A 98,542-nucleotide genomic window follows, 5' to 3' on the forward strand; every position below is an offset into this window, starting at 1 on the left:
AGCGTCTAGTAGAGAAGGATTTAAAACAGTTGCGGCTACAGCCAAGAAAAGTAATTGTCAAGATACTTGTTTCATGTTGCTGTAAACCGAGGAGAGCTATGAGTTATGACGATCGCCGTATTGAAGTTGCTAAAGCGGCATGGCGGGTGATTGTCCGTGAAGGATTGGATCGTGCCAGTATGCGGGCGATCGCGCAAGAACTTGGCTCTTCAACCGGGGTTGTTACCCATTACTTTCGAGATAAAGAAGAACTCACCCTATTTGCTCTGGAACAGGTGTTTGAAAACGTCCTAGAGGAAATGAAAACCTGTGCCGAGGGACGACAAGGAATTGACAGACTAGCACAGATGATTTTTGTGGCTCTACCTCTGGAGGACATTGACAAAGCTGATTGGAAGGTTTGGGTGGCATTTTTGGGCTATTCTATCGGGCGCGATCGCCTTGTTCAGGAACACCGAAAACGCTATGACTTTTTACGGCAGATTATTTGTCAAGAATTAGCTGACTTACAAAAAGCCTTGCTAATTCGAGCCGATCTTGATTTAACCCTCGAAGCCAATGCACTCATCGCCCTAGTGGATGGCATTGGCACTGGTGTTGTGATTCGTCCTGAGCAATTCTCCGCAGATCAACAAAAATATCTCGTGCGGCGACATATCAATGCTTTACTGACATCATCTTGAACACCAACGAACAGATAATATCGAAACGATCATTGATTTTGATAATAAAAATTAATATTAATTTTTACTGAGTTTATCCTAGATTTTTATTTATCAATTCACCTAGCAAATTTTAATCAAAATATCAGCCCCATCTTTAATAAAAAGGTGATACTTCATATAGCAAATTAACTAAACTAAAGTGCAGATATGCACAGAGTGAGATTATAAGCAGAAAAATACTTCTGCCCAAAGTTTTTATCGCCGGATTGGGTTTGAAGATTTCTATCTAATAACAAAATAGCTGAATAAACTCGGTTCTTCGTCTATTAAATAAAGGAGTTCACAACCTCATGTCAATTCATAACTTTACTCTCTCCCGTCAGTTATTACGCAACTTGTCCATCATTTCGCTGACTTTTTTACTCCTATACGGTGCGTCTCGTGTGATGCTTTCTGCTCCCGCCACTGATATCTCGAATGCTGCACCGCAGGGAAAGCAAGTAGCGGTTTTCGCTGGTGGGTGCTACTGGGGAATGGAAGCAGTTTTTGAGCATCTATTAGGTGTTTCTGATGTCGTTTCTGGCTTTTCTGGAGGCGATGCAAGAACCGCAGACTACACACTTGTCAGTGCTGGATTAACTAATCATGCTGAATCCGTAAAAATCATTTACGATCCATCAAAAATATCATATAACCAACTTCTGAAGGTCTACTTTTTGGTAGCGCATAACCCAACTGAGTTAAATCGACAAGGGCCAGACTCAGGTAAGCAATATCGTTCGGCGATCTTTTTTGCTAACGATGAGCAGAAACAGGCTGCACAAGAATATATCGCTCAACTCAACAAATCGCAAATCTTCGACAAGCCGATTGTGACGGAATTAGATCCTTTGAAAGGTTTTTATCAGGCTGCGGCATACCATCAGAATTATATAGTGCATCATCCGAGCGATCGCTATGTTGTAATGAATGACTTGCCGAAGCTGGCTAAACTTCAAGCAAAGTTCCCTGATATGTATAGCAAGTAAGGGGATTTGCAGCATTCGACTTTTAATATCCCCTCAATCCGGTGAAAGATTAGCCTATCCTGTAAGATGCTCGTCCATGCTTCTCCAGATATTGCTGATGATACTCTTCTGCTCTATAGAATTGTGATGCAGGTACAATCTCCGTCACAATTGGATTTTTGTGATAGCGAGAACTATTTTCAAGCTGCTCCTTGGAGGCTCTTGCTAATAATTCCTGTTCTGGAGTGTGGAAAAATATCACTGACCGATATTGATAACCAACATCTGGTTCCTCGTGGTTTGATGCTGTGGGATTGTGCTTATTCCAAAACACATTTAGCAGTTCATTATAAGATACTATTGCTGGATTGTATTCCACTTCCACTACCTCAGCGTGTCCAGTTTTTCCTCTACAGACATCTTCGTAAGTTGGATTATCAAAGTGTCCGCCACTGTAACCAACTGCTGTAGAAATTACTCCTTTTACTTGACGAAATGCTGCTTCAACTCCCCAGAAACAGCCTGCTCCAAATGTCGCTTTTTGTAGATTAGCGTTTTGCATATCTTTGATAACTATTTTGTGATAATTTTAAATGAAACTCATCAAATCAGACAGATACTTTAGAAGGAAATATTTTCTAAATCCTGCCTGATTTATTTTAATTATTAGAATTACAGATTATCCTGATACGAGTATGATATAAAGCTGAATATTATCTAAGAATTGGAAAAAATAGTTAAATCTAAAATTAATATACTACTACAGTACGGCGTAAATAAAACACCCATTCCAAATCAATGAAAGGCTTGCAGTATCAGAATTACGAACTTGTACTGAGCGTAGCCGAACCACTTCGTGGAAGCAAGTACACGTAGCGTATCGTAGAGAAGTATTACGAATTACGAATTACGCGAAGCGGTACTAGCTTTTGCTAACTATAGGAATATTTCTTAGAATACTCACTATTTCAATTGGGTCTAACCGTTTAGTATAATCTGCATCAACAAAAGCATAAACGATTTTTCCGTCTCGATCAACTACAAATGTAGCTGGAATAGGTAGTTCAAAAGACTCATCTCCATTGTATCTAGGTAACACATGACCCTTTTCCTCTAATATATGTCTTAAATACTCTGGGATTTGAAACACAATTCCAAATTGACGAGCAATCATATTGCTGCGATCGCTCAATACTTCATAGGTTAGTTCATGTTTTTCTACAGTTGATATGGTATGACGAGTAGTTTGAGGTGAAATAGCAATTAGTGATGCTCCTAATGTTTTAATTGCAGGTAATGCTTGCTGGAGTCCTGCTAGTTCTAAGTTACAAAAAGGACACCAAGAACCTCGAAAAAAGGAAATAACTACAGGCCCACTAACTAGTAGTTTTTGTAATTCTACTGCTTGACCGAAAGCATTAAGTAGAATGAAATTAGGAATAATATCTCCTACCTTTAAAGCTTGGTCAATTATACCTGAAGAAATTAGCTTATTTTTGATAGACTCTGTAAAATCCATCGTAATTTTCCTGAAAGTTAACTTATACTTTTATGTACCTTTATAGATAAATACTGTTGCAGTGAATTTACTGAAATACTAAAAGTAGACCCTTGGATTTGCATTACTGGGATAATTGCTTTAGGTTCCAACTGGAGTTTAGACTAAAAGCGATATGACAGAACGCAAATCAAATGGAATTAGAGATTAAAAATATTATCTTGTCAGCCTCAAAGTATCCGCGACCTTTAACACTTGTGTACCATACTTGTCATAGTGGAACCTTACTTTTTACAAGCACAGCAAGAGGCGATCGCTCAATACAGGGAACTATTGGGAACTGGAAAAGCCTCCAGCCAAATTACCGAAACTATTCCAGCGGCTTCTCAGGGGCGCGTTGACAAGTTAATTGTCGCTCTCAATCAACAGCAGTGGGGTACTTTTGACCCAAACACCCAAACGGTTCAGGTGCATCCCAATGCAGAACCTAACGATGAAGAATTATTAGATTTCGCAGCAACTCAGACTATCTTGAATGGTGGTATTGTCTATGCGGATGAGTCGGCAGATATGCCAGATAATACACCATTAGCTGCGGTATTTCGCTATTGATGGTTAAATTATCAATCTTTAACCTCTTACAAATGTGCTTTGCACTCTTGTGGGAAAAGGGTAAAGGTCAAATGGGAAGGGTTAAACCCGGATTCCGCTGGTGCGATCGCAAAAATTCAACGGACATCATATTTGTCGCGAGTCAGGTAAGCGGAGCCTCTTAATAGGCATTCCCAGCCGGAGACTGGGAACGAGGTAATGCTTCTACTTTATTGAGTGTTCTCTGTATTAACCACCTGCAACAGCTGGGACAATACTTACTTCATCGCCATCTTTAAGAGTTGTGTTAATACCATCTAAATGACGGATATCTTCGCTATCGACGTAAAAATTTACAAACCGACGTAGTTTACCTTGTTCATCGCATAAGCGCGATTTAATCCCAGGAAAGCTTTTTTCTAATGATTCCAACAATTCCGCAATGGTGCTACCACTGGATTCTAGAGTAGCTTGATTATTGGTAAAACTTTGAAGAGTCGTAGGAACTAAAACTTTTACAGCCATAGAAGTAAAAAGTGAAGAATCAAGAATGAGGAGTCAGGAGCTAGGAATAAGTTAAGAGTAAAGAGTTATGAATAAAAAACTCATAACTCATAACTCCTAACTAAACGAGGACTTGTTGCCATTCCAAGCGATCGAGAGTACGCGATCGCTCTAGCGCACGTTCAAAACTATCGAGTTTGGCGTCAATAGTCAAGGGTTCACCAACGTAGCCTTGGATTGCTTCTTGGGTTTTCAGACCATTGCCAGTGATGTAAATCACGGTAGTTTCATCTGGATCAATCTTGCCAGCTTCTACCAGTTTTTTCAGCACGGCTACAGTTGTACCACCAGCCGTTTCTGTGAAGATGCCTTCGGTTTCTGCCAGTAGCTTGATGCCATCAATAATTTCTGCATCATTAACTGATTCAATATTACCACCAGTCTTCTGAGCTAACTCCACAGCATAAATGCCATCTGCTGGGTTGCCGATCGCCAGCGATTTAGCAATTGTATTCGGTTTAACTGGCTTAATAAAGTCGCGTCCTTCTTTGAAGGCTTGGGCGATAGGTGAACAACCTTCAGCTTGAGCACCGCTGAAACGAACACTTTTGTTTTCTACCAAACCAACTTCTATAAATTCTTGGAAACCCTTATAAATTTTGGTAAATAATGAACCAGATGCCAAAGGAGCAACAACATGATCCGGTAGTTCCCAGCCTAGTTGTTCCGCAACTTCAAAACCTAACGTCTTAGACCCTTCAGAGTAGTAAGGACGCAGATTGATATTGACAAAACCCCAGCCATGTGTATTAGCAACTTCTGAACAGAGGCGATTTACTTGATCGTAGTTGCCCTTGACAGCCATGAGGGTGGGACTGTAGATTAGGCTACCTAGAATTTTACCGGCTTCCAAATCTGCGGGGATGAACACACAGCAGTCTAAACCGGCGTGAGCTGCGATCGCAGCTGTAGAATTTGCCAAGTTCCCAGTGCTAGCGCAAGAAACAGTAGTGAAACCCAATTCTCGCGCTCTCGATAGAGCAACTGATACCACCCGATCCTTAAAGCTCAGGGTGGGCATATTCACGGCATCATTTTTTATATAAAGCTTATTTAGACCCAGGCGACGGGCAAGACGATGGGAACGAACCAAGGGAGTCATACCCGTTCCCACATCTATAACATTGTCAGTTGCGACAGGCAAAAAGGGACGATAGCGCCAAATGGAGTTGGGCCCAGCTTGAATTGTTTCACGAGTGACAGTCAGACGTAGGGCGTTGTAGTCGTACTTGACTTCTAACGGGCCAAAACATAACTCACAAACATTACTGGCTTTGAGTTCGTATTCCGCACCACATTCCTTACACTTTAAGGCTTGAAAGTAGGCAGTGCTGCTTTGGGTTTGGGTTTGGGTTTTGATTGCCTGAGTCATAAACTAGCTTTCCCTGTTTGTCTGTCGACTGTCGCCTGATAGTAACACGAGTAAAAATACCAGTCAAACATACCCGACAAAAATTGTCGGGTATGTTTAGTATTGAAAGGAATGATTATTGTAAAACTTTAACATCAGTAATCCCTACATTTAGTATTTACACTTATGCATCTAATGTTATAAAAAAAGAAAACAGCTTCAATTACTCAGCATTAACACGGCTAAGTAATATGATTAAATTGCATTCTAATTATGCTTAATTTGCATTTATTTAAATTACTATCTCATTTAAGTAATCTAGATCACCTAGTTAACTTTCAATTTTTTTATCTAAACGACTCTATTGAGCAGTATGTCTTGCTGATGGAAAAGACGCAAAAGTATTTTCATACATAAGTTTTAGTGTTTTTAGCGCCTGAGTTAAACCACTAAAATTTTTATGTGTGTTGCCAAAATAAAGTTACTTTTTCAATTTTGATGCACTCATTCATAGCTAGATAAGTTACTTATTTATACGGAAGATTTTTTTTGCTGTAAAAGCTACATTGCTATTTACATCAACAACTTAGCAAAATACAGTAATAAATTACACATATTTGCGATTGCCAGCCTTGAGTCTCAAGGGTAAGCGTAAAACAAGTAGACAAGTTATTTCTGATTATTGCCTCAATATAATTTTCAAGGAGTGTCAATCATTTCACTCCTTAAATATGCATTCCCGAAACATTGAAGTTTTGGGCAGCTATAGTCGGTAATTCTTTAAGGAATTGCCGAACTTTATCCTGTCTCAAAATCCAAGATACAAGTTCAGCAAACAAACAAACTACTTTTATGGTAAACCGAAATAAATCTGTCAACAAGCAGCGTAGACTTTACCAATCTCTAGTAGCAACAGCATTATTAACTGGTAGCTTTTTCCAATTTCTCGCACCTGTATTAGCTGACGGAACTACTGCGGGTACATCTATCAGTAACACCGCAACAGCAACTTACGAAGATCCCAACAGTCCAGGGACAACAATTAATTCCACTTCTAACACTGTCATTGTCACCGTAGCAGAGGTTGCTGGTATTACCGTCACTGCGTCTGGTGTCACAGATGCCACTTCTAGTCCTACCAATACAACAGTTCAGGTTGGTGACTTACTTATCTATACCTACACCTTAACCAACGTAGGTAATGACCCAACCCAATTCCACATTCCTAACCAAGCTACAACAACTGGACCGGGTACAGTTTCTGGCACATTACCAGATGGTGGTACAGTTAATAGCCTGCAATATAGTACCGACGGGGGTCAAACTTGGATAAATATTCCCCAAGGCGGTGTAGACACACCTTCGGTTCCAGTTGGTGGTACCGTGTTGGTACGAGTGCCAGTTACCGTCCAGAATGGCGCTCAAACCAACGACGTAATTACTGTTACCCTTGGTAATACTCCTGGTGATGCCCAAAACCAACTGCGGAGTCCTGATGGTGGTGACGTGTTTACCGTAGATAACGCCGATGGTGGTGCTGTTGGTGAGGTAAATGGTCTACCAGTTAATGGTACGCGGGAAGCCAGCGCCACCGAGCAAATTCAGGTTGGTTTAACGGTGAAGACCTACACCTTAGCCACCATTCTCAAGATTCGTAGTGGCTATAACAATGCTGGCACCACTGCAATTACAGATGACAAGCTGACTTACGATTTGAGTTTGCGAGTTGAGTCCAACGATCCCACAGGGCAGGGAATTATACCAGCAGCTTTGACGGGCACAAGCATCAATGTTAATGGTGCTGCTAGCACCCATATCTTGGTTTCTGATGCGATTCCTGCGGGTACAGATTTGGCAATAGCACCAACTGCGCCTCCTGGTTGGCAAACTGTCTATACCACTGACGCAGTTACAATTAATGCGAATACAGCGAGTTGGACTACGACAGCACCACCCTTGGCCTCAGTCACTCGCGTTGGTTTTATCAATAATCCAGCAATCATTACTTCCATCGCTCCTGGTACAACGGTGAATGGCTTCTCGATTCAGCTAGCCGTTGAATCAACTGCAACTTCACCCTTAACCGTCGCTAACATTGCCCAATTATTTGGTCAAACACCCAGTAGCAATCTCCCAGTCTACGATGATTCTGGCGACCAAAATCCCAGCAACTACAATGGTCCACCAGGGAATATGACACCTCATGGCGTTACAGATACCAATGGTGATGGTGTTCCCGATACTCTATTGGCTGGCGACGTTGATGATGGCTATATTGGTACTCCAACAGCTCCAGAAACTGGAACTGACACAGGTAACAACAACACTGGTGATGGTACACCAGGAGGTGAGGCCAACGTCTTCACACTACAAGCACCTGTTGCTTCAGCAATATTCAACGGCCCGCAGAATGCGCCGGATGCCACTGGGCCATCGGGTGGAACTAACGATGACTTCACCAACAAATCTTCTCTGGTTCCTGCTGGTACCGCACCTGGTAGTTTACTCGATCCTCAATCAGTTGGCTTCACCAACACAGTTAAAAACAGTGGTACTGATCCAGGCGTTTTGAAGCTAGAGCCAACACCACCAATAGTTCCAGGAGATTTACCAAATGGTACGAAGGTGACTATTACCTATAATAGTCAGTCTGCTGTTTATACTTACAATAATGGAGTGTTTACAGGACCTATTACACCAATAACCATTCCCAACTTTGCTCCTAATGCAACTCTCAATTATGGTGTAGAAGTTGATTTACCTCCAGATACGCAGTTATCGACTGATATTAATAGAGGCTTCCCAGTACCCATAATTGCTTCTATTGACAACTACACGACGGATAGTAACGCTGATGGAATTAAGGATACTGGCAACGATACTATCTTTGATTCATCCAACATCACCATCGATCGCGTGTACACTGGCTTTTTGAAACTGCTGAAAGTGTCACGAGTCTTACAAGGAACAGGGCCTGTAGTTCAAGGTAATGATGGCACATTCAGTACCGATGCGAAGAAGCCTGCACCAGGAAACATTATTGAGTACCAAATTCAGTACAGCAATATTTCCGAATCTCAATCTGGAACTGGGAATGTGATTTTGAATGCTGACAAAGTTGTGATTATTGAAGATGGTACCCTCAGTACAGCCCTGAATGATGGTAAGAACAACTGGGCGCTGGACAATGATAATAACACTCAAATTGATACCAGCAATATTGTTGGTTCAGCTAAGGATTCTGGGGCTGCAACCATCCAATTCTTCAGTGGTAATCCAGCTAATAGCTCTGGCATCGACCAAACTGGAACTACGGTAAACACTGATGTGACTAAGTATGTCAATACTGTAACTGGCGTGATCGCACCGGGTATTCAAAGAACATTTACCTTCCAACGCAAGGTGAACTAATTCGTTTGACCTCATTCCTACCCTCTCTTTGCTTGCAAAGAGGGGAGTGACTATTTTTGAGTACAAGCAGGGAAAGATAAGTCAATAATCAACATTCTGGAAGTTTTTTGAGGTTATTTATATGAGGCGTGTTTCTCTTGCAGGTTTAGGAGCGATCGCACTGATTGCTACAGTTCCATTTATCAGCCAAATTCCGGGGTGGCATTCAGAAAGTGCCATTGCTCAGAATATCAAAACTCAAGGGCAAATTCAATTGCGCTTAGAAGCAGAAAAGCAAGTGGTGGCGCAAGATCAGCAGGGTAAACAAAGCCAAAAATGGGAACCTTTAAAAGGTCAAGCTGTGGTACGACCGGGAGATGTGTTGCGATATACCTTGAGTAGCGAAAATAAGAGCGATCGCGTAGTGAAGAATTTGACTCTGAATCAACCTATTCCGAAGGGAATGCTATACGTACTGAAATCTGCAAATGTGGCTAATAATGGAAAAATTACTTACAGCATTGATGGTGGGCGCAGCTTTGGAGAAAATCCCACTGTTAAAGTTATTCTTCCTGACGGCAAAGTGGAAACTAAACCAGCACCGGCCATTGCTTACACCCACATCCGTTTACAGGTTCCGTCAGTTCCAGCAAAAACGACAGTCAAGGCGACTTATCAAACCCAAGTGCGTTGATTGAAATTGGGATCTTCCTTGGTTTTTTCTACTAAGGACAACCCTGACGCGACATTTAACAAATCAAATCGGATTAATGTAGCGGTGGACTTTTAATAATTTTGGATTTCTATAAATAAGTGTTTTTCTTAACAAGAAACTTGGTATCCCAGAGGAGAGATGTTCAGTGAGCCGTCCTCAAAACCAAAAGCAAATTACTTCTAGCAGTAGCTGGTGGCGACGGTTAACAGCTACTCTTCTTCTGGGAAGTTTTTTGCATACTACTATACCTATACCAGCGATCGCGCAACAGACTAACAATCTGGTTGCGTCTTTGCCATTAATAAATCAAGCTACTTATACTTATACAGATTCTGGCAGTAATTATCAATATCAAGGCAGTTCTAGTCAGATCAATGTTAGTCCTAGCCCATTAGTTGACCCATTAGGGCGGATTTTAGGTTGTGCTGGCACAATTTTACCTGACTATACAGGTTTTTCAGTTGGGGTATACGAACCTAACTCTAGTGATCCAACGGGGACAGAATTGGGCAATTTGGTTTCTTTGACTCGAACAGAGTTACCAGATATTCCTAATAACAATGTACCTGGTGGTAAATCGCCAAATACCGAGAATAGTAACCCTTACTTCGTTACGAATAACCCTGCGGGTGTCTACAATTTTTTACTCGATCCGAATAAGGGTCAAACTGATCCAGGTAGAACCTACATTTTTGTAGTTAATCCACCACCAAATTCTATCTATAAACAGCGGCGGGTCAAGATTGAAATCCTTGGTAGTAGTGGTACACAAGGTAATGGTGTCGTCCGATATGTCGCTACTTCTCTAGATGGTCAACCAATTAGTCTCACAGGCGAAACCAGGGTAGAGCAAACAGTTGTTCTAGTTCCCAATGCAGAAACAGTGGGACTGGATTTATTAGCCTTTGAATTCACCACAAATTTGTGTCAAGCCAATCAGTTACAGATTATCAAAACAGGCGATCGCGCTGCTGCTGAACCTGGAGATACGGTAATCTACCGCGTGTCGGTGAAAAATCTCGCTGATGCTGGTTTGAATAATATATTTGTCACCGACAACCTACCTTTAGGATTCAATTTCTTGCCGAAATCTGTGCGGGGAGAATTGGACGGTCAACCAGTCACTATCACCTCAGAACGCAATGGAAACACAGTGACATTCCGCACAGATGTAACGATTCCCACAGAGAAAGTTCTGAATATTGCCTACGCTGCTCAACTCACAGCTGATTCACTGCGTGGGAATGGTCGTAATAGTGCGATCGTTAATGGCCAACGAGCTGATAACAGTTTTAGCACCAAGGATGGCCCAGCAACCCACCAGTTGAAAATTCGTCCAGGAATCGTTTCTGATTGTGGCACGATTATCGGTCGGGTGTTTGTTGATAAAAACTTTGATGGTGAACAACAGCGTGGTGAGCCAGGAATACCAAATGCGGTGATTTTTCTGGAGGACGGGAACCGCATCACTACAGATCCGAATGGTTTGTTCTCCTTAGCTAATGCTTTACCTGGATACCACACAGGTGTATTAGACCTCAGCAGTGTACCCGGTTACGCCCTAGCTCGTAACGAAAAATTCCGCGAACGCAATAGCCAATCTCGCTTGGTGCATTTAGAACCTGGTGGCTTGGTACGTATGAACTTCGCTGTCACCCCCACATTTCAGGAGTCAGTGAAGAAATGAAACTCAGACTGCACTGTACAACTACATTTAACCTGAGATTGATCGGGGCGATGCCAGTAATGGCTCTCAGCCTTGTTTTATATCCTGCGATCGCCAAAGCTGAAATCACTAGTGAAAATCTACTGTTCCCCGATTCTCCTTCGCAAGCAAATAAGGGTGTAGAAGATCCTGACTTTTCAAGTTCTAAAAGGGGAGAGGCTTTGAATTCTCCCCATCTTTTGGGAAGTTCTGACAAGCAACTTTCACCCCTGGAACTTCCCTCAACTTCTTCAGCACCAGTTACTGATACTTCAATTCCAGATATCCAGCCAAGTGAAACGGAAATACAACCATTTCAACCAGCAACTTCTGTTGATTTGCTCAGACGCTTACGTAAAATAGCAGCACGCAAAGACACTGAGACACAGCTTGAAACTTCTCCAACAGAAATACAACCATTTCAACCAGCAACTTCTGTTGATTTGCCTAGAGGCTTACGCAAAATAGCAGGAGTAGAGGACACGGAGACAACGGAAGGGGTGAATGAAAATCTTCCCGTGTCCCCCACTATCCCTATCTCTACAGCAATCAAAATTTTGACTCCAACAGCTGAAAGTGTTGTAGATGTCCAAGCTAGCACGGTAATTGTACAGTTCCCCGCTGGTAGTCAAGTAGAATTGCGGGTAAATGGGGCGTTGGTAGACCCTTCTTTAGTGGGACGGACGGAAACTGATGCCACTACTAACTTGGTAACGCAGACATGGTATGGTGTCTCGTTAAAAGAAGGTGCAAACACCATCTCTGCACAAGTTGTCGGCGGAACAGAACCCCCTGTAACAGTGCAAGTCGCAGTCCGGGGAGCGCCACAAAAACTAACTGTAGAAACAGTTGAGTCCCGTATCCCAGCAGATGGACGTTCTACGGCGACAATTCGGGGTCAACTCATCGATGCAAGTGGTAATCGCTCTAACCGTGATGCCGTTGTCACTTTGATCCCTACTGCTGGGGAGTTGGTTGGGAAAGACTTCAAACCCGATGAACCGGGATTTCAAGTGGAGGCGAAAGCTGGGCAATTTACAGCGATGTTGCGATCGCAGCTAAAAGCGCAAACTGTGACAATTCGCGCGATCGCTAATGATTTAGAAGCCTTTACTCAACTGCAATTTGAAACGTCACTACGTCCGAGTTTGGTGACAGGGGTCATAGATTTACGTTTAGGCGCTAGAGGTACAAATTATTACGGTAGTTTCCGTGATTTCCTCCCTCCAGATAAAGACAACAGAACGCAATTAGATTTCAATTCCGCGATATTTGCCACTGGTGCGATCGGGGAATGGTTATTTACAGGTGCATACAACAGTTCTCGTAGCCTGAATGAAGATTGTAACTGCGATAATCGCCTGTTTAGAACTTACCAATTTAGTGAGCAAAATTATCCTGTTTACGGCGATAGCTCGAAAGTTGATGTAGTTGCGCCTTCTATTGACAGTGTATTTCTGCGTTTCGAGCGTTCAGCTCGTATCCCCGGCTCTGATCCAGATTATGGCATGTGGGGTGACTACAACACAGAAGAATTTGCGCGGCGATCGCAGCAATTTACTTCTATCACTCGTCAACTCCACGGTTTTAAAGCTAACTACAACTTAGGAAACCTACAAATTACAGGTTTCTATGGCAACAACTTAGAAGGGTTTCAAAGAGATACCATTGCTCCCGATGGTACTAGTGGTTATTACTTCCTCTCTCGCAGACTACTACAACCAGGTAGCGAAAATGTCTTTATCGAGTTAGAAGAACTCAATCGTCCTGGGACTGTATTAGAACGGAAACAGCTTAACCGAGGCCCAGACTATGAAATCGACTACGATCGCGGTACATTAATATTCCGCGAACCGATTCTTCGCACCGATATTGATCAAACTGGACAAGTGTTGGTACGTCGGATTATTGTTAGCTATCAATATGACGACCAAAACTCTGACGGCAATATCTATGCTGGTCGTTTGCAATATAATCTTTCCCGCAAACTTAACCAGGAAAGTTGGATAGGAGCAACTTATGTTCAAGAAAATCATGGAGTGCGTGATTTTCAACTCTACGGTGCAGATGCGCTGATTGCTTTGGGTGACAAAGGCAAGTTAATCGCAGAATATGCCCATTCCACTAATGATTCTGATGTTGTGGGAAAAGTTAGTGGTGATGCCTACCGCTTGGAAGCTGAGGGAGAAATTGCCAATGGGATTCAAGGTCGTGCCTATTATCGCTTTGCTGATACGGGTTTTGCCAATAATGCCACTATCAGCTTTGTACCGGGACAAACCCGTTATGGGGCGCAGGTTACAGCTAAACTAACTTCAAGTACTAACGTCAGGGTGCAATACGACCACGAAGACAATTTTGGGATTGCTCCCCAACCCCTAGACACCTTTGAAGAACTGTTTGCACCCCGTTATGAGTCCATACCTGGGAGCAAAGTTGATAATTCACTGACGACGATTTCCGCTGGGATTCAACAACGCTTAGGTAAAGCTATTCTGGATCTGGATTGGATTCATCGTAATCGGGAAGACCGTATCCCCGACAGCGCTCTGAATAGTAATTCTAATCAATTGCGATCGCGTTTTACAGTTCCCATTGCGAAAAACCTGACTTTCCAAGCCCAAAATGAACTCAGCTTATCTTCTCAAAAAGATACTGTTTACCCAGACCGTACTATTTTAGGGTTGAATTGGGCAGCACTTCCTGGTGTCAGTGTCAGTTTGGCTCAACAGTTTTACACTGGCGGTCAATTTTCGGGTAATTCTATCACCAGCTTAAGTGTCAATGGTGAACACAAACTCGGTACTGATACCACCTTGACTGGTCGTTACTCAATTTTGGGTGGTGCAAATGAACTGACTACCCAAGGTGCAATTGGTCTAAATAACCGTTGGACTATTGCTTCGGGATTGCGGCTGAATTTAGCTTACGAACACGTATTTGGCAACTTCTTCGGACGAACTGCGGCGGGTCAACAATATGCCCAACCCTACGCCTTTGGTCAAGCAGCATCTGCGATCGGATTTGAGGGTGGCGATAGTTACAGCGTTGGGTTGGAGTACAGTGATAATCCCCAGTTTCAAGCCAGCGCTCGTTACGAGCATCGTTCCTCTTCTGGTGGTAGTAATACAGTAATTACCGCAGGTGCCACAGGTAAAATTTCTCCGGCTCTGACGGCTCTGGTACGTTATCAACAAGCAAACTCTTCCAATCAGAAGCTTTCAGGATTGGGAGATACCGCTAATTTGAAGCTGGGTTTAGCCTACCGCGACCCCAATAGCGATAAATTTAATGCCTTGTTGCGTTATGAATATCGCCAAAATCCGACAATTATTCCTGAAACTATTTTGTTAGGTAGTGGTACGGGTTCCCAAGACCATACCTTTGCTTTAGAAGCTATTTATGCCCCTAACTGGCAATGGGAATTCTACGGTAAATATGCTTTGCGTAACAGTACTTCTTATTTAGCCAACGATTTAGTTGGTACAAGTATGGTGAATCTGGGACAATTGCGAGCTACTTATCGTTTGGGATATAGCTGGGATTTAGTTGGTGAGGCTCGCTGGATTGGTCAATCTAACTACAGCGAAACAGGCTTTGTGGTAGAAACAGGCTACTACCTTACTCCTAATCTACGCCTTTCTGCTGGATATGTTTTTGGTAAAGTCGATGACCGAGATTTTTCTGGGACACGTTCCGCAGGTGGGGCGTATTTGGGCTTCACGGTCAAGCTTGACGAATTGTTTGATGGTTTCGGACAGCAAAAACCTGTAGCACGTCAGCAACCAGAATCTACGGTGCAAACTCTGGTAGAGAAATTAAAAAATAGAATTCAGGAGTCAGGAGCCAGAATTCAGAATTGAATTCTGTGTGACTGGCGGATAGCGCAGCAGTAAGAAGAGTAGTTTGTGTTTGACTGTTTGGGCGCGGTCAAATTACTTTGACGATATTACCGCGCTCAAAACTGTAAAAATTAAGCTGCAATCCGGGGTCGGTTATTGGGTGTAGTTGGAGCCAGCAAACGACTGTATAGCTGAGTCAGTCGGAATGCCACACTATACCAACTAAAAGCAATTTCTGTCCGTTGCCTTGCTGCTTCACCTAACTGGTCTCGCCAAGCTGGGTTGATCAGAATGCGGTCTATGGCAGCAGCAAAAGCCACTTCATCTTTGGCGGGCGCTAGTAAACCTGTGACCTCTGGTACAACAGTAAACTGCAACCCACCGACATTACTAGCTACGACTGGAGTTTTACTCGCCATCGCCTCAATGGCAACTAAACCAAAAGGTTCGTAGTGACTGGGCACTACGCAGACATCAGCAGCAGCGTAGTAGAAGGGAAGGACAGTTTCATCTAGGCGACCGGTAAAGGTTGTACAATCTTCTAATCCGAGTTCAGTGACAATGCTGGCGATGCGATCGCGTTCAATTCCATCACTCTGACCTGGACGACTACCACCCCCAATCACTAGTTGGAGGTTAGCCTCACCCCTTAAACTCGACTTGCCAATAGCTCGTACTAAAGTTTCAATACCTTTGCGTCGGTCAAACCGACCAACATAGAGAACCATTTTGGCATCTGGTGCAATTCCCAACTTTTCCCGTGCAGCAGACCGCGGAATTTCCCCAAATTTATCAGTATCGGTACCACAGGGAATCATTTCAATGTTCCCTTTGCTGGAAACGAGTATCCGCATGTGTTTCTGTTCTTGTGGACTGGTCGCAACCACGCAGTCTACAGTTTCTAGACAGGCTTTTTCTATAGCTAGTCGCTGGGCTGCAATTACGGGAACATCACCAATACTTCTGTATTTAACCGCTCCTAAAGAGTGGTAAGTATGCACCTGAATCAGCGGTTGTTGCTTTTTCAATTCCATGCCAACCCAAGAAGACAACCAGTAATTGGTATGAATTAGGGAGTAATGGAACCCTTGGCGTTGCTGAAATCGCTGGAATTCTTCGATAAATTCAGGTAAATGGTTAAACAAGTTATCTCGCCCAATAAACTCAGCTGGGCCAGCGTTTAACCGAATAGTACGACAATTCAGGCTATGTTGAGCGATCGCAGCTTGGTCAGGACTACTACGACGAGTGAACATATCCACTTGCCAACCTTGCTGGGCTAGGGCATAACCTACTTGACGCACATAGACATTTTGACCCCCAGCTTCTTCTTGACCGATTTCAACAGCCGGGTCGCCATCGACAGAAATTAGAGCAATGCGATGTTTCTTATTCTGGAACATAGCTGATTTTCACCTCAAGGCAAATAATCCTACCTCAGACGCCAGAAATCAAGATATTGTTATCCTCTCTCAAGGCCGAGGGCAGGCACAACGAACCACAAAGTTACCAGCCAAAGGACACTGACGAGAACAAGGCATTACTTGTAAGAATGCTTCTCGTTCAGTCTCTTCTCAATGCCGACGAAGTTAGCTGACGGGCTAGGACTGAGAGATGTCCTTCTTGAAAAAGTTATAAGTTGTGAGTTATGAATTATGAGTCATCTATTTAGTAACTTTTAACTCCTCACTCTTAACTCTAACTTTCTTCAAAATACGCCCCAAACTTGGTTCCTCCGCTCCGGTTTAACCTTACTCACAAAATTTTTCAGGGAATATAGTGGATTAGGCAGACTGATTTATTTTTCTTCACAGTTTATAACGTGTCATCATCAACTATGTCAACAGTGTGAACAAAAAAAGAGTGCTGGGAATCACTTCAAAGCGCGTTGTGCCTAGCGTTGGAGAATCAAGGCATAGGGGAAAATTTGAGTTTTTAAGATGCTCTCAACAATAAACTTACTGATATTCACTGCTACATTTTCTTTAATTTTTGGGAATGAAATAGTCTTGAGAGTTTTAGTGCAAAAAAATCTGGTTAGAGATATTTGGAAAGTCAACAAATATACTCGAAACCTCTTTCTTTGCAGGATAGAGGCTTGAAAACCCCAATTTCCCCATAGGGAAGGAGTTAGGGAATTAGGTTTCGAGGCATTTGAGTTAATAACGATACTTTTCAAACATCCTCTTAAAGTATCCGAAAAGCAGCAACTTCAGTTTGGAGATTAAGTATACACCTACCAAAATGAGATGTACTCATTGCTAAGTTATGGTAAATACAAATTTGAAACTGAGATTTAAACCTGTTTCTCACAGTTGGGTTGCTCTACATCCACAGCCTAAAGGAGTAATTCAATTTATTGCTGGGGCTTTCTTTGGTACTTTTGGCCCCATGCTTTTCTATCGCTATTTGCTTCAATGTTTATTCGAGCAGGGATATACAATTATCCTTCTGCCTTTTAATTTTACTTTTAATCATTATGTAGAAGCTGGTTTTCTCATGAGAGAGCAGTATGAAATTCTGCCAGAGCTTGTAAAAATGGCAAGTGTTGCAGGATATGATTATGAAGCCTATCTAGATGATAAGAACTTTTCTTGGATTGGACATAGCCTTGGTTGTAAATATATCTCTTTGTTAGAAGGATTTACTGCTCTACCTCCAAATCCTCAACATAGAGAACAGTTTATTCGTAATCTGCTGTCTCATACTTCCGATGAGTCACAGATAAAAAGTGTCGTTGCAGACATTAACATTCTCTTTGAGGAACTAACGCGAAAAACTGCTGAAGTTAAAAACTTAATTTATACTTATGTGCATAAGGATATCAAATTTAATAGTGTCTTTATTAAAGGGCAGGTTTCTATCCTATTAGCACCTGCTATTGCTGACACAGGGAGTGCAATTCGTCCTCAATTTTTAGCGGATATCATCGATAATTTGGGTTGGGGTGTGAAACCAACTGTTGAAGAAACCCAGAATTTAATCAAGGATAGTGGGCTATTTAATATCATGGGTTTAGTCTGTTTCAAGTCAGACAATATTGCTAAATCAACCTGTGAATGGTTTACTAATATTCTGCAAAAGCCACCTCAAGATTTTCGGAAAAGTTTTGCAGGTGGACATTTAAGACCTCTAGGTATTCAATTAGGTAACTATGTCATTAATCTTTTTAATAAACCGTTGATTGAATCAGTTCAAGAGCGAAATAGAGGATTTGAGCATAGTGTTATTCAGTTGCTTGAGAAACTGCAAGAAAAATCAACATAATGGGCATGGGGCATGGGGCATGGGGCATGGGGCATGGGGCATGGGGCATTGGGCATTGGGCATTGGGCATTGGGCATTGGGCATTGGGCATTGGGAAAACAGTTTCGTTAGTGGGGCGTTGAGCCAGTTCCGAGTTCTGAGTAAAAAAGTGAGATTTCCCACTCAGCACTCATGACTCAGCATTCAGCACTCATTACTCCCCACTCCCTATGCCTTTTTCATAATCCCAACTCTTCTGGAAAACCGAGCATGATGTTTAGGTTTTGGACGGCGGCTCCTGATGCGCCCTTACCCAGGTTGTCAAGACGAGCAACTAGCAACACTTCTTTGGTAGTGTCATTGGCGAATACAAAAACCTGAACAATATTGGTGTTTTTGATTGCGTAGGCGTAGCCCGTCGTAGACATCGCATCCAAAAATATTCCGTCTCGCAGCAGAGTAGAATCTTGGTATGGAGCAACCTGCACAAATTTTTCACTTTGGTAGTAGTTAGCGATCGCTTGATGAATAACTTCACCTGATGGTGGATTATCCAAAGTTCCCAGCGGCAAAGGCACTTGTACCAGCATCCCCTGCTCAAAATCCCCTACTGCCGGTACGAACAGCGGCGGTGATGCTAACCCTGAGTAATAATGCATTTCTTTGACGTGCTTATGCCCAAACCGCAACCCATAGATCCCATAGGGATAGAGTGACTCTGCTCCGGCTTGTTGCTCGTGGAAGGTATGGTACTGTTTGATGAGATTCTTCCCACCGCCAGAGTAACCTGACACTGCATTAACGGTGATGGGAAAATTGCTGTTCAGGAGTCCCTTGGCAATCAACGGACGGATACAAGCCAAGAATCCTGTAGGATAACAGCCAGGATTGCTCACAAACTGGGCGCTGGCGATTTTCTCTCGCTGTCCTGGATTTAGTTCAGGGAAACCATATACCCAGTTCTTAGCTGTGCGATGGGCAGTACTAGCATCAAGGATCTTAACCGTAGTACTAGTTACCAAGCTAACAGCTTCAAGGGCTGCATCATCAGGTAGGCAGAGAATAACAACATCGACGGCATTGATTAGTTTAGCTCGCTCAGATGCATCTTTACGTTTAGATTCCTCAATGCTAACTAACTCGATATCATCCCGTTGGTTGAGACGTGAGTAAATTTGTAAGCCTGTGGTTCCTGATTCGCCATCAATGAAAATCTTGGGTTTAGTAATCATGCCTTCAGCACCCTTAGATGTAAATAGTATTTTAAAACAGCTATAGCAATCCGATTATATTTTTGAAAAAATCAACGAGAAGAAGGCAGGAAAAGAACCTCTCCCATGTTCGCTTAGTAGCTACTCTTACGAGAATGCTTTCAGCGAACTCGCAGGGTATTGCCTCTACCTCATGTAGTTTTGCGTAAATCCTACAGAGTGATGAAAAAGCACTAATGTAAAGAATAGTTACTAGATAACCTTACTATGTACTCGATAGTGATACCTTCTCGATGCTTGATATATAAATCAGATTTGATTTTTGAAAAAACGACCTATTCTTAAAGCTTATGTATGAAAAAATTGCTATTCCTATTTTAAGTCTCATATTTGCGACGCTCATACCTAATATGGTAGCTGCTGAGACTGTGATGGAAAAAGTAGCTAGAACAGGGGTATTAACAGCTGGTACTAGTAGAGATGCGCTACCTTTTGCCTATGTGGATAGTCAAGGAAAGTTAAATGGCTATTCTGTAGATATGCTGACTCTGATTAAAGAGAAATTAGAAAAAGACTTAGATAAAAAAATTAAACTGCAACTAGTTGGTCTTAGCCCTTCTGAGCGGATTACTAAAATAGTTAATCAACAAGTTGATATTGTGTGTGATGCTAGTAGTTTTACCTGGAAGCGAGATAAAAAAGTAGACTTTTCTGTTAGCTACGGTGTGACTGGAACCCAATTATTAGTTAAGAAAGGAAGTAATCTAGGTTCCTCTGAATCCCTTATTGGTAAGCGAATTGGTGTGCTGGCAGGAACCACAAATGAGCAGGCGATCGCTCGTGTGCAACCCCAAGCTAAATTGGTGTATTTTAAAACTAGGGCAGAGGGATACACAGCTTTGCAAGAAGGTACTATTGATGGTTTCTCGTCCGATAGCATTCTTTTAGAGGGATGGCTGCAACAGCAAAAAAATCCAGATGCTTTTGCGATCGTACCCCCTCGCCCCTATTCACAAGAAGGTATCGCTTGCATGGTGCCAGAAAATAACTCGAAATTCTTGGATACAGTCAACTATTCTCTGGTCAAGTTCATGCAAGGATTTGTCAATGGTAATCAGAAATATGTCACTATTTTTGACCGTTGGTTTGGGTCTCAAGGCGCTGTAGCGCTCAATCGGGATTTACGTGATTTGGTAGTGGAAACTATGCAATTGGTTATAGAATTTCGTGAGGAAATTCCTAAAAGCGATCTGTGAAATAATGGTTTTCCCACAAAATCATCTAGCTAACTATTTGTACCAGATTCTGGTATAATCCCCCATTCCCCATTTTCAAACTTCTTCCGCACTCAATCCTGATCCGACAATTGCCCGATAGCACAATTGCAGTGATGGATCTCCAGCAATTACTCGTCGCTGTAAATTATGAGCGATCGCGATCATATCTTCTTGAGGCAGCCAGGGAAATACTACTAAGTCTCCTGGCTGCGAAAACATGGTAACTAACTGCTCAAGGGTGTTTGCTTGCAAGCCAGAAGGTTGCAGAATGATCAATGTTGCCGCTTCTTCAATCAGCCAATCATGATCCCAATCATCTGAAGTCACAGCAACAGCTAAAGTGACTGGAGGGATTTTAGCAAAAAACTCTGGTGAAGCTGTATCACCATGAAATAATCGGTGCTGCTGTCCTAAACGCCACCAACGAAATTGGCTCTTAACAGTAGCTTCAGGTGATGTCTCTACATAAGTGACAGGAACCTCAATAATTGGGGATGGATAATTCTCTTTTTGGATGGATTTTGGTAAGATGACAATATTTTCTGGCTTGACTCCCTCTTCTAATGTAGTTGTCGAATCAGTTTTTTCTTGTTGCTGATGTTTAATAGTTTGGACTAAATCTTTGTGAGTGATGCGCCTACCAGTTTTCGCTTCTTCTAGATACTGCTCCCGCAGTTTTTGAGGTGTGGAGGGTGCAGCAAGTAGATACAAAGCGGAGGTAGCAATGTCAATTTGTGAAAGATTTGCACGGTTGCCAAAGGTTTCATACACATTAATAAAGTTGTATGCTGTTCGACGGCTCCAACCAAATTCTGCTTTCAACCAAGTATCAAACTGCCCATGCTTCAGTTTAGAACGCACTTCTGCCAATCGTTGCCCAATCTCCCAAATGTCTTGGGCAGTCCGCCGTAGCTGCTCTCGGATTTCTGTTGTCCGCTGTTCAACTAATGTCCGCTGCTCTGGAGTGAGAAGTTCGTAATCAAAACGAGTAATAATTGTATCTTTTGTATCCTTGTGATTTGATTTTACCATTGTGAATTTCCACATCCATTGGCGAAGAACTCAGCTATTTTGGATTACAGATAGAACATACACAAAATTGTGAGCATAATCTCACTCAGTTGTAGCTAGACTTCCTGCACTAAGTACACTATCTTATTCATTTTATTTTAAAAGCAGGAAAATCTGGAAATTAGACTTATATTGTGTCCGGCTAAAGACTTTTCATTTAGAACGCAGTTCTTGCTGGGGGCTGGGAGCAGGGGGAAAGAGGCTTTTCCGATTTTTGCACAAATGCGGTAATCATAAGTGATTAACCGGACTTGATATCACACAAAAGCTGAGTGTCTGGTAGCTGGTAAGATTTAACCTGCAAAAGGAAGGGAACCGGAGCAAGATACCCATGCTGACAACTAACAACTAAAGACTTGACAAAAAATCCCATTTACTTGTTAACTGAGAATAATTACTAATTATTTCAATATTTAGTAAAAATGCTGGCATAGTTTTTGCATTATCAGGAGGCTTGCCTGAATCAATAAAAATTACCATTCTTATTGATTCAGACACAAATTTAAGTTGGCACATTGTACTGTTTTCTGGTAGCAAAGATTACTAAAGTCATCTGCCGCTTATCCAGTTCAACAGCAAATTCAGATTTAGGTGTATCAGAAAAATCATCACAATACCTTGTGTAGACAGAGTTTGAACTGAATTATTGAATTTGTGTGTTTTTATATCAAGGGTGCGAATTTTTACATGAAGACTCAGTTACTAATTTCGACAAATAATTCCTTGCTAGAAGTTGACCACATTTTTATTTGTGTTGAGGATGCACCTAAAGTTGAGTTCTTTGAGCAAGCAGGGTTGATGTTTGCCAGTCCTGCTGTACAGCAGATGGAACGAGGTACAGCCTCACAGATTCTCTTTTTTGAGAACTTTTATCTAGAGTTCATTTGGGTTGAGGATGAAGTCGCCGCTGAAATCTATGCTGTCCGCACAGGTCTAGACCTTTTAGGGCGATCGCATTGGCAACAAACACAAATCTCTCCATTTGGGATTGCTCTGCACCAGCAGTCTCGCGCCACATCCTCGTTTGAGGAGGAATTTCGGCGATTGCAACCCCAAAAGACAGAACTATTATTAAGTTTTTCCAGTGATAATTTAGTCACCCAAACTGAACCTTTATGCTTTGTCATTCCTGATGCGATCGCCTTACCAACTTTATTAAAAAACTTTCCTAACTTCCAAAAACAGTTTGTGTCTCATCCACTAGGACTGAGAAAAATGACAGGAATAGAGGTAACTGTTACTCATACTTACCCTCTAACTCAACCTCTGGCACTCCTAGTAGAGAATGGAGTAGTGCAAGTTGAGCAGGGAACTTCCCCATGTCTACAGTTGAACTTTGATAATTATATGCAGAGGAATATATTAGATGCGCGAGCGATCGGCATTCCTCTAGTTTTAAAATTTTAGCATCGCTGCTTTTTCAGTCAAGAAAGGTGTATTTGTTGAATTTTGAATTGTTTACTAGGAGAAAATCATGAGTCAGAATGAAGAAGATACCACAATTTATCAAGTTGTAATCAACGAAGAAGAACAATATTCTATTTGGCCCGAATACCGAGAAATTCCCTATGGTTGGCGAGGAGTTGGCAAAAGTGGTTTAAAACAGGAATGCTTAGAATACATCAAACAAGTGTGGACTGATATGCGTCCTCTTAGCCTTCGCAAAAGTATGGAAAAAGCCATACAACAAACATAATTCATTGAAAGTCGGCAGGAAACTCTATCTCCTTGTGGGTGGCTACGGTGTATACACAGCTTGTGGGTGGAGAGGAATTGCCGCCTTTGGGCATTGGGCGTGGAGTTTTTCATGAAACATTGGCTGAACATGCAAATTTTGCATGATATAGATATTGCGACGTCTGCGCTCTACCCTTTGACAGCACCATCAACTCCATAAAGCGTCCGCGAGGAATTTCTACAACGTGCTCATAAAGGCGAAACCATAACTCATAAGGGTATTCGTCAAGTAATTTAAGGAGGAGAAAAGAAAAAAACGGAAGAAGTCGAGGAAATAATTGATCATTAATTCCACAGCAGGAGCATGGGGTAATTTCCCCTGCTTCCCTGCCTCCTGCCTCTTCGTTGAAAGCCGCAGGCTGTTTCCAGGTGTTGACATCTATCAAAAGTCATAGAATATTTTGACAATAGTCTAAAATGACACATCTTTCAAATATTGATAATTATTCGCTATTAATTACAGGATTGCCAAATGCCACAATTCCTAGTAATGTAAGAAAGTCTAAATGAAAATAAATGGCAATATCAAAGCTTGCATGGCTGACTTACTGATTTCGCCCTGTCTTACCTAGAGCAGCATTCAGGTCTGTTCAAGATTTTTCCCAATAGAATTAGATAATTCTGTAAAAACACCACCGTGAGCAAGAAAGAGGTATGTTTGTTTAAGGTTTGGTAAGTGGGTTTTTAAACTAAGATACCTACAACAACTGACTCAAACCCTTGTTCAGCCAAGAGTGAGTGTGATATTAATTTTGCCACTATTGTTTGCCTGCATCTGATCAACCAAGGCGTAATAATGACCCAAATTCTCAATAACTTTCAACAAATTCCCTCTCAGTGTGCGACTATCGTTGATATTCTGCGCGATCGCAGCTGCAACATGCCGCACACACAAGCCTTTACTTTCCTTGAAGATGGAGAGACTCAGGAATTAACACTGACTTACCATGAATTGGATCGCCGCAGTCGGGCTGTAGCAGCTCAACTCCAAGCTCTTGGTTTGAGTGGAGAACGTGCCATATTACTGTATCCTCCTGGACTGGATTACCTAATAGCATTTTTTGGTTGTCTATATGCTGGGGTAGTGGCAGTTCCAGCTTATCCGCCTCGCAATCAACGTAAAACGCCCAGAATACAAGCTATTAGCATAGATGCACAGGCCAGTGTTGCTCTCACCACAACAGCAATGCTCCCCACATTACAATCAATACTCACACCACAAACAAAACAGGGAAATTTTCACTGGCTGACAACTGACAACATCGCCCAGGGTATAGAAGATTCTTGGCAACAACCAGCAATTAATGGGGATACCTTAGCCTTTCTGCAATACACATCGGGTTCTACAGGCACACCAAAGGGAGTCATGCTCAGTCATGGCAACCTGCTGCACAATGCCGCTGTAACCTACCAAATGATGGAACATTCACCCAGCAGCAAGTTTGTATCCTGGCTACCTGCTTACCATGATATGGGGTTGATTGGTGGGATTTTGCAACCTTTATATGGTGCTTTTCCTTGCATCTTAATGTCGCCAGCATCTTTTCTGCAAAGACCTTACCGCTGGTTGCAAGCAATTTCTCGCTACAAAGGTACAACGAGTGGTGGCCCCAACTTTGCCTATGAACTATGTGTTCAAAGGATTACTCAAGAACAAAAAGAAACTCTTGACTTGAGTAGTTGGAGTGTTGCGTTTAACGGTGCTGAACCAGTCCGGCGAGATACTCTTGAGCTATTTGCAACCACTTTTGCAGAGTGTGGCTTTCGTCCGGAAGCATTCTACCCCTGTTACGGTATGGCGGAAGCAACTTTAATAGTTTCTGGTGGGATCAAAACAGCCTTAGCCCAAGTAAAAACTGTAGAGAAATCTGCACTTTCAGAGAACCAAATAGTTGAAGCAACCGCCCAGAGTCAAGATATTCAAAGCTTTGTCAGTTGTGGTGAAACTATTCCTCAACAGCAGATTGTCATTGTTAATCCTGAAATATTAACTCGCTGTTCATCAGATGAAGTTGGCGAAATCTGGGTATCTGGACTGAGTGTTGGTAAGGGTTACTGGAATCGGGAAGAAGAAACAGAGCAAACATTCCATGCCTATCTGAAAGACACAAAAGAGGGGCCGTTTTTACGGACTGGTGACTTAGGCTTTTTGGACAATGGTGAGCTTTTCATTACAGGTAGAGCAAAAGATTTAATTATTATTCGCGGTCGCAATCTTTACCCGCAAGATATCGAATTAACCGTAGAACGCAGTCATTCATCCTTACGTTCCGGTGCTAATGCAGCATTTACAGTAGAGGTTAACAACGAAGAAAGGCTTGTAGTTGTACAAGAATTAGAGTTTCGCGCCAAGCCAAATTTTGCAGAAGTGGTTAATGCAATTCGGCAAGCAATTACCGAGGAACATGAAGTACAAGTTTATGGCGTAGTTTTAATTAAACCGGGTAGTATTTCTAAAACTTCTAGCGGTAAGATTCAACGTCGTGCAACTCGCATTCAGTTTGAAAATGGTGAACTGAATGTAGTTGAAAGTGACATTCTCAAGATTAGTGATATTGCCAGAAAGGAAACTCAATTACAGCGTTCTGAACTTTTGGCGCTTTCCCCAAGGGAGTGTCAACCGATTCTAGAATCTTATTTAATTGAACTTTTGGCGGGAGTACTTTCAATTGCAATAGATGATATTAATACTGAAGAACCATTAAACACACTGGGACTTGATTCTTTAAAAGTATTTGAGTTGAAAAATAGGATTGAGGTTGATTTAGAGGTAGAAGTATCCGTAGCAGACTTTTTTGAAGGGATGAGTACGCGATCGCTCATCACCAAAATATTGGCTCAAATGACAGCAGCAGCTTTCATCCCCTCAAAGTCTCTTAGCCAAGTTCAGCCAGCTGATGTATATCCTCTATCTTTTGCCCAGCAGCGACTATGGTTCCTCGACCGATTAGAACCAGGCAACCCAGCTTACAATATTTCCTTAGCTGTTAATCTCAAAGGTCAGCTTGACATTGTTTTACTAGAACAAAGTCTGAATGAGATTATCCGGCGACATGAGACTTTAAGAACCACATTTACAACAGTCAACGGACAGCCAGTACAAATTATTGCTTCTTCCCTAAAATTATCTTTATCAGTAATAAATATAGAATTACAGAGCAATGTTGCAGTTCAAAAATTATTGACTCAAGAAAGTCAACGACCTTTTGACCTAACGCACGGGCCATTATTACGTGCTAAACTTTTGCGCCTAGCAGAGCAAGAGAATATTCTTTTGCTGGAGATGCACCACATCATCTCTGATGGCTGGTCTACTGAAGTCTTTTTACAAGAGATTGCATTACTTTACCAAGCATTCTTAACCAGAAGTGCTTCACCTTTAGCGGAAATTTCTATTCAATACAAAGACTTTGCACACTGGCAGCGACAATGGTTAGAAGGGGAAGTTCTGCAAACCCAACTCTCTTATTGGAAGCAACAACTTGAGGGTATACCAGCAGCATTAAAACTACCTACTGACCGACCAAGACCGGCGGTGCAAACCTCACATGGCGCTCAACAATCTATTGAGTTGCCCAAAACTCTGCTAGACCAACTCAAAGCGATCGCTCGTCAAGAAGGTGTAACTGTATTCATGTTGCTACTGGCAACATTTCAGACTTTCCTCTATCGTTATACCGGACAAGATGATATTGCTGTCGGAACACCCGTCGCCAACCGTAATCGTGATGAAATTAAACGGTTAATTGGCTTTTTTGTCAATACCTTAGTACTACGTACAGATATGAGCGGCAACCCGACTTTTGATGAGTTGCTGACGCGGGTAAAAAACGTAGCTTTAGGGGCTTACACACACCAAGATTTGCCCTTTGATCAACTGGTAGAAGCAGTGCAACCAGAGCGAGATACAAGTCGGACACCGCTGTTTCAAGTCATGTTCAATGTCCAAGATTACTCGCAGTTACCAGAAATACCTGGTTTGGCATTGAGCTTGTTAAAAATAGAAACAGAAACAGCGCAGTTTGATTTGAGCCTGTCTATTGAAATTACAGAGCAAGAAGTGGCGGCATCCTTCTATTACAATACTGACCTATTTGATACTGCAACCATCAGCCGAATGCTGAGGCATTTTCAGAATTTGCTCTCAGGCATTGCTGCTCATCCTCAAGCGCGGCTATCTAACTTACCACTATTGAGTGCGGCAGATTGTCAGGAGTTACTACAACTTGGTAGGAATCAATCTCCAATTCCAAATTCCTCCGAACAATGCATTCATCAACTGTTTGAAGCACAAGTAGAGCGAACACCAAATGCGATCGCAGTGGTATTTCAAAACCAGCATTTAACTTACAGAGAATTGAACCAGCGTGCGAATCAGCTAGCACATTATCTAAAAGCCCTTGGAGTTGGGCCAGAAGTGCGAGTTGGTATTTGTATACAACGCTCTTTAGAAATGGCGATCGGACTGTTGGCAATCCTCAAAGCCGGAGGTGCGTATGTGCCTCTAGATCCGGCCTATCCAAAAGAACGCCTCGCTTTGATGTTAAAGGATGCCCAAGTGTCAGTTTTACTAACTACATCAGTACAATTGGACATACTCCCCGAACATGAATCTCAAACCATTTGCTTAGATACAGACTGGCAAACCATTGCTGATAATAGCCAAGAGAACCCGATTAATCAGACACAACCTGAAAACCTTGCCTATTTAATTTATACATCTGGTTCAACGGGAACACCCAAAGGGGTAATGATTCAGCATCGCTCCTTGAGTACTTATATTAATACTGCATGTATAGACTTTGCATTGAAGTCGAGCGATCGCATTCTACAATTTACTTCAATCAGTTTTGATGTAGCTGCCGAAGAAATCTTTTCGTGTTTGGTGCAAGGCGCTACCCTAATACTACGAACTGATCAAATGTTGAGTTCCATATCGGAGTTCCTGTATCAATGTAATAACTTGGGACTGACAGTACTCGACTTGCCCACTAGCTTTTGGCATCAGCTAACAGATGAACTGTCTATAGGAAATTTAGTACTACCCGCAGCAGTGCGATTAGTTCTCATTGGTGGCGAAAAAGCTGAACCCTCTCGGTTGAAAATATGGCAGCAACAGGTAGGGGAACAAGTGCGACTCGTTAATTGCTACGGCCCTACAGAAACGACAATTTCTGCGACAGTGTGCGATTTATCGGCAGTAACAGATATTAAAACTGTAGGATGTGAGTTGCCGATTGGAAAACCAATTAATAACATTCAGACCTATATACTAGATTCATCTCTGGAATTGGTTCCGATAGGTGTTCCAGGAGAACTTTATATTGGAGGTGTGGGTGTAGCAAGAGGCTACCGCAACCGACCGGAATTAACAGCAGAAAAGTTTATACCAAATCCCTATAGTACAGAACCAGGAGCGCGTCTTTATCAGACAGGCGACTTAGTTCGCTCCCGATTAGATGGAAACATTGAGTTTTTAGGGCGTATTGACTATCAAGTAAAAATTCGTGGCTTCCGCATCGAACTAGGCGAAATTGAGGCATTGTTGAATCAACACTCAGAAGTGCAAGAGAGTGTGGTTATGGACAGTGAAAATATGTCTGGAAATAAGCGCTTGGTAGCTTATATTGTTCCTGAAAAAAGACAGAGCAACCTATTAAGTCAACAGGACAACCAACAGAAAGACCAAATAGAACTATGGCCATCTGTAGGAGAATACCCAGTCTACGACGAGTTGTTGTACTACGCTATGACCAATGATCATCTGAGGAATCATAGTTATAAAGTCGCTATAAATCAGTTAGTAAAAGATAAAGTAGTTGTTGAAATTGGTACGGGAAAAGATGCGATATTGTCGAGATTCTGTGTAGAAGCAGGTGCTAAGAAAGTCTATGCAATTGAGATGGGTGAGGAAGCATATCGTCAAGCAGAAGCTAATATCAATAACTTAGGCTTGTCAGACAAAATAACTTTACTTTATGGAGATGCAACCCAAGTTAATTTACCAGAGTTGGCTGATGTATGTGTCTCAGAAATCATGGGGACAATAGCTGGTTCTGAAGGTGTGGCAGTAATTCTTAATGATGCTAGAAGATTTTTAAAACAAGATGGTGTCATGATACCCTTTAAAGGTAACACTCAAATTGCTGCTGCTTGTCTTCCTGATGAATTATTAGATAATCCAAGATTTACTGAGCTAACAGCATACTATACTGAGCAAGTTTTTAAAGAAGTTGGGTATCCATTTGATTTGAGATTATGTATTAAGAAATTTCCTCAATCAAATATCATATCCAATGTAGAGAATTTTGAAAATTTAGATTTTACAAAGTTTGTTACACCAGCATACTGTCATAAAATAAGTTTTACTATTAATAAAGATTCCAGATTAGATGGCTTTTTACTATGGTTAAGCTTGGAGACTATTCAAGGAGAAATAATAGATATTCTCGAACATGAATGTAATTGGTTACCAGTTTACTTTCCGATGTTTTATCCTGGCATTCAAGTATCCGCAGGAGATACAATTCAAGCTTTTTGTAAAGGAACACTGTCTGATAACAATCTAAACCCAGATTACGAGATTAAAGGACGATTAATTAAGAGGAATGGAGAAATAACTGAATTTGAACACAAATCCTATCACCATCAAAGAGTATTCAAGCAAACACCTTTTTATGAGAGACTTTTTTCTGAGTTTGGGAGCAATCAACGTATTCACCCAAGAAACTTAGCCCAAAGCCTAAGAGACTATTTAAAGGAACACTTACCCGAATATATGGTTCCTTCTAGCTTTATAGCGCTTAACGCTTTACCGTCAAGTCCAAATGGTAAATTAGATCGTCGGTCTTTGCCAATACCAAAGGATTTAAGTTCAGATTTAGCCTTTGCTTATGTTGCACCTCGCAACGAGGTTGAGAAAACAATTGCAAGTATTTGGCAGGAAGTTCTTCACCTAGAAACAGTAGGAATGAATGACAATTTCTTTGATTTAGGTGGTCATTCATTACTTACCCTCCAAGTTCAAAGTAAACTGCAACAACTTTTTCCTAAAAATGTCTTAATTACTGATTTGTTCAAATACCCAAATATCAGTTCTTTAGCTAACTATTTAATTCAGGATCAAAGCCAAAAAGATTCTTTTAAAGAAATTCGTGGTAGAGCAGAAAAACAAAAAGCATCTGTTAACCGAAAAAAGCAAATTCGCCAGTAATAATTAACTGGAAATTCGTGAAAAACAGAGTTAAGGATAATTCTTAACTTTGCAGAAAACCAAAATACAGCTATCACGTCGAAAAAAGCAACTTTGCAATAGAGGTAAATAAAAATGACGATACTAGAAGATTCAATTTTGCCAGAATATAAGCAATCTCTGCCACGTCAGCAGATTTTGTCTGAGTCTGATAATAGAAGACTCAAAATACTTTTTTCACTATTGGCAATGTTAAATTTCTTATTTCCTAAAAGTAATATTTCTAGATTTGAAAAATCAATAAAATTTTATTTTGGACTAATAGATATAAATAATGAAGATTGTAACCCGCATCAAAAACCAAACGAGCTTTTATATCTTGGCATCACTTCTAAACCTTGGTATGAATGTTGTGATTACCACGTTTTAAAATTTGTATCCGACAGGCTCGAAAAAGGTGCGAAAGATATAGAACATGAGTGGTCAAGTAATCGTTTGAATAAACATAGTTTAGTTTCAAGATGCGAGTTCAGTGACGTACATCCGGATCTTAAGGAAGATGACTGGGGAGAATTTGTGTTATGGAAAGAAGGTAAATTTACTAAAGCAGCCCGTTCTATATTTCCGAGAACAGTAAAAATTGTGTCTAATTTGGAATCTTTTGTGATTCCTTTTGGGCAGGTTGTATTTCTAGTTTTAAAACCAGGAGTTTCTTTACCCCCACATCACGATGCTTCAAATATTGATCTTACCTGTCAATTGGGATTAATAATTCCAGAAAATTGTGGCATTAGGGTCGGAAGTGAAACGCGGAGTTGGACTGAAGGGCAAACTTTATTTTTCGATCATAGTTTTGAACATGAAGCATGGAATAAAAGTGATAAAGAAAGAGTGGTTTTGTTATTGGATTTATACCACCCAGAATTGACAAGATTTGAAAAATTTTTATTGTGGTTTTTGGGTAAAGTCTTTCTTGGCTATTAAATAATATTAGGTGTAAGTAAGTTGGCGTTAAAAACTCAATCTATATAACGAAATGTAAAGCTAGCAAATGATTTATAAATAGCTCATTTTACAGTTTTCTACAAAAATAAACTAAGAGAATGTTAATCAATAGTACAGAAGCATACGATTCAATACAAGCGATCGCAATTATTGGGATGTCGGGAAGTTTCCCCGGTGCTAATAATATTGAAGAATTTTGGGAGAATTTACGCTCTGGAGTAGAATCAATATCTACTTTTACAGATGCAGAATTAATCGCCTCTGGAACTGATCCAGAATTACTAAGTAATTCTCAATATGTGAAACGTCTTGCTATATTAGAAAATATAGATTTATTTGATAGTTCATTCTTCGGATTTAACCATAAAGAAGCAGAAATTACAGACCCACAGCATCGTTTATTTTTGGAAAATGCATGGGAAGCATTAGAAAATGCTGGCCATGACTCCCAACGTTGTGAAAATCGGGTTGGAGTTTATGCTGGTTCTAGTTCAAATAATTATTTATCACTTAACTTAAATAGCGATTGCGCTGGTTCGGCTAGTAGCTTCCAAAAGGGAATCGGCAACGATAAAGATTTCCTCGCTACCCGTGTTTCTTATAAATTAAATCTCACAGGCCCAAGTCTAACAGTACAAACTGCTTGTTCTACTTCCTTAGTAGCTATTTCTCTAGCTTGCCAAAGTCTATTAAATTACCAATGCGATATGGCTTTAGCGGGGGGAGTATCGATTAATATTCTCCAAAAAACAGGCTATTTGTATGAAGAAGGGGGGATTTTATCACCTGACGGTCACTGTCGCGCCTTTGATGCTAAAGCACAGGGAACTGCGATCGGCAATGGTGTGGGTATTGTGGTTTTGAAGCGATTAGAAGATGCCTTGGCTGATGGTGACTGTATTCATGCTGTTATTAAAGGTTCAGCAGTCAATAACGATGGTTCGCTGAAAATTGGTTATACAGCGCCTAGTGTGGATGGTCAAGCAGAAGTTATTGCTGAAGCGATGATGCTGGCGGGTGTTGAGCCTGAGACAATCAGCTATATTGAAGCGCATGGTACTGGCACACCTTTAGGCGATCCCATTGAAATTGCCGCACTCTCCCAGGTTTTTCGTAACAGCACTGAGAAGAAAGGCTTCTGTGCTATTGGTTCAGTTAAAACAAATATCGGCCATCTAGATACAGCTGCCGGCGTAACAGGGCTGATTAAGACTGTTTTGGCTCTCAAACATCAGTTAATTCCACCAAGTTTGAATTTTGAGCAGCCCAATCCCCAGATTGATTTTGCAAATAGTCCCTTTTACGTCAATACAAAATTGACAGAGTGGAAAACGAATGGTGTTCCTCGTCGTGCTGGTGTGAGTTCCTTGGGTATTGGTGGGACTAATGCTCATGTCATTCTAGAAGAAGCACCAGTGCTGGAACCGTCTAGCCTTTCTCGTCCCTGGCAGTTGTTAGTACTTTCTGCCAAAACTGACTCAGCTTTAGAAACTGCAACAGAAAATCTGGCTAATTACCTCCAGCTACATCCTGATGTGAACTTAGCGGATGTTGCCTATACCCTGCAAGTGGGGCGTGGTGAATTTAATCATCGTCGCGTGTTGGTGTGCCAAGATATCGAGGATGCAACCAAAGCCTTAAGAAATCCGCAAAGAGTTTTGACTCGCTTAGTTGAAAATGGCGTTCACGTTGGCGCAGCCTCTCGTAGAGAAGTGACTCCGCAGGAGTATCGCTCCATTGCTTTCATGTTCCCCGGACAGGGCGCTCAGTATGTGGATATGGGTAAAGAACTTTACCAGACTGAGCCGATTTTTAGAGAGCAGATCGATTTGTGTTGTCAATTGCTGCAACCTCATCTAGGGGTGGATCTGCGTTCAGTTATTTATCCCACCGAATCTGAGTCAAAAGCCGCAGCCGAAAAACTACAACAAACTGCCATCACCCAGTCTGCATTATTTGTGGTTGAATATGCTTTAGCTAAGTTGTGGATGTCTTGGGGAATTTCTCCCAGCGCAATGATTGGTCATAGCATTGGCGAATATGTTGCAGCAAGTCTAGCTGGTGTATTTTCCCTGGAAGATGCTTTAGCTTTAGTGGCTACCCGTGGGCAACTGATGCAACAACTTACATCTGGTGCTATGCTTTCGGTTTCGCAATCAGCAGCAGAGATTAAAAATTTACTAAATGAAAATTTATCTTTAGCCGCCAGCAATGCTCCTTCTTTGTGCGTCGTTTCCGGAACCCATGAAGCTGTAGACGTAATTCATGAAAAACTCACAGCATTAGGTATAGAGTGTCGCCATCTGCATACTTCCCACGCCTTTCATTCTGTGATGATGGAACCCATTATTGAGCCATTCATCAAGGAAGTTAAAAAAGTCCAACTAAATCCTCCTCAAATCCCTTTTATCTCTAACGTCACAGGGACTTGGATTACAGCAGAGCAAGCTACAGATCCCAATTACTGGGCAAGCCATTTACGCCATACGGTGCAGTTTGCAAGAGGCATTTCTGCGTTACAGCAAGAGCCAAATCGTATTCTCCTAGAAGTGGGGCCGGGACGCACTTTATATACTTTTGCTCAAAAGCATTCAGATATTGTAGGACTGTGTTCATTACGGCATCCAAAAGAAAAACAGTCGGATGTCACATTTTTACTGAATACACTAGGCAAACTCTGGTTATACGGAGTACAGATAGATTGGTCGGGATTTTATACCAATGAACGCCGTTATCGTCTTCCTTTACCCACTTATCCCTTCGAGCGACAGCGTTATTGGATAGAAGATTATAAACAAAAACAGGATAAGAGTTCTAAACCTGCATCATTTGGCAAAAAGCCAGACATTACAGACTGGTTTTATTTACCTTTATGGAAACAGTCTCTACCTCTTATAGAACAGTCAGAATTGACAGTAAAAAAATATAGTACTTTAGTTTTCATTAACGAGTTGAGCTTAAGTTCTCAATTGGTGAAACAACTGGAAATACACAATCAAGATGTAATTCTTGTGAAAGTAGGTGCAAAGTTCGCCAAGTTGAGTGATCACCAATACAGCCTCAATCCTCGTCAAAGCAGTGACTACGATATTTTGTTTCGCGAACTGTACGCACAAAAAAATCTACCAACAAAAATTGTTCATCTCTGGAGCGTTGCGTCAAATAATTATGCAGGTTCAGAATTAGAATGGCGGGAAGAAATTCAATTACAAGGGTTTTATAGTTTACTATTTATAGTTCAAGCTATAAGTAAAATAGATACCACAAATAACTTGCAAATTACAGTTATTTCTAATAATTTACAAGCAGTTACCGGAGAAGAAAATCTGTGTCCTGAAAAGGCAACTTTGCTCGGAGCTATCAAGGTAATTCCACAAGAGTATTCAAATATTCGATGTCGAAATATTGATATTGCTATTCCCTTAGAAGAAAGTTCACAAGCAGGAAAACTAACAAATTTACTTCTGAAAGAAATTATCATTCCTACTTCTGATTCAGTTATTGCTTACCGTGGTAATCATCGATGGGTGCAAACTTTTGAACCTATACAATTAAATAAATCTAAAAAAGAAACACCACAATTAAGAGATAAAGGAGTTTATCTCATCACAGGTGGTCTTGGAGAAATTGGATTTATCTTAGCAGAACATCTAGCAAAAACCGTCAAAGCTAAATTAGTCTTGACAGGACGTTCAATAATTCCTCCCAAAGACGATTGGTCAGAATGGTTAAAGAGTCATGATGAACATAATCCAATTAGCTGCAAGATTAAGAAATTGCAGGAATTAGAAATATTAGGATCTGAGGTTTTGGCAATCAGTTCTGACGTGGCTAACTTTGAACAAATGCAAGAAGTCTTTGTGCAAACAGAGTTACGATTTGGTCAAATAAATGGTGTCATTCATGCTGCTGGCATAACTGAAGGAAAATCATTTTCATTTATTGAACAGACTAGTAAAATTGACTGTGAGCAGCAATTTCAACCAAAAGTATACGGTTTGTTAGTATTAGAAAAAGTTTTAAGAAATAAAAAAATTGATTTTTGTTTATTAATGTCTTCTTTATCCTCAGTTCTAGGAGGATTAGGATTTATTGCCTACTCTGCGGTTAATAATTTTATGGATGCCTTTGTGCATCAATATAACCAAAGCAGTTCTATTGCATGGACAAGTATTAATTGGGATGGTTGGTACACCATAAAAGAAAGTCAGCAAAATCAATCACATTTTGCTACTGGATTGGCAGATTTAGCAATTAAGCCAAATGAAGGTATGGAAGCTTTTCAAATAATTTTGAATTGTAGTTACATCAATCAAATGGTTGTATCCACCGGAGAACTACAAACGAGAATTAATCAATGGGTTGATTTAGCCTCTTTTGAGGAAAAAACAGTTAGCCAAAAAGCTAATTTATTACTTCATCCCAGACCTAACTTACAAAATCCTTATGTTGCTCCCCAAAATGAAATTGATCAAAAGATTGCTGTTATTTGGCAAGAACTCATTGGGACAGAACAAGTAGGAGTTTACGACAACTTTTTCGAGTTGGGCGGTGATTCACTCCTCATGGTGCAAGTGCGGAGTCGGCTACAAGCAGCTTTCAATTGTAATATTTCAACAGCTGAATTATTTGAATATCCCACCATTAGTACCTTATCAAAATATTTCAGCAGACAAAAGAATGAGCAACCAGCTTTTGAGCTAGCCCAGGAACGTGCCAAGAAGCAAGATATGGCAATTGCCGAAGAAATTCAGTTGATGAAGCAAAGAAGGAGAGTATATGAGTAATCGGTTAAAAGGCATAGCAATAATTGGCATGGCAGGTCGGTTTCCTGGAGCCAAAAACGTAGCTCAGTTTTGGCAAAACTTGTGTGATGGTGTTGAGTCGATTTCATACTTCAGTGATGAAGAGTTATTAGCTTCAGGCGTAGAACCTGATTATTTGCGCGATCGCAATTATGTGAAAGCTGGGTTTGTGCTAGAAGATATCGAGATGTTTGACGCTGCATTTTTTGGCTTTTCTCCTAGAGAAGCAGAACTTCTCGATCCTCAGCAGCGAGTTTTTTTGGAATGTGCTTGGGAAGCATTGGAAAATGCTGGTTATAACCCAAAAGCAGACAATAACTTAACAGGTTTATATGCTGGGGGAAACTTAAGTACTTACTTGTTCAACAACCTTGCTTCACACCCTGACCTGCTGCAATCGCTAAATCTGCAAATTACACTTGGCAATGATAAAGACTTTATACCGACACGAGTGTCCTACAAATTGAATTTGAAAGGCCCAAGTGTAAATGTTGGTACTGCTTGTTCTACTTCTTTAGTAGCTGTTCATTTTGCGTGTCGAGGATTATTGAGTTACCAATGTGATATGGCACTGGCTGGAGGTGTTGCCATCCAAACTCCCCAAATAGAAGGTTATTTCTATCAAGCTGGCGGGATGGCTTCTGCTGATGCTCACACTCGTGCCTTTGATGCTAAAGCTACTGGTGGCCCTTTTGGTAGAGGGGCAGGTATTGTTGTTCTGAAGAGATTAGAAGATGCCGTAGCGGATGGCGACTATATTTATGGGGTAATTAAAGGTTCAGCTATTAATAACGATGGTGCAGTGAAAGTCAGCTACACAGCACCGAGTGTTGCAGGTCAAGCAGAAGTGATTGCCGAAGCTCAAGCGATCGCCTCTTTTGATCCTGATACCATTACTTATATTGAAACTCATGGCACTGGTACAGCCTTGGGCGACCCAATTGAAATTCGAGCGCTAGATAAAGTGTTTCGTGCCGGAACCAGTAAGAAAGGTTTTTGTGCGATCGGTTCCGTCAAACCTAATGTTAGCCATTTGAATACTGCTGCTGGGGTGACGAGCTTAATTAAAACAGCTTTGGCTCTAAAGCATCAACTAATACCACCCAGCTTGTACTTTGAAGAACCCAATCCTGAGATAGACTTTGCCAACAGCCCTTTTTACGTTAATACCCAACTATCTGCATGGCAAACAAACGGAACACCACGCCGCGCTGGGGTTAGTTCTTTTGGTCTTGGGGGGACTAATGCTCATGTTGTTTTAGAAGAAGCCCCTGGAGGGGAGCAGGGGAGCAGAGGGGCAGGGGAGCAGGGGAGAAAGTATCAATTGCTGGTAGTTTCTGCTAAAACTGACTCTGCTTTGGAGACGGCGACTACAAATTTGGTTAATCACCTGCAACAGCACCCAGAACTTAACCTTGCAGATGTCGCTTATACATTGCAAGTCGGGCGACATGGTTTGAGCCATCGGCGGACAGTTGTTTGTCAAAATACTCAAGATGCGATCGCAGCCCTCCAAAATCCCAAACGAGTCCTCACTAGCACTCAGGACATGAATGAGCGCCCAGTAGCCTTTATGTTTACTGGCTTGGGAACTCATTATGTAAATATGGGTTCTGAATTATACCAATTTGAACCAACTTTCCGCGAACACCTGGATCGCTGTTGCTCTTTATTTGAACCTCTGTTAGGTCTTAATCTCAAAGAAGTTATTTATCCTACTTCCTGTGCCAAGCAAGAAGCAACCCAAGAGAAATCAGGTATCGATTTACGCCAAATGCTTGGTCGTGGTACTCAATCACCAGATCCCACTGCCCAAAAATTAAATCAGACCTATCTTACTCAGCCAGCACTGTTTGCCATTGAGTATGCTTTAGCTCAATTATGGATATCCTGGGGCATTCGTCCAGTAGCAATGATTGGTTACAGCATCGGTGAATATACGGCTGCAACTCTAGCCGGAGTATTGTCTCTAGAAGATGCGATTACTCTTGTTGCCAAAAGAGCGCAAATGATTCAAGAGTTGCCAGGGGGAGCAATGCTAGCAGTTCCCTTAACAGAAGAAGAAGTGCAACCTTTCTTGAATGAAAACCTTTCCTTATCAGCAGTCAATGGTTCATTACAATGTGTGCTTGCTGGAACTACACAGGCTGTAGAGGAATTGGCACGTAAGTTGAGTGGTAAAGGGTTAGCCTGTCGGCAATTGCAGACTTCCCACGCTTTTCATTCTTACATGATGGAGGCGATCGCCGACTCTTTCACCGAACTGGTGCAAACTATCAGTCTCAAACCACCACAAATCCCTTATCTGTCAAATGTAACCGGAAATTGGATCACAGCAGAGCAAGCCACAAATCCAAGTTACTGGACGCAGCACCTATGCCAACCCGTGCGCTTTGCCGATGGAGTAAATAACTTGTGGGCAGAACGTAATCCCATTTTCTTAGAGGTAGGGCCAGGACAAGCATTAAGCAGCTTGGCGATGCAATGTTTAGATAATGTTTCTGATGAAAATAAAACAATATTATCCTCACTGCGCTATGCTTATGAGCGACAGTCAGACGTTGCTTTTATCCTCAACACATTAGGACAACTATGGCTTGAGGGAATCAAGATAGATTGGTCAGGATTTTATGCCCATGAGCGCCGATATCGCCTTCCCTTGCCAACATATCCCTTTGAGCGACAAAGATATTGGATTGAACCACAAAAATTATTACCTGCACAAACAATTTTCCAGCCCAAGTTAACACCATCAGAGCTTTGGAAATCTTTGGTAGAAGCGGGTCAACTCCAAGCTAGTGCAGGAGCTTTAGAATTTGACGAGCAAATTTCTCAAGAAAAAAGGAAGTATTTTGATAGTTTATGTATTGCTTATATTAATCTTACAACAACACACTTAGAAGCTTTTAGCAATCCCACTAAAAAGTATTCTTTAGACGAGTTACTTGACCAATGTCAGATTATTCCTTCCTATAAAGAATTGTTCAGTCAATGGCTGGAAATATTGGTAGAGCAAGGTCAGTTACATGAAGAACAAGGGCTATTTACTAACTTCTTACCAATATCAGCAGACTTTGTGAATGAGCTTTTGATAGAAGTCAGAGCTAAATGGGCAAACACACTGCAACAAATAGATTTGCTGCAACTGTATGGCGAAAATATGGTATCTCTGCTGACTGGTAAAAAAGAACCATTGGAGTTCCATGTTTCTACCTTATTAAAGTCAGGAGAATTTTCAGTCCAACAATTGCCTGAAAATAAGTACTACAACTCAATCATGCGGGTATGCTTAGAACAGGTGTTAAAAGCACTACCACCTAAAGTTAACCTCAGAATTTTGGAACTTGGCGGTGGAACTGGTACAGGCACAGCAGAGTTATTACCTATATTGCCATCAGAGAAAACTAATTATACTTTCACTGATATAGGAGGTTTTTTCCTAAATGCAGCTAAGAAGAAATTTAGCGATTATCCATTTATTGAATACCAATTGCTAGACCTTGAGCGATCGCCACAAGAACAAGGATACTCAAGCCACAGCTTTGATGTAATTGTAGCTTTCCAAGTGCTGCATGTCGCTCGAAATATTGGAGAAACTCTCGATCGCATTCGCTCTTTACTCGCTCCTGGAGGTTTACTTCTATTTTGGGAAACAACTCAACCCCGCTTGGAATTTGAGTTCATTGACGCACTGCTGATGAATCCGATAGAAGATTCAGAAAGCAAGCGTAACATGTGCAATCCCTTTTTATCCAAAGAGCAGTGGCAACAAGAACTCAAATCTCATGATTTTGTGCAGGTGACAGCTTTCTCAGAATTCGCACCTTTTACAGACCACATAATTGCCGCTCAGGCATCTTCGTCAGCAACGCGCGAAGTACCAGCAGCATTTACAGCATTACTTCATGAACAAGAAGCAGACAAGACGCATGAAGTTCCATTTGGCAAAAAGTCCAACGTTGCTGACTGGTTCTATATCCCTTCATGGAAACGTTCGCTACCACCACAGTCAAATGGTCAGGTCAAAGGAGCAGAATGCTGGCTGGTATTTGTCGATGAGTATGGGTTAGGCGCTCAAATTGTGAAGCGACTCGAACTTGAAGGTCATGATGTAATTACCGTCAGGGTTGGAGAGCAATTTGGCACTACGAATGAATCTTCAAGAGAGCATCTGGGCAAGCGTGCATATACAATAGCACCCCAACAACAGGATGATTACAACACCCTACTCAAAGAACTCCGCACCCAAGACTTAATACCACAAAGAATAATTCATCTGTGGAGTGTAACCCAGTCAGAATTTGCAGACTCTAACACAACACAAGGATTCCAAAGTTTATTATTGTTGACACAAGCGCTAGGAAAACAGAATTTCACTGATGAGTTAGAGCTTGCAGTTATCTCCAACAATATGCAAGCTCTAACTGGAGTTGAAAATCTCTGCCCAGAAAAAGCAACACTCCTTGCACTTGTTAAGGTCATCCCACAGGAATATTCAAATATTAAATGTCGTAGCATTGATGTTACTATTCCCTCACCAGGAAGTTGGCAAGAAGAAAAATTTGTAGAACAACTGCTGACGGAACTCAAAGTCAATTCCTCTGATTCAGTTATTGCTTACCGTGGTTTGGAACGTTGGGTGCAAACCTTTGAGTCTGTCCAATTAGATGCAAACGTCCCCGTAACACCCAAATTAAAGGAAAAAGGAGTCTACTTAATTACTGGTGGACTGGAAGACATCGGACTTGTAGTAGCCGAACATCTAGCAAAGACAGTACAGGCAAAACTGCTGATTCTAGAAGCTGAAGATTTTCCCAACCGACCGGATTGGTTAGAGTGGCTGACAACTCACGATGAGCAAGATAACATCAGCCGCAAGATACGAAAAGTGCAAGAACTGGAGAATTTGGGTGCAAAAGTCTTAATCAAGAGTGCTGATGTAGTTAATGTAGCACAAATGCAAAGTGCGATCGCTCAAGCCCAAGAACAGTTTGGCCAACTCAACGGGGTATTCCACACAGCTAAGATACCTGTAGAGAATTTATTCACTTATATTGCAGAGATAAACCCAACGGAGTGCAAACAGCAACTTCAACAAAAGAGACAAGGACTCTTAATATTAGAAGAAGTTTTGCAGCCTCAAAAACTTGACTTTTGTCTAATGATGTCTTCATTAACCTCTATTTTAGGGGGATTAGGCTCTATTAGCTACTCAGCAACAAGTCTTTTAATAGACACTTTTGCTTACCAACATAATCAGAAAAATCCTGTTCCTTGGATGAGCATTAACTGGGATACATGGCAATTTGAAGCAGGAAATTCACCAATCTCGGCTAATACAAGTTTGCTTGAATTCGCCATCAAACCTTTAGAAGGTATTAATGCCCTCGAAAGGATTCTTTTGTGGAGTCAATATCATCAAATAGTTGTCTCAACTGGTAATTTACAATCGAGAATTGACCAATGGATTAGATTAAAGCCTTTACAAGATAAAACTCCTTCCCAAAAAGTTACTTTATCTTCTCGTCACTCTAGACCGAACTTAAAAAATGCATACATTGCTCCTAGTAATGATGTCGAGCAGAAACTAGTTGAAGTTTTTCAAGAGTTACTGGGTATAGAACCAGTAGGTATTCATGACAGCTTTTTTGCTTTAGGGGGAGATTCTCTAACGGGAACTGTACTCATTTCTCAGCTTCGCAACAATTTTCAAATAGAACTACCTGTTCGTTCTCTTTTTGAAGCCCCTACTATCGATGAATTAGCTTTGGTGATTGAAGAAATTCTCATAGAAGAATTAGAACAATTATCTGGGAATGAAATAAGTGTAACTAGGGAGATTAACAAAACTCTTGATGTCCAATTTTCAAACTAGATTACAAAAGTTAATCATTGCAGGATAAAATTATGAAAATTCAAACTGTCGGTGTTGTCGGAGCAGGGGTGATGGGAATTGGATTAGCCCAAAACCTCGCTCAAAGTGGTCATCACGTAATTTTAGTAGATATTTCCGAAGAAATTCTGGAATCTGCTAACAAGCAAATCAGAAATAATATCCGTTTTCAAAGCTTTTTCAATAAAACTGAAAAAGTAGATAATCCCGATCACATTCTGCATCGAATTAAATTTTCCACAAATTATAAATTTCTTGAAGATACAGAATTTGTGATTGAAAATGTCACCGAAAAGTGGGATATTAAAAAGGGAGTATATGCACAGCTTGATGCGATTTGTCCAGAAACAACTATATTTGCGGCTAATACATCTGCAATTCCTATTACTCGCATTGCTTCATTAACTAAGCGTGCTGATAAAGTGATTGGTATGCATTTCATGAACCCGGTTCCAATGAAGCCAATGGTTGAAATGATTCGCGGGTATCACACATCCGATGAAACAATCTCAACAGCTAAAGAATTACTGGCTCAGATGGGTAAAGAAAGTATCCTCGTCAATGATTCGCCAGGTTTTGTTTCTAACCGAGTTCTGATGTTGACAATTAATGAAGCAATTTTCTTGCTACAAGACCAAGTTGCTTCAGTGGAAGAAGTGGATAGAATTTTTAAAACCTGTTTCGGTCATAAAATGGGCCCCCTAGAAACTGCTGATTTAATTGGATTGGATACGATTCTTTTTTCCATTGAAGTTTTGTATGAAAGTTTCAACGACAGCAAATATAGACCCTGCCAATTACTAAAAAAGATGGTAGATGCTGGTTTATTTGGTCGCAAGAGTGGGCAAGGTTTTTATACTTACAATGGAGCAATTTAAAATTAGATAAAACAAACTCCTTAGCCATTCTGAAAATCAAGGTTAATTGAAAATATGTCAGAAATACAAGCAAAAATTAGAGAGTTTTTATCCCGCTTTTTCCGTAATCATGATTTGCAGTTAGATGAAGATATTTTTGCACTTGGTTTTGTAAATTCCATGTTTGCTATGCAACTTGTCTTATTTATCGAACAAGCATTTCAAATTACTATTGACAATGAAGACCTGGAGCTTGATAACTTCAGAACTATAAATTCTATGACTCGTTTAGTTGAGCGGAAAACAACTTTAGTCGCACAAAAATGAATCAATATAAAAATTACAATCCTTTTCACCAAACAAGTAATCATCATGAAAATTGAGTTGACATCTCAACAAAAAGATGATAAATCTAAATTCAAAAGCTTTGTCAACAAAGAAATTGTCCCTCACGCAAATTCCTCCGACCAAGAAGAGTGTACTTCCCCAAAACTTATAGAAAAGTTTGCTCATCAAGGATATTTGGGTGCCATATTACCCGAAGAATTTGGTGGACAAAGTATGGATATCATCACCTACGGTCTTCTTAATGAAGAAATTGGACGAGGATGTTCTTCTTTGCGGAGTTTACTCACAGTTCACAGCATGGTTGCTTCTGCTCTTTACCGATGGGGTAATAAGTCTCAAAAAGAGTATTGGCTGCCAAAATTATCATCTGGTGAAGTTATAGCTGCTTTTGCCTTAAGTGAACCTAACGTAGGTAGCGATGCCAAAAGTATAGAAACCACGGCAATACTTTCTGGTGACTCTTATATTTTAAATGGAGAGAAGAAATGGATTACCTACGGACAAATTGCAGATGTCTTTTTGGTATTTGGCCAATGTTCGGGGAAACCTTCTGCTTTTTTAGTTGAAAAAAATAGTCCAGGACTTTCAATACAACCTATTTCTGGGATATTGGGTGTTCGGGCTTCAATGCTTGCTCAATTAAACTTTCGAGATTGTCGAATTCCTCAAGAGAATCTGGTAGGCAGATTGGGTTTTGGTTTATCTTATATAGCTTCTTCTGCATTAGATTATGGAAGATATAGTGTGGCATGGGGTTCTGTAGGTATTGCTCAAGCTTGTCTAGAAGCCTGCATTCAGTACACAAGCGAACGAAAGCAGTTCGGTGTTTATTTGAAAGAACACCAATTAATTCGGCAAATGATTACCGAGATGATAGTCAATGTTAAAGCAGCAAGATTACTGTGCTATCAAGCTGGCTATCTCAAAGAAATTGGCGATCCAAATTCGATAACAGAGACTTCAATCGCTAAATATTTTGCATCTACAACAGCAACTAAAGTCGCAAATGATGCCGTACAAATTCACGGGGCGAATGGTTGTACTAATGAATATTCGGTTGCTAGATATTTGCGAGATGCCAAAATTATGGAAATCATTGAAGGAAGTACACAAATACAACAGATTACCATCGCTGATTATGGTTATCAGGAGTATATCTCAAAACCTGCTTCTATGGTCAATTCTCAAAACTTATTGGCAATGATGTGAGAATATGATTAGCACAAACATTGAAATTTCAAAGGATCAGCAAGTCGATAAAAAAGCTATCAAATGTGTAGTTTGGGATTTAGATAATACGCTTTGGGATGGTGTTTTGTTAGAGGATGACTGTATTTCCCTGCGAAACGAGGTAGTCGACATTATCAAAACATTAGATGGTCGGGGTATTTTGCAGTCTATTGCCAGTAAAAATGACTATGCCAGAGCAATGGAGAAAATCCAGGAGTTTGGGCTACACGAATATTTTCTCTATCCCCAAATCAATTGGAACTCCAAATCAAGTTCTATTCAAGAAATTGCTAAGTCACTTAATCTTAGTATAGATACATTTGCCTTTATCGATGACCAGTTATTTGAACTTGAAGAAGTCAATTTCTCACTTCCTGAAGTACTTTGTATTAATGTAACTGATTTAACGGATCTCTTAGATAAACCAGAAATGAATCCTCGTTTTATTACAGAGGATTCAAAACTGAGAAGAATAATGTATATTAGTGATATTGAGCGAAATAATTCCGAGAAAGAATTTATTGGTACTCAAGACGAGTTTTTAGCTACACTTAATATGACTTTTACTATCTCTAATGCTCAAGAGGATGATTTACAAAGAGCCGAAGAGTTAACAGTCAGAACCAATCAATTAAATACAACTGGATATACATACTCCTATGACGAACTGAATCATTTCCGAAAATCTGAGCAGCATAAAATACTAATTGCTAGTTTAGAAGATAAATATGGCAGTTATGGAAAAATTGGACTAGCTCTTGTGGAATGTGGAGAGCTTGTGTGGACTCTAAAACTTTTGCTGATGTCTTGTCGGGTTATGTCCAGAGGTGTCGGCACAATTATGCTAAATCATATTATGACATTGGCTAAGAACAATAATGTTCGTTTGCGGGCTGAATTTGTTTCAAATAATCGGAATCGAATGATGTATATATCTTATAAGTTTGCAGGTTTTCAAGAAATTGAAAAAAATAGAGATTTGCAGATTTTAGAAAATGATTTAACCCAAATACAGTCTATCCCTGAGTATGTCAAGGTCAAAGTTATAGATTAAAAAGCATTGCTAGTTATCGTAGTTTGACAGGGGAGATTATGGATATTAAAAAAGATGAAATTTTAAAACGACGGTCAAAGCTTTCACTCGCTCAACAGGAGCTTCTCAAAAAGCGATTGCGAGGTGAAGTTGACTCTCACTCTCAATTAGAGGTTATTTCAAAACGTCTCCAAATCAGTCCTGCTCCCCTATCCTTTGCTCAACAACGGCTGTGGTTTCTCCAACAGTTAGATCCCGATAATCCTTACTACTGTGAACTAGCATGTGTACAGCTTGTAGGCGCGCTGAATGTAGATGCGTTAGAGCGAAGTCTGAACGAGATTGTGCGACGCCATGAAGCGTTACGTACTACTTTTGAAATACTCGAAGAACAAGCAATTCAGGTTATTCATCCTACTGTAACTGTGACACTGCAACTGGTGAACTTGCTCTCGATGCCAGAAGCTGAACGACATGCACAAGTTGAGCGGTTAACAACAGAAATATCTGAAAAACCTTTTGATTTAGTGACTGGCCCGTTGCTGCGAGTCATGCTGCTACAAACAGGTGTCGAAGAATACTTGCTGCTGTTCACGATTCACCACATTGCCGTTGATGGTTGGTCTATAGGAGTGTTAATCCGTGAATTAGCAGTACTCTATGAAGCCTTTTCCACCAGTAAAACATCTCCTCTCCCTGATATCTCTATTCAATACGCAGACTTTGCTATTTGGCAGCGTCAGTGGCTACAAGGCGAATTACAAAAGACGCAACTTAGTTATTGGAAGCAACAATTGGCTGATGCTTCTACTTTGGCTTTGCCCACAGATCGCCCACGGCCGGCAGTCCAAAGTTTTCGAGGCGCAATTGCTTCTTTTGAGTTATCAGCAAGCCTAACTGATATGCTCAGATCCCTGAGCAATCGGGAGGGAGTAACTTTGTTTATGACGCTACTGGGAGCATTTCAAGCTTTACTGTGCCGTTATACAGGGCAAGAAGATATTTGCGTTGGCTCCCCAATTGCTAACCGCAACCAAGGTCAGATTCAAGGGCTGATTGGTTTTTTTGTCAATACCCTTGTGCTGCGGACTCATCTTTCTGGTAATCCAAGTTTTTTAGAATTGTTGAATAGAGTACGCGAGGTATGCGTGGGTGCTTATGCTCATGCAGATATACCTTTTGAGCAATTAGTTGAAGAACTTCAGCCAGATAGAAAACTCAGTCAGATGCCCTTGTTTCAGGTAATGTTTGCTTGGCAAGAAGACACTCAAAAGGAACTGACACTACCTGGTTTGACTTTGAATTGGCTCCCGACGCACGGTCAGACTGCTAAATTTGATTTAAGCCTGTACTTAGTGGACGCACAGCCAAAGTTGCAGGGATTCTTAGAATACAACACCGACTTGTTTGATGCTGAAACTGTTACTCGGATAGTAGAGCATTTTTGTAATTTGCTAGAAGGGATTGTTGCAAATCCACAAGCAAGATTATCTGACTTACCACTATTGACGGCTGAAGAGTTACATCAGCAGCTAGTGGAGTGGAATAACACTCAGGTTGAGTATCCCCAACAGCAATGTATTCATCAGTTGTTTGAAGCGCAAGTAGAACGCACACCTGATGCTGTTGCAGTAATATTTGAAGATCAACAGCTAACCTACCGCGAACTGAATGCTAGAGCAAATCAACTAGCGCACTACCTCCAACAACTGGAAGTAAAACCAGAAGTATTGGTGGGAATTTGTGTAGAGCGCTCTTTGGATATGGTCATCGGTCTATTAGCCATCCTGAAAGCTGGTGGTGCTTATGTACCCCTAGACCCTAATTATCCCCAAGAACGCTTGGCTTATATGTTGTTTGATACTCAACTACCAATTCTGCTAACTCAGCAGTCCTTAGTTGAACAATTACCAACACATAAAGCACATATAGTTTGCTTAGATACACATTGGGATCAGATTGCTCAAGAAAGCCAAACTAACCCGATAAATACGAATACAGTTAATAATTTAGCTTATGTAATTTACACCTCTGGCTCCACAGGCAAACCCAAGGGAGTGCTTGGTCTTCATCAAGGTGCAGTCAATCGGTTTCATTGGATGTGGAAATTTCATCCCTTCACTGAAGAAGAGGTTTGTTGTCAAAAGACATCCTTAAACTTTGTAGATTCAGTTTGGGAAATCTTTGGCCCTTTACTTCAGGGAATAACCACAGTAATTTTGCCAGAGCAAGTTGTCAAAGACCCACAACAGTTTGTAACTAGTCTTGCAAACAAGAATGTAACACGATTAGTACTTGTGCCTTCCTTATTACGTATATTATTAAATACATATAATCTTTTACAGTTGCAGCTACCCAAGTTAAAGTTATGGATTAGCAGTGGTGAAGCACTATCTACCGATCTCGTAGTACAATTTCGGCAGAGTTTACCGGATAGTACCTTGTTAAACCTTTACGGTTCATCGGAGGTATCTGCGGATGTTACTTGTGCCAAGATTACCCCACAAACACCCCAAACGGCATCTGTTTTAATGGGTCGCCCAATTGCTAATACCCAGATACATATACTAGATGCCAATAAGCAACCTGTTCCTTTAGGTGTAATCGGTGAAATATATGTAGGTGGTGTCCAACTGGCACGAGGTTACTTAAACCGTCCCGATTTGACAGCAGAAAAATTTATCCCTCACCCTTTTAGTATTCAACAGTCTGCACGTCTCTACAAAACTGGGGATTTAGCCCGTTATCTAGCAACTGGAGAAATAGAATACATTGGTCGCATTGACCACCAAGTAAAAGTCCGTGGTTTCCGCATTGAGTTGGGAGAAATTGAGTTTGTCATTAACCAATATCCGCCAGTCCGAGAAAGCATAGTTGTAGTAGAGAAAAATTCTGTAGATTCTCAACGTTTAGTTGCTTATATAGTTCCACAAAAAGAAGAGACGCTGACAATTCCCGAACTACGCATCTTTTTGGAGTCAGAGTTACCAAGCTACATGGTACCAGCAGTTTTTGTCATCCTTGAAGCACTACCACTAACACCCAATGGCAAAGTTGACCGGAAAGCACTACCAGCACCAGAATTAACACAGCTATCAACATCCAATCATGTTCCGCCTAGCACGCCAATAGAGAATTTATTAGCAGGAATTTGGGCAGAAATACTGGGACTTAACAAAGTCAGTATTCATGAGAATTTCTTTACTCTGGGAGGACATTCATTAATTGCCACTCGCGTAATATCCCAAATTCGGCAAGTATTTCATATAGAACTGCCTTTACGTTGTTTATTTGAAAAACCGACGATCGCAGGGTTAGCCAAAGAAATTGAAATAGCCAACCAAGCAGACTTAGGAATTGTAACAACAAAGATTGAGCCGATAGTGCGATCGCCACAATTACCGCTATCTTATGCTCAACAGAGGTTATGGTTCCTAGCTCAATTAGAACCAGACAGTCCCTTCTACAACATCCCTGCTAATGTTCGCCTACAAGGAAAATTAAATTTCGAGGCACTACAACAAAGTTTCGATGAAATTCTGCGCCGTCATGAAGCATTGAGAACCAATTTCCAGACAGCCCAAGGGCAAGCAATAGCTGTTATCAAGGAAACGAAATCGCTTGTATTGCCTTTACTCGACCTGAGTGAATTAACTTCAGCTCAGCAGGAATTTGCAGTCAAACAACAGGCTGTACAAGAAGCACAAACACCTTTTGATCTAACCAGTGACCTCTTATTGCGGGTAAAACTATTACGTCTGGATGCACAAGAACACATTGTACTAGTAACAATGCACCACATCGTCTCTGACGCTTGGTCAATTGGTGTACTAGTGCAAGAGTTGGCAAAACTTTATCCAGCCTTCTGTAATCAGCAACCTACACCGTTAACTGAACTGCCAATACAATATGTAGACTTCGCCGCTTGGCAACGACAATGGCTGCAAGCAGAAGTATTACAATCGCAGATATCTTATTGGCGAAAGCAATTACAGGGGACACCCAAAGTATTAGAGTTACCCACAGACCGCCCCAGACCAGCAATTCAGACATTCCGAGGTGCAACTTACTCATTTAACTTATCTGAGGAACTCTCTGTAGCTCTGAACAAATTCAGCCAGCAGCAGGGGAATACCTTATTCATGACGCTGTTAGCAGCTTTCCAAACACTGCTATGGCGTTACACAGGGCAAGAAAATATCGTAGTTGGTTCACCCATTGCCAATCGTAACCGGGCAGAGATAGAAGGGTTAATTGGATTTTTTGTCAATACTTTGGTACTGAGAACCAACTTGGTAGGAAATCCCAGCTTTGAGGAGCTACTCAAACGGGTGCGGGAAGTAGCATTAGGAGCATACACTCATCAAGATTTGCCGTTTGAATTGTTAGTTGAGCAACTGCAACCACAAAGAGATTTAAGCCATACACCACTATTTCAAGTGATGTTTGTCCTTCAGAATGCACCAATTTCCACCCTAGAGTTGCCTGATCTGACCTTAACTTATTTACAAAGCAATAGTGATAGTGCCAAGTTTGATTTAACCCTAAACATGATTGAAACAGAGTCGGGGTTAGTTGGTAGTTTAGAATACAATACTGATTTATTTGAGCAAAGCACAATTTGGCGGATGGTGGGCCATTTGCAAACGTTGCTTGCAGGAATTGTTGCTAATCCACAGCAGCAGTTGTCAGAGTTGCCACTGTTGAGTGAATCTGAGCAGCATCAATTACTACTGCAATGGAATGATACGGAAGTTGAGTATCCCCAACAGCAATGTATTCATCAGTTGTTTGAAGCGCAAGTAGAACGCACACCTGATGCTGTTGCAGTAGTATTTGAAGATCAACAGCTAACCTACCGCGAACTCAACACCAAAGCAAATCAATTAGGGCATTATTTGCGATCGCTAGGAGTAAAACCAGAAGTATTGGTGGGGATTTGTGTAGAGCGATCGCTCGATATGGTCATCGGACTATTGGCAATCCTGAAAGCTGGTGGTGGATACATCCCATTAGACCCTAGTTATCCCCAAGAGCGATTGGCATTTATACTCAAAGACGCCCAAGTGCCAGTACTCCTAACTCAAGCCTCCCTTGTGGAAGCAATGCCACAACACAAAGCTAAAGTTGTTTGTTTAGATACAAATTGGCAGGCGAATACTTACCAGAGGCGATGCCAACAAAACGAAGATGCTGCGCGAACGCCGAACGTACAACAGAGCCAGGAAAATTTATGCCCAGAGTTAACTCCTGACAACGTAGTTTATGTCATCTATACTTCTGGTTCAACAGGTAAACCAAAAGGCGTACAAATTCCCCACAGCGCTTTGAGCAACTTTTTGTACTCCATGAGGCAAAGACCAGGGTTAAGCCAAGAAGATACCTTACTAGCAGTCACAACATATTCCTTTGATATTGCGGCGTTAGAAATGTTTCTGCCAATCATAGTTGGTGGTCGTTTGGTAATCGCCAGTCGGGAAGTATCCTTAGACGGAACACAGTTGTCAGCAAAACTGCAAGACTCAAAAGCTACAGTCATGCAAGCCACACCTGCTACTTGGCAAATGCTTCTAACAGAAGGCTGGAGTGGCAATGAGCAATTAAAAATTCTTTGTGGTGGAGAAGCTTTACCTGAATACCTAGCCAATCAATTATTGCATCGGTGTGCCTCTTTGTGGAATATGTACGGCCCCACAGAAACCACCATTTGGTCGGCAGCATCTCAGGTAGAAAGAGACAGTAAGGTTGTAGCAATTAGCCACCCGATTACGAATACGCAATTTTACATCCTCGACCAATACAGTCAGTTAGTTCCTGTAGGTGTAGCAGGCGAATTGCATATCGGTGGAGATGGACTTGCACGAGGCTATTTCAACCGTCCCAACCTCACAGCAGAAAAATTTATCCCCAATCCCTTTAGCAAAAAAGCTGCGCGTCTTTATAAAACTGGGGATTTAGCCCGCTATTTACCCAATGGAGAAATAGAGTACATTGGTCGCATTGACCACCAAGTAAAAGTCCGTGGTTTCCGCATTGAACTCTTAGAAATTGAAGCAGTAATTAACCAATACCCAGAGGTGCGAGAAAGTGTGGTTATAGCTCGAGAAGACTCCTCTGAAGGGAAGTCTTTGGTAGCTTATTTAGTCCAGAACCCAGAACATCAGGGAGCGGGTGAGGAGACGACGAAATTGCAAACTGAGCAAATTTCACAGCGGCAAATATTACCGGGGCTACGCAACTTTTTAGAGTCGAAGTTGCCAAGCTACATGGTGCCAAGTGCTTTTGTGATGCTAGAAACGCTACCACTCACACCCAATGGCAAAGTTGATCGGAAAGCGCTACCAGCACCTGATATGAGTAGATCCCACCTAGAAAAAGTTTTTGTTGCACCTCAGAATCCATTTGAAGAAGTGGTAGCTGGCATTTGGGTTCAAGTTCTGAATCGGGAACAAATAGGTATCTATGACAATTTCTTTGAGTTAGGCGGGCATTCATTGTTGGCGACACAAGTAATTTCTCGCATAAATAAAGCTTTCGAGATAAATCTATCGCTACATCGCTTATTTGAGTCCCCAACAGTGGCTGAATTAGCCAAAAATATCGAGGAGACGATCAAAGCAGAATTGGGGCAACAGTCTCCCACTATTGGGCGCGTCTCTAGAGTCAAAAATCTACCTCTTTCCTTCGCTCAAGCTAGACTATGGTTGCTGGAGCAATTACAACCAGGCAGCGCTATTTACAACATACCAATTGCCGTGCGCTTCGTTGGTTTCTTGAATGTGGCTGCGCTGGAGCAAGCTTTTGCAGAAATCGTATATCGCCACGAAGCCTTACGTACTACCTTCCATCTGATAAATGGACAACCCTTTCAGGCGATCGCTTCCAGCCTAAGAGTTACACTACCAGTAGTGGATTTGCGGGAATTGCCAGAAGCACAGAGAGAAGCTCTTGTTCAAAAGCTAATCATAGAAGAATCGCAACGCTGCTTTGACTTAGTTCAGGGACCATTACTAAGATGCACTCTCCTGCATATTCACGAGCAAGAGTATATAGTATTGTTCACCATCCACCATATTGTTTCAGATGGCTGGTCAATGGGCGTGTTTGTTCAGGAGTTAGTAGCACTGTATGAAGCCTTCTCTGCTGGAAAACCCTCTCCACTCCCAGAACTGGCTATTCAGTATGCAGACTTTGCAGCGTGGCAACGACAGTGGTTACAGGGTGATGTTTTGGAAACCCAACTCGCCTACTGGAAGAAGCAATTAGGCAATCTCCCTGTGATGAAATTGCCTACAACTCGTCCCCGTGCGGAAGTGAAAACTAATCTAGGTGACACTTCATCTTTTTTAATTCCCGCCAAAGAGTTCAAAGCACTTCAAGCGCTCTCGCGTCAAGAGGGTGTCACTTTGTTCATGACTCTGCTGGCAGGTTTTCAAGTGTTGCTACAACGCTATACAAATCAGGATGACATCGTTGTAGGTACTGATGTCGCTAACCGTAACCAACCTGAGACTGAATTATTAATTGGTTTTTTTGTCAACTTACTTGTTTTACGCACTGATCTTGCTGGTAACCCCAGTTTCCGAGAGTTACTTAAACGAGTGCGCCAGGTAGCATTAGGAGCATACACTCATCAAGATTTGCCCTTCGATCAATTAGTGAAGGCATTGCAACCAGAGCGGAATTTGAGCAACACACCCTCACTATTTCAGGTGTTATTTGTCCTTCAGAATGCCCCGATGCCACCATTAGAATTGCCAGGACTGACATTAAGTTTATTGGAGATTAAAAACGAAATAGCAAAGTTTGATTTAGCACTATTTCTGACAGAAACAGATCAAGGTATCGTCGGAAACTGGCAATACAATGCTGACCTTTTTGAAACCAGCATCATCACTCGCATGACAGATCACTTCAAGACATTACTCAATAGCATTATCTCCGAACCTGATGCCCGAATCAACAGTCTAGAAATGCTGACCGAAGCTGAAAACAAGCAACAAACTATGCAAAAAGAAGAGCGGAAAGCTTTCAATCGAGAAAAATTTATTAGTATTGCTCCCAAGGCTGTCACCCTATCACCAGAAAAATTAATTAAGACATCCTATCTGCAAACTGGGCAAACATTTCCTCTAGTAATTCAGCCTGATACTGACGAGATTGATTTGGGAGATTGGGCTAAAACTAACCGGAAATTTATAGAGACGGAATTGTTAAAACACGGAGCTATTCTATTTAGAAATTTCCATGTAAATTCCGTTTCGGTATTTGAAAGCGTTGCTCAAGGGATTTGTCCAGAATTATTTAGTGAATATGGCGATTTACCGCGTGCTGTAGAAGGGAGTAAAGTTTATGGTTCTACTCCTTATCCAGCCGATAAAGCTATCCTCTTTCATAATGAAAGTTCTCACTTACATTGCTGGCCTTTAAAAATTTGGTTTTTCTGTGTACAACCAGCACAACAAGGTGGAGAAACGCCGATTATCGACTGTCGCAAAGCTTACAAAATACTCAATCCCCAGTTGCGAGAACGATTAGCTAAAAAACAATTAATGTACGTCCGCAACTACACCGATGATTTAGATGTAAGCTGGCAAGACTTTTTTCATACTAATGATAAATCTGTAGTAGAAAATTACTGTCGGCAGGCTAGAGTTGATTGTGAATGGTATGATAATAATAGTTTAATAACTCGCCAAATTCGTCCGGCGATCGCAGTACATCCAAAGACAAGTGACAGAGTATTTTTCAATCAAATCCAGTTACATCACATCGCCTATTTGGATGTAGGAGTTCGAGAATCTTTGTTGTCTTTATTTGGAGAACAAAGGCTACCACGTAATGTTTATTATGGTGATGGAACTTCTATAGAAGACTCAGTTATTGCAGAAATTAATGAAGTTTATCATCAGGCAGAAACTAGCTTTCCTTGGCAGCAAGGAGATATTTTGATGCTAGATAATATGCTCGCTGCACACGGACGCTATCCTTATGTAGGGCAACGCAAGATTGTAGTGGCGATGGGGGAAATGATTTGTAGTTGAAGATAGTAAAGAAACTATACTAGCGAAGTAAAATATTATCTCTTCAACCACAAATTCTAAAATCACCAATTAATGGTATTTGATTATGACTATACAATCATCTTTTTTCTTCCCCAATATTATGGAACTTATTTTTGCCCTAATTACGTTGACTGTTGTCATAAGTTTAGTCATGTACCTCACGTTGCACAAGAAAAGAAGTAAGTTAATATGGACGCCTATTTCTTCTATTGATCGTCGCAGCAACCTCTCTTATGATGAGTTCGTTCGAGAATATGCATCTGTTGGAAAGCCTGTGATTATAACTGACGCGATGAAAGACTGGAAAGCTTCAACCAAGTGGACTATGGATTTCTTCAGGACAGAGTACGGATCATCTGTGGGTCAAGTGATGGATTGCGCGACTCTAACTAAATCTCCCATGACTATTGCTGATTACCTAGATTACATGACTCTTAAGGAACGTGATAAATTGCTATGCTTGGAACGCCTAGTAATTGAGAATCGTCTTGATCTTCGACAAGACTACAAAGCTCCAATATACTTTCTGGACATTCTTGAGAAGATACCACAAGAGGTTCGCAATAAATACAAGTATTATCCAGGTCATATCCTTATAGGTCATAAAGATACATCCATAGGTCTTCACTATGATTCCCATCATTTAAATGCTTGGATAGCAGTAATTTCTGGGAAAAAGCGAGTTGTCTTGCTCTCACCAGACCAAGGAGATTTTGTGTACGATGGAGAAGTTGATACGTTCAACCCGGACCTAGAAAAGTTCCCACTTTACGCAAATGCCAAACCAATAGAATTTATACTAAACCAAGGAGAAATCATTAATATCCCACCAGATTGGTGGCATCATGTGAAGAACATTGAAGACAGCATAACCTTGCAACACCATTGGGCAGATAAATGGAACTCAGAAATAGTTTTTCAAAGTTATATTGAAGATAGTCCAAAAGTTGGTTATCTGATACCATTAATGATAAATTTTCCCTGGTTAGGCAATGCTCTATTTGCTATTGGTTTTCTCTAAGATGGTTATACAAATTTGTTAAAATTAGTCTTATTTGTAATCAAATCTTCTACTAAACCAACTTTCTAGCAAATAATACGAAATCATGACATATTGGAATTGATACAAGTCCATATTTATTAGCATTTTTTATTTAACTATGGCCAGTTAATTCAAAAGAATAAATTGATTTCCAGAAGTTATTTAATGAGCTAATAGGGGATTTTTAAAGCGCTTTTTAGATAATTTTTGCTTACTAAATTTGCGAATAAAGACTTGCCAGCCTCAAAAAAATTTACTAAATAAAAACTGACAGAAATCGATTATCCTTAGTTCTAACATAGTAAAAATCATGAAAAAATAATATATCTAGGTTTAATTAAGATGATAATAACGACAGATAAAATAACTTTGATTTGAAGATGTTGAATATTTTATAAATAAAGTTTATGCATACTAAAACTGTTAGCGGATTTCAGCTTTCCCCTTTACAAAAGCGTCTTTGGTTATTACAGCAAGATAATTCAACTTATTGTACTCAATGTGCTATTTTCCTTGAAGGCAATCTCAAACCAGAGGTTTTAAAAGCCGCTTTACAACAAGTTATCAATCGACATGGAATTCTTCGGACAAGTTTTCGTCGCTTGTCAGGTATCAAAGTTCCAGTCATGGTTATAGCAGAGAGTAGTGTTCTGGTATGGCACGAAATCAATCTGAGTGATTGTGAACCACAGGAACAAGAAGCTAAATTTGAAGCTATTTTTCAACAACAGAGACGCCAAAATTTCGACTTTGAGCAAGATATGCTCTTGTCTGCATCTCTACTAACGCTGTCACTAGATAAATATATTTTAATAATCAGTTTACCTTCCCTTTGTGCTGATACCTGGACACTCAAAAATTTAGTAGCTGAAATCAGCTATTCATACTCTGCTTGCTTACAAAGTGAAATAATATCAGAAGAAGTTGTACAATACCTGCAATTCTCAGAATGGCAAAATCAATTGCTCGAAGATGAGAATGCGGAAATAGCTCATAAATATTGGCAAGAGCAAAAGTTACCTTCCCAAACTATATTAAGACTGCCTTTTGAAAGCCAATCTGCAAAACAAACACAATTCCAGCTTGACTGTTTGCGATTGACGATCGCACCTGATGTCACCGCAAAGGTTGCAACACTAGCTAGAAAGCATAATACTTCAACGGCTGTAGTTCTACTAGCCTGTTGGCAAACCCTAATTTGGCGACTCACTGGAGAGCCAGAAATGATCATTGGCATGGCTGGCGATCGCAGGGAGTATGAAGAACTCCACGAAGTACTGGGACTGATTGCCACCTGGATTCCCATTAAAAGTCAACTCACACCAGACTTATGCTTCCAAGAACTCTTAAAATTTAACGAAAATACCCTAACTAATAACACAGAATGGCAAGATTATTACACTCCTGAATCTGTAGGGAATGAAAACAATTTGGTATTTCCCATTGGTTTTGAGTTTGAACAACTACCCGAAAAACATTTTGCTAATGGTGTGTCATTTTCGCTAGAAAAATACTATAGCTGTATTGAGCCATTTAAAGTTAAACTCACTTGTACTCAGTGCAGTGAAACTTTAAATGCAGAATTTTACTATGATGTCAATTATTTCTCACCTGATAGTATTCAACGTTTAGCTGGGCATTTTCAAACTTTATTAAATCATGCTACGAACAATCCAGATAAAAAAATTAGTCAATTAGATATAATCAGTAAAAGCAATCGCCAACAATTACTAGTTGAGTTTAATCAAACGCAGATTGATTATCCAAAAAACAAATGTATACACCAGCTTTTTGAAGAACAAGTAGAAAAAACACCTAACAATATTGCCCTTGTATTTGAAGACCAGCAACTAACATACACAGAGCTTAACCGCAAAGCTAATCAACTAGCTCGTTACTTACAAACATTGGGAGTCAAGGCGGAAGTTATAGTTGGGCTGTGTGTAGAGCGATCGCTCGAAATGATTATTGGACTTTTGGGCATCCTCAAGGCTGGTGGAGCATACTTACCACTAGACCCAACATTACCAAAGGAAAGTCTTGATTTCCGGTTGCAGGATGCTCAAGCGTCATTGGTGATTAATTTAGACACCGATTGGAACATCATTGCTCAGTACGACGATGATAATCCCAACAGTGAGGTAACTACTGAGAATTTAGTCTATGTAGTGTTTACCTCTGGTTCCACTGGCAGACCAAAGGGAGTAGCCATTGAACACCAGCAACTAGTTAATTACCTCAATAGCATCACAGAGAGATTAAATCTACCCGCAGCAGCTAACTTCGCTAGTGTTTCTACCTTAGCCGCAGACTTGGGTAACACCGTTATCTTTCCTTCTCTTTGCACAGGTGGCACTCTGCATATCATATCCTCCCAGCGAGTTGCTGACTCAGCAGCCTTAGCTGAATACAACCGCCAACATTCCATCGACTGCCTGAAAATTGTCCCCTCCCACCTTGCCAGTCTCCTAGCATCCGCTCCATCCGAGTCCATTCTGCCTCGCCAAAGACTGATCTTGGGAGGTGAAGTAGCAACTTGGGATTTAATCGAGCAGATTCAGCAGCAAGCACCAGATTGCTTGATCTTCAATCACTACGGCCCAACAGAAGCTACCGTAGGTGTTACTACCTTCGCCGTTCAGAATAACCAAGCTAGTCATAATTCAAAAACAGTTCCACTAGGTCGTCCACTGGGGAATATACAGATTTATCTGTTAGATCAGCAGCTGCAACCCGTACCCATTGGTGTGCCAGGTGAATTGTATATCGGTGGAGCCTCTTTAGTTCGGGGTTATTTAAATCGGCCCGAACTAACCGCAGAGAGATTTATAGCCAACACCTTTGGAAATTCAAAATGCGATCGCCTTTACAAAACTGGTGATTTAGCACGTTACCTACCTGATGGCAACATTGAATTTATCGGACGGCTAGATAATCAGGTAAAAATCCGGGGCTTCCGGATTGAACTCTCCGAGATTGAGATGGTGCTGTGTCAGCATCCAGAAGTACAACAAGCTGTGGTTTTGCTGCGAGAAGACAAGCGGTTGATTGCCTATATTGTTCCTAAGCAAAAACAGACACCCAGTGTTAGTAATATGCACAGGTTTCTGAGAGAAAAACTGCCGGAATATATGATGCCCTCGGCTTTCGTGATCCTCAAGGCGCTGCCACTAATGCCAAATGGCAAGGTGAACCGCAGTGCGTTACCAGAACCAGATGGTTATCGCCCAGAATTAGAAGCAACTTATCAGCCACCTCAAACAGAGATAGAAGAAGCGATCGCTATTATCTGGCAAGAGGCGCTGAATGTGCAAAAAGTTGGTATTAATGATAACTTCTTTGAACTCGGTGGACATTCATTACTCATTGTGCAAATTCATAGCAAACTGAAAAACCTTTTTAATCAAGATTTATCCATAACTGATTTATTTGAACATCCTACTATCAGTTCTTTAGTAAAGTTCTTGAGTCCAGAAAAAAGCGAAGAATCTTCTTTAGAAGAAAGCCATAACAGAGCTAAAAGTCGGATGAATGAAAGACAACTAAGAACACAGTTTCGGCAAAAACTTTAAATTAAAAAATCTGGAGTGAAAAATGAAAAACAATTTAGAGGCTTCAGAAATTTTTAATGAGATAGCCATTGTAAGTATAAATGGGCGTTTCCCAAAAGCCAAAAACTTGGAAGACTTTTGGCAGAATTTACAGAATGGGGTGGAATCAATTTCGGTTTTTTCAGATATAGAACTGGAGTCTGCGGGTGTAGATAAAAGTACCCTAAATAACCCTAACTATGTGAAAGCAAACGCTGAACTGGAAGACGTAGAATTATTTGATGCTTCCTTCTTTAATTATTCTCCCAGAGCGGCAGAACTCATCGATCCGCAGCAACGCATTTTCTTAGAAGTTGCTTGGGAGGCCCTTGAAAGTGCTGGCTACAATTCTGAAACCTATGAAGGTAGAATTAGTGTTTATGGTGGAGCCAGCGTTAGCAGTTACTTTTTATTCAATATTTTTTCTAACCCTGAATTAATAAAACTTGTCGGTTTTGATGAAATTAGACATAGTAATCGCCCAGATAACCTAGCTACACGAGTCGCCTATAAATTAAATCTAAATGGTTCAGCAATCACTGTCCAAACCGGTTGTTCTACTTCATTAGTCGCTGTACATTTAGCCTGTCAAAGTTTGCTAGATCGTGAATGTGATCTGGCCTTGGCGGGTGGAGTTTGCATATCTGGATCAGAAAAAGCTGGCTATTTTTATCAAGAAGGGGGAATTTTGTCTCCCGATGGACATTGCCGTGCCTTTGACGCCCAGGCAAAAGGAACTGTTATCGGTAAAGGTGTAGGTATTGTAGTCTTAAAGCGATTAGAAGATGCGATCGCTGATGGAGATTGTATTCAGGCTATTATCAAGGCTTCAGCGATTAATAATGATGGTTCTAAAAAAGTTGGCTACACAGCTCCCAGCGTCGATGGTCAAGCTCAGGTAATTGCCGAGGCTCTTGCCGTAGCGAGGGTGAAATCCGACATGATTAGTTATGTAGAAGCTCATGGAACCGGAACTGCTCTCGGAGATCCGATTGAAATTGCAGCGCTAACCAAATCTTTTCGTGCTACCACTGACAAAAAAGGTTTCTGCGCTATTGGTTCGGTAAAGACAAACATTGGACACTTAGATACTGCGGCTGGGATTGCGGGTTTAATCAAGACAGTTCTGGCGCTCAAACATCAGCAAATACCACCTAGTTTGCACTTTCAGCAGCCCAATCCCCAGATAGATTTCACCAACAGCCCATTCTATGTTAATAACAAGCTTTCAGAATGGAAATCGAACGGACAACCTCGACGCGCTGGGGTTAGTTCTTTCGGAATTGGTGGCACTAATGCTCATGTAATTCTGGAAGAAGCCCCAATTCTGCAACCATCTAGTCCTGGACGCTCACAGAATTTATTGGTAATTTCAGCCAAAACTAGCTTTGCACTAGAAACTGCCACAACAAACTTAGTTAACCACTTAAAGCAGCATCCTCAACTCAACTTGGCAGATGTCGCTTACACCCTTGGGGTGGGTCGTCAAGCCTTTGAACATCGCCGAATCGTGGTTTGCCAAGACATTGATGATGCAGTGAAAGTTTTAGAAATCCAGGAGCCACAAAGGGTCTTCAGCCACTTCACCGAACCCACTGAGCGACAACTTGTATTTATGTTTCCTGGTCAAGGGGCCCAGTATGTGGAGATGGGTAAAGAACTCTACCAAAATGAGCCAATTTTCCGAAAACAGGTTGATTATTGTGCAGAATTACTCAAATTCTCCATCGGAATAGACCTACGCAATATTCTATATCCCAGCAAAGAGCAAGCAACAGCAGCAGTGCAGCAGTTGACGCAGACTTATATTACCCAACCAGCCCTATTTGTCATTGAGTATGCCCTAGCTCAGTTGTGGATGTCATGGGGATTGCATCCTGAAGCCATGATTGGTCATAGCATTGGCGAGTATGTAGCAGCTTGTCTTGCTGGCGTATTCTCTCTAGAAGATGCATTGGCACTGGTAGCTGCGCGAGGAAAACTAATGCAGCAGATGCCCTCTGGGGATATGTTAGTAGTGCCTCAATCTGAGGAAGAAGTGCAATCTTGGCTAGGCGAAGAACTTGCCCTAGCTGCAATTAACGGGCCATCTTTGTGCGTAGTTTCGGGATCAAAATTGGCAATTGATGAGTTGCACAATAAATTAACTAAGCAAGGGATTAATTGTCGCCGTCTGCATACTTCTGGTGCTTTTCATTCCCAGATGATGAACCCAATCATCGAGCCGTTCATGGCACTGGTAGAAAAAATCAACCTAAAAATTCCCCAAATTCCTTTTATTTCCAACGTCACTGGTACATGGATTACAAACGAGGAAGCAACTGATTCCAGCTATTGGGCAAAACATCTACGGCAAACTGTGCGCTTTGCTGAGGGAATTACTGAGTTGCTGCAACAGCCAAAGCGAATCCTGCTGGAAGTTGGCCCAGGGCGGACATTAAGTACTTTAGTTAGACAGCATTCAGAACAACCTGCTCAACCGATTGTGTTTTCTTCCTTGCGCCATCCCCAAGAACAACAGTCGGATGTAGCCTTTTTGCTCAACATACTGGGTAAACTCTGGCTTGCCGGGTTAAAAATAGATTGGTCTAGCTTTTACGCGACTGAACGTCGTCACCGCATCCCCTTACCGACGTACCCATTTGAGCGACAAAGATACTGGGTTGAACCACAATCATCAAACGCCCTTGTGACTGCGCCCGAAAAAGCGTTACACAAAAAGCCAAATATTGCTGAGTGGTTCTACATCCCAGTTTGGAAACAGTCCAGATTACTTGAAAAAGGGACTGGGGACTGGGGATTAGGGACTGGGGACAGGGAAAACTTGGAAGGGGATTCAGACGCCAATCAAGTTTTGTTGCAAGAGCGTTCGCACGAAAAGAGAACTCTTCCTAGTCAAGAGTCAAGAGTCAAGAGTCCTGGAGCGGCAGGATTACACGACTTCGGCGCAGCAAGTCGAGTGTCAAAACAGAAATTGTGTTGGTTAGTCTTTGTAGATAAATGTGAAGTGGGTTCACTCCTCGTAAAACGTCTCCAACAGCAAGGGCAAGACGTGATTACTGTCAGCTTAGGAGAGCAGTTTACCAAACTGTGCGATCGCACTTATTCCATCAACCCTCAACAGAAAGATGACTATGAAGCCTTGTTCCAAGTTCTTCGTAGCCAAGATTTGATGCCACAAATGATTGCTCATTTATGGGGAATTACGCCAAACAATGAGACATCTTCAGGAATTGAATCGTTGGCAACAAGTCAGGCTGTTGGCTTTTACAGCTTACTTTTTCTGAGTCAAGCACTTGGACAACAAAGTATTACAGATGCTCTGCAAATTCTAGTGGTGACTAACAACATACACGATGTGACTGGTGAGGAAAACCCATGCCCCGAAAAGGCAACAGTACTAGGGCCGTGCAAAGTAATCCCCCAAGAATATCCGAATATTACTTGCCGCAACATTGATATTGTGATTCCTGAATCTGTAATATCGCAACAGGAGAAATTGATCGATCAACTAATAGCAGAATTTACAACCAAGCCAACTGACTCAGTAGTTGCTTATCGTAAGCATCATCGCTGGATTCAAACATTTGAACCAGTCTCCTTAGAAGAGGCTGGCCCAGAGAAAGCCCGATTACAGCAAGGGGGAGTCTACCTAATTACAGGTGGCTTGGGAGGTATTGGTTTGACACTAGCAGAATATCTGGCCAAGACAGTGCAAGCTAAACTAGTGTTGATATCACGTTCTGGTATTCCGAAAGCAGATGAGTGGGAAAAATGGCTCATAACTCATGATGAGCAAGATCCTGTAAGCAAGAAAATCAGAGCAGTGCAGGTGTTAGAAGGGTTAGGTGCTGAAGTTTTAGTAGAGAGCGCAGATGTCGCTAACCTTGAACAAATGCAGTTAGCGATCGCATCAGTAACTAAGCGCTTTGGTAAGATTCATGGTGTCATCCATGCCGCCGGAATTGCTGGGGGAGGCATTATGCAACTAAAAACGCCCCAAGTAGCGGCAAGTGTTTTAGCTCCCAAAGTCCAAGGAACATTAGTCCTTGACAGGATCTTCAAGGACGTTGAATTAGATTTCCTAATCCTTTGTTCTGCCTTAAGTTCAGGCTCAATTCTGGGTAGATTTGGGCAGGTAGACTATTGTGCTGCTAATGCTTTTCTTGATGCCTTTGCTCACTGCAATACCTCCACACGTACTACGTTCACCCAATCTATTAACTGGGGTGCTTGGCAAGAGGTCGGAATGGCAGTAAATACAGGAGCGGTGAACGAAGAATTAAAGAAAGAACGTGAAGAATACCTTAAAGAAGGGATAGCACCTCAAGAGGGTGTTGATGCATTTAGCCGCATTCTCCAAAGTAGACTACCTCAAGTTGTTGTATCAACACGAGATATCCAGCCTCAAATTCAGCAGAGTAATTCTTTCAAGTTTATAGAAGAGGAATTGGCATCAGCAAGTCTACCTCAAGTACTCCATTCTCGCCCCAATTTGGGGAATGATTACATCCCTGCTCGGAACAAGGTAGAGCAAATAGTCACTAACATCTGGCAACAAATCCTTGGTATTCAACAAGTAGGTATTCATGACAATTTTTTTGAGTTGGGAGGAAATTCTCTAATTAGTGTTCAGATTATTTCTAAGTTAAAAGAAGAATTAAATATTGAGATTCCTATCGTCAGTATTTACGAAAGACCAACTATAAATTCTCTTGCCGAAATTCTCAGTTCTGATGCCAACGAAATCAATCATTTTGAGCAAAATAAGTCTCGTGGAGAAAAACGCAGACAGAAAAAATTACAGCAACAGCGTCATTAAAATAATTCGTAATTCGTAATTAAAAAAAATCAGTTAGGATTAATTAAATGATTGACAACTTAGACATCGCAATCATTGGCATGGTTGGCAGGTTCCCCGGAGCTAAAAATATTGATGAGTATTGGCAAAATCTGCGAAATGGGATAGAGTCAATTACTTTTTTTAGTGATGAAGAATTGCAAAAATTGGGGATAGAAGCAACGGTGCTGAGTGACCCTGACTATATCAAAGCAAAACCCATCGTCGAAGATATAGAATTGTTTGATGCTTCATTTTTTGGCTTTAATCCAAGAGAAGCAGAAGTCATAGATCCACAACATCGCTTATTTTTAGAGTCCGCTTGGGAAGCTCTAGAAAATGCTGGTTATGCCAATGCTGAAGGTTCCATTGGAGTTTATGGTGGCTCAAGTATAAGCGCATACTTATTTAATCTTTATTCAAATCCTGACGTTGTTGAATCAGCGGGTCAACTGCTGATAATTGGCAATGATAAAGATCATTTGTCCACACGCGTATCCTATAAACTTAATTTGAAGGGGCCAAGTTGCACGATTCAAACTGCTTGCTCAACTTCATTAGTTGCTATACATATTGCTTGCCAAAACTTGCTGAATAGCGAATGTGATATGGCTTTAGCTGGTGGCGTTTCTATAAATTTGCCACACAAAAGTGGCTATAAATATCAAGAAAATGATATTCTTTCGCCTGATGGTCACTGCCGCGCCTTTGATGCCAAAGCTGAGGGAACTATTTTCGGTAGCGGTGTAGGAGTTGTAGTCTTGAAAAGATTAGAGGATGCGATCGCAGATGGTGATTGTATTCATGCCATCATCAAAGGCTCTGCAATCAATAATGACGGGTCTTTAAAAGTTAGTTATGCAGCCCCCAGCGTCGATGGTCAGGCAGAAGTAATTGTAGAGGCGATCGCAAACGCGGGAGTCGATCCCGATACTGTCACCTATATAGAAACCCACGGAACAGGGACATCTTTAGGAGATCCGATTGAAATTCAGGCTCTAACTAAAGCTTTTCGTGCCAGCACCCAAAATAAAAATTTCTGTGCGATCGGTTCGGTAAAAACCAATGTTGGACATCTCGATCGGGCCGCTGGTGTTGCAAGTATCATCAAGACCATCCTTGCACTTAAACACAAGGAAATACCTCCTAGCTTGCACTTTGAAGAACCCAATCCAGAAATAGATTTTGCCAACAGTCCTTTTTATGTCAACACCACACTCTCTGAGTGGAAAACTAATGGCATTCCTCACCGGGCAGGAGTTAGTTCTTTTGGGATTGGTGGGACTAATGCTCATGTGATTCTTGAAGAAGCCCCTGCCGTTAAACCATCCGATCCTGCTCGTCCTTGGCAGTTGTTGCAGCTTTCTGCCAAGACTAGTACAGCTCTGGAAACTGCTACAGCTAATCTACTTGCTCACCTGCAACAGCATCCAAATTTAAACCTGGCTGATGTCGCTTACACTCTAAGTGTGGGTCGTCGGGTTTTCAAGCATCGCCGGATGGTGGTTTGTCAAGACATGGAAGATGCACTAAAAGTGCTGACCACTCAAGATCCACAACGAGTCTTTACCCACTACGAAGAACCCCGTAATCGTTCTGTAGTGTTTATGTTTTCCGGGCAGGGGACACAGTACATAGATATGGGCAGGGAACTCTACCAGAGTGAACCCATTTTTAAACAGCAAATTGATTGCTGTAGTGAACTGCTGAAACCACACCTCAATATTGACCTGCGCCATGTACTTTATCCCAGTGAAGTGCAGAAACAACAGGCAGCAGAGCAGCTAAAACAGACTTTTATTGCCCAACCAGCACTATTTGTCATTGAATACGCCCTCGCTCAGTTGTGGATGGCGTCGGGTGTGCGTCCTGAAGCGATGATTGGTCACAGCATTGGAGAATATGTGGCTGCAACTTTGGCTGGAGTTTTCTCACTCAAAGATGCCTTAGAACTAGTGGCGAACAGAGGAAAACTGATGCAGCACCTCCCCAGTGGGGGAATGCTTTCAATTCAACTTCCACAACAAGAAGTGCAACCTTTGCTCTTGCAGGAATTATCTTTAGCTGCAATCAATGCACCTTCCTACTGTGTGGTTTCGGGCCCAACAGCAGCGGTGGAACAATTGCAACAGCAATTACAAACAAAAGGCGTAGGATGTCGGCGGCTGCATACTTCCCATGCTTTTCATTCCCAGATGATGGAACCCATCGTTGAGCCTTTCATTCAGTCGTTACAAAAAGTCAAACTCAATTCCCCCCAAATTCCATTTATCTCTAATGTGACTGGGACTTGGATTGCAACAGCCGAAGCAACAGACCCCAACTATTGGGCAAGGCATCTGAGGGAACCTGTGCGTTTTAGTGAGGGGATTGCTGAGTTAACTAAAGCACATAAGCGCGTCTTACTGGAAGTAGGCCCTGGACGGACGTTGACCACTTTTGCTAAACAACATTGGGTAGAAGAATTGACAGCGCTCACCTCACTTCCCCATCCACAAGAGCAACAGTCGGATGCAGCATTTTTCCTTAACACCTTGGGTCGCCTGTGGCTTGTGGGGGTGCAAGTGGATTGGTCAGGTTTTTACGCCAATCAACGACGCCATCGTATTCCCTTACCAACCTATCCTTTTGAGCGTCAGCGCTACTGGATTGAGGCAAACGCAAAAGCTGCCCTAGCAACGGCGCCGCAAGAAACGCTAGAGATAAAGCCAGATATTGCTGATTGGTTCTATGTTCCTCGTTGGAAAGAATCCATGCCCCTTGAGCTTTTTCAGCAAGAAGAACTAGTAAAACAAAAGTCATGCTGGTTGGTTTTTGTTGATGCCTATGGAGTTGGAGCCGAAATCGCAAACCGACTGGAACAATATGGTCATGATGTAATTATTGTCAAGATAGCAGAGCAATTTGCCCAACTCAATAACCGGGAATATACTATTAATTCCCAGCAACCGGGTGATTATAATGCCTTATTGGAAGCGCTCCAAGTTCAAGATTTGACCCCCCAAGCGATCGCCCATTTCTGGAGCGTTACACCCAACGCTACTTTGCCCAGCAACAAGTCACCGGATGAGTTTTTTGAAGATTGCCAGAATCTCGGTTTTTACAGTCTAATGTTCTTGGCAAAGGCACTTGCAGAACGGAATATGACTGAGCCTATCAAGTTGATGGTCGTTACCAGCGATGTACACGACGTAACTGGCGATGAGAGGTTATGTCCTGAGAAAATTACGGTGTTAGGATCGTGCAAAGTGATTCCACAGGAATATCCCAATATCGCCTGCTATAGCTTTGATGTCGTGCTTCCAGAATTTGGAACCACCAGATCACAAAAACTGATAGACAACTTACTAGCAGAATTTACAGCCCAGCCAACGGATTTAATAGTTGCTTACCGGGGACATCATCGCTGGGTACAGACCTTTGAAGCCGTTCGCTTAGAAGAGAAGATCGCTGGCAAAACCAGGTTGAGGAAAGAAGGCGTTTACCTAATCACTGGTGGACTTGGTAAGGTTGGTTTAGCACTGGCAGAATATTTAGCCGAGACAGTACAAGCTAAATTGATTTTGCTGGGGCGAAAGGGTCTTCCTGAGAAAAACCAATGGTGTCAATGGCTGACGAATCATGATGAACAAGATCATGTCAGCCAGCAGATCCGCAGAGTGCAAGCACTTGAGGCTTTAGGTGCTGAGGTTTTGGTAATCAGCGCCGATGTGGCAAATGAACAACAAATGCAGAATGCGATCGCGATCGCTAATGAGCGCTTTGGTAAAATTCATGGTGTCATCCATGCTGCGGGCAATCTCAAAACTGTACTTCATTCTATTCAACAGACTTCTAAAGCTGAAGTTCAAAAGCAATTTGAACCCAAAGTATATGGAGTATTTTTATTAGATAAACTCTTCCAAGGAAAAGAGCTTGATTTTTGTCTATTAACCTCTTCTTTAGCATCTGTGTTAGGAGGTTTAGGATTTATTTCCTACACCGCAGCAAACTTGTTTATGGATGCCTTTGTTCATAAGCATAACCAGACTACTAATTCTTGTCCCTGGTTTAGTGTAAACTGGGATGATTGGGGCATTAGGGAAGAACAAAAAGATACAGATATTGAACAAACTTTGCCTAAATTTTTCATGACACCAAAGAAAGGTGTAGAAACTTTTAGACGCGTGTTATCAATGTCTAAAGTCTCTCAGGTTGTTGTTTCAACTGGAGACTTGCAAGCTAGAATTGACCAATGGATTAAGCTGGAATCTTTACGAGATACAGAATTCTCGAACCAGGCAAACTTATTCTCAAACTATCAAAGACCAAATTTACATACAGTATATGTTGCTCCTAGAAATGAAGTGGAGCAAACTGTTGTAAATATCTGGCAAGAAGTACTTCATATTCAGGATTTAGGTATCCATGACAATTTTTTTGAACTTGGTGGTCACTCCTTACTTTTGATTCAGGTTCATAGCAAGATGCAAAAAATATTTCAGCGAGATTTATCCTATGTTGAAATGTTTCAATATCCCACGATCAGCCAGATGTCTAAGTATTTAAGCCAAGAGCAAAGTGAGCAACTTGCTTTTTCACAACATTCTCACCGAACTGAAAACAGGACGGTTGCAATAAAGCGCCAAAAACAAGCCAGACAAAATCATCGGGCAGCGGCAAATAAAAAAGGATTACCATCTCAATAGCTCCAACAGACTAGTCTTTGACTATTGGAAGTTAGTTTCATAGATAATCGAATCATTGCCTCAAAAAGTAAAAATATTAGATTATTCAAGGATAAAACATGACATTGAGTAAACAAGAAATGCCTAGTCAAAATAACTTGTTGATGACGGAGCCAACATTGCATTATGGGATAGAAAAAAAAGTAATGCAACTATTTGCTTCCTCAGGTCAATCATCCTCATTAGAGGGAAAGATGGATAGGCAAGTTGCGACTTTAGTAGATGATTTTTTAGGAGAAATCAATGCTAATACTGATATTAAGCTTGATTGTTTAGTGGAAAAATTCACTAATAGTAAAGCCCCTGTTGATCCTTCAACTTTTGAAAGCTATTTCAATTACTTAGCTAACAATGTTGTCGCTCATTCAATACATACATCTTCCCCACGATTTATTGGTCACATGACCTCTGCGCTCCCTAGTTTTGTGGGGCCTCTAGCGAAACTGATGACGGCGATGAATCAAAACGCTGTTAAGATAGAAACCGCTAAAGCCCTAAGCTTCTATGAACGTGAAGCTTTGGCAATGATGCATCGACTGATTTACAACTTTTCTGATAATTTCTACACACAGTATATTCAAAATAGTCAAAGTACATTAGGAATCTTAGTTTCGGGAGGAACAGTAGCAAATATCACAGCCCTCTGGTGTGCCCGGAATGCTTCCTTGGGAGCAAAATATGGCTTTTCTGGTGTAGAAAAAGAAGGTTTAGCCGCAGCTTTAGATTTCTATGGCTACAAAGGATCTGTGATTATTGGCTCAGATTTAATGCATTACTCTTTTGATAAAGCTGCGGACTTTTTAGGCATTGGTACGCATAGTTTAATTAGAGTATCTACTGATTGTAACAATCGAGTTAATATAAAGGAACTGCGCCAAACTGTTGCCGAGTGTCGTGCAAAGAAACTACATATTATTGCGATCGTAGGCATTGCTGGGACAACAGACTCCGGTGGGGTTGATTCCCTTACGGACATCGCAGAGATTGCACAAGATGCTAATGTTCACTTTCATGTAGATGCTGCGTGGGGCGGGCCACTCATTTTTTCTGAACAACATCGCCATAAACTTGCTGGTATTGAACAGGCTGATTCAGTAACTATTGATGGACATAAACAACTTTATTTACCAATGGGAATTGGTATGGTTTTTCTACGCGATCCGCATTTAGCGAAAGCGATCGAAAAACAGGCTAGCTACACTATGCGGGAGGGATCATTCGATTTAGGTAAACGTGCCCTAGAAGGTTCTCGACCTGCTATGGCTTTATTTTTACATGCTGGACTAAATCTAATCGGACTTAAGGGATATGAATTTTTGATTGATGAAGGAATTCGGAAAACTCAATATATGGCAGAGCGTATCCGTGCTATGCCAGAGTTTGAGTTGTTAGCAGAACCGGATATAAATCTTCTAATCTATCGCTACATCCCGGAGTCATTGAGAGGGCTTAGTAGCATAAATCAGTTGAGTGAAACTGACAATCAACTAATCAATCAATGGAATGAGCGTCTTCAGAAAAACCAGCGGCAAGCTGGTCGTACTTTTATCTCACGGACAACGAAAACAACTACTTGCTTTGGCACAGAAATTTCTATTTTGGCCCTGCGTGCGGTGATTGCTAATCCCCTGACTACTGAAGATGATATTGACGCCGTTTTAAACGATCAGATTCACATTGCTAGGGAATAGGGAATGGGGAATGGGGAATGGGGAAGTTTTATTTAAAAATCGAACAGGAGTCATATTCTATTGATTAGAAAAATACTTAGTTTAGAGAGCAGACCTAAATAAAACATGATCGGTTTTTAAATATGACAAATGATTTTAATACCTTAAATTTTCAAGATGCAATAGCCATAATTGGTATGGCAGGACGTTTTCCTGGGGGGGGAAACGTCGATAAGTTTTGGCATAATATACGAGATGGTTTAGAGACTATTTCTTTTTTTACTGATGAAGAACTGGTGTCTGCTGGGATAGACTCTACAGTTTTAAATGACCCCAATTATGTCAAAGCAGGCACTGTCATAGAAGACATAGAATCATTTGACGCAGCATTTTTTGGCTTTACTCCCAGAGAAGCAGAAATTACAGACATCCAACACCGTCTTTTTCTAGAATCTGTTTGGGAAGCTTTAGAAAATGCTGGCTATAATTCAGAAAATTATGCTGGTCAAATTGGTCTTTTCGCTGGTGGAAATATCAGTAGCTATCTATTCTCAAACCTCTATCCAAACCAGGATTTGCTCAAATCTACAGACAGTTTGCAAATTTCTATTGGAAATGATAAAGACCATCTACCTACACAAATCTCTTACAAATTAAACTTTAAAGGGCCAAGTATCAATGTTCAAACTAGCTGTTCTACGTCATTAGTTGCCATTCACTTAGCTTGTCAAAGTTTGCTGAATGGCGAAAGTGATATCGCTCTGGCTGGTGGCGTTTCGATACAAGTGCCACAAAAAGTTGGTTACCAATATCAAGAAGGAGGAATTAATTCTCCTGATGGACATTGCCGCTCCTTTGATGTTAATGCTCAAGGAACTGTTTTCGGTAATGGTTTGGGTGTTGTGGTGTTGAAGCGACTAGAGGATGCGATCGCAGATGGTGATTGTATTCATGCACTAATCAAAGGTTCGGCTATCAATAATGACGGCTCTTTAAAAGTTGGTTATACGGCTCCCAGCGTTGATGGTCAAAGAGAGGTAATTTTAGAGGCGCTTGTCTTAGCTGGAGTTGAACCTGAAACTATCACTTATATTGAGGCACACGGAACCGGAACTTCTTTAGGAGATCCGATTGAAATTGCCGCTCTCACCCAGGCATTTCGTGCTAGCACGAACAAAAAATGCTTCTGTGCCATTGGTTCAGTTAAAACTAATATCGGACATTTAAATACAGCAGCTGGTGTGAGTGGCTTAATTAAAACTGTCCAAGCCTTAAAACATAAACAAATACCGCCCAGTTTGCACTTTGAAGCGCCCAATCCTCAAATAGATTTTGCCAACAGTCCTTTTTACGTCAATACTCAATTATCTGAGTGGAAAACCAACGGGATTCCTCGCCGCGCTGGAGTGAGTTCTTTCGGTATTGGTGGGACAAATGCTCATGTCATCCTGGAAGAAGCTCCAGTTCTTGAACCATCTGGAAATTCTCGCCTCTACCAATTGTTGCTGTTTTCCGCCAAAACCAGCACAGCTTTAGAAAGTATTACAGCTAATGTAGTTGCTCACCTCCAACAACATCCCGATATTACCCTACCGGATGTGGCTTACACCCTACAAGTGGGTCGTCGGGCTTTTGAGCATCGCCGCATAGTGGTTTGCCATGATATAGATGATGCGGTGAAAGTGCTGACCTCCCAAAACCCAGATCGGATTTTTACTAACCACCACAAGCCAAGTCACTGTCCAGTTGTATTCATGTTTTCTGGATTGGGGGCACAATACGTAAATATGGCGCGGGAACTCTATGAGGTTGAGCCGACATTTCGCGAACAAGTGGATATTTGCTCAGAAATTCTCAAACCACATTTAGGGCTTGATCTCCGCCATGTACTCTATCCTAGCGAAGACAAAATCGAAAAAGCTTCGCAGCAACTACAACAAACAGCAATTACCCAACCCGCACTGTTTGTCATTGAGTACGCCCTCGCTAAGTTATGGATGGAATGGGGAGTGCATCCAGAGGCGATGATTGGTCACAGCATTGGAGAATATGTCGCAGCTGCGATCGCAGGTGTGTTCTCTTTAGAAGATGCTTTAACGATTGTGGCAACAAGGGGACAACTAATGCAACAGTTGCCCGCAGAGAGGATGCTGGCGATTTCACCTTCATCTGGTGGTTTTGATTCTGCGATCGGAGAACCCATCTTGAAGGCGTTTGTCCAGGCTGTAAAAACAGTGAAACTCAACCCGCCACGAATTCGCTTTATTTCTAATGTCACTGGCAATTGGATTACAAACGAGGAAGCTACAAATCCCAGTTATTGGGGTCAGCATTTGTGGCAATCTGTGATGTTTTCAGATGGGATATCTCAACTGTTACAACAGATTGAAGGAATTTTCTTAGAAGTTGGGCCAGGACGAAGCTTAAGCACATTAACAACACAGCATTTAGAGTTTGATACAAAACAGCTAGTGCTGACTTCATTACGCCATGCCGAAGAAGAACAATCAGATGTTAGCTTCTTATTGCAGACATTAGGTCAGTTGTGGTTGGCTGGAGTAGAGATAGATTGGTCTGGGTTTTATACTCATGAACAGCGTCATCGTCTGCCTTTGCCGACATATCCCTTTGAACGACAAAAATACTGGATTGAACCCCAAAAACAAGAAATTGATCGCCATCCTACTCCAGTGTTACTGGGCAAAAAACCTGATATAGCCGACTGGTTTTACATTCCTTTTTGGAAACCATCTTTACCCCCAACACCGCTCAAATCTAAAGAATTAGCATCTCAAAAATCGTGTGTTTTGGTATTTATTGATGAGTGTGGCTTGGGTACTAAGCTGGTAAAACAACTGGAACAACAAAAACAAGATGTTATTACCGTAAAAATTGGGGCAAATTTCACAAAAGTAGACGATTGTCAGTATACCCTCAATCCCGATCGCAATCATGATTATAATACTTTAATCAAAGAACTTTTAACACAACAAAAGTTACCGAAAAGCATTATTCATTTGTGGAATGTCACGCCTGTGATTGAGAAAGAATTAGAAATTGAAGAGGTTAAGAAAGCTCAAAAAACAGGATTTTACAGTCTGTTATTTCTTGCCCAAGCTTTGGGACAACAAGAAACATCTTTCGCAGTAAAAATTACAGTTATTTCTAACAACCTCCAGCCAGTTATAGGAAGTGAAATACTGTGTCCAGAAAAAGCAACTTTACTTAGCCCTATTAAAGTAATATCCCAAGAATACTCAAATATAAGTTGTCATAGTATTGATGTGATTCTTCCCTCACTAGGAAGTCGCCAAGAAGAAAAACTTGTAGAAAAATTGCTGACAGAATTATCAACTGTCAATTCTGAGAAAGTGATTGCTTATCGGGGTATGAATCGCTGGGTGCAAAGTTTTGAGCCAGTACGCTTTGAGCAAACTCAGATCGGAACACCACGATTAAAGCAAGGTGGAGTCTATCTGATTACAGGTGGACTTGGAGGTATTGGACTGGTGATGGCAGAATACTTAGCTCAAACTGTACAAGCAAAACTGCTGTTGATTGGTCGTTCAACTTTGCCTAAGCGAGACGACTGGGAACAGTGGTTAGCAACTCACAATGAGACTGATAGTATTAGTCGCAAGATTATCAAAGTGCAAGAACTCGAAGAGTTGGGTGCAGAAGTTTTAGTCGTGAGCGCTGATGTAAGTAACACAGAACAAATGCAAGCAGCGATCGCTCAAGCTCAGTCAAGGTTTGGTCAGCTAAATGGTGTTATTCACGCCGCTGGAATTCTCAAAGACAAGTCTTTTGCAGCTATTGAAAATATCACTCAAATAGATTGTGAACAACAATTTCAGCCGAAAGTACACGGACTCTTAGTATTAAACAAGATTTTGCAAGATAAAGAGCTTGATTTTTGTTTATTACTATCTTCATTATCATCTGTTTTAGGAGGATTAGGATATGTTGCTTACTCGGCGGCGAATATCTTCATGGATGCTTTTGTACACCAACATAATCAGAAGCATTCTGTCTCATGGAGCAGCATAAACTGGGATAGTTGGCAACTGGAAAAGGAAAGTAACCAGAGTACATCTGTGGGTACAAGCTTAACCGAATTTGGGTTTAGTCCCAAAGAAGGTATAGAAGCTTTTCAAAGAATTTTAAACTGTAGTGAATTCAATCATCTAGTTGTTTCAACTGGAGAGCTACAAGCTAGGATTGACCAATGGATTAAGCTTGAATCTTTTCAACAGCAAGCATCTGAGCAACAAACAAATTCATTAGCGCTCCATCCCAGACCCGATTTACAAAACCCATACATTCCTCTCACAAATGAGATTGAGCAAACAATTGCTAAAATTTGGCAAGAAATTTTAGGGATAAAAGATATTGGTCTTTATGATAACTTTTTTGAATTAGGAGGAGATTCACTATTAATCATTCAGGTTCATCATCAACTTGTAAAAACACTGAATAAAAACCTTTCAATTGCTGATTTATTTAAATATTCAACCATCAGTGCGCTGACAAAATATCTCAGTGAGAAAAAAGTTAAAACCGCAAAATTTCAACAAGTTAACGAACGTGCCAGCAAAAAAGAATTGGCTATACAAGAAAAAAGACAATTAATGCAACAAAGGAGGAAGGCAGATGGATAATCATGAAATCGACGATTCCATCAAAGGTATAGCCATCATTGGTCTGGTTGGTCGTTTTCCAGGAGCCAAAAGTGTTAGTGAATTTTGGGATAATTTGTGTAATGGCAAGGAGTCCATTACTTTTTTCAGTGATGAAGAATTAGAAGTTTCAGGCATAGATTCGGCATGGTTGCGCGATCCTAACTATGTCAAAGCTGCTGCTCGTTTGTCTGACATTGAGATGTTTGATGCTCCCTTCTTCGATTTATCACCAAGGGAAGCTGAAATCATGGACCCGCAACACCGTATTCTCCTAGAGTGTGCTTGGGAAGCGCTGGAAAATGCTGGTTATGACCCTAGAGCAGACAAAGAGTTGACTGGTTTTTACGTGGGAAGTAACTTGAGTATGTATATGCTAAATATACTGACTTCCAACCCTGATTTAGTTAAATCGATGGGTTCCTCAATTTTATTTAGCAATGGTCAGGACTATGCCGCAACCAGAGTTTCATATAAGTTGAATCTGAAAGGCCCAAGTCTCAACATCAGCACAGCTTGTTCTACCTCATTGGTGGCTGTTCATTCAGCCTGTCAAGGATTACTAAATTACGAGTGCGATTTGGCTTTGGCAGGTGGTATTTCAATACAGTCATTGGAAAATAAAGGTTATTTCTATCAAGAAGGGGGTATAACTTCTCCTGATGGTCACTGTCGCCCCTTTGATGCTAAAGCTCAGGGAACTATTTTCGGCGATGGCGTGGGTATTGTTGTACTCAAGAGATTAGAAGATGCTTTGGCGGATGGCAACACCATTCATGCAGTGATTAAAGGTTCAGCGATTAATAACGACGGTGCGGCTAAGGTGGGTTACACGGCTCCTAGTGTAGATGGTCAAGCGAAGGTGATTGCCGAGGCTCAGGCGATCGCAGGAGTTACCCCCGAAACAATTAGCTACATTGAGACTCACGGAACTGGTACAGCTTTGGGAGATCCGATTGAAATTAGTGCCCTTAAGGAGGCGTTTGAAACTAGTACAAACCAAAAGGGTTTCTGTGCGATCGCATCGGTAAAGGCTAATGTCGGACACTTAAATATCGCTGCTGGTGTGACTGGTTTAATTAAAACGGTGATGGCGCTCAAGCACAAATTAATTCCTCCCAGCCTACACTTTGAACAACCGAATCCGAAAATAAACTTCGCCGACAGCCCCTTTTACGTGAATAATACGTTATCGGAGTGGAAAACTAACGGAATTCCTCGTCGCGCTGGGGTCAGTTCTTTCGGAGTTGGGGGTACTAATGCCCATGTCATCTTGGAAGAACCCCCAACCCTCCAGCCTTCGGGAAAATCCCGCCCTTGGCAATTGCTGGTGTTGTCAGCCAAGACAACCACAGCTTTAGAAACTACAACAGCTAATCTAGTTGAGCATTTAAAGCAGCATTCTGATATTACTCTTGCTGATGTCGTACATACTTTACAAGTAGGTCGTCGGGCTTTTGACCATCGCTTGATGGTGGTTTGCCAAGACCTCGACGACGCGCTCAAAGCACTGACTACGCTAGATCCGCAACGAGTTTTTACCCACTACCAAAAGCCCTGTAACCGTCCAGTCGTGTTTATGTTTTCTGGACAGGGGACACAGTACGTAAATATGGCGCGGGAACTTTATGAGGTTGAGCCGACATTTCGCGAACAAGTGGATATTTGCTCAGAAATTCTCAAACCACATTTAGGGCTTGATCTCCGCCATGTACTCTATCCTAGCGAAGACAAAACCGAAAAAGCTTCGCAGCAACTACAACAAACAGCAATTACTCAACCGGCACTGTTTGTCATTGAGTATGCACTCGCTAAGTTGTGGATGTCATGGGGAGTGCATCCAGAGGCGATGATTGGTCACAGCATTGGAGAATATGTCGCAGCTGCGATCGCAGGTGTGTTTTCTTTAGAAGATGCTTTAGCGATTGTGGCAACAAGGGGACAACTAATGCAACAGTTGCCCACAGGGAGGATGCTGGCGATTCCACTGCCACAAAAAGATGTGCAATCTATTTTAGACGTGAACGCGTTCTATACTAGGTCTTTACAGATAGCAGCTATTAATAGTCCGTCTTCGTGCGTTGTTTCTGGTACTGTTGAAGCGATCGCCACACTCCAAAACCAATTATCCTCTCAAGGGATTGAATGTCGGCTGTTGCACACATCTCATGCCTTTCATTCTGTGATGATGCAACCCATGTTGGAGGCATTTGTGCAAGCGATGAAAAAAGTCAAACTTCAGCCGCCAGAAATTCCCTTCATTTCCAATGTTACTGGCAGTTGGATTACAGATGAGCAAGCCACAAATCCCAATTACTGGAGTCAGCATTTGCGGCAAACTGTGAGATTCTCGGATGGTATATCTCATCTGTTGCAACAGTTTGAAGGTGTTTTTCTGGAGGTGGGGCCGGGACGAACCTTAAGCACATTTGCAAGACAGCATCTCAAATCTGATGCAAAACAACAGGTGTTGACTTCTTTGCGTCATGCTAAGGAAGAACAATCGGATGTGGGCTTTTTCTTACAAGCATTAGGTCGGGTGTGGTTGGCTGGTGTAGAAATAGATTGGTCAGGATTTTATACTCATGAACGGCGTCATCATCTCCCTTTACCTACTTATCCCTTTGAGCGACAAAGATACTGGATTGATACTAAATCACCATCACTTTCTACAAGTAGTAACTCTGTAAATTTAGATAAAAAACAAGATATTTCTAACTGGTTTTATATACCTTCATGGAAACGTTCTTCACTACCTCCATCTCGCCGAGAATTAGAGAATGAACAATGGCTGTTGTTTGTTGATGAATGTGGCGTGGGTTCCCAATTAGTTAACAAACTGGAACAGAATGGTCAAGATGTCATTGTAGTGAAGCTGGGACAACAGTTTAGTAAACTCAGTGAGAGTATTTATACAATTAATCCGCAAAGTCGAGATGACTATGATGCATTACTCAAAGAGCTGATTGCACTTGGTAAAATTCCCCAAAATATTGCTCATTTATGGAGTTTGAACAATTTTGAAAATCGTCAAACAGGTCAGTATCTAGAATTCAACAGTTTGCTGTTTTTAACCCAAAGTTTTGAGCAGCTAAAAATTAGCAATTCCCTGCAAATATTGGTTGTATCAAACCAGATTCAAGAAGTTAATGGTAATGAAACTCTCGACCCAGAAAAGGCAACTATATTAGGCTTATGTAAGGTTATTCCTCAAGAGTATCCTAATATTGTTTGTCGAAATATAGATTTTGTTTTAAATAAACGCCCAAATGTCTTTACTGAAGAGGGAATAACAGGAGATGATCGCAGTTATATCGTAGACCAAATCATGAGCGAGATTGATGCTTTGTCGCCTGATTTGGTTGTTGCATATCGCAATCGTTACCGCTGGGTTCAAACATTTGAACCAGTACATTTAGAGTCAGCAGTTGTAGAAAAAACTCTGCTGAGAAAAGAAGGTGTTTATCTCTTTCCAGGTGGATTAGAAAGTTTTGGAGTTGTACTTGCAGAATATTTGGCAAAAACCTTACAATCAAAACTCATATTTATTGAAGATTCCAGTTTCCCAGAAAAAGATGAATATTCGCAATGGCTTAAAATTCATCCTCAAGAAGATGAAATGAGTCGCAAAATCCAAAAACTCTTAGCATTAAAGGAATTAGGTACAGAAGTTTTGGTAGTGCGTGCAGAGACAACTAACTATGAACAAATGTATCAAAGCCTTGCACCTGAGAATATTGGTCAAATTCATGGGGTTATCTATTCAAATGGAAAAATACGTGAAAATATATTTTGCTCGATTCCAGAAATTTCTCAGACAGAGCTAGAAAAAATACTTGAGTTTCAACGTCAGCATATTAACATATTAGAACAAGTTTTCGAGAGTAGAAAGTTAGATTTTTGGATCAATTTTTCTTCTTTATCTGCCATATTAGGAGGATTTGGGTTAGCTTTATACTCAGGAGTTAATCAGTTAACAGATACCTTTACTCAAAAACATAACCAAAATAAATCTTTACCTTGGATCACCATAAATTGGGATAAATTGCAACTAAATACCAGCCAAGAGCAAAAAACATTTAGACAGATATCTGAGACAGAATTATCAATTACTGAAACAGAAAGTGTAGAAGTATTTAAACGAATATTCTCTTTAGGAGAAGTAACTCAGTTTGTTGTGTCCACAGTGGATCTTAAAGCGAGATACGAACGCACGTTTAAACTTAACCCTCTACTAAATTCAAAGTCTTCCAATCAAGTAGATTCATCCTCAGATTACTTCAGACATAACCTGAGTAATTCCTATGTTGCTCCAACTAACAAGTTAGAAAAACAAATAGCCGAAGTTTGGCAAGAAGTTCTGGGGATTACACAAGTAGGTATTTACGATAACTTCTATGAGTTAGGGGGAGACTCTCTGATTGCAACTCAACTAGTTTCTCGATTGCGAGCCAAGTTTCCAGTGGAGTTACCACTGCGTGATCTTTTGGTGCAAGCAATGATGCCAGCCAAGCAAGCAGAAATGGTTGAGCAACTTCTTTTGGAGAAAATTGAAGAATTATCTGAAGAAGAAGTAGAAGTTCTTTTGGTTAATGAGTAATGCTCAATTAATAATTACAAATAACTCTTGAAAATGGATAAACAATACTCAAATTTATCACCTGCGAAAAAAGCCCTTCTAGAAAAATGGAAGGGAGGAAAGTTTCAAGCTGATACAATTCCCCAGCGTCAGTTTTCTAACAATATTCCCCTATCTTTCTCTCAACAAAGGCTGTGGTTTATTGACCAACTTTACCACGGGAGTTCTTTCTATAATATTTCCAGTGCCTTCCATTTAAAAGGATTGCTTAATATTACGGCACTGAAGCAGAGTCTTAATGAAATCCTCAAGCGTCATGAAGTTTGGCGCACAACTTTTGCGCTTGTTAATGGACAACCAGTGCAGGAGATAGCACCAGAATTAACTTGGGAATTACCCATTATTAACTTTGAGCATTTATCTGGCAAAAATTGGGAGCCTAATGTTAAAAAACTTGCAATTGAGTCAGCAAAGAAACCATTTAATTTAGCTAAAGGGCCTCTAGTTAGAGCAACTTTACTGCGCTTGGGTGAGGAAGAACACATTTTCCTTTTGACTATGCATCACATTATTACGGATGGATGGTCTATTGGTGTGTTTTTAGGGGAATTGGCAACGCTATATGCAGCGTTTGCTACAAATCAGCATTCTCCCTTACCCAAACTCCCCATTCAGTATGCAGATTTTGCGATTTGGCAGCGCGATCGCTTACAAGGTAAAGTACTAGAAACCCAATTCAATTACTGGAAGCAACAACTGGGTGGCGAACTACCATTACTCCAGTTACCTACAGATAATCCGCGTCCTGCTGTTGCCACTTTTACTGGTGCAAAGCAATACTTTACGTTCTCTAAAACCTTAACAGATGCACTTAACCAATTAAGCCAGCGTGAAGATGTCACTTTATTTATGACTTTGTTGGCAGCATTTAATACATTACTATATTGTTATACAGATCAAGAAGATATCCTAGTTGGTTCGCCAATTGCGAACCGTAACCGAGCCGAATTAGAAGGAATGCTGGGTTTATTTGTCAATACTTTGGTGTTGCGTAATAATCTCAGTGGTAATCCTCGCTTTTGCGAACTTCTACATCGAGTTCGTGAGGTGACTCTCGACGCTTATGCACATCAAGATTTGCCTTTTGAGAAGCTCGTAGAACAATTGCAACCAGAGCGAGACTTAAGCCGGAATCCACTTTATGAAGTTATGTTTGTCCTGCAAAATACACCAACATCTATGCAGGAAGTTTCTGGTTTAACCTTGCGTCCTTTGCAGTTGGATAACGGTACAGCTCAGTTGGATATTTTCCTATCCATGTCGGAATCTCAACACGGTTTAACAGGGTTTTTGGAGTACAACACGGACATTTTTGAGGATGCAACAATTACCCGATTCATCAGTAATTTTCAAACTTTATTAGAAAGTATTGTTGTAAATCAAGAGCAGCACATCTCACAATTATCACTACTAACTGCTAAAGAGCGAGAGCAACTATTTGAATGGAATAAGACTGAGGCAAATTATCCACAAAATGCCTCTCTACATCAATTATTTGAGCAGCAAGTCGAGCGATCTCCTGATAAATTAGCATTAATTAATCAAACCCAAGAACTGACTTATTCCCAACTTAACCAGAGAGTTAATCAGCTTACCCATTATTTACAAAAACAGGGTGTGGGAGAAGAAACTCTTGTTGGTATTTGCCTCGAACGTTCAGTAGAAATGGTTGTGGGGATTCTGGCTATTCTCAAAGCTGGTGGTGCTTACATTCCTCTCGATCCTAATTATCCAGTAGAACGCCTTGGATTCATGCTGTCTGATTCTCAGGTATCGGTGTTAATCACTCAACAAGAGATATTAGAAAAACTGCCTGTATCTTCAGCTAAAATTGTTTGCCTAGACATCCACAAAGACGAAATTATTCAAGAAAGTCAGGAAAATCCTGTCAACACCTCAAAAGCTGATCATCTCGCCTATATTATCTACACTTCTGGTTCTACAGGCACTCCTAAAGGTGTTCTTGGTACTCATCGCGGTACAGTCAATGGTTTGCACTGGCTGTGGAAAACTTATCCCTTTACAAAAGAGGAAGTTTGTTGTCAAAAAACAGCTATTAGTTTTGTAGATTCAGTATGGGAGATTTTTGCACCATTACTTCAGGGAATTCCCACTGCAATTATTCCTGATGCAATTGTGCTAGATCCACAATTATTTATAGAAACTCTGGCAAATTACAAAGTGACGCGGATAGTACTTGTTCCTTCACTACTGCGCTTATTTTTTAATAGCTATAGTCATCTGATCAAAAACTTATCACATCTAAAACTTTGGATAACTAGTGGCGAAGCACTATCTATTGATTTAGCTCAAACTTTCCGAAAACTAATGCCATCGGCAAAACTAATCAACCTTTATGGATCATCGGAAGTTTCTGCGAATGTCACTTACTACGACACTAGTTTGCTGACAGATAAATCAACTAGTGTTCCCATTGGTCGCCCTGTTGATAATACTCAAATATATGTATTGAATGGTCATTTACAACCAACTCCTATAGGAGTGATTGGCGAACTTTATGTTGGTGGTGATGGATTAGCAAGGGGATATTTAAATCGTCTGGAATTAACTCAGGAACGCTTTATTAATAATCCCTTTGTTCCAGAAACTAAACTTTACAAAACTGGTGATTTAGCGCGTTATCTTAACGATGGCAATCTTGAGTATTTGGGTCGCCGTGATGACCAGGTAAAAATTCGTGGCTTTCGGGTAGAACTGGGGGAAATTGTTGCAGCGATCGCACAACATCCAGATGTGCGAGAATCTGTTGTTATTAACCAAGATCAGGCTCAAGACTCAAGTCGTCTGATTGCATATATAGTGACAGATAAGCAAGACATAGCGACAGAAATGTTGCTCAAATTGCAACAAAATCTGCCAAATTATATGATTCCATCTGCTTTCGTAGTATTGGATGCAATACCCCTAACACCTAATGGGAAAGTAGATAAACAAGCTCTGAGTGCGTCTACCCTTGCAACCGACCAGGTTATTCGACAAAACGCTACTCAATCCTTTGTTGCTCCCCGGAATTTTACAGAATTAGGCTTGGTGAAGATTTGGGAAAATCTTCTAAATACTAAGCCAATTGGGGTAACAGATAACTTTTTTGATGTGGGTGGTCACTCATTTTTAGCAGTTCGCTTAATGGCTCAAATTTACGATCGATTTGGGCACAATCTTCCCCTGTCTAATCTTTTTGAAAACCCAACTATTGAAAAACTAGCAACTATTGTCAGTCAGCCATTCCGTGATAGCTCCAGTTCTCCTCTAGTAGCAATTCAGTCTTCTGGTTCTAGGATGCCTTTCTTCTGTATACATGGTGCTGGTGGAGGTATTCGTAACTATTTCAACTTGTCTAGAAGAATGGGTGAAGACTATCCATTTTATGCTTTAGAACATATCCCTGACCAAGAAGAACCTGAAATAATTTCAGTGGAGAAAACAGCAGCTCGCTATATCCAGGAAATTCGTCAGCGACAACCAAATGGCCCTTATCTTTTAGGTGGTTTTTGTTACGGTGGTGTCATTGCTTTTGAAATGGCACAACAATTGCAAAGGCAAGGTCAAATCGTAGGTTTATTAGTTGTCATCGACGCCATATTACCTGAAACTACCATTAAACCAGGAGAAGATGATGATGCCAAATTCTTACTCCGCATGGCAGAATCGATTAAAACTAACAATAGTATAGACTTTTCAGTTCCTTTTGAAGAACTGCAAAATTTATCACTAGATGAGCAATTTCACTTGATAAATAAAAAAACAAACTTTATTTTTAGTGACACAGAGATTAAGGATTTTCTCCGTTATTACAAACTTTTCAAAGTTCATGTCCAAGCGATGCGAGATTATGTCCCACAAGTTTATCCTGATCAAATGAATCTCTTTCGAGCGAATGAGGCAATTATTCATGACTTTCAAAGTCCAGAATTTCATACTGATGACCCTTTACTAGGTTGGGGCAAATATTCCAGCCAATCTATACAGGTCATTGAACTTCCAGGGGATCATTTCTCAATGTTCGTTGAACCTCATATTCAGGAATTAGCAAATCAGTTAAGAATTTGTATTGATGGTGCTCACTCTGATATTAAAGAACGCGAGTAAAAAAGACCGATGAAACTACCCCCAGGGCCGCAAACCCCCACTTGGCTGCTAAATCAGCAATTTCAAGCTGACCCTTTTGGCTATATGGATGCTATTAGCCAACGCTATGGTGACTTAGTTACCTTAATGTCTGATTCTAACCCAATAGTGTATGTCAGCAATCCCTCGGCGATCAAGCAGATTTTTACCAACACCAAAGAAATTACAGCTAGGGGTGAATTAAACCAAAATTTTGCTTTTATGACAGGAAAGCAAGGAGTACTTCAACTCGATGGTTTACGTCACAAACATCGGCGCAAACTTTTAATGCCTGCTTTTCATGGTGCGCGGATGCAAGCTTGTGGACAACGTATCTGTGAACTCACAGAAAAAATCATGAGTCAACAGGCGATGCCTGCGGCGGGCTATGCCTACGCAAAACCTTTCATTGCCTACCCTACTATCGAAGATATCACTCTGCGGGTGGGTATAGAAGTTGTCTTGGGTTTAAATGAAGGCGATCGCTATGAGAAAATTAAGCATCTATTTGCTTGTGCCAACAAACAAGCCCAATCTCTTCTATTTAAACTCACGACAAAACTCCCCTTTGGGCAACGGGATTTAGGTCGCTGGAGTCCGTGGGGATACCGTCTTCACCTCCGACGAGAACTTTTTCAAATGCTGTACGCCCAAGTCCAAGAACGCCGTCAGCAGGCAGATCGCTCTCGCACTGATATCCTCTCTGACCTGTTATTTGCTCATGATGAAACAGGCGAACTACTAAGCGACGAAGAGGTGCGTGATCTCCTATTGTCACCCATATTCGCATCTGGTGATGCTTCAGCAACTGCGATCGCTTGGTCATTATACTGGGTTCATAGTTTACCTATTGTTCACGAACGATTGCTTCAAGAACTCGATAGCCTGGGTAATTCTCCAGATCCAATGAGTATTGCGGCATTGCCTTATCTCAGTGCTGTGTGTAATGAAGCTTTGCGAATTTACCCGACTCAGTTATTCACATTTCCCAGGTTGGTAGAATCACCAGTTGAAGTGATGGGTTATGAATTGAGTCCAGGAACAATACTCATTGGTAATATTTATTCAACCCATCAACGTGAAGATTTATATCCACAACCAAAGCAATTTCAGCCAGAGCGATTTCTAGAAAAACAATTTTCGAGCTACGAATTTCTCCCATTCGGTGGCGGCGCTCGTAATTGTATTGGTGGAGCTTTTGCTTTGTTTGAAATGAAGCTTATACTAGCAACGATTCTTTCACATTATCAATTAGCACTAGTTAATAAACGACCAGAGAAACCAAAATTTGAAGGTCTAATTTGTTATCCATCTAGTGGCGTGAAAATGCTTATACATAGTCGGCGTCAAACACAGTCGCAGCCGTTGGTTGTTAGTTCAATTTAACAGCTATCGATTATTAAACAATTACCAATAAAAAATCCTAATGAAACTACCTGAAGGGCCAAAAACTTCTACCCGGTTGCTGAGTCGTCAATTTAAGACCGATCCCCTCAGCTTATTGGATGCTATGGGCGATCGCTATGGTGACATTTTCACTGTTATGGCTGATTCTACACCGATAGTATACGTCAGTAACCCACAAGGAATAAAGCAGATTTTTACGAGTACCAAAGAAATTACAGCTTCTGGTAAATTGAACCAAGGTAGCGCTTTATTACTGGGAAACAACGGATTACTCATGCTTGATGGCTTGCGCCACAAACATCGACGGCAGTTGTTGATGCCTCCCCTGCATGGAACTAGGGTAAAATCATACGGGCAGCGTATCTGTCAAGTTACAGAGAAAGTTATGAACGATCTGGCGATGCCTGGGTTGGGCTACGCCTACGGTAAATCTTTTTATGCCTACCCGACCGTGCAAAAGATTACCTTAGAGGTGATATTGCAAGCTTTATTTGGTTTACATGAGGGAGAGCGTTATGAACAATTTAGGCAACTCCTTTCTAATTTATTAAGTTTCGCCCGGTCTCGTTGGTTGAGGTTATCTTTGTCCTATCCCTTTTTCAGACGAGATTTAGGTCGGTGGAGTCCGTGGGGATATTGGCTTGATTTGCAGCGACAATTTGATAAACTACTCTACACCGAAATTGCAGAACGGCGAGCAAAAGCAGACCCCACACGCAGCGATGTACTTTCTGAACTATTATTTGCTCACGATGAAACTGGTCAACCAATGTCCAATGAGGATATCCGGGGCATCTTCCCATCATTGCTATTGGGTGGTCAAGATGCTTCCGCTACTGCCATAACTTGGGCATTATACTGGATTCACCGTTTGCCTGCGGTTCGGGAACGATTGCTAGAAGAACTCAGTACCCTTGGGGAATCTCCAGATCCAATGAGGATTGTTGCACTACCCTACCTCAGTGCTGTTTGTAATGAATCGCTACGCATTTATCCGACTCAGGTAGTCACATTTCCCCGACTAGTAGAATCACCAATTCAGGTAATGGACTACGAATTGAGTCCAGGGACAATAGTGATAGGCTGTATTTATCTAACACATCAGCGTGAGGATTTATACTCACAGCCAAAGAAATTCCAGCCAGAACGCTTTTTGGAGCGACAATACTCTCCCTACGAATTTTTACCATTTGGTGGTGGTGCTCGTCGCTGTCCGGGCGAGGTATTAGCACTTTTTGAAATGAAGCTAGTCTTAGCAACCATGCTCCGGCGCTATCAACTGGCACTAGCGGATGAAAAAAAAGTAGAAAAACCCAAGGCTAGAGGTGTTAACTATCCGCCTGCTAGCGGCTTGAAAATGTTGATGCTCGAAGTAAATCCACCTCCAGAGCGATCGCAAGAGCTTGTTACTAATTTTACTTAAATATGCAGCTAACTCATCAATATGCAAACCCAAAAAACCGATCAACTTCCCCTAACAGATTGTCGTTTTTGCTCACTGGTTTCTAAAGCTAACGGAGAAGATCCAATTGGTACAGCAGGGACTTGCGACCATTGGCTAATTATGGAACTTCCACAACCTTGGCCGCAAAACATCTTTCAGGAAAATCCGAGAATAAAGCCACTGTTGGGTCTATTCCACGAGTTAGCAGTCAAGCATGGAGTCGAACTGCGACCAATGTTAATTGCTCCTGACCGCGAGTACTCCCATCCTGGCTTCACCCGCTTAATATACTACTATCGTTCAACCGAGATGTTTTCTCAGTTTGAAAAGCAAGAGTTTGTTGTCCCAGAAGAGAAAGCAACTGCTTTGGTAACGGCAATACTCCAGCAGTTGATGCAACAGCCTAACGATTTATCAAAGTTTCAGCAGTATCAACAACAAACTAATCACATCCGCGAACTCATGGTTTGCACCCATGCTCAAGTTGACCTTGCCTGCGGCAGATTTGGCACTCCTATATATCGTCGGTTACGCAAAGAATATGCTCCTGCTTCCAATGGAGAGTTAAGAGTGTGGCAAACAACCCACTTTGGCGGTCATCAATTTGCTCCAACTCTAGCCGATTTTCCCCAAGGATGTTTATGGGGGCATTTAGAACCAGAAATGCTCGATTTACTAGTATTGCGAGATGGTTCAGTCTCTGGGTTGCGTAAGTTTTACCGAGGATGTGTTGGTTTAAGCAAATTTGAGCAAATAGTTGAATGCGAAATTTGGATGCAGTTGGGTTGGACTTGGCTTAACTATTTGAAAGCTGGTGAAGTACTGGCAAAAGAGGAAATTAATGAAGAACAGGATGTTAACTGGGCTGATGTACGCATTAATTTCGCGGCTTCAGATGGCAGTGTATCAGGTGCTTATGAAGCGAGAGTTGAAGTCAATGGTGAGGTCATGAGTACATTGAATTCAGAGAAAGAAATGGAGTTAAAAGCAGTAAAGCAGTATCGCGTTAGTCGTTTAGTCAAAGTTTGTCCGGGATAGCCGCCTGCCTGCAAAATCATTAGTACCCATGACCAATGACTAATTATTCTTTGATGATAAATAAACAAGAGGGGAAAAGGTTAAAGGGAAAAGGGATGAACAGGTCGCGCCACTTGCGGGCGAGGTTTTTACCTTCCTTATAAAATTTGGATTATTTCGCGCCACTTGCGGGCGAGGTTTTTACCTTTTCTCCTTCCCTTTCCCCTTCTTCATAAAACCATCAGGTTAAGCAGTAAGATATTAAAATATTTATATAAAAAAGTATTTAACATCTATCAAAAGTAATAGATTATTCCAGGATAGCCATAGCCAATAACGATTAGATATATTCATAAGTATTATCTATAATTACTGGATTGCTAAATACAATAATTCCTATTAAAGTAAGAAAAAATAATTGAAAATGACTTTCAATATCTTAATTAAGAGGACTTAGGTTACTGATTAAGTGGTTGTGTTGCAAAAATTTGCGAAGGAAAAAATCTATATAAATCAGAACCAGTTACGAGCTATTCCAAAAAATTGAGCAACAAATTTCACTTTAACGCTAATGTCTGTTTTTTCAACTCCCTTAACTTGTCTTTTGCGTGTCTTTTACGAATGATATTCATCGTTTTTATATCCCCTCAGAGTTTGCCTCGCAGTGTTGAATGTTGAATTAGACAAATGACATTCCACCTTTAAGAAATCGATTGATAAATTGATACTCTGTATTTCAAATACTCTCAGAGCATTGCCTATTTTTACAACACAATCAAAGATCATAAGCTACGTTTTCTTCTGAGTTTATTTCAAACAATCACAATCGAATTGCTCCGATTTGCAACTATTTCCATTTAATCCAATGAAATTAAAAATTTTGGGACTACAGCTATGATCAATAAAATCGAATCAATAGGAACCACCAGCACTGGCAAGATAATTTATAGTAGTGACGATTGCCAAGATATTCTTAGTCTTCCAGTGACGAAAATTATAGATGTATTCAAACCATCTGGGGTTATTATTTTTCGTGGATTTGGAGTCACACATGAGCAAATGAAAGCGTTTGCAGCACTATTCAGTTCTAAGTTCGTTCAAGATTATACAAGGCCCCAAGTTGATTCGGATAAATTTATCCATTTTGTAGATGCAGGAATGGAGAATTGTGTTCCTCATAGCGAACATGCATATTCTCCTTTTCGTCCTGATGCTGTTTGGTTCTGCTGTGCTTTTCCAGCAGCACAGGGTGGTGAAACTACATTCTGTGATGGGATTCGAGTGTGGGAAGAACTGAGTGAAGAAACGAGACAGTTATTTATTTCCAAAAAATTAAAGTTTTATTATGAAGATATTCCTGCTGTTGTATTAAAGAGATTTACTAGCACAGATGCAGCTAGCACAGATGATGTTAAGCGAATGCTCGACGGTCTTGAGGGTGTGAAATACGAGATTAAAGAAGATGAGTCCGCCTCGATGGAATATGTTAGTTCATCTGTAGTAAAAACCAAATATGGTAATCAGGATGCGTTTGCTAACAGCGTCTTGGCATTGCACGCAATCACGGAAAAAGTGGCTTTTGAAGATGGTTCAATTGTTCCCGATGAAGTTATTGAAGAAATCGAGAAAACTACAGACAGATTAATGGGGCATATATCCTGGCAAGCTGGTGATTTGGCAATGATTGATAATTCAAGATTCATGCATGGTCGCAGAGAATTTAATGATCAGCGACGGCAGATTTTTAGTACTCTCAGTAACCTGAAGTTTTGATGCAGCAAATAACAGGCTTATGAGGTGGTTTGGAGTTTTGCACTGCTAACTAGTCTAAACTCATAGGGAGAATAAATATTATTAATTCTCCAATATCTACCAGTTATGACCATCACCTTGACGCAGAAAGAAAATCGGGAACTGTGGGCGGAAGCTAATCACAACAGTTTAGAACAAGCACAAGCAGAGCCATTTGAAATCCTCTGTGAACTACCCAAGCGACTCGGTAAAGGCTATGTGCGGCATATTGAGGTGCATCCTGATCTCTGGCTTTCGATTTTGGACTATGAATATCACAATGATGTCTTGTATAAAATTCCTGAATGGGATCACCCACTGCAATTTTGCGTCCTACTTTCAGGCAGGATCGTAGACGAATACGGAGGACAGTTAGGGGAAGGATATACGTGCATTTCTGGTAGCGGTGTTCAACGCCAAATCACTCTGGAGTTCCCCAAAACTCGATATCTAGGCGTTGACATCCATTTATCTGCTGACTTGCTGGCAACCTTTTTCCCCGATGAAGCAGGAGAAATTCCCCACCAGTTACATTTTTTGAAAAAGGGTAATGATTACCAGACTTTGCTTTACCCGGAAACGACAACTGCTATTCAGGGTATCGCACAACAAATTATCAACTGTCCTTACCAGAGAATCACGAAGCAGATGTATTTACAAACGAAAGTGTTGGAACTGATGACATTGCAGTTAGCTCCCATATTATCTGCTCAGGATGGATTACAACCATCGCCGCGACTGAAGGCAGAAACCATCGCTCGGATTCATTTAGCTAGGGAAATTTTATTGGCACGTTTGGAGAATCCGCCATCATTGCTGGAGTTGGCGCAAATTGTTGGGGTGAGCGATCGCACTCTGCAACGTGGTTTTCAGGAACTCTTTGGTACAACAGCATTTAGCTACCTGACAAAGAAACGAATGGAATGGGCAGAACAGTTATTGCGTCAAGGAAACATGACTATTGCTGAGGTTGGTAACAAAATCGGCTACTCTCATCTGGGACACTTTGCATCGGCTTTCAAGCGCAGGTTTGGAATTACGCCGAGTCAAAGTTTAATTGGTAAAAAGTCGTTTTCGGGATAGTGATGCGGTTTTTGGGTAGACTTAGTTGCTAATAATTCTCTATACTCAGCTTCATTGAATTAGAAACTATTTGCAATAATCCAGTTTCAGTTGGAAATTCTGGATGAACTTGACTCTAGAACTCTTCTTCAACAACAAGGAGAAAACTAATTTTTGTCTTCCCTGTGGAAGTGAAGATGATGAAAGAGTCATTACTGCAAAGCGGATTAATTCAGTAAAGTTCCGCAAGAAGCTGGTGTATCAGGAGTTGTGATGAAGCGTTCGTGTTTGTCTGGTAGTGTGCGAGTGTGGTTTTTACTGTGTCTATCGGGATGTTTGAGTGCTATTGCTATTAGCCCAGGATGGGCAGAAGTTAAATCAGGGAATCAGAACCAGGAAGTCCAAAGTCAGGACAATTTCAAACCTCTGCTAACTCGAAAAATTCGGCAATTGAGTGAGGTTGAGCGTCCCAGCACTAGCGCAATCATGTTAGTACAGTCGCCAGTACCAGAAGCAGCACCCGTCTCAGAAGTTGTGCAGGTTACTGGGGTGAAAGCTAATCCCACAGAAAAAGGTGTGGAGGTGATTTTACAGACGGCTCAAGGAGAACAACTGCAAATCACCAATCGCAGTACTGATAATAACTTTATTGCTGATGTTCCGAATGCACAATTGCGTTTACCCAATGGCGATGCGTTTAAATTCAGTTCGCAAAAACCAGTTGAGGGAATTACTGAGATAACGGTTACAAATCTGGATGCCAATACTATCCGAGTTACAGTAACAGGTGCGGCGGGTGTACCTGTTGTGGAGTTGTTTGATAATCCAGAGGAAGGTTTAATTTTTTCTGTTGCGGGTGCAGTAGCTTCCACACCATCACCACAGCCACAGCCGCAAGCAGAAGAACCTGAGAGTGAAACCCAGCCAGAACAACCATTAACTCAAGAGAATCAGCCGATTGAATTGGTGGTAACAGGTGAACAAGATGGGTATCGCGTCAGAGAAGGTTCAACTGCAACTAAGACTGATACACCTTTGCGTGATATTCCGGGTTCGATTCAAGTAATTCCTCGAGAGCTATTAGAAGACCAGAACACAACGCGAATACAAGATGCGTTACAGAATGTTAGTGGTGTAAACAAAGACGGCAATTACGGTAGTTCAGATTCGGGGGGGTACTTCATTCGTGGGTTTGATCAGTCAGGAAACTTCCGTAATGGATTTTCCGATAATGACTTCTACTCTTCAGTAGATACAGCCAATATCGAGCGCATTGAAGTTCTCAAGGGGCCAGCTTCCGTCCTATATGGTCAGGCTGAACCGGGAGGAATTATTAATGTGGTCACAAAACAACCCCTCAGCACCCCCTTCGCTTCAGTTGACCTCAGTGTAGGCAGTTATTCGTTCTATCGCCCCAGTATTGATTTATCTGGGCCACTCACTGACGATGGTTCGGTACTATATCGACTGAATATAGCTTATCAAAATGCCGGCAGTTTTCGAGATTTTAACTTTACAGAACGTGTATTTATTGCCCCTGTTATTACCTGGAATATTAGCGATCGCACTTCATTAACTTTTGACTTTGAATACCTCAACAACAATTATCGCTTTGATCGCGGACTTCCTTCCATAGGAAATAGACCTGCTCCCGTACCCATCGATCGCTTTATCGGCTATCCTATTGACGGAGATACATATGGTGATGATAGTTTTCGGGCTGGCTACAGGTTTGAACATAAATTCAGCGAAGATTGGCAGCTGCGTAATGCTTTTTCCTTTGTATCTGCCAATATAGGAGGCATTGCTGCTTTTAGTGGACGTGAACTGATTGATGAGCGATTCAGTCCAATATTTATAAGTCGTGATGAATTCTTGCGGGAAACCTTTACACTGCAAACAGAACTAGTAGGAAAGTTCAATACAGGATCGGTTGTCCATCGACCTTTACTTGGGGTGGAGTTAAGACGAAATATATGGACTTATACTTCGTTCGATGTGGCAGAACCGACACCTCCTCTCGACATTTTTGATCCTAACTATGACGTTGCACTCCCTGCCATACCTGATGAATCAACCTTTGGCTATACCACTCGTAGAGATACTTTAGGAATTTACTTCCAAGATCAAATTACTTTTGCAGACAATCTGAAGGTCTTGCTGGGCGGGCGCTTTGATGCCTTCCACAGAAGAGAAGACTTTGGAACACCTGATGAAGAATCCCTCAGTGCTTTTAGCCCTCGTGTCGGTGTTGTCTATCAACCCATAGAGGCAATTTCTCTCTACGCCAGCTATACCGAATCATTTCAACCTGATCGATTTCTCGGTCGTGGTGCAACAGGTACTCCCTTCAAGCCAACAAGAGGCACGCAATATGAAGTTGGTATTAAGGCAGACATCACAGAAGGAATTTCAGCAACATTAGCAGCTTACCAAATCACTAAGTCTAATGTAATCACAAGCGACCCTGTAGATCCTGATATTTCTATTCAGGTGGGGGAACAGAGAAGTAGAGGAATTGAGTTAGATGTTGCAGGTGAAATTCTTCCAGGTTGGAAAATCATCACATCTTATGCCTACACAGATGCGATTATCTCAAAGGACAATACAATTCCCGTTGGCAATCGCATCTATAACGTTCCTGAACACGCGGCTAGTATTTGGACAACTTACGAAATTCAAGAAGGTAGTTTAGAAGGTTTAGGGTTTGGATTAGGACTGTACTATGTGGGCGATCGCTTTGCTGATAACGAAAACACATCAACTATGGAGAGTTATTTCCGAACTGATTCTGCACTTTATTACAAGCGGGATAACTGGAGGCTGGGGCTTAATTTCAGGAATCTTTTCAACGAAACTTATTATGAGACTTCTCAAAGTAGAAACATCATTTATCCTGGCGCACCTTTTACTGTGATCGGTTCATTTTCTATCCAGTTCTGAGTTTAATCAATAAAACACCATTCATCATGTTTCTTAAAATTCGCCGCCAGATGAGACTGACTCTGCATAAATACATTGGCTTGGTTATTGTCACAGTTCTCTTAATTACGGCTTGTCAAAGTGGTGTTCCCAACAGCCCCAATTTAGAGAATGTGCGATCGCTATCCACTGATTGTCGAGTCGTTGAACATGCTGGCGGTGAAACTACTATTTGTGGTAAACCCCAGAAAGTAGTTGCACTAGAACCAAAGTTACTCAGTATGATGTTGGCTCTTGATTTCCAGCCCTCTGGCTATGCCGATGCAGGTTTGTTTAATCTGCGCCAATTCAACAATCCCAGTAAACAAATACCTTACTTAGGTAATTTTGTCACAAGTCAGCCGATTAATTTAGGCGATCGCAGCAATCCCTCTCTGGAAACTCTGACTTTACTCAAACCAGATTTGATTCTGGGGATGAAATGGCAGGAAAATAAGCTATTGTCTGCTATTGCTCCGACTGTGCTAATAGACGACACAGAGGAAACTTGGCAAGACAATATTAGAATTTTGGCTAAAGCACTCCATCGTGAAGACAATGTACAACAAGTCATTGCCTCACATAAACAACATCTGGCTGAAGTTCGCACTAAATTAGCTCCGCTTGTCAACACCCACCCGCGAGTGCTGAATATAGCTTGCAACCAATCAATGGACTACATTGAAATTAGATACAGTGGGGATTCAGTTCAACTCCTTGAAGAAATTGGATTTCAATCTGTGTTACTTGAAGATGTGGAACGGAAACCAGGAGTACGACCCAAAGTAACTATTGAAACCTTATCTCAACTCAATGCAGATATTATCATTGTCCATACTTGGATTGATCATTGGGATGGACACTCTACTTATAACGTTCCGCTAGAAGCACTCAAAGAAAAATGGGCTAAAAATCCCCTGTTGCACGATTCACGAGCATGGAAAGAAGGTCGAGTTTACTTTGTTGATTATCATGCATGGGGTGGTGTCATTGGCGGGTCTATAGCCGATTCTCTCATGTTAGAGCAGTTGCCCACACTTTTACTTTCACCTATGCAAGGTAATTCCAAACCAATATTCCACACTGATATCAGTTTAATAAATTTGTTTGGCGGAAATTACTCTGACAATGCTTCTTCTCAGTTGGGTGTAATACCAAGGGAACAATTCTCTGTGGGGGAAGCAATCTCATGGGAATTTTGATAAAAAAGCAAGTGCCAGCAAGAATAGCTATTCGGAATTTTGTTGGTTTATTTTTTATTAGCCTATTAGGTTTTTTTCTCATCTCAGCTTGTAGTAATCATATCAACCCAAAAGCGACAAACTCAACTTTGAGACAGATAGCTGGAGAGTGTCGAGTGATTAAACATACAATGGGAGAAAGTTGTATTCCAGTTGACCCCAAACGGATTATTTCTGTAGACCAATTTAACTCTAGTAATATTCTAGCTTTAGGTATAAAACCTGTTGGAATAGTTGGAGCTAAAGAATATCTGGATGCTCCATATCTGAAAAATAGGATTCAAGGAATTGAAACTATTTACACCGTCAATGGAGAGTTTAGTTTAGAAAAGGTTTTATTACTCAAACCTGATCTAATTATTGGTCTGTCATCTAGACAGTCAATTTATAAGCAGTTGTCTTATATAGCCCCAACTGTTTTGATACCTTGGTCAGAGATTTCATACGATTGGAAGGAAAATTTTAAAAATGTTGCAAAACTTTTGGGCAAGTTAGAAACTTTCAATCAATTGATGAAAGATTATGAAAACCGCGTTCAGAAGCTTAGACAAATATTAATTAATTCCCAAAATAATGGTGAAAAGGATAAAGAACAGCTAATCCGAGCATCTTATGCATCCATATATTATGGAAATTTTACTCTTTCTCTTGATGGCTCTTTCCCAGGAACAGTCTTAAAAGATGTTGGATTGCAACCTCCATCATCAGAAACCCCTGGCTCTTTATCTCTACCTATTTCTGAAGAATATCTGCCAAAAATTGATATTGATGTTCTCTTTGTGGGAACCACTGATGACAATAATTTATCTAAACTTGAGCAGCTTCAACAAAAACCGATTTGGTCTAATGTCAAAGCAATTCAACAGAATCGAGTATATTTAACTAAAGCTTCAGTTTGGTGGGGGTACAACGTTTTGGCAGCCCATGCAGTGATTGATGACTTATTTAAATACCTCGTCAACAAACCCTAAACCCATTTTGGCTGACTCACAATGACATCTTCCTTAACTTCTAAAAACCATCCTCTTCTACGTTTATTACACTACGCCAAAAACTACCGTCCTCAAGTATGGACTGCTGTAATCTTTACCATTATCAATAAAATATTAGACCTAGCACCATCATATTTAATAGGTGTCGCCGTAGATACAGTGGTGCAAAAAGAGAACTCTATCATTGCCAAAGTTGGGATTACTAACATCACTGGACAACTGGCAATCCTATCATTATTAACTTTACTCATTTGGACTTTTGAATCAATATCTGAATTTATTTATGATCGCCTGTGGCGTAACCTCGCTCAAACTATGCAGCATGAGTTACGTATTGATGCCTATAGCCATTTGCAAGAACTAGAACTGAGTTACTTTGAAGAACGCTCTACAGGCACACTTTTGTCAATATTAAATGATGATATCAATCAATTAGAAAGATTTCTTGATTCTGGTGCGGCTAGTATTCTGCAATTTATTACCACTATTTTAGCTGTAGGCGGTTCATTTCTTCTCATTGCCCCTAATGTAGCTCCTTTTGCAATCATACCCACACCCTTCATTTTCTGGGGTTCTTTAGTATTTCAAAAACGACTCGCACCCCGTTATGCAGATGTGCGTGATAAAGCTGGATTTATTAATAGTCGTTTAGCTAATAACCTCTCAGGGATTGCTACAATTAAAAGCTTTACTGCTGAAAGCTACGAGAGAGATCGTGTCTTATCTGAAAGTGAAGCCTATCGTCGTAGTAACCGTCAAGCGATCGCACTTAGTGCTGCTTTTTATCCAGCAATTCGATTAGTGGTTGTAATCGGTTTCATCGCCACGTTGTTTTTTGGTGGGCTTGCTGTGGCGAATAATCAGTTAACTGTGGGAACTTACGGTTTCATGGTGTTTATTGTTCAGCGATTACTCTGGCCGTTTGCCAGTTTGAGTAACATCATGGATCAGTATCAACGGGCAATGGCTTCTACCCGAAGAGTTATGGGATTGTTAGATACTCCCATTGCTATTCCCACAGGGAAGCATCCTTTACCGTTAAAAACAGTACGCGGTGAAGTGCATCTTGACAATATCACCTTTGCATACAATGGTCGCACCAATGTACTCAAAGATTTATCACTGCATCTTTTACCAGGTGCAAATATTGGCATTGTTGGTGCAACTGGTTCTGGTAAAAGTACCCTAGTCAAATTACTGCTACGCTTTTACGAAATCCAAGGCGGACAAATTCTGGTTGATGGTATTGATATTCGGGAATTGCAACTAGGGGAACTGCGACGCTGTATCGGTTGGGTGAGTCAGGATGTGTTTTTATTTCACGGTACGGTAGGGGAAAATATTGCTTATGGCAGTTTTGATGCTACTGAGTCAGAAATTATTCATGCTGCTAAGTTAGGGCAAGCACATGAATTCATCATGCAACTACCCCTCCAGTACGATACTATCGTTGGCGAAAGAGGTCAGAAACTTTCTGGTGGTCAAAGACAACGAATTGCGATCGCGCGTGCTATTGTCAAAGACCCACCAATTTTGATTTTGGATGAAGCTACCTCTGCGGTAGATAATGAAACCGAAGCAGCTATTCAAAAGTCATTGGCGATGATTACTCAAAATCGGACTACAATTGCGATCGCTCACCGTCTTTCTACAATTCGCCACAGTCATTGTATTTATGTGATGGATCGTGGTCAAATTGTTGAGCAGGGTAAACACGAGGAGTTACTGGCGATGGATGGAATTTACGCCAGTCTGTGGCGCGTACAGTCTGGGATTTAACCCTTTTCCATCACTCTAGGCAGAGTAAAAAGATAAATCCTCCGATTGTGAATAAGAAAAAATGAAACCAATAAACTCATTCATAATTTGAATTAGCCATTGAAAACCAATTTGTAAATACCGATTGTTAAACAGTTGTATCCAAGGTTTAAGTAAACAGTAATAAATGTATGGTTGGAGGATTAAGCGTAAATTATTCAGTCGGTGATTCCAACTAGAAATGTTATTCCACCAA

At 41.1% G+C, this 98,542-nt stretch carries 45 protein-coding genes, 1 pseudogene and 1 riboswitch; of the genes and pseudogenes, 38 read left to right on the forward strand and 8 right to left on the reverse strand.

What is annotated here, in order from left to right; all coding sequences use genetic code 11:
* A partial coding sequence (locus tag ABF638_RS05355; RefSeq protein ID WP_435020892.1) for a TetR/AcrR family transcriptional regulator occupies nucleotides 1–683 on the forward strand: 683 nt, incomplete at its 5' end.
* 332 nt (nucleotides 684–1,015) lie between these two features.
* On the forward strand, nucleotides 1,016–1,693 hold the full coding sequence (gene msrA, locus ABF638_RS05360) for a peptide-methionine (S)-S-oxide reductase MsrA (RefSeq protein WP_435020894.1): 678 nt from the start codon (nucleotides 1,016–1,018) through the stop codon (nucleotides 1,691–1,693).
* A 49-nt stretch (nucleotides 1,694–1,742) separates the two neighbouring features.
* Here the strand turns inward: msrA (ABF638_RS05360) and msrA (ABF638_RS05365) are convergent, their stop codons facing one another.
* Complete coding sequence (gene msrA, locus ABF638_RS05365; RefSeq protein ID WP_435020896.1) at nucleotides 1,743–2,234, reverse strand: peptide-methionine (S)-S-oxide reductase MsrA; 492 nt, start codon at nucleotides 2,232–2,234, stop codon at nucleotides 1,743–1,745.
* Between the two features lie 360 nt (nucleotides 2,235–2,594).
* Complete coding sequence (locus tag ABF638_RS05370; RefSeq protein WP_435020898.1) at nucleotides 2,595–3,191, reverse strand: peroxiredoxin-like family protein; 597 nt, start codon at nucleotides 3,189–3,191, stop codon at nucleotides 2,595–2,597.
* Nucleotides 3,192–3,446: 255 nt separating this feature from the next.
* On the opposite strand from ABF638_RS05370, the gene ABF638_RS05375 reads away from it, so the two are divergent.
* Nucleotides 3,447–3,782: a hypothetical protein gene (locus ABF638_RS05375; RefSeq protein WP_435020900.1), complete on the forward strand. Its 336-nt coding sequence runs from the start codon at nucleotides 3,447–3,449 to the stop codon at nucleotides 3,780–3,782.
* 228 nt (nucleotides 3,783–4,010) lie between these two features.
* On the opposite strand, the gene ABF638_RS05380 is transcribed toward ABF638_RS05375, so the two are convergent.
* Nucleotides 4,011–4,286, reverse strand: coding sequence for a ubiquitin-like small modifier protein 1 (locus ABF638_RS05380; protein ID WP_181929738.1), 276 nt, complete (start codon nucleotides 4,284–4,286; stop codon nucleotides 4,011–4,013).
* Between the two features lie 100 nt (nucleotides 4,287–4,386).
* Complete coding sequence (gene thrC, locus ABF638_RS05385) at nucleotides 4,387–5,697, reverse strand: threonine synthase (RefSeq protein ID WP_435020902.1); 1,311 nt, start codon at nucleotides 5,695–5,697, stop codon at nucleotides 4,387–4,389.
* 831 nt (nucleotides 5,698–6,528) lie between these two features.
* On the opposite strand from thrC, the gene ABF638_RS05390 reads away from it, so the two are divergent.
* From ABF638_RS05390 to ABF638_RS05405, 4 genes are all read left to right on the forward strand, one after another.
* A complete protein-coding gene (locus tag ABF638_RS05390; protein ID WP_435020904.1) occupies nucleotides 6,529–9,087 on the forward strand; it encodes a beta strand repeat-containing protein in 2,559 nt (852 codons plus the stop codon).
* A 121-nt stretch (nucleotides 9,088–9,208) separates the two neighbouring features.
* Nucleotides 9,209–9,760: a hypothetical protein gene (locus ABF638_RS05395; RefSeq protein WP_435020906.1), complete on the forward strand. Its 552-nt coding sequence runs from the start codon at nucleotides 9,209–9,211 to the stop codon at nucleotides 9,758–9,760.
* A 166-nt stretch (nucleotides 9,761–9,926) separates the two neighbouring features.
* A complete protein-coding gene (locus tag ABF638_RS05400; RefSeq protein WP_435020908.1) occupies nucleotides 9,927–11,468 on the forward strand; it encodes a hypothetical protein in 1,542 nt (513 codons plus the stop codon).
* Nucleotides 11,465–15,349: a TonB-dependent receptor gene (locus ABF638_RS05405; protein ID WP_435020910.1), complete on the forward strand. Its 3,885-nt coding sequence runs from the start codon at nucleotides 11,465–11,467 to the stop codon at nucleotides 15,347–15,349. Before ABF638_RS05400 ends, ABF638_RS05405 begins: the two co-directional genes overlap by 4 nt.
* 110 nt (nucleotides 15,350–15,459) lie before the next feature.
* Here ABF638_RS05405 and ABF638_RS05410 read toward each other — a convergent pair whose 3' ends face one another.
* Nucleotides 15,460–16,731: a glycosyltransferase gene (locus ABF638_RS05410; protein WP_435020912.1), complete on the reverse strand. Its 1,272-nt coding sequence runs from the start codon at nucleotides 16,729–16,731 to the stop codon at nucleotides 15,460–15,462.
* A 160-nt stretch (nucleotides 16,732–16,891) separates the two neighbouring features.
* Nucleotides 16,892–17,090: riboswitch (cyclic di-AMP (ydaO/yuaA leader) on the reverse strand.
* Nucleotides 17,091–17,596: 506 nt separating this feature from the next.
* Between ABF638_RS05410 and ABF638_RS05415 the strand changes: the two genes are divergently transcribed.
* Entirely contained in the window at nucleotides 17,597–18,595 is a 999-nt protein-coding gene (locus tag ABF638_RS05415) for a DUF1350 family protein (RefSeq protein WP_435020914.1), read from the forward strand.
* A 218-nt stretch (nucleotides 18,596–18,813) separates the two neighbouring features.
* On the opposite strand, the gene argC is transcribed toward ABF638_RS05415, so the two are convergent.
* Complete coding sequence (gene argC, locus ABF638_RS05420; protein ID WP_435020979.1) at nucleotides 18,814–19,803, reverse strand: N-acetyl-gamma-glutamyl-phosphate reductase; 990 nt, start codon at nucleotides 19,801–19,803, stop codon at nucleotides 18,814–18,816.
* 332 nt (nucleotides 19,804–20,135) lie between these two features.
* Between argC and ABF638_RS05425 the strand changes: the two genes are divergently transcribed.
* Nucleotides 20,136–21,041 carry an amino acid ABC transporter substrate-binding protein gene (locus ABF638_RS05425; RefSeq protein ID WP_435020916.1) on the forward strand — a complete coding sequence of 302 codons (906 nt, stop codon included), beginning with the start codon at nucleotides 20,136–20,138 and terminating at the stop codon, nucleotides 21,039–21,041.
* A gap of 75 nt (nucleotides 21,042–21,116) precedes the next feature.
* Here the strand turns inward: ABF638_RS05425 and ABF638_RS05430 are convergent, their stop codons facing one another.
* The gene (locus tag ABF638_RS05430) at nucleotides 21,117–22,094 is read right to left on the reverse strand and encodes a DUF3102 domain-containing protein (RefSeq protein ID WP_435020918.1); all 978 of its coding nucleotides are present in this window, start codon (nucleotides 22,092–22,094) and stop codon (nucleotides 21,117–21,119) included.
* Between the two features lie 726 nt (nucleotides 22,095–22,820).
* Here ABF638_RS05430 and ABF638_RS05435 point away from each other — a divergent pair.
* The 29 genes from ABF638_RS05435 to ABF638_RS05575 all read left to right on the forward strand — a co-directional run bounded on the left by ABF638_RS05435 (nucleotide 22,821) and on the right by ABF638_RS05575 (nucleotide 98,307).
* On the forward strand, nucleotides 22,821–23,540 hold the full coding sequence (locus ABF638_RS05435) for a VOC family protein (RefSeq protein ID WP_435020920.1): 720 nt from the start codon (nucleotides 22,821–22,823) through the stop codon (nucleotides 23,538–23,540).
* A 67-nt stretch (nucleotides 23,541–23,607) separates the two neighbouring features.
* The gene (locus tag ABF638_RS05440) at nucleotides 23,608–23,829 is read left to right on the forward strand and encodes an MbtH family protein (protein WP_435020922.1); all 222 of its coding nucleotides are present in this window, start codon (nucleotides 23,608–23,610) and stop codon (nucleotides 23,827–23,829) included.
* Nucleotides 23,830–24,666: 837 nt separating this feature from the next.
* On the forward strand, nucleotides 24,667–31,083 hold the full coding sequence (locus ABF638_RS05445) for an amino acid adenylation domain-containing protein (protein ID WP_435020924.1): 6,417 nt from the start codon (nucleotides 24,667–24,669) through the stop codon (nucleotides 31,081–31,083).
* Nucleotides 31,084–31,197: 114 nt separating this feature from the next.
* Nucleotides 31,198–32,046, forward strand: coding sequence for an aspartyl/asparaginyl beta-hydroxylase domain-containing protein (locus tag ABF638_RS05450; RefSeq protein WP_435020926.1), 849 nt, complete (start codon nucleotides 31,198–31,200; stop codon nucleotides 32,044–32,046).
* 119 nt (nucleotides 32,047–32,165) lie between these two features.
* On the forward strand, nucleotides 32,166–36,854 hold the full coding sequence (locus ABF638_RS05455) for a beta-ketoacyl synthase N-terminal-like domain-containing protein (protein WP_435020928.1): 4,689 nt from the start codon (nucleotides 32,166–32,168) through the stop codon (nucleotides 36,852–36,854).
* On the forward strand, nucleotides 36,847–42,747 hold the full coding sequence (locus tag ABF638_RS05460) for a beta-ketoacyl synthase N-terminal-like domain-containing protein (protein WP_435020930.1): 5,901 nt from the start codon (nucleotides 36,847–36,849) through the stop codon (nucleotides 42,745–42,747). The genes ABF638_RS05455 and ABF638_RS05460 overlap by 8 nt, the downstream gene beginning before the upstream one ends.
* 32 nt (nucleotides 42,748–42,779) lie before the next feature.
* Nucleotides 42,780–43,643 carry a 3-hydroxyacyl-CoA dehydrogenase family protein gene (locus tag ABF638_RS05465; protein WP_435020932.1) on the forward strand — a complete coding sequence of 288 codons (864 nt, stop codon included), beginning with the start codon at nucleotides 42,780–42,782 and terminating at the stop codon, nucleotides 43,641–43,643.
* Nucleotides 43,644–43,697: 54 nt separating this feature from the next.
* Entirely contained in the window at nucleotides 43,698–43,949 is a 252-nt protein-coding gene (locus tag ABF638_RS05470) for an acyl carrier protein (RefSeq protein ID WP_435020934.1), read from the forward strand.
* A gap of 45 nt (nucleotides 43,950–43,994) precedes the next feature.
* The gene (locus ABF638_RS05475) at nucleotides 43,995–45,179 is read left to right on the forward strand and encodes an acyl-CoA dehydrogenase family protein (RefSeq protein ID WP_435020936.1); all 1,185 of its coding nucleotides are present in this window, start codon (nucleotides 43,995–43,997) and stop codon (nucleotides 45,177–45,179) included.
* A gap of 4 nt (nucleotides 45,180–45,183) precedes the next feature.
* The gene (locus ABF638_RS05480; protein ID WP_435020939.1) at nucleotides 45,184–46,254 is read left to right on the forward strand and encodes an HAD-IIIC family phosphatase; all 1,071 of its coding nucleotides are present in this window, start codon (nucleotides 45,184–45,186) and stop codon (nucleotides 46,252–46,254) included.
* 38 nt (nucleotides 46,255–46,292) lie between these two features.
* Complete coding sequence (locus ABF638_RS05485; protein ID WP_435020941.1) at nucleotides 46,293–55,277, forward strand: amino acid adenylation domain-containing protein; 8,985 nt, start codon at nucleotides 46,293–46,295, stop codon at nucleotides 55,275–55,277.
* An 85-nt stretch (nucleotides 55,278–55,362) separates the two neighbouring features.
* Nucleotides 55,363–56,319: a cupin-like domain-containing protein gene (locus tag ABF638_RS05490; RefSeq protein WP_435020943.1), complete on the forward strand. Its 957-nt coding sequence runs from the start codon at nucleotides 55,363–55,365 to the stop codon at nucleotides 56,317–56,319.
* 428 nt (nucleotides 56,320–56,747) lie between these two features.
* The gene (locus tag ABF638_RS05495) at nucleotides 56,748–59,912 is read left to right on the forward strand and encodes a non-ribosomal peptide synthetase (protein WP_435020945.1); all 3,165 of its coding nucleotides are present in this window, start codon (nucleotides 56,748–56,750) and stop codon (nucleotides 59,910–59,912) included.
* A 22-nt stretch (nucleotides 59,913–59,934) separates the two neighbouring features.
* A complete protein-coding gene (locus ABF638_RS05500) occupies nucleotides 59,935–64,752 on the forward strand; it encodes a beta-ketoacyl synthase N-terminal-like domain-containing protein (RefSeq protein WP_435020947.1) in 4,818 nt (1,605 codons plus the stop codon).
* A gap of 47 nt (nucleotides 64,753–64,799) precedes the next feature.
* Complete coding sequence (locus ABF638_RS05505; protein WP_435020949.1) at nucleotides 64,800–69,458, forward strand: SDR family oxidoreductase; 4,659 nt, start codon at nucleotides 64,800–64,802, stop codon at nucleotides 69,456–69,458.
* A 98-nt stretch (nucleotides 69,459–69,556) separates the two neighbouring features.
* Nucleotides 69,557–71,188: a pyridoxal-dependent aspartate 1-decarboxylase PanP gene (panP, locus tag ABF638_RS05510; protein WP_435020951.1), complete on the forward strand. Its 1,632-nt coding sequence runs from the start codon at nucleotides 69,557–69,559 to the stop codon at nucleotides 71,186–71,188.
* 122 nt (nucleotides 71,189–71,310) lie between these two features.
* Nucleotides 71,311–75,828 carry an SDR family NAD(P)-dependent oxidoreductase gene (locus tag ABF638_RS05515; protein ID WP_435020953.1) on the forward strand — a complete coding sequence of 1,506 codons (4,518 nt, stop codon included), beginning with the start codon at nucleotides 71,311–71,313 and terminating at the stop codon, nucleotides 75,826–75,828.
* Complete coding sequence (locus tag ABF638_RS05520) at nucleotides 75,821–80,446, forward strand: beta-ketoacyl synthase N-terminal-like domain-containing protein (RefSeq protein ID WP_435020955.1); 4,626 nt, start codon at nucleotides 75,821–75,823, stop codon at nucleotides 80,444–80,446. The genes ABF638_RS05515 and ABF638_RS05520 overlap by 8 nt, the downstream gene beginning before the upstream one ends.
* 33 nt (nucleotides 80,447–80,479) lie before the next feature.
* Nucleotides 80,480–84,595: an amino acid adenylation domain-containing protein gene (locus ABF638_RS05525; RefSeq protein WP_435020957.1), complete on the forward strand. Its 4,116-nt coding sequence runs from the start codon at nucleotides 80,480–80,482 to the stop codon at nucleotides 84,593–84,595.
* A gap of 9 nt (nucleotides 84,596–84,604) precedes the next feature.
* On the forward strand, nucleotides 84,605–85,999 hold the full coding sequence (locus ABF638_RS05530) for a cytochrome P450 (protein ID WP_435020959.1): 1,395 nt from the start codon (nucleotides 84,605–84,607) through the stop codon (nucleotides 85,997–85,999).
* A gap of 40 nt (nucleotides 86,000–86,039) precedes the next feature.
* On the forward strand, nucleotides 86,040–87,443 hold the full coding sequence (locus ABF638_RS05535; protein ID WP_435020961.1) for a cytochrome P450: 1,404 nt from the start codon (nucleotides 86,040–86,042) through the stop codon (nucleotides 87,441–87,443).
* A 21-nt stretch (nucleotides 87,444–87,464) separates the two neighbouring features.
* Complete coding sequence (locus ABF638_RS05540) at nucleotides 87,465–88,502, forward strand: sucrase ferredoxin (RefSeq protein WP_435020963.1); 1,038 nt, start codon at nucleotides 87,465–87,467, stop codon at nucleotides 88,500–88,502.
* A gap of 873 nt (nucleotides 88,503–89,375) precedes the next feature.
* Complete coding sequence (locus ABF638_RS05545) at nucleotides 89,376–90,254, forward strand: TauD/TfdA family dioxygenase (protein WP_435020965.1); 879 nt, start codon at nucleotides 89,376–89,378, stop codon at nucleotides 90,252–90,254.
* A 105-nt stretch (nucleotides 90,255–90,359) separates the two neighbouring features.
* Nucleotides 90,360–91,355: a helix-turn-helix transcriptional regulator gene (locus tag ABF638_RS05550; protein ID WP_435020967.1), complete on the forward strand. Its 996-nt coding sequence runs from the start codon at nucleotides 90,360–90,362 to the stop codon at nucleotides 91,353–91,355.
* Nucleotides 91,356–91,458: 103 nt separating this feature from the next.
* The gene (locus ABF638_RS05555; RefSeq protein ID WP_435020969.1) at nucleotides 91,459–91,608 is read left to right on the forward strand and encodes a hypothetical protein; all 150 of its coding nucleotides are present in this window, start codon (nucleotides 91,459–91,461) and stop codon (nucleotides 91,606–91,608) included.
* Complete coding sequence (locus ABF638_RS05560; RefSeq protein ID WP_435020971.1) at nucleotides 91,608–94,277, forward strand: TonB-dependent siderophore receptor; 2,670 nt, start codon at nucleotides 91,608–91,610, stop codon at nucleotides 94,275–94,277. Before ABF638_RS05555 ends, ABF638_RS05560 begins: the two co-directional genes overlap by 1 nt.
* Before the next feature lie 26 nt (nucleotides 94,278–94,303).
* On the forward strand, nucleotides 94,304–95,497 hold the full coding sequence (locus ABF638_RS05565; RefSeq protein WP_435020973.1) for an ABC transporter substrate-binding protein: 1,194 nt from the start codon (nucleotides 94,304–94,306) through the stop codon (nucleotides 95,495–95,497).
* On the forward strand, nucleotides 95,485–96,507 hold the full coding sequence (locus tag ABF638_RS05570) for an iron-siderophore ABC transporter substrate-binding protein (protein ID WP_435020975.1): 1,023 nt from the start codon (nucleotides 95,485–95,487) through the stop codon (nucleotides 96,505–96,507). Before ABF638_RS05565 ends, ABF638_RS05570 begins: the two co-directional genes overlap by 13 nt.
* Nucleotides 96,508–96,528: 21 nt before the next feature.
* A complete protein-coding gene (locus tag ABF638_RS05575; protein ID WP_435020977.1) occupies nucleotides 96,529–98,307 on the forward strand; it encodes an ABC transporter ATP-binding protein in 1,779 nt (592 codons plus the stop codon).
* Between the two features lie 15 nt (nucleotides 98,308–98,322).
* Here ABF638_RS05575 and ABF638_RS05580 read toward each other — a convergent pair.
* Nucleotides 98,323–98,542, reverse strand: a pseudogene (locus ABF638_RS05580) (IS701 family transposase); the annotation flags it as partial.

The sequence above is a fragment of the Nostoc sp. CALU 1950 genome (genome assembly GCF_051172895.1).
In the GTDB taxonomy this organism is placed as follows: Bacteria; Cyanobacteriota; Cyanobacteriia; order Cyanobacteriales; family Nostocaceae; genus Nostoc; species Nostoc edaphicum_A.

Coding starts and splice junctions, on each gene's coding strand:
- ABF638_RS05540 (WP_435020963.1), top strand. CDS start 87,465: ATGCAAACCCAAAAAACCGATCAACTTCCCCTAACAGATTGTCGTTTT.
- ABF638_RS05505 (WP_435020949.1), top strand. CDS start 64,800: ATGATTGACAACTTAGACATCGCAATCATTGGCATGGTTGGCAGGTTC.
- ABF638_RS05455 (WP_435020928.1), top strand. CDS start 32,166: ATGTTAATCAATAGTACAGAAGCATACGATTCAATACAAGCGATCGCA.
- ABF638_RS05530 (WP_435020959.1), top strand. CDS start 84,605: ATGAAACTACCCCCAGGGCCGCAAACCCCCACTTGGCTGCTAAATCAG.
- ABF638_RS05570 (WP_435020975.1), top strand. CDS start 95,485: ATGGGAATTTTGATAAAAAAGCAAGTGCCAGCAAGAATAGCTATTCGG.
- ABF638_RS05470 (WP_435020934.1), top strand. CDS start 43,698: ATGTCAGAAATACAAGCAAAAATTAGAGAGTTTTTATCCCGCTTTTTC.
- ABF638_RS05460 (WP_435020930.1), top strand. CDS start 36,847: ATGAGTAATCGGTTAAAAGGCATAGCAATAATTGGCATGGCAGGTCGG.
- ABF638_RS05515 (WP_435020953.1), top strand. CDS start 71,311: ATGACAAATGATTTTAATACCTTAAATTTTCAAGATGCAATAGCCATA.
- ABF638_RS05490 (WP_435020943.1), top strand. CDS start 55,363: ATGACTATACAATCATCTTTTTTCTTCCCCAATATTATGGAACTTATT.
- ABF638_RS05550 (WP_435020967.1), top strand. CDS start 90,360: ATGACCATCACCTTGACGCAGAAAGAAAATCGGGAACTGTGGGCGGAA.
- ABF638_RS05555 (WP_435020969.1), top strand. CDS start 91,459: ATGAACTTGACTCTAGAACTCTTCTTCAACAACAAGGAGAAAACTAAT.
- ABF638_RS05485 (WP_435020941.1), top strand. CDS start 46,293: ATGGATATTAAAAAAGATGAAATTTTAAAACGACGGTCAAAGCTTTCA.
- ABF638_RS05390 (WP_435020904.1), top strand. CDS start 6,529: ATGGTAAACCGAAATAAATCTGTCAACAAGCAGCGTAGACTTTACCAA.
- ABF638_RS05450 (WP_435020926.1), top strand. CDS start 31,198: ATGACGATACTAGAAGATTCAATTTTGCCAGAATATAAGCAATCTCTG.
- ABF638_RS05430 (WP_435020918.1), bottom strand. CDS start 22,094: ATGGTAAAATCAAATCACAAGGATACAAAAGATACAATTATTACTCGT.
- ABF638_RS05500 (WP_435020947.1), top strand. CDS start 59,935: ATGAAAAACAATTTAGAGGCTTCAGAAATTTTTAATGAGATAGCCATT.
- thrC (WP_435020902.1), bottom strand. CDS start 5,697: ATGACTCAGGCAATCAAAACCCAAACCCAAACCCAAAGCAGCACTGCC.
- ABF638_RS05480 (WP_435020939.1), top strand. CDS start 45,184: ATGATTAGCACAAACATTGAAATTTCAAAGGATCAGCAAGTCGATAAA.
- ABF638_RS05475 (WP_435020936.1), top strand. CDS start 43,995: ATGAAAATTGAGTTGACATCTCAACAAAAAGATGATAAATCTAAATTC.
- ABF638_RS05545 (WP_435020965.1), top strand. CDS start 89,376: ATGATCAATAAAATCGAATCAATAGGAACCACCAGCACTGGCAAGATA.
- ABF638_RS05405 (WP_435020910.1), top strand. CDS start 11,465: ATGAAACTCAGACTGCACTGTACAACTACATTTAACCTGAGATTGATC.
- ABF638_RS05435 (WP_435020920.1), top strand. CDS start 22,821: ATGAAGACTCAGTTACTAATTTCGACAAATAATTCCTTGCTAGAAGTT.
- ABF638_RS05440 (WP_435020922.1), top strand. CDS start 23,608: ATGAGTCAGAATGAAGAAGATACCACAATTTATCAAGTTGTAATCAAC.
- ABF638_RS05425 (WP_435020916.1), top strand. CDS start 20,136: ATGTATGAAAAAATTGCTATTCCTATTTTAAGTCTCATATTTGCGACG.
- ABF638_RS05370 (WP_435020898.1), bottom strand. CDS start 3,191: ATGGATTTTACAGAGTCTATCAAAAATAAGCTAATTTCTTCAGGTATA.
- ABF638_RS05560 (WP_435020971.1), top strand. CDS start 91,608: ATGAAGCGTTCGTGTTTGTCTGGTAGTGTGCGAGTGTGGTTTTTACTG.
- ABF638_RS05520 (WP_435020955.1), top strand. CDS start 75,821: ATGGATAATCATGAAATCGACGATTCCATCAAAGGTATAGCCATCATT.
- ABF638_RS05525 (WP_435020957.1), top strand. CDS start 80,480: ATGGATAAACAATACTCAAATTTATCACCTGCGAAAAAAGCCCTTCTA.
- ABF638_RS05445 (WP_435020924.1), top strand. CDS start 24,667: ATGACCCAAATTCTCAATAACTTTCAACAAATTCCCTCTCAGTGTGCG.
- ABF638_RS05575 (WP_435020977.1), top strand. CDS start 96,529: ATGACATCTTCCTTAACTTCTAAAAACCATCCTCTTCTACGTTTATTA.
- msrA (WP_435020896.1), bottom strand. CDS start 2,234: ATGCAAAACGCTAATCTACAAAAAGCGACATTTGGAGCAGGCTGTTTC.
- ABF638_RS05395 (WP_435020906.1), top strand. CDS start 9,209: ATGAGGCGTGTTTCTCTTGCAGGTTTAGGAGCGATCGCACTGATTGCT.
- ABF638_RS05495 (WP_435020945.1), top strand. CDS start 56,748: ATGCATACTAAAACTGTTAGCGGATTTCAGCTTTCCCCTTTACAAAAG.
- ABF638_RS05565 (WP_435020973.1), top strand. CDS start 94,304: ATGTTTCTTAAAATTCGCCGCCAGATGAGACTGACTCTGCATAAATAC.
- ABF638_RS05465 (WP_435020932.1), top strand. CDS start 42,780: ATGAAAATTCAAACTGTCGGTGTTGTCGGAGCAGGGGTGATGGGAATT.
- panP (WP_435020951.1), top strand. CDS start 69,557: ATGACATTGAGTAAACAAGAAATGCCTAGTCAAAATAACTTGTTGATG.
- ABF638_RS05380 (WP_181929738.1), bottom strand. CDS start 4,286: ATGGCTGTAAAAGTTTTAGTTCCTACGACTCTTCAAAGTTTTACCAAT.
- ABF638_RS05410 (WP_435020912.1), bottom strand. CDS start 16,731: ATGTTCCAGAATAAGAAACATCGCATTGCTCTAATTTCTGTCGATGGC.
- ABF638_RS05415 (WP_435020914.1), top strand. CDS start 17,597: ATGGTAAATACAAATTTGAAACTGAGATTTAAACCTGTTTCTCACAGT.
- msrA (WP_435020894.1), top strand. CDS start 1,016: ATGTCAATTCATAACTTTACTCTCTCCCGTCAGTTATTACGCAACTTG.
- ABF638_RS05535 (WP_435020961.1), top strand. CDS start 86,040: ATGAAACTACCTGAAGGGCCAAAAACTTCTACCCGGTTGCTGAGTCGT.